This is a genomic window from Paenirhodobacter huangdaonensis (assembly GCF_004022465.1).
Lineage (GTDB): Bacteria > Pseudomonadota > Alphaproteobacteria > Rhodobacterales > Rhodobacteraceae > Rhodobacter > Rhodobacter huangdaonensis.
Genome location: NZ_SAVA01000010.1, coordinates 1 through 110,735 on the forward strand (window position 1 = coordinate 1; position 110,735 = coordinate 110,735).

The window sequence follows — 110,735 nt, forward strand, 5'->3', positions numbered from 1 at the left end:
TTCATCTTCTGGTTCAGCGAGGCGTTGTAACCCGATTCGTCGCCGAGGATGACGACCGAGAAGGAGGAGGCAAGGCCGAAGGCCGCCGCCACCGCGATCGAGCGGCGGGCAAGCTCCAGGTGCCGCCCCTTCAGCATATACCAGGCCGAGACGCCCAGCACGAAGATCGAGGCGGTGACATAGCCCGCCGAGACGGTATGGACGAATTTCGCCTGCGCCACCTCGTTGAACAGCACCTCGAAGAAGGAGGTCATTTCCATCCGCATGGTCATCGGGTTGAACGCGGCGCCCACCGGGTTCTGCATCCAGCCATTGGCGATCAGGATCCAGAGCGCGGAGAAGTTCGAGCCGATCGCGACGAGCCAGGTGACGGTCAGATGGCCGACGCGCGAGAGCTTGTCCCAGCCGAAGAACATCAGCCCGACGAAGGTCGCCTCCATGAAGAAGGCCATCAGCCCCTCGATCGCGAGCGGCGCGCCGAAGATGTCGCCGACATAATGGCTGTAATAGCTCCAGTTCATCCCGAACTGGAATTCCATGGTGATCCCCGTCGCCACGCCGAGCACGAAGTTGATGCCGAACAGCGTCGCCCAGAATTTCGTCATCTGCCGCCAGATCGGCCGCCCGGTCATCACATAGACCGTCTCCATGATCGCAACCAGGATCGACAATCCCAGCGTCAGCGGCACGAAGAGGAAGTGATACAGAGCCGTCATCGCAAACTGCAGTCGCGACAGCTCCACAATATCAAGGTCCATCGTCGTCTCCATTCCCTTGCCTGTCGCGGGAGGTGATCCCGCAAAAGATGCATACGGAAAAACATCTCCCGTGGATGCATCATATGCGGGCATTCCTTTCCCTCTCCTTGATACGGATCAAAGAGACGGATGGTCGCAGCCGGGCGGATTTCCGCGAATCCGTGGCTGCAGAGACATTATGCCTCAGGCGTGACCGGGAAATGGCAACGAGACGGAGCGAGTCGCCGCGGCGGCATCGGCGCTGCGGTGACTGACGACGAGCAGTCCCGATTCGGGCAGGGCGGCGCGCAGCCCGGCGAGCATGGCGCCGGCGGTGGCGGGGTCGAGCCCCTCGGTCGGCTCGTCGAGAAGCAGCACATCGGGGCGGCGCAGCACCGCACGGGCAAGCACCAGCCGTCGCGCCTGGCCGCCCGACAGGCCGCTGCCGCCGGGGCCAAGGCGGGTGGCCAGCCCCGCGCGCGCGCGCAGCACCCCGGCAAGTGCCACCGCCTCGAGCGCGGCCCAGGCCTCGGTCTCGGGCAGGGCGGTGCCGGGCGGGAAGGCGAGCGCCAGATTCTCGGCGACGCTGCCCGCGATCAGCGCCGAGCGTTGCGGCACCAGTGTCAGATGCGCGCGCAGATCGGCCTCGGGCCAGGCGGCGAGGGCCGCGCCCAGCAGCCGGATCTCGCCGGCCGTGGGGGCAATGAGCCCGGCGAGGGCGGCAAGCAGTGTCGACTTGCCGGCGCCCGAGGGGCCGGTGAGCAGGACCATCTCGCCACGGGCAAGGCTCAGGTCGAGCGGGCCGAAGGTGGTGCGCGCGGCGCCCGTGCGGTGATGGGCGAGGGCGGTGACCTGCAAAAGCGGCGCCGCCGGATCGGGGCGCGGCGCGGGCCCGGCGGGCAGGGCGCGGGCAGGCGTGTCGCTGAGAGCGGTGACGCGCGCGCCGGCGCCCTGCATCCGGCCGAGCTCGGCCAGACCCCGGCGCAGCAGGGCAAGCGTCTCGCCAAGCGCCAGCGCGGTGAAGAAGCCGATCGCGGCGCGGGCCGGGCTGATCGTGCCGGCGGCGGCGAGCGGAGCGCCAAGGGCGAGCGCCGCGGTGGCGGCGAGCCCGGTGGTCAGCGCGATCGTCGCGCCCCCCTGGCGCTCGCGCGCCTCGAGCCCGTCGCGGCTGCGGGCCTCGCGGCGGATGGTGGCGGCGAGTGCTGCCTCCTGCCGGGCGAGGGCGCCGGCGACGGTCAGATCGGCGCGGCTTTGGGCAAGGTCGAGCGCCTGCGCGCGCAGCGATTGCAGCGCCGCCTCGGTGGCCTCGGAGCGGGCGCGGGACTGATGCGCGGTGAAGGCCAGCGCCACGCCACCGCCGAGCACGAAGGAGAGCAGCACGCCCCAGGCGACCGCGGGGGCGACAAGGGCCCATAGCGCGACGAAGGCGCCCGCCTGCACCGCCACGGCCGAGACCGCGGGCAGCACGAGGCGCAACAGCAGCCCGTCGAGCGCGTCGACATCCGAGGTCAGCCGGTTCAGCGCCTCGGCGCCGCGCAGGCGCGACTGTGCCTCGAAGGGCAGGCGGCTGATGCCGGCGTAAAGCCCGAGCCGCAGCGCCGAAAGCGCGCGCAGCGTCGCCTCATGGGTCAGCATCCGCTCGCCATAGCGCGCCGCCGAGCGGCCAAGCGCGAGGAAGCGCACCCCGGCCGAGGGGCGGAAGAAGTCGAAACCGATGCCGACGCCGGCGATGCCGGCCGCGGCGGCGGCGGTGACGAACCAGCCCGACAGGCCCAGAAGTGCCGCGCCCATGGCAAGCACGGTGATGCCAAGGGCAAGGCCGCGCAGGAAGGCCACGGGTTCGGCCGCGAGCAACCGGCGGGCGAGGTGCAGAAGCAGTCTCATGTGCGGCCCTCCACGGTGATCGGCAAGACCCGGTCCATGGCGGCGAGAACCGCGGGGTCGTGGCTCGCCACGATCAGCGCCGCGCCGGTCGCGCGCAGGGCCAGAAGCCCCGCCAGCTCCGCCTGTGCGGTTTCGGGGTCAAGGTCGGCCGTGGGCTCGTCGGCGAGGATCAGGCTGGCCTTTGCCGCATGGGCGCGCGCGATCATCAGCCGCCGCGCCTCGCCGCCCGAGACGCCGCCGCCAAGATCGCCGAGCCGCGCCGACAGCCCGCCGGGCAGCGCCGCGACGATGCCCTGTGCCTGTGCCGCGCTGAGCGCCGCGTCGAGATCGCCCGTGCGGCCCAGCATCAGCGCCTCGCCCAGCGGCGCGTCGATGAAGCGCGGCGCCTGCGGCAGCCAGCCGATGCCGGCGCGGAGCGCGTCGGCGGTGCTGTCCGAAAGCAGCGTCTCGCCCCAGCGGATCTCGCCCGCCTCGGGCCGGATCAGCCCGGCAAGCGCGGCAAGGAGCGTCGTCTTGCCGACCCCCGAGGGGCCGGCAATGGCGAGCGCCTCGCCGGGCCGCACCGCGCCGTCGGGCGGGGCGAGCAGCGCCGCCCCCGGCCCGGGCGACAGCACCAGCCCGCACCAGGAGAAGGGGGCGGGCGGCAGCGCCGCGGCCGGCGCGCCGTTCCCGAGGATCGTGCCCGAGGCGGTGATCGCGGCCTCGGCCGCCTCGATCTCGTCGGCGACGGCAAGGGCCGAGGCACGGTCGTGCCAGGCGGCGGCCAGATCACGCAGCGGCTGGAAGAACTCGGGCGCGATCATCAGCAGGAAGATCCCGGCCTCGGGCGACAGCCCGCCCCAGCTGCCGAAATTCAGCTCGCCCAGCAGCGCGAAGCCGACATAGACCGCGACCATCGCCACGCCGAGCGCCGAGAAAAGCTCGAGCACTGTCGAGGACAGGAAGGCCACCGCCAGCACCCGCATCGTGCGCGTGCGCAGATCGTCCGAGGCGGCGGCAAGATCGGCGCCCGCGCGCGCCTCGGCGCCGAGAAGCCGCAGGTCGGCCATTGCGGCGATGCGGTCGACAAGCAGGGTGTTGAGCGTGCCGATCTCGGCCATCTGCCGCTCGGAGGCGTCGCGCGCCGCCATGCCGACGAGCGCCATGAAGACCGGGATCAGCGGTCCCGCCACCAGCAGCACCAGCGCCGCGGCCCAGCTGAAGGGCAGGGTGAGGGCCAGAAGGACAAGGGGCACGATCCGCACCCGCGCCATCGCCGGGCTGTAGCGCGCGGCCCAGGGGGCAAGCATCGCGACCTTCTCGGCGGCAAGGCTGGCCAGCTCCGCCGGGGCGGGGCTGCGGGCGCGGGCGTCCTGCCGTGCGGCGGCGCCGATCAGCCGGTGCCGGGTGCTTTCGACCAGCCGGTTCGCAGCGCGCTGTGCCAGCGCCCCGGCGCGGGCGTCAAGGAGTGCCCGGAGTGCCGCAAGCGCCAGAAACCCCGCCGCCGCAGCCAGCGGCGGCAGCCGTCCGGTGCCGCTGACCAGCCCGCCGAGCGCCAGCGCGACCAGCGCCGCCTGTGCCGCCCAGAGGAGTTCGGCAAGCGCCGAAAGCGCGCCCGCCCGGCGCAGCGCAGGCGCGGCCGGGGCGGCAAGGCGGGCAAGCGCGGCATCGGCGCGGCCGGGGGGGACGGCGGTCGGTTCGTCGGTCTGGGGCATGTCTTCGGTCGCGTTTCCTTCGGGCAGAGCTAGGGGCGCGGGGGCGGGGTCGGCAAGGCGCGGAATGAAGATTGCCGGTCGGGGAAAATCGGCGTCTTCATCGGTTTTCTTAAGATAACACGTTAACTCATTGAAATTAGGTGTGGAATTTGAGTTTGTGGACGTCGCGCGCGAAAACGTCGCACCCGGACATTCAGGCGCCTGTGGTGGCGAGATCGGCAAGCGCTTCGGCGCTCTGGCGGGCGGCGGCGCGGGCCGCGGCCTCGGCCGCCCCGACGCTCAGCGCGTGAAAGCGCAGCATGGCGCCGGTGGGCAGCTGTGCCAGCCGGCCGAGATCGGGGGTGATGACCGTCGCGATCTTCGGGAACCCGCCGGTCGTCTGCCGGTCGGCCATCAGCACGATCGGCCGGCCCGAGGGGGGCACCTGCACCGAGCCCATCAGCGTGCCGTCCGAGGTGATGTCATGGCCCCGTGCCGCGGGCAGCGCCGGGCCCTCGAGCAGCATCGCCATGCGGTCGCGCTGTGCGCTGACGGCATAGGGCGCGCCGAGGAAGCGGGCGAGGATCTCGGGCGCGAAGGCGTCGTCCTGCGGCCCGAGGACCACGCGGATCGGGCCGTGGCGCGGGCGCAGCGGGCGGGTCAGGTGGCGCGGCAGGGCGCCGGGTTCTGGCCCGAGGGGCAGCACATCGCCCGGGCGCAGCGCGCGGCCCTCGAGCCCGCCGATCGCGCTGCGCAGATGCGTCGCGCGCGCGCTCATCACCGGGGGCGTCTCGATCCCGCCCGAGACCGCGAGATAGCCCCAGACCGCGCCGCGCAGGGCGCCGACGGTCAGTTCTTCGCCCGCCCGCAGCCGGGCCGAGCTCCAGGGGGCGAGCGGGCGGCCGCCCGCCTCGGCCCGCATTTCGCCGCCGGTGACGGCAACGAGGGTGTCGCGGCTCGCCCGGAACCGCCCGCCGGTCAGGGCGAATTCGAGGAGCGCCGCCCCGGGCGCGTTGCCGACAAGGGCGTTCGCCGCGGCGAAGGCCTCGCCGTCCATCGGCCCCGAGGCCGAGACCCCGAAGCGCAGGAACCCCGGGCGGCCGCGGTCCTGCACGGTCAGCATCGGCCCGGCGGCGCGGATCTCGAGCGTGCCGGTCATGCGCGCTCCTCCGGGTCGAACAGGATCTCGCCGCGGCGGGCGCGCTCGGCCAGCGCGTCGAACTCGGCCGCGCCGATCCGGCGCAGGCGCAGCCGGTCGCCGGGGGCGAGCAGGCAGGGCCGGGCGCGGGTGGCATCGAAGAGCCGCAGCGGCGTCTGCCCGATGTAGGACCACGCGCTTGGCGCGGCGACGGAATTGACGCTTGCCTGCACGCCGCCGATGCCAAGCGCGCCCTCGGGCACCCGCTGGCGGACCTCGGCCCGGCGCGGGGTGGCGAGCGCCGCGGGCAGGCCCGAGAGATAGGCGAAGCCCGGGGCAAAGCCGATCATCGCGACGCGGTAGCCGGCGCCGAGGTGAAGCGCGATCAGCGCCTCCTCGGTCAGCCCCTTCTCGGCGGCGAGGCACGCCAGATCGAGGCAGGCGGGGCCGCCATAAAAGACCGGGATGCTGTGCCGTGGGCCCGCGATTGCGCCCGGGCGCAGCGCGGCGATGCGCCCCAGCAGATCCGCGCGCAGGGCCGCAAAGCCCGTCACGCAGGGATCGTAGGTCAGCGTCAGCGAGCGATAGGTGGGCAACGCCTCGCGCAGACCGGGAAGCGGCGTCGCCTCCAGATCGGCGGCCAGAGCGAGGGCGAGCGCGGTTGCCGCCGCCTCGATGCCCGGCGCGAATTCGACCGTCAGCGCCGCGTCGCCACAGGGCAGGAAGCGCGGCGCCCGGGGCGTCAGAACCACTGGCCGGGCTCCATCAGCCCGAGGTCCATCAGCTGCTGGCTGTGCCAGGCGAAGGGCTCCGAGTTGTACCAGCGGAAATCGGCGATGTCATAGGTCGAGCCGGGGTTGAACTTCAGCGCCTTCGCCACCCGGAACGAGGCGATTGCCGCGGTCATGTTGTGGTGCCAGGGGCAGGAATAGGTGTTGTATTCCTCGTCGTTGAAGGTGTTGTCGCGGCGCAGCTCGAGCCCCGGCCGGCTGCGGAACAGCGCGATCCGGTCGATCTTGCGCCGCGTCACCGGGACGTGCTCCTCGAACCGCCAGCGCAGCCCGCCGAAGAAGTCGAGCTGGCGCTCGCGCGGCTGGCCGGTGGCCGGATCCTTGCGCGCAAGCGCGTAATAGCCGGCCCGGTCGAGCATTGCCGTGCCGAGGTTCACCGCATTCGGGTTCTGCGCAAGGTCCGGGGCGTAGAGGTCGACGACATAGGTCAGCATCGAGCGGCGCCGTTCCTCGGTGTGGAAGGCCAGCAGCTCCTGCACGCTGCGGGTCTCGCAAAACGGGTGGAACAGGTATTCGGCGTTGTAGCAGTAATACATCCAGGTATCGGCCGGCGCGGCGGCGATCACCGGGTTCACGGTGTCGGTGAGCGCGCCGGGGCGGTGCATGTCGCGCGGGATGCGGTGGACCTTCGCGGCCAGCTCCTCGGGCAGCACCAGACGGTCGGGCGCGAAGACCAGAACCGAGCGGAACCCGGCCTTCAGGTGGTGCCGGATCGTGCTTTCGGCCTCGACCAGATCCTCGACGAGGATCAGCGCCACCGGCCCTTTGGCGAGTGCGGCCGTCCCCTCGGCCAGGAAAGCGTCAAGCGATGCGTAATTCATGCCAGTCCCCGGATTTTGCGCGAGGATCGGGCAAGGGGCAGGGGAATGCAAGACGGGGAATGGCGGCGAAACGCACGCGGGGCGGTTGCGGGGCGGGGGGATTCTGCGCTATCGGGCAGGGCTGAAACGCGGGGGATCGCCATGTCGGACGCGCCGAAGAAACTGCACATCAAGACCTACGGCTGCCAGATGAACGTCTATGACAGCGAGCGCATGGCCGAGGCCATGGGCGCGCAGGGCTATGTGCTGACCGACGATCCGGCCGAGGCGGACATGGTGCTGCTCAACACCTGCCATATCCGCGAGAAGGCGGCCGAGAAGGTCTATTCCGACCTCGGCCGGCTGCGCCCGTTCAAGGAGGCGAAGCCCGAGCTGAAGATCGGCGTCGCGGGCTGCGTCGCGCAGGCCGAGGGCGCCGAGATCATGCGCCGCATGCCCTTGGTCGATCTGGTCGTCGGCTCGCAGAACTATCACCGCCTGCCCGAGATGGTCGCTGCCACCGCCCGCGGCGAGCGCCCCGTCGACACCGAATTCCCGGTCGAGGACAAGTTCGAGAAGCTGCCCGAACGCCCCGCCACCGGCCGCCCCACCGCCTTCCTGACGGTGCAGGAGGGCTGCGACAAGTTCTGCGCCTTCTGCGTCGTGCCCTATACCCGCGGCGCCGAGGTCTCGCGCCCGGTTTCGCGCATCCTTGCCGAGGCCGGGAAGCTGGTGGCGAAGGGGGTGAAGGAGATCACGCTGCTTGGCCAGAACGTCAACGGCTATCACGGCGAGGGTGAGGGCGGGGTCTGGGGCCTTGGCCGGCTGGTGCGCGAACTGGCCCGGATCGAGGGGCTCGAGCGGATCCGCTACACCACCTCGCATCCGAACGACATGGCCGATGACCTGATCGAGGCGCATGGCGCCGAGCCGAAGCTGATGCCCTATCTGCATCTGCCGGTGCAGTCGGGGGCGGACCGGATCCTGAAGCTGATGAACCGCCATCACACCGCCGAGGCGTATCTGCGGCTGATCGAACGCATCCGCGCCGCGCGGCCAGACATCCTGCTCAGCTCCGATTTCATCGCAGGCTTCCCGGGCGAGACCGAGCAGGATCACCGCGACACGCTGGCCCTGATCGAGGAGGTGGGCTTTGGCGCGGCCTTCTCATTCAAGTACTCGCCGCGCCCGGGCACGCCGGCGGCCGAGCGCGCGGGCGTCGACCCCGAGGTCGCCGACCGGCGCCTGCATGAACTTCAGGCGCTCATCACCCGGCAGCAGCACGCGAGCCAGGCCGCGATGGTCGGGCGCGAGGTCGGCGTGCTGTTTGAGAAGCCGGGCCGGCTGCCCGGGCAATGGGTGGGCAAGTCCGATTACCTGCAGGCGGTCCACGTCAGGGGCGAGGGCAACCTGCAGGGCACTCTCGCGAAAGTGAGAATCACCGCGAGCGCCCCGAACTCCCTGGCGGGCGAACTGATCTGATCCGGCAGGGGCGGCGGCGGACATCGTTTCCGCGATTGCCTGCGGTTTGTTCCAAAGGCGGGTTTGTTGCGTGAAACTCTACAATATATGGGTTTAATTGCTTTCAAAACCGCATGGTTTTGCTATTGTGATCGGCATATTTGGTTAATGGCTCGCGGGGCGGGCCCAATTTGCGATGAGGAGGCGGAAGCGGCGATGATGACTCTCTCCAAGGCCGTGAAACCGGTTGTTGCGTCCTTCGGGGCGGCGGCGCTGGCACTGGCCATGATCTCCGGTTCCGCTTCGGCCCAGCAGACGAACGCCGGCCGCGCGGAACGCTATATCCCGACGATCTGGATCGACCCCGACGGCTGCGAGCACTGGGCGATGGATGACGGGCTCGAGGGCTACATGGATGCGCGCAAGACCCGCGACGGCCGCCCGGTATGCCACCGCGACGTCTGCGGCGTGCTGCAGACCGACACGCTCTTTGCCACCGGCAGCGCGAAGATCACCGCCTCCGGCCGCAACTATCTGGAAAACTTCTTCCGCACCGCGCAGGCGCGCAGCTTCATCATCACCGGCCACACCGACAGCCGCGCCTCGGACGAGTACAACATGCGGCTTTCGAAGAGCCGCGCCGAGGCGGTGGCGGGCGTTGCCCAGTCGACCGGCGCCTCGGTGCTTGCGGTGAACTGGTATGGCGAGCGCTGGCCGCGCGCCACCAATGCCACCGCCGCCGGCATGGCGCAGAACCGCCGCGTCGAAGTGATCTGCGTGAAGTGAGGGGACAGGACATGAAAGCGATCAAAATCCTCCTGCTCCTCGGTGCCGCGGCCGGCCTTGCCGCCTGTGACAGCGCGGAACCTTCGGACAAGGGCTGGGACCGCAACATCGGCGGCGCCAAGCACCTGAGCCAGCTCAAGGCCGGGGTCTGGATCGACCCGGAAGGCTGCGACCACTGGATCATCGACGACGGCGCCGAAGGCTACATGACCGCCCGCGTCGACGATTACGGCAAGCCGATCTGCTCGGGCGCCGGCCCCGCCTCGACCGCGGTCGGCCCGTTCAAGTCGGGTGGCGAGATCCGCGATCCGGTCCGGCCGTCGAACTTCGAGTAAGCATTCGCCTAAATTTTGGGCAAATGAGCCGCGGGATCCGCCCCGCGGCTCATTTCTTTGCAGTTCTGTGAAATTTTCACGCGCCCCTGCTGAAAAACAAACCAGCGCTTGCGTGACTCGGGGGGGAGAGGCACCATATCTTTACCAAGCCAGCCAAGGGAGACGTTATTGGGCTTCAGCGCGATCTCACCCCCGCCTCGTTCTCAGGACAGCTTCGAAGCACTCCTGGAGTTTCCGGACAACCGCCTGCTGATCGGGCTGTGCGGCGAGTTCGACCGCAATCTGGCGCAGATCGAGCACAAGCTCTCGGTGCATATCCTGCGGCGCGGCAACCAGCTTGCCGTCGTCGGCAGCCCCGAGGCGCAGATGCAGGCGACCGGCATCCTGCACCACCTCTATCAGCGCCTCGAACAGGGCAAGGCGGTCGACGCCGGCGAGGTTGATGCGGCGATCCGGATGGCCGATCTCGGCAATGCCGGGATCACCGTGGACGAACAGCTCGAGATGTTCGCCGCCGGGCAATACGAGATCCGCACCCGCAAGAAGCAGGTCGAACCGCGGACCGAGGCGCAGAAGGCCTATGTGAAGGCGCTGTTCGAGAACGAGCTTGCCTTCGGCATCGGCCCCGCGGGCACCGGCAAGACCTATCTCGCCGTCGCTGTCGGCGTCACCATGCTGATCGGCGGCCATGTCGACAAGATCATCCTCTCCCGTCCCGCCGTCGAGGCGGGCGAGCGTCTCGGCTTCCTGCCCGGCGACATGAAGGAGAAGGTCGATCCCTACATGCAGCCGCTTTACGACGCGCTGAACGACTTCCTGCCGGCAAAGCAGATGCAGAAGCTGATGGAGGAGAAGCGCATCGAGATCGCGCCCTTGGCCTTCATGCGCGGGCGCACGCTCGCCAATGCCTTCGTCGTGCTCGACGAGGCGCAGAACGCGACGACGATGCAGATGAAGATGTTCCTCACCCGTCTCGGGCAGGGCAGCCGCATGGTCATCACCGGCGACCGCAGCCAGATCGACCTGCCGCGCGGCGTGCCCTCGGGGCTGCAGGACGCCGAGCGCATTCTCGACGGTGTGCGCGGGATCTCGTTCAACTACTTCACCGCCTCGGACGTGGTGCGTCACCCCCTTGTGGCGCGGATCATTGACGCCTATGACCGCGACGATGGAGCCGCTGGTTGAGATCCTGATCGAAGAACCCCGCTGGGAGGAGGTAGACCTCCCGGCGCTGGCCGAACGCGCCGCGCGCGCCGTTCTGGCCGATCAGCAGATCTTGCCCGACGACTGGGAGATCAGCCTGCTCGGCTGTGACGACGCGCGCATCGCGGTGCTGAACGCCGAGTTCCGCGCGAAACCCACCCCCACGAATGTGCTCAGCTGGCCCGCCGAGGACCTTGCGGCCGAGGCCGAGGGCGCGTTGCCCGAGCCGCCCGAGCCCTTCCTGCCCGGCGAGCGCGACAGCCTTGGCGACATCGCCATCGCCTTCGAGACTTGCGCGCGCGAGGCGGCCGAGGGCGGCAAGACGCTGGCCGATCACGTCACCCACCTGATCGTGCACGGTGTGCTGCATCTTCTCGGTTACGATCACGTGCGTGAGGGCGATGCCACCTTGATGGAATCCACGGAAGTGCGCATTCTTGAAAAGATGGGCATTGATGACCCATATTTGGCATGATGCGGCAATTTTCGCCGCGTGATCTGGAAAGGTACGATGGAACACGCCGCTGACGGAGCTCTCTCCGCCAACGCCCCTGCGTCGGATGCCGACGCGGGCGACAGTTCCGAGCCGCACTCGCGCGGCTTACTGGGACGACTCTTCGGGGCGCTTGGCGCCTCCACCCCTGACAACGACAGCGAGGCTCCGGCCACGCCTGCGCCCGAAACCGCGGCCGCCGCCGGGCTGCCGGGCATCGGCAACCTGCGCCGGATGCGGGTCGGCGATGTCGCGATCCCCAAGGTCGAGATCGTCGCGGTGCCGGTCGGCATCACCCGCGACGAGCTGGTGGCGGTGTTCCGCGAGCAGGGCTATTCCCGCCTGCCGGTGTTCAAGGACACGCTCGACACCCCGCTTGGCCTTGTCCACCTGAAGGACCTCGCCCTCGAATACGGCTTTGGCGCCTCCTCGGGGCGGTTCTCGGTGAAGAAGCTGCTGCGGCCGCTCCTCTTCGTGCCGCCCTCGATGCCGATCGGGGTGCTGTTGCAGAAGATGCAGGTGCAGCGCATCCACATGGCGCTGGTGATCGACGAATACGGCGGTGTCGACGGGCTGGTCACGCTCGAGGATCTGATCGAGCAGGTGATCGGCGAGATCGAGGACGAGCATGACGAGGCCGAGGGCGGTTTCTGGAAGCTCGAGAAACCCGGCCAGTGGGTGGTGCTGGCGCGCGCCCCGGTGAAGGATTTCGAGGCCGAGATCGGCATGACCCTCGCCGACCCCGAGGAGGAGCAGGAGATCGACTCGATGGGCGGTCTCGTCTTCATGCAGATCGGCCGGGTGCCGGCGCGCGGCGAGGTGATCAAGGGCGAGAACGGCGTCGAATACGAGATCGTCGATGCCGATCCGCGCCGGATCAAGCGGTTGCGTGTGCGCCTGCCGGGCGTGGCGCCGGCGGAGTGACGCGGACGCGATGAGCCTGCGCTGGCCTGCCTTCCTGCGTGCCCCGTGCCGCCCGTCCTGGCGGGCGCTGGTGGTGGCCGTGCTTCTGGGCGCGGGCGTCGCGGCCGGGCAGGCGCCTTTGGGCGCGTGGTTCGTGGCGCTGCCGGCAGCCAGCGGGCTGCTGGCGCTGGCGGCACGCGCGCGCGCGGGCTGGATCGGCTTTGCCGGCGGCTTCGGCTATGCCGCCGCGGCGATGTTCTGGATCGTCGAGCCGTTTCTGGTCGAGCCCGAGGTTTATGGCTGGATGGCGCCCTTCGCGCTCGTCTTCATGGCGGCGGGGATGGGGGCGTTCTGGGCGCTTGGCGCGGGGCTGGGCGCGCGGCTCGGCCGCGGCCGGCGCGGCGCACGCGTGGCCGGCATCGCGGTCGGCCTCGTCGCCTCGGACGCGCTGCGCTCTTACGTCTTCACCGGCTTTCCCTGGGTGCTCTTCGGGCATCTGTGGATCGGCACGCCGGTCGCGCAGGCGGCGGCTTTCGTCGGCCCGATCGGGCTGAGCCTGCTGACGCTGGCGCTGGCAGCGCTGCCCTGGCTTGCCCCCGGCCCGCGCGGGCGGATCGTCGGCGCGGGGGTGGCGCTGGCGGCGCTTGCAGGGCTCTGGGCCGGTGGCACCGCGCGGCTCAATGCGCCCGAGGCGCCGCGCGATCCCCCCGTCAACCTGCGCCTCGTGCAGCCGAACGCGCCGCAGGCGCTGAAATGGCTGCCCGAATATCGGCTGAGCTTCTTCTATCGCCATCTCGACCTGACCGCCGAGGAGCCCGCACCCGGCAAGCCGCGCCCCGATCTGGTGATCTGGCCCGAGACCGCGGTGCCCTTCTTGCTCAATGACCCCGGCGCCGGGCTGAAGATGGTGGCCGAGGCCGCGGGCGGCATCCCCGTCGCGCTTGGCATCCAGCGCGAGGAGGGGCGGCGCTATTACAACAGCCTTGCGGTGATCGGGCCCGACGGCAGCGTCGGGCAGGTCTATGACAAGGTGCACCTCGTGCCCTTCGGCGAATACATGCCGCTCGGCGATCTGGCGGCCGAGTTCGGCATCGCCGCCTTCGCCGCGCAGGAAGGCAACGGCTATTCCTCGGGCCCGGGCGAGCGGCTTCTGGACCTTGGCCGGCTCGGCCGGGCCGAGCCGCTGATCTGCTATGAGGCGGTCTTCCCGCAGGACATCCGCCGGGTGCCCACGCGCCCCGACTGGCTGATGCAGGTGACGAATGATGCCTGGTTCGGCGAGCTCTCGGGCCCCTGGCAGCACCTTGCGCAGGCGCGGCTGCGGGCGATCGAGTTCGGCCTGCCGCTGGCGCGGGCCGCCAACACCGGCGTCAGCGCGATGATCGACGCGAAGGGCCGGGTGACGGACGAGCTCGGCATGGGTGTCGAGGGGGTGATCGACGCGCCCCTGCCGCCGGCGCTGCCCGAAACGCTTTACGCCCGGATCGGCGACGGGCCGGTGGTGGCGCTGCTTGCGCTGCTGGCCGTGCTGATTTTCCTTGCGGCACCGAAATGGCGCGTTGACCCCGGCGCCGGCCGGGTCTAGGCAAGCATATCGAACCGCTCCAACGGCTTCCTGACGGAGCGGGGATTCATCTAATGGAGCACTTCCCCATGGCACGACAGAATTACGTGTTCACCTCCGAATCCGTTTCGGAAGGACACCCCGACAAGGTTTGCGACCGCATCTCGGATGCGGTGCTCGATGCGCTGATCGCAGAAGAGCCCAATGCCCGCGTCGCCTGCGAGACGTTTGCCACTACCAATCAGGTCGTCGTCGGCGGCGAGGTCGGGCTGTCGGACAAGGCGAAGCTCGCCGAGTTCATGAGCCGCATCGACGGCATCGTGCGCGACTGCGTCAAGGACATCGGCTACGAGCAGGACAAGTTCCACTGGGCGACGCTGAACTTCGCCAATTACCTTCACCCGCAGTCGGCCCATATCAGCCAGGGCGTCGACAAGGACGGGGCGGGCGATCAGGGCATCATGTTCGGCTACGCGACCGACGAGACCGCCGAGCTGATGCCGGCGCCGATCCTCTATTCGCACGCGATCCTGCGCCGCCTCGCCGAGGTGCGCAAATCGGGCATCGAGCCGACGCTCGGCCCCGATGCGAAGTCGCAGCTGTCGGTGCGCTACGAGGGCGGCCGCCCGGTCGGCGTGACCTCGATCGTGCTCTCGACCCAGCATAAATACGAAAGCCAGAGCTCGGCCGACATCCGCGCGATCGTCGAGCCCTATATCCGCGAGGTGCTGCCCGAGGGCTGGATCACCGACAAGACCGAATGGTGGGTGAACCCGACGGGCACCTTCGTGATCGGCGGGCCGGACGGCGACGCGGGGCTGACGGGGCGCAAGATCATCGTCGACACCTATGGCGGCGCGGCGCCGCATGGCGGCGGTGCCTTCTCCGGCAAGGACCCGACCAAGGTCGACCGCTCGGCCGCCTATGCGGCGCGCTACCTCGCGAAGAACGTCGTTGCGGCGGGTCTGGCGAAGAAATGCCTGATCCAGGTGAGCTATGCGATCGGCGTGGCCAAGCCGCTGTCGATCTATGTCGACACCTATGGCACCGGCACCGTGCCGGATGAGGAGATCGAGCGCATCGTCGCGAAATGCATGGATCTGACGCCGCGCGGCATCCGCACCCATCTCGAGCTGAACAAGCCGATCTATGCCCGCACCGCGGCCTATGGCCATTTCGGCCGGGCGCCCGAGGCGGATGGCGGCTTCAGCTGGGAAAAGACCGACCTGACCGAGGCGCTGAAGAAGGCGCTCTGACCGGGGCCAGGGCAATCGAAAAGGCCGGGCAGGGCGCCCGGCCTTTTTCCGTTTCCGGGGTGCCCGCGATCGGGGCGCTCAGGCCTCGACGACGAATTGCGCCGCGATCACCTGCCAGCCGTCCGCCGCCAGGCCAAGCGTCGCGCACAGGATCGCGCCGATCCGGCCGGCGTCGGTGCCGTCGGCATTGACGATCCCGCTCAGCACGAAGCGCTGCATCACCACCACCGCCTCGCCGCCCGCGGGCCGGATCTTGGTCTTGCCGGTGACCAGCCGGGCCCGCGAGAAGGCGCCGGCAAGCTCGCCCGCGAACAGCTCGGCGATCTCGGCGCGGCCCTCGGCCAGGCCGCCGGTCAGGCTGAGAAAATCGGCGTCGGCGGCAAAGAGATCGGCCAGCGCGCGGGCGTCATGCGCGCCCCAGGCCTGGGCGAAGGCGCGCGGCAGGTCGTCGGGGCGGGCAAGGCTCATGCCGCATCCTCCGGCCCGGGGACGATCTTGCCGGGGTTGAGCAGACCCTGCGGGTCGAGCGCCGCCTTGATCTGTCCCATCACCTGCCAGGCCGCGGCATGCTCGGCCGCCATCAGCCCGCGCTTGCCGGCGCCGATGCCATGCTCGCCGGTGATCGTGCCGCCCATCTCGAGCGCCATATGGGCAAGGTCATGCGCCACCTCTTTCGCCTTCGCGAGCTCGCTCGCGTTGCCGCGCTCGAGCAGCAGGATGGCATGGAAGTTGCCGTCGCCGACATGGCCGAGGATCGGCCCGACAAGGCCGGCCCTGGCGATCATCTCGCGGCCGCGCTCGACCGCCTCGGGCAGGCGCGAGATCGGCACGCAGACATCGGTGATCAGCCCCATGCTGCCCGGTCGCGAGGCGAGGCAGGACAGATAGGCGCCGTGGCGCATCTTCCACAGCCGGTTGCGGTCCTCGGTGGTGGTCGCCCATTGGAAATCGGCGCCGCCCATTTCGGCCACCACCTCGCCGAAGCGGCGGCTGTCCTCGGCCACGGTGGCCTCCGAGCCGTGGAACTCGATCATCAGATTCGGCTTCTCGGGCAGGTGGGTGCCGTTGATCGCGTTGAAGATCCGCGCCACCTCCTCGTCGACGAATTCGATGCGCGCCATCGGAATGCCCATCTGGATCGTCGTCTGCACGGTCTCGACCGCCGCCTCGAGCGTGTCGAAGGCGCACACGGCGGACGAGATCGCCTCGGGCTGGCCATGCAGGCGCAGCGTGAGCTCGGTGATCAGCCCAAGCGTGCCCTCGGCGCCGAGGAAGAGCGCGGTGAGGTCATAGCCCGAGGCCGATTTCGCCGCGCCGGAGCCGGTGCGGATCACCCGCCCGTCGGCCAGCACCACCTCGAGCGCCGCCACATTGTCGCGCATCGTGCCATAGCGCACCGTGGTCGTGCCCGAGGCGCGGGTCGAGGCCATGCCGCCAAGCGTTGCATTCGCGCCCGGATCGACGGGGAAGAAGAGGCCGGTTGCGCGCAGTTCGGTGTTCAGCTCCTCGCGCGTCAGCCCGGGCTGGATCCGCACCAGCCGGTCCTCGGCGGAAAGATCGACGATGCGGTTCATCCGGGTGAAATCGACGGTGATGCCGCCTTTGAGCGGCAGTGCGTGGCCCTCGAGCGAGGTGCCCGCGCCCCAGCCGGTCACCGGCACGCCCTCGGCGGCGCAGATCTTCATCAGCGCCGCAACCTCTTCGGTGGTCTCGGGATAGACCACCGCATCGGGCGGGGTCAGCGGAAACCAGGCCTCGGAATGGCCGTGCGCCTCGCGCTCGGGCCGGGTCTGCGTGAACCGCGTGCCGAACAGCGCCTCAAGCGCCGTGATCGCCGCTGCAAGTGCCATTTTCACCTCCGCGAAATCCATGATCGGTTCCGTCTTATGACGTTGCGGCGGCCGGCGAAAGAGGCGGGAAAAAAACATGCGCGGCGAACCGCTCTTTGTCGTCGATCAAGGTTCGCCGCCGCGGCGCGCGCTAGAAGCGGGCCGAATGCCGCGGCGCAGCGTTGCGGTTGCAGAGACCCCGTCCGGTGGCCGATGATGCCGCGGACGACCAGACCGAAAGGAACGCGCGATGATTCTGGAAAACCGGATGTGGGACGAGTTGCAGCCGGGCACGAGTGCCGAGCTGCGCCGCCTGTGCACCGCCGACGACTTCTACGTCTTCGCCGCCGCCTCGGGCAATTACAACCCGCTGCACCTCGCATCCGAGGACGGCGACGGGGATGGCAAGCGCGAGGCGGTGGCGCCGGGCATGTTCGTGGCCTCGCTGATCTCGGCGGTGCTGGGCAATTTCCTGCCCGGCCCGGGCACGGTCTACAAGACCCAGACGCTGACCTTCCACGCCCGTGTGGTCGAGGGCGAGGAACTGATCTCGCGCGTCACCGTCACCGCGAAGGACGCGGACGGCACCATCCATCTGCACACCGAGGTGCGCCGGGTCGAGGATGACGCGCTCGTCGTCGAGGGCGAGGCGACGGTGGAGGCGCCGACGGTCAAGCTGCGCTTCGACGAGCTCGAGGTGCCCGGGCTGATCGTGCAGCGCCACCGCCATTTCGCAGCCCTGCTCAACGTCGCCGAGGGGCTTCCCGAACTCGACACCGCGGTCGTGTGCCCGGTCGAGGAGCACGCCCTTGACGGCGCGCTGATCTCGGCCGAGCACAAGCTGATCCGTCCGATCCTGATCGGCGACGGCGCCAAGATCGCGCGCGCGGCGGCAAGCCTTGGCAAGTCGCTCGACGGCTACGAGGTGATCGACGTGCCGACCGATGCGGCGGCGGCCAAGCTCGCCGTCGATCTGGTCAATCAGGGCCGGGCGAATGCGATCATGAAAGGGCATCTGCACACCGATGACCTGCTGCACCCGATGCTCGACAAGGCCTGCGGGCTGCGCATCGGGCGCCGCTTCACCCATGTCTTCGTGATGGACGTGCCGGGCGTTCCGCATCCGCTTCTGGTCACCGACGCGGCGATCAACATCGCGCCCGATCTCGCGACCAAGGTCGATATCGTGCAGAACGCGATCGAGCTGGCGATCTCGCTTGGCATCGAGGTGCCGAAGGTGGGCGTGCTGTCGGCGGTCGAGACGGTGAACCCGGCGATCCCCTCCTCGATCGATGCGGCGCTGCTGTCGAAGATGGCCGAGCGCGGCCAGATCAAGGGCGGTGTCGTGGACGGGCCGCTCGCCATGGACAATGCCGTCGACATCGGCGCGGCGCGGACCAAGGGGCTGCGCGGTGCGGTCGCGGGCCATGCTGAGGTGCTGGTGGTGCCGGGCATCGATGCGGGCAACATGCTGGCCAAGCAGCTTGCCTATATCAGCCATGCCGAGGGGGCGGGGCTGGTGCTCGGTGCGAAGGTGCCGGTGATCCTGAACTCGCGGTCCGACAGCGCGATGGCGCGCCTTGCCTCGGCTGCGGTCGCGGCGATCCACCACAACCGGGTGAAGGGGGCGGCGAAATGACCACGCGCGCGATCCTGACCGTCAACTCGGGTTCCTCCTCGCTCAAGCTCGGGCTTTTCACCGAGGAGCTCGAGACCCTCGCCATGTGCCACGTCGACCGCATCGGCCGGCGCGAGGCGGCGATGAAGATCCGCGACGCGGCGGGGCGCAACCTGCCGATGCCGGACCATGCGCCGACGGCCTTCCGCACCAACGGCGCCGCGCTGCGCACCGCGCTCGAGGTGTTCCAGACCGATTTCCCCGGGCTCGAGGTGATCGCCGTCGGCCACCGCGTCGTGCATGGCGGGGTGAACCATGCCGAACCGCTGCGCCTGACCGAGGCGACGATGAAGGAACTCGCCCGCCTTGCGCCCTTCGCGCCGCTGCATCAGCCGCACAACCTTGCCGGTGTGCGTGCCGCCGTCGACACCTTCCCGGGCGTGCCGAACATCGCCTGTTTCGACACCGCCTTCCACCGCGAGCACCCTTTCGTCAACGACACCTATGCACTGCCGCGGCGCTATTACGAGAAGGGCGTGCGGCGCTACGGCTTCCACGGGCTGAGCTATGACTACATCACCGGCGAGCTGGCCCGCACCGAACCCGATCTCCACGAGGGTCGGGTGGTGGTGGCGCATCTGGGCTCGGGCGCCTCGATGTGCGGCATGAAGGGCGGCCATCCGATCGACACCACGATGGGGTTCTCGGCGCTCGACGGGCTGCCGATGGGCACCCGCACCGGGCAGATCGACCCGGGCGTGCTGCTTTACCTGATGGATACCGACGGGCTCGACAGCCACGGGCTGTCCGAACTCCTTTACAAGGAGTCGGGGCTGCAGGGGCTGTCGGGCGTGTCGAATGACATGCGCACGCTCGAGTCCTCGGACGATCCGCATGCGCAGGAGGCGATCGACTATTTCTGCTTCCGCATCCGGCGTGAACTCGGCGGCATCACGGCGGCGCTTGGCGGCATCGACGGGCTCATCTTCTGCGGCGGCATCGGCGAGAATTCGGCCAATGTCCGGGCGCAGGTCTGCGAGGGGATGGAGTGGCTGGGCATCACCCTTGATGCCGAGAAGAACGTCACCCATGCGCGCGAGATCTCGACCGGCAAGACCCGGGTTCTGGTGATCCCGACGAACGAGGAAATCGTCATCGCCCGCGCCGCGGCACAGGTGCTCAAAACGCTCTGACGGCAGGGACGGACCGGAAAGGGCGGGTTTCCCCGCCCTTTTTCACAGCGGCGCGCAGGCCGCCTCGAGCCAGGCACGGGTGGGCGCGCTGACAAGCGGCGCGACGCGGGCCAGCACCTCGGCGTGATAGCCGTCGAGCCAGGCGCGCTCTTCATCGCTCAGCATCCCGGCGACGATCAGCCGGCGGTCGATCGGCACCCAGGTGAGGGTGCGGAAGCACAGCTGGTCGCGCCCGTCGCCGAGCTTCGGCGCCTCCTCGATCAAGAGCAGGTTCTCGATGCGGATGCCGAAGGCGCCCTCGCGGTAATAGCCGGGCTCGTCCGACAGGATCATGCCCGGGGCCAGCGCCACGTCCGAGATCCGCGAGATCCGCGCCGGGCCCTCATGCACGCACAGCGCCGCGCCGACGCCATGGCCGGTGCCGTGGTCGTAATCGAGCCCGGCCTGCCACAGCGGTGCGCGCGCCAGCGCGTCGAGGTCGCGCCCGGCGAGGCCGCGCGGCCAGCGCGCCCGCGCGAGCGCGATCATCCCGCGCAGCACGCGGGTGAAGGGGCCGCGCGCCTCTTCGGGCACCGGGCCGACGGCGAGGGTGCGGGTGATGTCGGTGGTGCCGTCGGGATATTGCGCCCCGGAATCGACGAGCAGCAGTTCGCCCGGGGTGACGGCGCGGTTCGTGCCCTCGGTCACCCGGTAATGCACGATCGCGCCATTGGGGCCGGCGCCGCAGATCGTGTCGAAGCTGATGTCGCGCAGCACGCCGGTTGCGCGCCGGCACTCCTCGAGCCGCGTCACCACGTCGATCTCGGTCAGCGCGCCCTGCGGCGCCTCGGCATCGACCCAGGCGAGGAATTCGGCGAGCGCCGCGGCGTCGCGCAGATGCGCGGCCTCCATCCCGGCGACCTCGGCCGGGTTCTTGCGCGCCTTCGCGGCAATGCAGGGGTCTTCGCCCGCCACCGCGGGGATGCCGGCCGCCTCGAGCAGCCGCCACACAGCGAGCGGCGCGGTGGCCGGGTCGACCTGCACCGGGCCCGACAGATCGGTCAGCGCCTCGGAAAAGGCATCGAAGGGGGCAAGCCGGACCTCGGCGCCGAGATGGGCGAGAAGCGCCGCGTCGAATTTCCCGGGGTCGGCGAACAGCGCAAGGCTCCCGGTTGCGTCGAGCAGGGCGAAGGCCTGCACCACCGGGTTGCGCGGGATGTCGGCGCCGCGGATGTTCAGCAGCCAGGCGATCGAGTCGGGCAGCGTCAGCACCGCGGTGCGCGCCCCGCCGGTGGCAAGCGCCGCACCAAGGCGGCGGCGCTTCGCGGCACTGTCCTCGCCCGCGAATTCGGCCGGGTGGATGCGGGCGGGGGCGCGCGGCGGGGCCGGGCGGTCGGTCCAGATCGCGTTGACGAGGTTGCGGCTCTCGGCCAGCGTGATGCCCGATCCGGCGAGCGCCTTCGCCAGTTCCTCGATCTCGCGGCGGGTGTGCAGCCAGGGGTCGAAGCCGACTTGCCCGCCCTGCGGCATCTGCTCGCGCAGCCAGGGGCCGGGTTTCACCTCGGGCCAGGGCACCGGGGTGAAGGCGGTCAGATCGACCTCGGCGCGGACCTGCACGCGGTAGCGGCCGTCGATGAAGACCCCGGCGCGGTCGGCCAGCGCGATGCAGAAGCCCGCCGAGCCGGTGAAGCCGGTCAGCCAGCCAAGCCGCGCGTCGCTTTCGGCAACATATTCGCCCTGAAACACGTCGGCGCGCGGCACGATGAAACCGTCAAGCCCCGCGCGCCCGATCTCGCGCCGCAGCGCGGCCAGACGCACGGGCCCGTTCGCCGGCGAGGATTTCGCGGAAAATTCCTGAAACATCAGCGTGCCGCCCGTGCGATGCCGAAGACGCGCGCGCGGGCCCGCGGATCGCTGTCGAACAGGCTTGCCAGCTGTTCGGTCATCGCGCCGGCCAGCTGCTCGACATCGGTGATCGTCACCGCGCGCTGGTAATAGCGCGTCACGTCATGGCCGATGCCGATCGCGATGAGCTCGACCGCGCGGCGCTTCTCGACCATCGCGATCACGTCGCGCAGATGCTTTTCGAGGAAGATCGCCGGGTTGACCGACAGCGTCGAGTCATCGACCGGCGCCCCGTCCGAGATCACCATCAGGATCTTGCGTGCCTCGGGGCGGGCCAGCATCCGCCGGTGTGCCCATTCGAGCGCCTCGCCGTCGATGTTCTCCTTCAGCAGGCCCTCCTTCATCATCAGGCCAAGGTTCGCGCGCACCCGCCGCCAGGGCGAATCAGCCGACTTGTAGATGATGTGGCGCAGATCATTCAGGCGGCCGGGCTGTTGCGGGCGGCCCTCGGCCAGCCATTTCTCGCGGCTCTGCCCGCCCTTCCAGGCGCGGGTGGTGAAGCCGAGGATCTCGACCTTGACCGAGCAGCGTTCGAGCGTGCGGGCGAGCACATCGGCGCAGATCGCCGCGATCGAGATCGGCCGGCCGCGCATCGAGCCCGAGTTGTCGAGCAGCAGCGTCACCACCGTGTCGCGGAACTCGGTGTCCTTCTCGATCTTGAAGCTGAGCGGCATCGTCGGGTTCGCCACCACGCGGGCGAGCCGGCCGGCGTCGAGGATGCCCTCCTCGCGGTCGAACTCCCAGCTGCGGTTCTGCTGCGCCTGCAGCCGGCGCTGCAGCTTGTTCGCAAGCCGCGAGACGGCACCCTTCAGCGGCTCGAGCTGCTGGTCGAGATAGGCGCGCAGCCGTTCGAGCTCGACCGGTTCGGCCAGATCCTCGGCACGGATCTCCTCGTCGAAGGCGGTGGTGAAGACGCGATAGTTCGGATCGGCCTGCGAGGCTGCGGGCGGCGCCGGCGGTTCGGGCGGCGCATCGGCGGGCATGTCGATTTCCTCGCCGAGTTCGTCTTCCGAGACCGAGTCGCTGCTCACCGCGCTTTGCTGCTGGTCCTGCGTCTGCTCCTGCGAGCTTTCGGCGCTGGCCTCGCTGTCGTCCTGCTCGCTCTGCTCCTGATCCTCGCTCTCGCCGTTCTCGTTCTCCTCGGCCTCTTCCTCGGGGTCGGCCTCGTCGTTCATCTCCTCGTCGGGGTCCTCGCCAAGCTGGTCGGCATAGCCGAGATCGGCGATCACCTGACGGGCAAGCTTCGCGAAGGCGGCCTGATCGGCGAGCCGGTCACTGGTCTGGGCAAGCGCGTCGCCCGCGGCCTCTTCCAAAAACGGTCGCCACAGGTCGAGCACATGCTCGGCCGCCGCGGGCAGCTTGCGCCCGGTCGCCAGCTCGCGCACCAGATAGCCCGCCGCCACCGCCAGCGGCGCCTCGGCCCGCGAGCGGATCTGCGCATAGCCCTTGCGCTCGGCCTCATGCGCGATCTTCGCGTCGATATTGGTCAGCGTGCCCGGCATCTCGCGCGCGCCAAGCGCCTCGCAGCGTGCCCCCTCCATCGCCTCGTAGAGCGCCCGCGCCATGTCGCCGGTGGGCAGGTAGCGCGCGCCAAGCGCGTCGTCGTGGTGGCGCCGGCGCAGCGCCAGCGCATCGCCGGTGCCACGCGCCAGCATGATCTCGTCGCGCGTCATCCGCCGGCTGACCTGCGGCAGGCGCATCTGATCGCCCGAGACCCCCGAAGGGTCGACGGAATAGCTCACCGTCAGCTCGGGCGCATCGGCGAGCGTCTTGGTCGCCTCGGCGAGGGCTTTCTTGAAGGGATCGGCGGGGTTGTCGATGGGCTTGCTCATGGCTCAGGTAAAGCACCCCGCCGCCCCCTCGGCAAGGGGTTTGGCATGCCGCTGCGCCCGGGCGCAGGGGCCCTTTCCCGGCTGCACCGGAAGGGTTCGATTTTGAACAGAACTCAGGCTTTGCGCCGGGCGCATCTGCGCTCATAGTAATGCCAGAAACGGGGCCGGGACGTGCCCCGTCGGACCACCGGAGACAGACATGACCCCCCCGAAGATTGCCATCATCATCGGCTCGACCCGCGCCACGCGCTTTGCCGACAAACCCGCCAACTGGTTTTTCGACTTCGCGACGAAGGAACGCCCCGACCTGAGCTTCGAGCTGGTCGACCTGCGTGATTTCAACCTGCCGCTGTTCAACGAGGCGGCCTCGAACGCCTGGATGCCCTCGGCCTCGCCCGAGGCGCAGGCCTGGCAGAAGAAGATCGCCGAATTCGACGGCTACATCTTCGTCACCGCCGAATACAACCACTCGCTGACCGGCTCGCTGAAGAACGCACTCGATCAGGCCTATGTCGAATGGGGCAAGAAGCCGATGGGCGCGGTGGGCTATGGCGGCGTCGGCGCCGCCCGCGCGATCGAGCATCTGCGCGCGATCGCGGTCGAGCTGCAGATGGTGCCGGTGCGCAATGCCGTGCATATCGGCGGCGGCGATTTCTTCGCGGTCTCGCCCTTGGGCCAGAACGGCGAGATGGCCTCGATCGAGGGCCATATCGCCGGCTCGGCGAAGGCGCTGCTCGAGGACATCGCCTGGTGGGCGAAGGCCACCAAGGCTGCCCGCGGCTGAGCCTGGTATTCCGAGACACCCCTCGCGAAACGAAACGGCGCGCCCTTGGGCGCGCCGTTTTTCATTGCTCTGGCGGCGGCTCAGCGCGCCGCGATCACCGCCGCCGATTCCGGCAGTTCCTCGTCGAACAGGCGCTGATAGAACTCGGCCACGGTCGAGCGCTCGAGCTCGTCGCACTTGTTGAGGAAGGTCAGCCGGAAGGCATAGCCGACGTTGCGGAAGATCTCGGCGTTCTGCGCCCAGGCGATCACCGTGCGCGGGCTCATCACCGTCGAGAGATCGCCGTTCATGAAGGCGGTGCGGGTCAGGTTCGCCACATGCACCATCTGCCCGATGATCTTGCGGCCCTTCTCGGTGTTGTAATGCGGCGCCTTCGACAGCACGATCGCGGTTTCCGCGTCATGGCTGAGATAGTTCAGCGTGGCGACCAGCGACCAGCGGTCCATCTGGCCCTGGTTGATCTGCTGGGTGCCGTGGTAAAGCCCGGTGGTGTCACCAAGGCCCACCGTGTTCGCCGTGGCGAAAAGACGGAAATATGGGTTCGGCGTGATCACCTCGTTCTGGTCGAGCAGCGTCAGCTTGCCGTCGGTTTCCAGCACGCGCTGGATCACGAACATCACGTCGGCCCGGCCCGCATCGTATTCGTCGAAGACGATCGCGGTCGGGTTGCGCAGCGCCCAGGGCAGGATGCCCTCGTGGAACACGGTGACCTGCTTGCCGTCGACGAGCTTGATCGCATCCTTGCCAATGAGGTCGATGCGGCTGACGTGGCTGTCGAGATTGACGCGCACGCAAGGCCAGTTCAGCCGCGCCGCGACCTGCTCGATATGGGTCGATTTGCCGGTGCCGTGATAGCCCTGGATCATCACCCGGCGGTTGTAGGCAAAGCCCGCGAGGATCGCCATCGTGGTGTCGGGGTCGAACTTGTAGGTCGGATCGAGGTCGGGCACGCGCTCGGTGCGCTCGGCAAAGCCCTTCACCTTGATGTCGCTGTCGAGGCCGAAGACCTCGCGCACGTCGATTTCTTCGGTGGGTTTGGCGTTCTGGTCGAGCATGGCGGGCGTCCTTATCCTGCAGTCGGATGGATTTGTGGACCATCGCACGGGGCCGCGCAAGGGGCGGATTGTCCCGGATACAGGCGGGCGTGCGCCCTTGCATCGCGGCGGCCCGCTTCATACCTTGCCGCAAACGATGGACGGGGTTTTCCATGAGCGGGCTTCTGGCGCTTCTCGACGACGTGGCGGGAATCGCCAAGATCGCGGCGGCAAGTGTGGATGACGTGGCCGGGCAGGCGGCGAAGGCCGGTGCCAAAGCGGCGGGTGCGGTGATCGACGATGCCGCGGTGACGCCGAAATATGTGCACGGCTTTGCCGCGGCGCGGGAACTGCCGATCGTCGGCAAGATCGCGCTCGGCTCGATCCGCAACAAGATCGTCTTCCTGCTGCCGCTGGCACTGCTTCTGTCGGCCTTCGCGCCCTGGGCGATCACGCCACTGCTGATGCTCGGCGGCGGCTATCTGTGCTTCGAGGGCGCGGAGAAGGTGCTGCACCTCTTCCGTCCCGCGGCAGCCGATGGCGCGACGGAGGAGACCGGCGACCCGGCCCATCTCGAGGCGGCGAAGGTCTCGGGGGCGGTGAAGACCGATTTCATCCTCTCGGCCGAGATCATGACCATTGCGCTGGCCGCACTGCCGGCGGGCCAGCCGGTCTGGATGGAGGCGCTGGCGCTCGCCGTCGTCGCGCTCGGCATCACCGCGGCGGTCTATGGCGGTGTGGCGCTGATCGTGAAGATGGACGACATCGGGCTCTGGCTCGCCCGCAACGCGCGGCTCGCGCCGACCCGCGCCTTCGGCCGCGGCCTTGTCCAGGTGATGCCGGGGTTCCTGTCGGGGTTGATGGCCGTGGGCACGGCAGCAATGCTCTGGGTCGGCGGCTCGATCGTGCTGCATGGCGCGGCCGAAACGCTCTGGGCCGCGCCCTACGAGGCGATCCATCACCTTGCGCTCGCGGTGGGGCATGGGGTGGGCGAAAGCCCTGCCGGCACCGTCGAATGGCTCGTCACCGCCGCCTGCGACGGGGTCTTCGGCCTTGCCTTCGGCATGGTTCTGGTGCCGCTGGTGACGAAGGTCATCGATCCGGTGATCGTGCGGCTGACCGGCAAGGGCGGCGCGCACTGAGGCCGGGCGGGGGGCGCTGCCCCCTCGGCCCTTCGGGCCTCACCCCCGGGATATTTCAGGCAATTGGAAGCGAGAGCCTGCGCCCATCTTCCAATTGCGTCAAATATCCCGGGGGTGAATTTTGCCGTCAGGCAAAAGAGGGGGCAGCGCCCCCTGCGGCCTCAGTCCCTGTCACGCGGCTTGAAGATCTTCGCGCGGCCGACACGTTCGACCGTCTCGCGCCCGGCCTCGGTGCCGAAATGCGGCTTGTGCTTCAGGTCGGGCAGGCGGGCGCGGATCTCGGCGGTCAGCTCCTCGGGCAGCAGGCCGAGCGTCGCCTCGCTCACCATCAGGCTCTCGACCGGGATGCCCTCGGCATAGATGATCTCGTGCCGGTCGAAGACCAGCGCGTAATAGTCGACATAGCCGCCCTCGCGCCGCCAGACATGCTCGCCATCGACGAGGTGCTTGGCCTGCACGAGGATTTCCGAGGTATCGCCGATCCGCCGCTCGCCGCGCCGGTAGAGGAAGATCCGGTGATGTGGCGAGACGATCAGGTCGCCCTCGTTGCCAAGCGTGCCGGCCGAGATCACCACGGGGGCGAGCGAACCGAGCGCGCGCAGCGTGGCGCGGGCGACAAGGCGCACCGGCTGCGGCCCGGAATCGCGGGTCAGCACCCGGTCGCCGGCCTGCAATGCCTCGATCGGCCGCTGCGCGCCGCCGGCCATGGTGATCATCGTGCCGGTGGTGAAGGCGACGCAGACGAGGTCGCTCAGCCGCGCCGAGCCGGGGTCGTCATGCGCCTCGAGCAGCGTGTAATCGGTGCGCGCCGCGATCGGCGACAGCGGCAGGGCATAAAGCGCGCCGCTCGCTTCGTTGCGCAGCAGCAAGATGTCGACGGTGTCGCCCTCGGGCGTCATCATCACATGGCGCGCGACGATGGTGATCGCATCGCCCGGGCGGTCGACCTCGGAGCCCGGGGCGATGCGCTGACAGCCCGCGCCGTTCTCCGCCTCGAGCAGCAGCCTGAGCGGCGTGGCGCCGCGCTCGAGCTGATAGACATCGCCCGCGATGCTGTGCGCCGGCACGTCGATCGCGTCGCCCTGGTTCGCCCCCGAGGTCACCCAGATCAGGTCCGCGTCGAAGACGTGGACGGTCTGGGGCGGCAGGGCCTGGGCTGCGGTCATGGTTTGCTCCCTGTTCCGGGGCAGGCGCCCCGGCAAGGCCTGAGAAGACCTGTGCGACGGTAAAGCAACTGCAATGGCTTGCGTCAAGGGCGCGTGGCGCATTGCCTTTCCCCCCGTCTCCGGTGTTTCCTGCGCCGACCACGAACGGAAGACGGAGGGGACAATGGATCTGGGGATCAGGGGCAAGCGCGCGATCGTCTGCGCAGGCTCGAAGGGGCTCGGGCGCGGCTGCGCCGAGGCGCTCGCGGCGGCCGGGGTGGAGATCGTGCTGAACGCCCGCGGCGCCGAGGCGCTGACGGCGACGGCGAATGCGCTCGAGGCGCGCTATGGCGTGACCGTGGTGCCGGTCGCGGCCGACATCACCACGGCCGAGGGCCGGAGCGCGGTGCTGGCGGCCGCGGGCGCGGTCGACATTCTGGTGAACAATGCCGGCGGTCCGCCGCCCGGGCTCTGGAGCGAGTGGTCGCGCGAGGATTTCCTGCGCGCGATCGACGCCAACATGCTCAGCCCGATCGCGATGATGCAGGCCTGCCTGCCCGGGATGATGGAGCGCGGCTGGGGCCGGGTCGTCAACATCACCTCGGCCGCGGTGCGCGCACCGATCGCGCAGCTCGGGCTGTCGAATTCGGCGCGGGCGGGGCTGACCGGATTCGTCGCCGGCACCTCGCGCCAGGTTGCCCATGCCGGCGTCACGATCAACAACCTGCTGCCCGGCATTCATGCCACTGACCGGATGATCGCGCTCGACAGCCGCGCCGCGGCCGAGCAGGGGATCACCCTCGAGGCGGCGGCGGCGCGGCGCGCGGCGGCGATCCCGGCAGGCCGCTTCGGCACCCCGGCCGAGTTCGGCGCCACCTGCGCCTTCCTGTGCTCGGTGCATGCGGGCTTCATCGTCGGGCAGAACATCCTGGCCGATGGCGGCGCGGCGAACCTGACGCTGTGAGCTTGCACGGGCGGGGCGGGGATGCTAGGGCAAATCCCGAGTTTTTCACTCGGGAGACGCAATGACCCAGACCCCCGTTCCGCCCCGGCTGCAGGTCGAGGGCCTGATGCGCAGCTTCGGCGGGCGTCAGGTGCTCGACGACGTCAGCTTCTCGATCCCGGCGGGGCAGGTGACCTGCCTGCTCGGCCCCTCGGGCTGCGGCAAGTCGACGACGCTGCGGATCATCGCCGGCGTCGACATGCAGGACCGCGGCCGGATCCTCGTCGACGGCGCGCTGGTGTGCGACACCGTCTTCCGGGTGCCGCCCGAGCGCCGCGCGATCGGGCTGATGTTCCAGGACTTCGCGCTTTTCCCGCATCTGAGCGTGGCCGAGAACGTGGCCTTCGGCCTTGCGGGCTCGAGGGCCGAGAAACGCGCGCGGGTCAGCGAACTGCTCGGGCGCGTGCATCTGGCGCGTCACATCGACAGCATGCCGCATGCGCTCTCGGGCGGCGAGCAGCAGCGCGTGGCGCTGGCCCGGGCGCTCGCGCCGCGGCCGCGGATCCTGCTGATGGACGAACCCTTCTCGGGCCTCGACGAGCGGCTGCGCGACGACATCCGCGACGAGACCCTTGCGCTTCTGAAGGAAGAGGGCACGGCGGTGCTGCTGGTCACGCATGAGCCGCACGAGGCGATGCGGATGGCCGACGAGATCTTGCTGATGCGCGAAGGCCGGATCGTGCAGCGCGGCGCGCCCTACAATCTTTACAACGCACCGGTCGACCGCAAGGCGGCCGCCTTCTTCTCGGATATCAACGTGCTCAGCGGGCGCGTGCAGGGGGCGCTGACGCCGACGCCGTTCGGCGATTTCCTGACCCCGGGGCTGGCCGATGGCACCGCCGTCGACATCGTGATCCGGCCGCAGCACCTGAAGATCGACTTCGACCGCGCCGGCCGCGGCCCCAATCCCACCGCGCAGGACGGCACCCCCGCCCGCGGCGTGGTCGAGCGCGCCCGCTTCATGGGCCGCGAGAGCCTTGTCGAGTTCCGCATGGAGTTCGACGGCTCGGTGCTGCGCGCCACGGTGCCGAATGTGTTCCTGCCGAAGCCCGGCACGCCGATGTGGCTGATGATCCGCCGCGACCGCTGCTTCGTCTTTCCGTCCGTCTGAGGCGGAGAGGGCACAAGGGGGGGCGCTGCCCCCCGTCCTGCGGACTCCCCCCGGGATATTTGCGGCAATTGGAAGCAGCCGGGCGCCGGTCTTCCAATCGCGCCAAATATCCCGGGGGTGAATTTTGCCGTCAGGCAAAAGCGGGGGCAGCGCCCCCGGCTTGCGTCATTGCAGATAGGGCATCGGGTCGACGGAATCGTAGCCCTTGCGGACCTCGAAATGCACGAAGGCCGGTTCGCCCGCGCGGAGCTTCGCGATCGCCTGGCCGCGCTTCACCGTGTCGCCCTTCTTCACCGCGATGCCGTCGATATTGGCATAGACCGTCAGCAGCCCGTTCGCATGGCGCAGCACCAGGATCGGCACCTGTTCGGTGTCCTTGGTGATGGCCGCGACGGTGCCGGCCTCGGCGGCCCTGATCGGCGTGCCGGCAGTGGCCTTGATGTCGACGCCGTCGTTCTTGCCCTTCACATAGGGGCGGATGATCGAGCCCGCCACCGGCATCTCAAGCTGCGAGGTCGCCGAGGCCGCGGTGCGGGTGGCGCCGAGGTTCGGCACGCCCGAGGTGTCGACCGGGGTCGAGGCCTTGACCGGGCTCTCGGCGGGCAGCGGCTTCGAGGCCGAGGGCGGCTCGGGCGTGGGCGAGGCGGCGCCGGGCGGCGTCACCGCCGCCGCGCCTGCGGTCTGCGTGCCGGTGGCGGCGACCGGGATCAGCAGGTACTGCCCCTCGCGCACGCTCAGATCCGCCGGCAGGCCGTTCCATTCGGCGAGCGCCTTGGCCGAGACATTGTAATAGCGCGCGATCGAATAGGCGGTCTCGCCGCGGGCGACCTTGTGGCGCACCGGCTCGGCCGAGGCGGGCTGCATTCCGGTCGCGGGTTTTGCCGGGGTCGGGGCGGCGCTTGCCGGTGCGGGTTTCGCGGTGGCCGCGGCGGTGCTGCCGTTTGCCGCGGCGCGGTCGATCGCCGAGGAGGCGAGCGAGGTGATGTCGATGCGCTCGGCACCGGCGCCGGTGGCCGTGGCGGCGGGGGCTGCGGCGGTGGTCGCCGCGGTGGCGACCGGTTCGGCCACGCGGCGCGGCAGCGCCAGCACTTCGCCCCGGTTCAGCGGCGTGTTCGACGAGATCGCGTTGTGGCGGGCGAGCTCCTCCGCATTCACGCCGACGCGGGTCGCGACGGTGGCGACGGTATCGCCGCGGCGCGCCACGGCGACCTGGAAGTTCGGATAGGAGATCACGCCGCGGCTGTCGGGCTCGGGGCGGGCGGCGGTGGCGCTGCGTGCGGCCGTGCTCGTGTCGAAGCCCAGTTTGCCGAAGCCGCGCAGGTCGGCGTCCATGTCGGAGCAGGCGGCAAGCGCCGCCAGCGCGCAGCCTGCCAGCAGCAGGCGCGGCGCCGCACGGCGCGGCAGGGAAAGGGTCTGGCGCAGGGGGGCGGTCATCGGCTCGGTCCTCGTCATCTTGGTGGCCCCTGTCGCCGGGGCCTTGGTCCTCAGTCGCTTGCCATGCCCTCGACAAGCGGCACGAAACGCACGGGGCGCAATTCCTCGTAATCGAAACCGGTCTCGAGGCGGCGCACGCGGATCAGGCTTTGAACCGTGTCCGACTGGCCGACCGGAAGCACCATGATACCGCCGATCTTCAGCTGGGACAACAGGGGGCCTGGCGGGTCCTCGGCCGCGGCGGTCACGAGGATGCGGTCGAAGGGCGCCTGGTCGGGCAGGCCGCGGGTGCCGTCGCCGGCGATCGCGACGATGTTCGGGATCGCCAGCGCCGCGAAGATCTCGGAGGCCTCGCGCACCAGCCGGCGGTAGCGGTCGACGGTGTAGACGCGGCGCGCAAGCGTGCTCAGCACCGCCGCCTGATAGCCCGAACCGGTGCCGATCTCGAGCACGGTATCACGCGGCCCGACGCCAAGCGCCTGGGTCATCAGCCCGACCACCGAGGGCTGCGAGATCGTCTGGCCGCAGGCAATGGGCAGCGGCATGTCCTCATAGGCGCGCTCGGCGAAGAGGCCGCGCACGAAAGGGCCGCGGTCGACCCGTTCCATCGCCGACAGCACCCGTGCATCCGTCACGCCCTTGGAGCGCAGCGCGAAGAGGAAGCGCATCTTGCGCTCGGCGATCGGTTCGATGCCGTCCTCCTCGGGCGTGTCGGTCATGCGAGGCGGTCCTCCAGCTCGGCCAGCACGTCATGCGCGGTCAGATCGCAGCGCATCGGCGTGACCGAGATCCAGCCCTCGAGGTTGACCGCCGCATCGGTGCCGGGCGCGGTCGCGGTGTGCTGCGGGCCGCCCTTGACCCAGAGGAACCGCCGCCCGGTCGGCGAATGATGCGGCTCGACCGAGAAGAAGCTGTCGGTGCGATAGCCCTGCGGCGCCACCTTCCAGCCCTTCACCGCGGCGGCTGGCATCGGCGGGAAGTTGATGCTGTAGAAGACGCGATAGGGGCCGTCGTCCCAGATCCCCTTCTGCCACAGCTGGCGCAGCAGCGCGGGCCCGTGCACGCGGGCGGCCTCGAACGGATCCATGCCGGGACCAAGGCACTGCGGCCCGAGGAACTGGCTCAGCGCGATTGCCGGCACGCCCTGCAGCGCCGCCTCCATCGCGCCGCCGAGCGTGCCGGAATAAAGCGCATTCTCGGCCGAGTTGTTGCCGCTGTTGACGCCCGAGAGCACCAGATCGGGCTTGCCGCCCTCGAAGACATCGTAAAGCCCCGCAAGCACGCAATCGGCCGGGCTGCCCTCGGCGGCATAGCGGCGCGGGCCGTGTTTCGCGATCATCATCGGCCGGGTGTAGCTGATGCAATGGCCGACGCCCGACTGCTCGAAGGCCGGGGCGACGGTCCAGACCTCGCCCTCGGGGCCTGCAAGTTCGGTCGCAAGGTCGAGCAGGACCTCGAGCCCCGGCGCGTGGATGCCGTCGTCATTGGTGATCAGAATGCGCATGAAGTCCCCGTCCGGCTCGTGTTGCCCCTGCTTAGCCCGCAAGGCCCGGCGCGACAAGCGACGGGGCGCATGCGTCGGGATTTCCGGGAGATGTGTGGTCACAGGGCAGCGCTGCGGCACGGGCGGCGAGGGGGGCTCTGCCCCCCGCTGCGCTCCCCCCGAGGTATTTGTGCCAAGATGAAAGCAAAAGGGGCCGCTTGCGCAGCCCCGGCAGCCGATCCCGGCCCCTGCTTTCTTCTTGGCCGAAATACCTCGGGGGTGAGCGGCGACGCCGCGAGGGGGCAGCGCCCCCTTCGCCCGCCGGTCTTAAAGCTCGGCGAGGAGGCGTTTCGCCTCGTCGCGGATATCGGCAAGGGGGGCACGGTCTTCCGACGGGAAGAACCGCGCGCGCGTCGCCGTCGGCATCGGCCGCGGTTCGGCGATCACCACGCGCGGGCCGATCTTGACGTTTTCCGCCTGCCAGCTGCGGGCAAGCGCGATCTGCGCGGCCTTGGTCGCGCCATAGGCGCCGAAGAACTTCTGTCCGCCGCGCGGATCGTCGAAGAAAAGTGCCGTGCCCGCGCCCGCGCGCAGGAGCGGCTCGATCAGCGGGATCAGCGTCGCCGTCGCGGTGACGTTCGTGGCGACGGATTTCGCGAAATCCTTGGCGTCGATATGGCCCGCGGGCGCAAGCGGCGCGGCGTGGATCGCGGTGTGCGCCCAAAGCCCGATCCGGCCCCAGCGGCCTGCGATCGCATTCGCCAGATGCTCCATCTGTGCCGGGTCGGTGACGTCGAGCGGCGCGAGCGAGGCGGAGCCGCCCGCCGCCTGAATCCGGTCATCGAGCTCTTCGAGCCCGCCCACGGTGCGGGCGACGGCCATCACGTGCCAGCCCCGGGCGGCAAGGGTTTCGGCAAGCGCCGCGCCAAGCCCGCGCGAGGCGCCGGTGACGAGGGCGATGTTCTTTTCGGTGGTCTCGGTGCTCATGGCGGCTCCTTGCCAGAGGGCGGGGCGGCGCGCAAGCGTTTCGCGCGGGCGCCCCTGCGGCATCCTGTTGCGGTCTCAGCTGCCCGATTGCAGCCGGGCGAGGGCGGCGCGGCACATGCCGTAGCGCAGCCACTGACATGGCGCGCAGATCTCGCTCAGCGTCTCGGCGGGCAGCGCCCGCATCCGCTCGAGCGCCTCGCCCCAGCTCAGCCGGTCGCCGGGCCTCAGGCCGAGCGCGCGGGCATGCGCGGCATCAAGCCGGTCGATCGTCGCCGCGCTGTCGCAGCCGTCGCCGCGCCGCGCCGGGCAGGGGGCGCAGATGTCGTCAGCCCCGGCCGTCACCTCGATCTCCACCCCGGACCCTGCCTCGGTGCGCAGCCGGCCGATGACGATCGCCGTCATGTTGGCGGTGAAGGCGTCGGAATAGCCTTTGCCCTCGAAACCGAGGGAGCACAGGAAATGATGCGGGCGGTAGCGCAGCGGGCGGTCGGTCATCGCGGAGCGGGCTTTCGGGCGGATATGCGAAGGGCCGGGGAAATCCCCGGCCCTCGAGTGGCTCTGGCTGGCCTCAGCGCGCGTCGACGTCGACGTAGTCGCGGAAGGTCGCGCCGGTGTAGAGCTGCCGCGGGCGGCCGATCTTGCCGGTGGGGTCGCCGATCATTTCCTTCCACTGCGAGATCCAGCCGACGGTGCGCGACAGCGCGAAGATCGGCGTGAACATCGAGGTCGGGAAGCCCATCGCCTCGAGGATGATGCCCGAGTAGAAGTCGACGTTCGGGTAGAGCTTCTTCGAAACGAAATACTCGTCATGCAGCGCGATGCGCTCGAGCTCCTTGGCGACCTGCAGCGTCGGGTTGTTGTGGATGCCGAGCAGTTCGAGCACCTCGTCGGCCGATTCCTTCATCACCTTCGCGCGCGGGTCGAAGTTCTTGTACACGCGGTGGCCGAAGCCCATCAGGCGGAACGGATCGTTCTTGTCCTTGGCGCGGGCGATGAATTCCGGGATCCGATCCACGGTGCCGATCTGGCGCAGCATCTCGAGGCAGGCCTGGTTGGCGCCGCCATGCGCCGGGCCCCAGAGGCAGGCGATGCCGGCGGCGATGCAGGCAAACGGGTTCGCGCCCGAGGAGCCGGCCAGACGCACGGTCGAGGTCGAAGCGTTCTGCTCGTGGTCCGCATGCAGGGTGAAGATGCGGTCCATCGCCTTCGCCAGCGCCGGCTCGACGTGATAGGGCTCGGCCGGGACCGAGAAGCACATGTGCAGGAAGTTCTCGGCGTAGCTCAGCTCGTTGCGCGGATAGACGAAGGGCTGGCCGATCGAGTACTTGTAGGCCCAGGCGGCGATCGTCGGCAGCTTCGCGATCAGCCGCATCGAGGCCACTTCGCGCTGCCACGGGTCATTGATGTCGAGGCTGTCGTGGTAGAAGGACGAGAGCGCGCCGACGACGCCGACCATGGTCGCCATCGGGTGGGCGTCACGACGGAAACCGCGGAAGAAATACTGGATCTGCTCGTGCAGCATGGTGTGCCGGGTGATCCGGTACTCGAAGTCCTCCATCTGCTGGCGGCTCGGCAGTTCGCCGTTCAGCAGCAGGTAGCAGACTTCGAGGTAGTGCGATTTCTCGGCCAGCTGGTCGATCGGGTAGCCGCGATAGAGAAGCTCGCCCTTGTCGCCGTCGATATAGGTGATCGCCGACTCGCAGGCGGCGGTCGAGGTGAAACCGGGGTCGTAGGTGAAGACATCGGCCTGGCCATAGAGCTTGCGGATGTCGATCACATCCGGACCCACGGTGGGCGAGAGAACCGGCAGCTCGTAGGTTTTGCCGTCGAGCGTCAGTGTGGCAGTTCGTTTCGTGTCAGCCATGAGCTTCCCTTTCCTGTCGTCCGGCTGGGCGCGCCGGTCTGTTGGGTCCGGTTTCACCGGAGAGGCGGCCCGCCCTCAGGCCGCCTGATCGTTCACCCTGGCCAAGGTCTCCTCCCGGCCGAGGACATACATCATATCGAACACACCGGGGGTCACAGACCGTCCCGCGAGTGCGGCACGCAGGGGAGAGGCCAGCTTGCCGAGTCCGAGGTCTTTCTCCTCCGCAACCTGCTTCACGATGGCCTCCAGATCTTCGCGCGTCCAGCTAGCATTTTGCAGGCGCGGCGTCAATTCTTTCAGTATACCACGGGATACCGGATCGAGCTGTTTTGCCGCCTTCTCGTCCACGTCGACCGGCCGCTGCACCAGGGCGAAATGTGCCTTTTCAATGAGTTGCGGGAAGGTCTTCGCGCTCGACTTGATGTAGGGCATTGCCGCGCGCAGCCCCTTTGCCTGGGTTTCCGTCAGCGCCGGCAGCTCTGCCGCCTCCAGATAGCCCGCGACCTGCGGCATCAGCGCGTCATCATCGGCCACAGCCATGTGCCGGCCGCAGATGTTCTCGAGCTTCTTGAAGTCGAGACGCGCCGGCGAGCGGCCGATTCCTTCCAGCTCGAACCAGCTTTTCGCCTGCTCGTCGGTGAAGAATTCATCATCGCCGTGGCTCCAGCCGAGTCGCGCCAGATAGTTGCGCATCCCCGCCGCCGGATAGCCCATGGCCTGATATTGCTCGAGCCCGACCGCGCCGTGCCGCTTCGACAGCTTCTTGCCGTCCGGGCCGTGGATCAGCGGGATATGGGCATAGACCGGCACCTCCCAGCCCATGGCATGATAGATCTGCATCTGCCGCGCCGCGTTCACCAGGTGGTCGTCGCCGCGGATCACATGGGTCACGCCCATGTCGTGGTCATCGACCACCACCGCCAGCATATAGGTCGGCGTGCCGTCCGAGCGCAGGCAGACCATGTCGTCGAGCTGGTCGTTGCGCACCGTGACATCGCCCTGCACCTTGTCATGCACCACCGTCGCGCCCTCGCGCGGCGCCTTCAGCCGGATCACATAGGGGGCATCCGGATAGGTCGCGGGGTCGGCGTCGCGCCAGGGCGAGCAGAACAGCTGCGAGCTGCCCTCGGCCTTCGCCTTTTCCCGGAACGCCTCGATCTCTTCCTGCGTCGAGAAGCACTTGTAGGCCGCGCCGCGGGCGAGCATCTCGCGCGCCACCTCGGCATGCCGCGGCACGCGCTCGAACTGGCTGACCACCTCGCCGTCATAATCGAGGCCGAGCCAGTCGAGCCCCTTCAGGATCGCCGCCGTCGCCTCGGGGGTCGAGCGGGCGCGGTCGGTGTCCTCGATGCGCAGCAGGAAGGTGCCGCCGTGGCCGCGCGCGAAGAGCCAGTTGAACAGCGCCGTGCGGGCCCCGCCGATATGCAGATAGCCGGTCGGCGAGGGGGCGAAGCGGGTGACGATCTTTTGCGACATCGGGGGCCTTTCTCGCCCGGTCCGGCGGGCGCCGGGAGGGGCGTTGTTAACGATCTGTAAACCATGCAGCCGATAGGCTGACCTTCGGCGTCTGTCTAAGCGCGGAGGGGCAGAGAAACAAGGTGTCCGAGCCGGGGAGCGCGATCACGACCGGGCGCGCACCGGCGCGCCTGTCCGCGGCGGTGCTGCGGGCGGGGCTGGTGCGGGCGCTCGGCGCGGGGCTCGACGATCCGGCGGCGGCGCTGGTGCGGGCGCGGCTCGACCTGCCGCTCTGGGCGCCGGTGGCACTTGGCACGGGCATCGGTGCCTGGTTCGCGGCACCCGTCGATCCGCCTGCGGCGCTGCTTGCGGCGCTTGCCGGACTGGCTTTCGCAGCGGTGCTGATCTGGGCGCGGGGGGCGGAACCGCTGCGCTTTCCCGCCGCCGTTCTTGCGTTGATGGCACTGGGGGGGCTGCTGGCCGAGGCGCGGGCCGGGGCGGTCGCGGCCCCCGTGCTGCCCTTTCGCTACGACGGCCCGGTCGAGGGGCGGGTGCTGGCCGTCGACCGCTCGTCGCGCGACCGGATCCGACTGACGCTCGATGCGGTGCAGCTGGCGGACATGGACGCCGCGCGCAGTCCGGCGAAGCTGCGGGTGACGCTGCGCCCCGAGACCTCCGCGCTGCCCGAACCGGGCGAACGGGTGATGCTGACCGCGAACCTGCAGCCGCCCGCGTCGCCGGCCGAGCCCGGCGCCTGGGATTTTCGCCGCACGGCGTGGTTCGAGGGGCTGGGGGCGGTCGGTTTCGCCCGCGGCCCGGTGCTGCGCGTGGCGCCCCCCGATCCGGGCGACCGGGCGCTGGCCGGTCACCGGCTGCGGCTGCGGCTGTCGGCGGCGATGCAGGCGCGGATGCCGGGGCAGGCGGGGGCCGTCGCCGCGGCATTGATGACCGGCGACCGGTCGGGCATTTCCGAGGCGACGAATGCAGTGATGCGGGCGGCGAACCTCTATCACATCATCTCGATCTCGGGGCTGCACATGGGGATGCTGGCGGGCTTCGTCTTCGCTGCGCTGCGCTATGGCCTCGCCGCCATCGGCCCCTTCGCGCTGATCTGGCCGGTGAAGAAGATCGCGGCGGCGGTGGCGCTCGCGGCCTCGACCTTCTATCTCTGGCTCGCAGGCGCCGAGGTGGCGACGACCCGCGCCTGGCTGATGACGGCGGTGATGCTGCTTGCGGTGCTGCTCGACCGGCGCGCGATCTCGCTGCGCACGGTGGCGCTTGCGGCGCTGGTGCTGCTGGTGCTGGAGCCCGAGAGCCTGACCGAGCCGGGCTTCCAGATGTCTTTTGCCGCGACGGTGGCGCTGGTGCTGGCCTTCGGCCCCTGGGCGCGGATCGCGCCGCGCCTGCCGTGGCTTGTGCGCCCGGTGGCGATGCTGGTGCTGACCTCGCTTGTTGCGGGCTCCGCCACCGCGCCGATCGCGGCCGCACATTTCGGCCGCGTCGCGGAATACGGGCTGTTGGCGAACCTGCTCGCGGTGCCGGTGATGGGCACGCTGGTGATGCCGGCGGGCGTGATCGCGGCGCTGCTCGCCCCCCTTGGCCTGGCCGCGCCGGCGCTGTGGGTGATGGAGCAGGGCACGCGCTGGATGATTGTCGTGGCCGGGCGGGTCGCGGCGCTCGATGGTGCGGTGATTGCCGTGCCGGCGCCGCCCGCCGCGGTGCTGCCGCTGCTGGCGCTTGGTGCGCTGGTGGCGGTTCTTGCGCGCGGGGTGCCGCGGGTTGCGGGGCTTGCGGCGATGGTCGTGGCGGCGGGGCTGTGGGCCACGGCGAGCCGTCCCGCGCTGCTGATCGCGCCCGAGGGGGCGCTCGTCGGGCTGAGCACGGCGACCGGCCGGGCGCTGTCGAAGCCCGGCGCGGCCTTCGTTGCCGAAAGCTGGCTCGAGGCCGATGGTGACGCTGCCGCGCCCGAGACCGCCGCCGCCCGCCCGGGATTTTCCGGCCCGCGCGGGGCGCGGGCGGCCCTGTGGAACGGCCGCGCCGTGGTGCATCTGAGCGGCACCGGCGCGCTTGCGGCGCTGAGCGCCGTCTGCCACGACGACGCCCTTGTCATTCTGGCGGCTCCCGCACCCGATCCGGCGCCCGTAGGCTGCGAGATCTGGGACCGGGACCGGCTGCGCGCGGGCGGCGTGGCCTTTGCCGCCGATGGCCGGCAGATCGGGCCGGGGCAGGGCGCGCGGCGCTGGACCGGGCGCCCGCGTCGTCAGTAGCTGCGGATCAGCCCGACAAGCCGGCCCTGCACCTTGACCTGATCCTCGCGCAGCATCCGGGTTTCATACTCGGGGTTCGCCGCCTCGAGCGCGATCATCCCGCCGCGGCGCAGATAGCGCTTCAGCGTCGCCTCGTGCCCGTCGACCAGCGCCACCACGATATCGCCGTTGTCGGCCGTGCCCTGCTCGCGGATCACCACGATGTCGCCGTCATTGATGCCAATGCCGATCATCGAATCGCCCCGCACCTCGAGCGCGTAATGCTCGCCCCGCCCCGAAAGCATCGAGCCCGGCACCGCGATGTGGTGCGAGACCTCGGCGATCGCCTCGATCGGCACGCCGGCGGCGATCCGCCCCATCACCGGAAGTTCCAGCGCATGCACCGCCTCGACCGGCAGCGCGGCGCGCGGCGGCGCCACCTTCTCGCCCTCGATCACCCGCGGCGTGAAGCCGGGCTTTGCCGTCTCCATCGCCTCGGGCAGTTTCACGATCTCGATCGCGCGGGCCCGGTGCGCAAGGCGGCGGATGAAGCCGCGCTCCTCGAGTGCGGTGATCAGCCGGTGGATCCCCGACTTCGAGCGCAGGGCGAGCGCGTCCTTCATTTCGTCGAAGGAGGGCGGCACGCCGTCGCGTGCCACCCGCTTCTGGATGAAATCCAGCAATTCCATTTGCTTGCGCGTCAGCATCGGCGGTGCATCCCGGTTTTGTTCGCGGTGAGTTCACATTAAGTTCTAACCCCGTTCCGCGCTCCGGTCAAGATTTGCCCTGCGCCGGGGCCCGCGGGGCTTGACCGGCCCGCGCCGCCGCCCTAGAGGCCGGCCATGAGCGACGAGAGCGAACATCCCGAGGCAGCGGACGGCGACACCAGCCGGCCCGAATGGCGCAACTTCTACGGCCGCATCCGCGGCAAGACGATGCGCGCCTCGCAAAAGACCTATCTCAGCGAGGATCTCGACAGCCTGCGCCCGCGCGGCATCACCCGGGCCGAGAACCCGGCGCGCGAGGTGATCGACCCGGCCACCATCTTCGGCAACGATGCGCCGATCTGGCTCGAGGTCGGTTTCGGCGGCGGCGAGCATCTGGTGCATATGGCGGCAACCTATCCGCAGGTGAACATCATCGGCGCCGAGCCCTTCATCAACGGCGTGGCGATGCTTCTGGGCAAGATCCGCGCCGCCGAGGTGACGAACCTCGCCGTGCATCCGGGCGACGCGCGCGACCTGATGGACGTGCTGCCCGAGGGCAGCATCGCCAGAGCCTTCCTGAACTACCCCGACCCCTGGCCGAAACGGCGCCACCACCGCCGGCGCTTCGTGACGGCCGATCATCTCATGCCGCTCGCCCGGGTGATGGCGCCGGGCGCCGAGTTCCGCGTCGCGACCGACATCCCGAGCTACATGGCCCAGGCCCTGCGCGAGGTGCCGAAGGCGGGCTTCGAGCTTGTCGCCCATTCCGGCACGCCCTGGAGCGACTGGATCTCGACCCGCTACGAGCAGAAGGCGCTGCGCGAGGGCCGCACCCCCGATTACGCCACCTTCCGCCGGCTCTGAGCACGCGGCAATTTGCACCGCGCGCAGGCCGGGGGCTTTCGCGGGCGCGCGCGCTGCGCTAACAGGGGCCGATCTTTCAGGGAGGTTTCCATGTCCGGCCACGGCGATCCGATCCGCATGACCGCGCGCAAGAGCGCCGCGCTTTCCGGCGTGGCCGAGGTGCCCGGCGACAAGTCGATCTCGCATCGCGCGCTGATCCTTGGCGCGCTCTCGGTCGGCACCACCAAGATCACCGGCCTGCTCGAGGGGCAGGACGTGCTCGACACGGCGAAGGCGATGGCGGCCTTCGGCGCCGGCGTGACGCGCGAGGGCGCGGGGGCGTGGACGGTCGAGGGCGTGGGGGTGGGCGGTTTCGCCGAGCCCGCCGAGGTGATCGACTGCGGCAATTCCGGCACCGGGGTGCGGCTCATCATGGGCGCGATGGCGACCTCGCCGATCACCGCGACCTTCACCGGCGACGCCTCGCTCCGCAAGCGGCCGATGGGGCGGGTGACCGATCCGCTGGCGCTCTTCGGCGCGCGTGCCTATGGCCGCGCCGGTGGCCGGCTGCCGATGACCGTGGTCGGCGCGGCCGAGCCGGTGCCGGTGACCTATGCGACGCCGATGGCCTCGGCGCAGGTGAAATCGGCGGTGCTGCTCGCCGGCCTCAACGCGCCCGGCCAGACCGTGGTGATCGAGAAGACCGCGACCCGCGACCATACCGAGCGGATGCTGCGCGGCTTCGGCGCCGAGGTCAGCGTCGAGGCAACCCCCGAGGGCAACCGCATCACCCTGACCGGCCAGCCCGAGCTGCGCGGCCAGACCGTTGCGGTGCCGCGCGACCCGTCGTCGGCCGCCTTCCCGGTCTGCGCGGCGCTGATCGTGCCGGGCTCGGACATCCTTGTCCCGGGCGTCAGCCAGAACCCGACCCGCAATGGCCTGTTCCTGACCCTGCGCGAGATGGGCGCCGACATCAGCTTCGAGAACGAACGCGAGGAGGGCGGCGAGCCCGTCGCCGACCTGCGCGTGCGCTTTTCCGAGCTCACTGGAATCGAGGTGCCGGCCGCGCGCGCCGCAAGCCAGATCGACGAATACCCGGTGCTGGCGGCGGTTGCGGCCTGCGCGCGCGGCACCACGGTGATGCGCGGCGTGCACGAGCTGCGGGTGAAGGAAAGCGACCGCATCGACGCGATGGCGCGCGGGCTCGAGGCCTGCGGCGTCACCGTCGAGGAAGACGACGACACGCTGATCGTGCATGGCCTCGGCCCCGATGGCGTGCCGGGCGGCGCGACGGTCGCCACCCATATCGACCACCGCATCGCGATGAGCTTCCTGGTGCTCGGCCTTGCCGCGCGCGCGCCGATTTCGGTCGACGACGGCTCGCCGATCGCCACCTCCTTCCCGGTGTTCGAGCCGCTGATGCGCGGGCTTGGCGCCGGGATCGTTCGGGAAGGCTGAGAGCAAGGACGCCTCCGGCGGGAGTATTTGGGCAAGGAAAAGCCCGGGATCTTTGCGCCCCGGCGTTTTCTTGGGTCAAATACTCGAAAAGCGACCGCGGGGCCGGGACAGAGGGGAAACGCATGAGATTTACCGTGGCGATCGACGGGCCGGCGGCGGCCGGCAAGGGCACGATCTCGCGTGCCGTGGCCGCGCGCTTCGGCTTTGCCCATCTCGACACCGGGGCGCTCTATCGTGCCGTCGGCGTGAAGGGCGGCGACCCGGTCGCGGCGGCGCGCGGGCTGACGGCCGGGGACCTTGCGCGTGACGATCTGCGCACGCTCGAGGCGGGGCAGGCGGCCTCGCGCATCGCGGTGATCCCCGAGGTGCGGCAGGCGCTTCTCGACTTCCAGCGCGCCTTTGCCCGGCGCGAGGGCGGCGCGGTGCTCGACGGGCGCGACATCGGCACGGTGATCTGCCCCGGGGCCGAGGTGAAGCTGTTCGTCACCGCCTCGCCCGAGGTGCGCGCGCACCGGCGCTGGCTCGAGGTGGGCGGCGACGAGGCGCGGGTGCTGGCCGAGGTGAAGGAGCGCGACGCGCGCGACATGAACCGCGCCGATGCGCCGCTGAAGCCCGCGGCGGATGCCATGGTGCTCGACACCTCCGAGATGTCGATCGACGAGGCGGTGGCGGCCGCGATCGCGCATATCGAGGCCCTGCGCGGCTGACTTCACAACCGGGCGGGGCAGGCGCATGATGCGGCGATGATGCGCCACCTGTCCCTTGCAATCCTTCTTGCCGTTCTGGCGCTGCCCGCGGTGGCGCTCGAGCGCCCCGAAGGGTTGCTGTGGAACCACTCCGGCCTGCCGCTGACCCTGCCGCTGCAGGTGAAAAGCGATCCGGGAACGGACCTTTATCTGCAGCTTTCCGACCCCGCGACCGGGCAGGCGGTGCTTGCGGCCTATGTCCGCGGCGGCGCGTTCTTCCGCGTGCTGGTGCCGCCCGGTCGCTGGGCGCTGACATTCGCGCGCGGGCAGGACTGGCAGGGCGAGGACGGGCTTTTCGGCGCCGCGACCGAGGTGATCGCGCTGCCCGGGCCGCTCGTTTTCCACACCGAGGGCGCGGCGCGCAAGAGCGGCCATCTGATCGACCTGCGCGGCGCAGGCCCGGTTTTGCGCGACATCGGCCTGTGCCAGCGCCGCGCGCTCGATCCGGAAACCCTGTCGGGCTCCTGGGCACGGAAGCACCCGCACGGGCTGCCGGACCCGCGCGAGCCCGGCCCCTTCACCACGCCGCGCTACGATCTGCGCAGTCATTTCTGCGACGATGCGGGCTGAGGCCGCGCCGAAACTCCTTGCTCCACAGGCGAATTGCGCCTATATCGCCCCCGACCGAGGGGGGCAGACGGCTGTCTGCACCCGCCTCGGCGTATCCACAAAAGACCGGCGGAGCCAACCGTCAGGCCAGTGAAACACACGCAAAGGAAACTGAAACGCATGTGCGCTAAAGCGACTATGGAAGAATTCGAGGCCCTTCTGAACGAAAGCCTCGAGATCGATACCCCCCAGGAGGGTTCGGTCGTCAAGGGCAAGGTCATCGCCATCGAGGCGGGCCAGGCCATCATCGACGTCGGCTACAAGATGGAAGGCCGCGTCGACCTGAAGGAATTCGCCAACCCGGGTGAGGCCCCCACGATCGCCGTCGGCGACGAAGTGGAAGTGTACCTCGACCGCGTTGAAAACGCCCGTGGCGAGGCCGTGATCTCGCGCGAGAAAGCCCGCCGCGAAGAGGCCTGGGACCGTCTCGAGAAGGCCTATGCCAGCGAAGAGCGCGTCGAAGGCGCCATCTTTGGCCGCGTCAAGGGTGGCTTCACCGTCGATCTCGGCGGCGCCGTGGCCTTCCTGCCCGGCTCGCAGGTCGATGTGCGCCCGGTGCGCGACGCCGGCCCGCTCATGGGTCTCAAGCAGCCGTTCCAGATCCTCAAGATGGACCGTCGTCGTGGCAACATCGTTGTCTCGCGTCGTGCGATCCTCGAAGAGAGCCGTGCCGAACAGCGCGCCGAAGTCATCTCGAACCTCACCGAAGGCCAGGTGGTCGACGGCGTGGTCAAGAACATCACCGAATACGGTGCCTTCGTTGACCTCGGCGGTGTCGACGGTCTGCTCCATGTCACCGACATGGCGTGGCGCCGCGTGAACCACCCGTCGGAGATCCTGTCGATCGGCGAGACCGTCAAGGTCCAGGTCGTCAAGATCAACAAGGAAACCCACCGCATCTCGCTCGGCATGAAGCAGCTGCAGAACGATCCGTGGGATTCGGTCGAAGCCAAGTTCCCGATCGGTTCGGTGCACAAGGGCCGCGTCACCAACATCACCGACTACGGCGCGTTCGTCGAGCTGGAAGCCGGTGTCGAGGGCCTCGTTCACGTCTCGGAAATGTCCTGGACCAAGAAGAACGTGCACCCCGGCAAGATCGTCTCGACCTCGCAGGAAGTGGACGTCATGGTGCTGGAGATCGACACCGCGAAGCGTCGCGTGTCGCTCGGCCTCAAGCAGTGCATGCGCAACCCGTGGGAAGTCTTCGCCGAGACCCATCCGGTCGGCTCGGTGATCGAGGGCGAAGTGAAGAACATCACCGAATTCGGTCTGTTCATCGGTCTCGACAACGACATCGACGGCATGGTGCACCTCTCCGACCTGTCGTGGGACAAGCGCGGCGAGGAAGCGATCCAGGACTACCGCAAGGGCGACGTGGTCAAGGCCGCGGTCACCGAGGTGGACATCGAGAAAGAGCGGATCTCGCTCTCGATCAAGGCGCTCGACGCCGACACCTTCTCGGATGCGGTTGACGGCGTGAAGCGCGGCTCGGTGATCACCGTTGCCGTGACCGCGATCGAAGACGGCGGCATCGAGGTCGAATACAACGGCATGAAGTCCTTCATCCGTCGTTCGGACCTCGCCCGCGACCGTGCCGATCAGCGCCCCGAGCGGTTCCAGGTTGGCGACAAGGTCGACGTGCGCGTCGTCAACGTCGACAGCAAGACCCGCAAGCTCGGCGTGTCGATCAAGGCGCGCGAGATCGCCGAAGAGAAGGAAGCCGTGGAACAGTACGGCTCGTCCGACTCGGGCGCCTCGCTCGGCGACATCCTGGGCGCTGCGCTCAAGAGCCGCGAGTAATCCGCGATCAGGGCAGGGGCTTCGGCTCCCCCCGGAACCCCGCCCGAAAGGGCGGGGTTTTTCGTTTTGCGGCGGCTCGCCCGGCGTGGCGGAGGAGGGACCAGCCGGAGCGAGGCCATCGGGATCTGCCGTCGGGCGACCCCGTGCCGGCACTCAAGGCGCAGCTCAGGCCGCGGCGGAGCCTGCCGGAGGGGGCGGGGCGTTCCGGGATTGATTTCAGACGGATCATCGTGGGTCGGTTGAGGCGGTTCGAGACGCCACGCCAAAGGCATCAGAACCTGATGTTGGCGAAGGCTTCGGGGGGAAACACTTGGCGCCTCCGTGCCGCAAGCAGGGGCTGTCGGAACGGCGGGCGCGTCAGAGTGCCGGGGCGGCAACCCGACCCACCAAAAAGCCCCATGGCCACCGCTCCACATGCGCAACCGGATCGCGATCATGTTTGGCAGGCTGAAGGGCTGGCGGCGCGCGGCCACCGGCTATGGCAGAGGCCCCAAGGACCCCCTCTCGGGCGTTGTGGTGGCTGTAACCGGCTTGTTTCGGCGATGAGCCACGAACCTAACCGGTTGTCGATGCCCCCTGCTGCCGTTCAAAGGGGGCTCGCCGCACCGGACTGGCCGGGGATCGGGGAGATTTTCCGCCTGATCTCGGGCGTGCTGACGGATGTCGCGGCCCCGGCGTCCCGAGATCCGGTGATGATGGCTTCGAACCGGATATGAAGTCCTTCCCCAACGACCGGCTGGGGCGGCGCGTGCCTGAACAGACCTGAGAGGGCCGACAGTCCTTTCCCTGCCCGGGGAGGATCGTCGCCCGGGGAAAGATGCGTTTCGCCTCCGGGCGGCGGGATCAGCCGCGAAAGCCACTCGCAAAGCTTTCGGCGATTGCCATCACCGCCGCGTGGATCGGCCCGGCGGTGATCGAGGGGATCACCGAGGCATCGACGATCCACAGGTTGTCGAGCCCGCGCATGGCAAGATCGGCATCGGTGATCGCGGCCTCGTCGCGGCCCATGGCGCAGGTCGCCACCGGGTGGTGATGGGTGATCGCGGCGCGGGCGATGAAGGCGTCGAGCTCGGCATCCGTCTGAAGCGCCGGGCCGGGCAGCACCTCCTCGGCAACCCAGTTCGCGAGGGCAGGGCTCGCGGCGATGGCGCGGGCACGTTTCAGTGCGACGCGGAACAGGTGGCGGTCATGCTCGGTCGTCAGATAGGCGGGGTCGATCATCGGCGCATCGGAAGGCGCGGGGCCGGTGATCGCCAGCCGGCCGCGGCTGGTCGGGTTGGTGACGCCGAAGAGCAGGGTGAAGCCGGTGCCCGGCGCCGGCGCCGCGAACCCCTCGGCGACGCTGGGCGCGACGACGCAGCCGACCACGATCTCGGGCCGGCCGGTGGTGCGCGCCGGGTCCTCGGCCTGATAGCTCAGGCTTTCCGAGACCTGCAGCTTCGAGGGCGCCACCGGGCGTTTCGAGCGGCACACGACGCCCGCTCCCAGCATGTGGTCGTGCAGGTTGCGGCCCAGTTCGGGCCGGGCGAGGTGGCAGGGCACGCCCGCCGCCGCCAGCATGGCCGGATCGCCGATGCCCGAGCGCATCAGCAGCAGGGGCGTGCCGATCGCGCCGAGCGACAGGATCACCCGATCGGCTGTCAGCACCTGCTCGGTGCCCTCCACGCGCAGCTCGACCCCGGTGACGCGGGTGCCGTCAAGGCGCAGCCGGTGCACCTCGGCCCCGGTCAGCACGGTCAGATTCGGCCGCGCCAGAACTGCGGGCGTCAGCCAGGCCTCGGCGGTGGTGACGCGGCGCCCGTCGCGGATCATCAGCGCATTCGGCGCGGTGCCGATCAGCGCGCGCCCGCAATGGTCACGCAGCCGCGGCTGCCCCATCGCGACCCAGCCGGCGATGAAATCGCGCACCAGCGGGTGGGTCTCGGCCTCGGGCAGCAGAATCGGCATCGGCCCGGCATCGCCATGCAGATCGTCGCCGCCGCAAGACCAGCTTTCCGTCGCGCGGAAATGCGGCAGCAGCGCGTCATAGCTCCAGCGTTGCGAGCCCGAGGCCGCGACCCAGTCGTCGTAATCCTCGGCATGGCCGCGAACGTGGAACATCGCGTGCAGGTTGCTCGAGCCGCCAAGCGCCTTGCCGCGGGCCCAGTGATGCACCCGCCCGGCGGTGCCCGGCTGCGGCACGGTGGTGTAATCCCAGTCATAGGGGCGGCCCTGCAGGAAGGGCCACATCGCCGGCCGGGCGATGTCGGGGTCGGTCGGGCGCGTGCCCGCCTCGACCAGCGTCACCCGGCAGGCGGGATCGGCGCTGAGCCGGGCCGCGAGGATGCAGCCGGCGGACCCGGCTCCCAGAATGAGAATATCCGTCATCTTGTCCCGATCATGCCGCGTCGGTCGAGCGCGACCCGAGCCGCCCGGTCAGCTTGCGTTGCGTCCGTTCGAGGTGCTCATACATCGCCTCCTCGGCCCGGTCCGGGTCGCGCGCCGCGATCGCCTCGGCGATGGTGCGGTGTTCGTCGTCGCGCATCCGCACCCGTTCCTCGGTGGTGCGGCTGTCGGCGTCGCTGTCGGTGAAGCGCAGCCGGGCATCGTTCTGCACCCGGTGCAGCAGGATGTGCAGTTCCGAGGCGAGGCTGTTGCGCGAGCCGGCGGCGACGGCGCGGTGGAACTCCTGGTCGGCCTGGCTCGGGCTGAGACCCGAGGGCGAGTGTGCGGTCTGCAGGATCCGCGCGATCTCGTCGGGCGAGGCGCGCAGCGCCGCAAGCCGGGCCAGCGCCGGCTCGATCATCAGGCGCATCTCCATCACCTCGAGCGGGTTGGTCGACTGCACCAGCCGGGTGCTCGAGGGCGCGCGGTCGGCCAGCGCCCGCCGTCCGCTGCGCGCCGGGTCGATCTCGCCCGCGTCGCGCAGCACCTTCAGCGCCTTGCGCAGCGCATGGCGCGAGACGTTCAATTGCTCGGACAGGGTCCGTTCGGGCGGCAGCTGCGGCATCTCGGCGATCATCTCGCGCAGCCGCGTCAGCACCGGGCCCAGGGTGTCGTCGGGCGTCTGCGTCGCCGTGGTGTCGTCTCGATCCGTCATGCCTTGTTCGCCTCCCACCGCGGATTGCAGGTCGCGCGGCCCCGGTTTTCCGTGACGCTCCCCGCCGATGGTCGCCCGGAATAGTGCGGCCACGGGGTAGACGTCTTGCCAATGATCCTGAGAGATACACCAAACGGATGCAACCAAAAAATGGAAAATGGTGACATATTGGTTGCGAGCTTGGTTGGAGTGTGGTTGAGTTTCCCCAGGGGCCGACAGGCCTTCCGGGTGCGTCCCGGCACGAACCACAGAACAGGACAGGGACCATGAACGACGTTTCCGCAGCCGCCCTCGCCCCGGCGCTTTTCACGCTGACCACGGGGCCGGTGAACTGCTATCCCGAAGTGCTTTCCGCCATCGCGAAGCCGGTGCTCTACGATTACGACCCGGCCTTCCTTGCCTTTTACGAGGCGACCGTGCTGAAACTGCAGAAAGCCCTGCGAATCGAGACGGTTCCGGTGATCTTGCAGGGCGAGCCGGTGCTTGGGCTCGAGGCGGCGGCGGCTTCTCTGGTGGCACCGGGGGACGTCGTGCTGAACCTCGTCTCGGGGGTCTATGGCGCGGGCTATGGCGAATGGCTGAAGCCGCGGGCGGGCATCTTCCACGAGATCCGCGTGCCCTATGACGAGGTCATCGACCCGGCCGCGGTGGCGGCTTTCCTGAGCACCCATCCCGAGGTGAACGTGGTTGCGGTCTGCCATCACGATACCCCCTCGGGCACGCTCAACCCGGTCGCTGAAATCGGTCGGGTGGTGCGCGCGCATGGCGCGCTTTACGTCGTCGACTCGGTCTCGGCCTGGGCCGGGGTCGAGATGGATCTCGATGCGGTCGGTGCCGACCTGCTGGTGACCGGGCCGAACAAGTGCCTCGGCTGCCCGCCGGCGCTGTCGATCCTGGCGGTGTCGGACCGGGCCTGGGCGAAGATGGAGGCGAACCCGGCGGCGCCGCGCGCCTCGATGCTGTCGATCCTCGACTGGAAAGAGGCGTGGCGGAAGGAAAACCCGTTCCCCTTCACCCCCTCGGTGGCCGAGATCAATGCGCTGGATGCCGGGCTTGACCGTTATCTGGCCGAGGGGCCGGAAGCCGTCTGGGCCCGGCATGCGACCACCGCGGCGGCGATGCGCGCGGGGGTGATGGCGATGGGGCTCGAACTTTGGGCGGCGCGGCCCGCGATCGCCTCGCCGACCTGCACCGCGGTGAAGCTGCCCGCGGGCGTCGACGAGACCGCGCTGCGCACTTTGATGAAGCGCCGCTATGGCGTGGTGATCTCGTCGGGCCGGGCCGAGACCTTCAACCGGCTGGTGCGCATCGGGCACATGGGGCCGACGGCGTATCCGCTCTATGCCGTGGTGGCGCTGACCGCGCTTGGCGGCGCGATGGCCGAGCTGACCGGGCGCGCGATCGACATCGGCGCGGGCGTCGCGGCGGCCGAGGCGGTGATCCGGGGCTGAGCCCCGGGTTTCCCCCGCCACCGGCACGAATGGCAAAGGCGGCCCTGACGGGCCGCCTTTCCGATCTCCGGGGAATGTGGCTGCGGGGTCAGCCATGCACCACCCGGCCATCGACCGTCATCGCCACGCCATCGAGCGAGACCGAGCAGCCGCGCAACGGGATGTCGAGGTGGCAGGGCGTGTCGCGGTGGCCGCCGGCCTCGGTGTTCGGGCCGGTCGAGAACAGGAAATTGCCCTCGTAACAGCGGCTGTCCATGCTGAGCGCCGCCTCGCGGTCGTAAAGGCCGAGCGTCGTCCAGCTGGCCCGGTGCTCGAGCCCCCAGCCGACATGGGCCATGTAATAGGCGTCGGGATCGCGGAAGGTCTCCATGAAGCAGCGGATGTATTCCGCCGTCACCCCACCCTCGATCCGGGTGACGATGCCGTTCTCGACGGTGAACACCGTGCGGTCGGTGGCATAGCGCTTGAACGGCAACAGGATGTCGCCCGCGTCGATCACGATCTGGCCCTCGGCCGAGCCCTCGTCGGGCCAGCGTGCGATCATGCAGCTCGGCCAGTGGTCCCAGCGGCCGGGCGCGTCGGCGAGACCGAACTGTTCGAGCACCGGATACTGGCCGAGGCGGCAGCGGAAATCGGTGCCGGCCGTCGAGGTCACGGTCATCTCGCGCGCCTGGCCCATGAACACGCTGGCGCGCTTGACCTTGGCCTTCGCCTCGGGCGTCGGGATCATCCGCAGCATGGTCTCGGGCGGCTCGACGGCGAGCAGCATCCGGGTGCCGGTCTTCAGGATCTGCTCCTGCTCGGGCGAGAACAGCATCTGCATCGTGTCGATCACCAGATCGGCCGCCTTCAGCGCGGCGAGCGCCGCGGTGTTGAAGGCGAGGGGGGTCTTGCCGACATAGCCCGACTTGTCGCGCGACAGCGCCTTTTCGCCGTTGATCGGCGGCAGGTTGATCATCGTCAGCACGCCGCCGAGCAGGCCGATGGCGATGCGCGCGCAATTCACGATCTGCATGTTGCTGTCGTCCGAGGTCAGGATCGCCACCTGTTCCCCGGGCTGCAGCCGGCATTGTTCCAGCACGTCCTTCCAGGCAATGACGAAATCGGCGTCGCTGATCATGGTGTTCTCCTGTCGGTTAGCGGCGGGCGCCGAGGCGGTGGAAGCCGCGGTTGAAATGCAGAAGCGGGGCGCGGTCGGGATCGATCGCCACCTCCTCGACCTGCCCGATGAAGATGGAATGGCTGCCGGCGACATGGCAGGCCGCCACGGTGCACGAGATCGCCGCCTGCGCATAAGCATAGGCGGGCGCGCCCGAGGCGGTCTCGACCCATTCGAAGCCCTCGAACTGGTCGGCGCCGGTCTTGCCGGTCATGCCGGCGAAGCTGGCCGCGACATCGGTCGCGTCCTCGCACAGCACGTTGACGCAGAAATGCCCCGCGCGGGTGATCGCCTCATGCGCGGCGCCGCCGCGGTTGATGCAGACGAGCACCGTGGGCGGCTCCATCGTGACCGAGGTGAAGGCGGTGGCGGTGATGCCGCGCCGCGCGGTGCCGCGCCCGGCGGTGATCACCGTCACGCTGCTCGCCACATGGCGCATCGCGGCTTTCAGCCCCTCGGTGACATCGGGGCGCGGATAGAGCATCGGCATGGTCATGGTCTTCTCCGGTTGGGGCGGGGGGCATGCCGGCGCCAGATCGGAAGCTGCACGAGGCGCTCGACGAGGACGGGGCCGAACAGCACCACCGCGAACATGCGCACGGTCTGGAAGGCCAGAACGGCGGCGACATTCGCCTTGGTGGCGATGGCGACAAGGGCGACGGTCTCGATCGAGCCGGGCGCGGTGGCGAGCAGCGCGGTCTTCAGGTCAAGCCCGGTGATGGTCATCAACAGCAGTCCGAAGCCCGCGCTGACGAGGATCAGCAGCGCCGTGGCGCCAAGCACCGCGGGCAGCAGGCGCAGCACATGGCCGAGCACGCCGCGGGTGAACTTGAGCCCGACCTCGAGCCCGATCACCCCGAAGGTGGCAAGGATCACCGGCTGCGGCAGGGCGAGGTGCATCCAGCCGCCGGCCTCGATCACCGCGGCGACGATCATCGGGATCAGCATGCCGGCGGCGGGCAGGGCGCGCAGCCGCACCGCGACGAGGGCGCTCGCCGCGATCGCCATCGCGACGTAGGGCGAGAGCGGGCTGACCGGGCGGGCGGCGCGGGCGGCGATCTCGACCGAGGGCAGCACGCTTGCCAGCAGCGCGACCGAGACGATCACCGCGGCGAGCCGCACATATTGCATCAGCGCGACGATCCGGGCATCGGCGCCGCGCTCGGTGGCAATCACCACCATCGCGCCCGACATCCCCGGCAGGCTGCCATAGACGGCGACGTCCTCGTCAATGCCGGTCAGCCGGTTCATGCCCCAGCCGATGGCAAAGGCGGCCATCAGGGTCAGCGCCGTCATCAACAGCAACAGCGGCCAGTCGTGCGCCATGTCGACGAGGATCGCCGGGGTCATCGAGGAGGCGATGAACACCCCCGCGGCGCCCTGCGCCAGCAGATAGGCCGGGCGCGGCACCCGCAGCGGACTGCCCGAGGCGCCGAACAGGATGCCCGCGACCAGCGCCCCCAGAAGCGGCGCGGCGGGAAAGCGGATCAGCGCGAGCAGCGCGGCAAGCACTCCGGCCGTCGCCAGCAGCGCCAGCCATTGCAGTGCCCCGCGCCGGCGCACGGTGCGGCGCGCCCCGGGGTGGAAGGGGGCGGTCATCGGATCCCCTTCGGCGCGTCGAGGCAGGCCTCGATCCAGGCGGCGGCGGCAAGGGTGCGGGCGTCCTCGCCCTTGCGGCCGATCACCTGCACGCCGACCGGCAGGCCGTCCGACAGGAGCGCGGGCAGGCTGAGCGCGGGCATCTGCAGCAGCGTCCAGGGGGTGTTGAAGAGCGGCGCGCCGGTCGAGCCGAGGCCCGCGGGCGCGGGGCCGGGCGCGGCCGGGGCAAGCAGCACGTCCACCCCCTCGATCGCCGCGGCCAGCGCCGCGCGCTGCGCCGGCAGCGCGGCGCGGGCGGCGTCATAGGCGGGGGCGTCGATCTGCGCCTTCTCGGTCAGGAAGGCGCGGGTGACCGGAGTCAGTTCGTCCCACAGCGGCCCGCGTTCATGGGCGAGCGCACGCGTCACCTCCCAGCCCATCACCGCGGCATGAAGCGCATGGGTGGCGGCGAAATCGGCGGGCACCGCGATCTCGGTCACCTGCCCGCCCGCCGCCTCGATCCGGGCGCGGGCGTGCTCGAGCGCGGCGAGCGTGCCGGGCTCGGCGGCGTCGAAGGGCGGGGTGCGGAACAGCCCGACGCGCGGCGCACTCTGCGGCCGCTCGCGCAGCGCAAGCCCGGGCCGGCCGGCCAGCACCGAGGCGATCAGCGCGGCATCGCGCACCGAACGGGTGACGAGGCCGAGCGTGTCGAGCGAGTGCGCCAGCACCTTGATCTCGGCCGCTTCCAGCAGGCCGAGGGTCGGCTTGTAGCCGACCACGCCGCAATAGGAGGCGGGGCGGATCACCGAGCCCGCGGTCTGCGTGCCAAAGCCCATCAGCGCCATCCCCGCCGCCACCGCGGCGCAGGAGCCCGAGGACGAGCCGCCGGGCGTATGCGCCGGGTTCCAGGGGTTGCGGGTCTTGCCCGGGCTCGCCATGGCGAATTCGGTCGAGACCGTCTTGCCGAGGATCAGCGCGCCCGCGGCCTTGGCCTGCACCACGCAGGGCGCATCCCAGGCGGGGCGGAAGCCGGCATAGGCGGCGCTGCCATAGCCCGTCGGCATGTCACAGGTGTCGATCACGTCCTTGACCCCGACCGGCAGCGCGGCCAAGGGCCCCGCCGTGCCCGCGGCATCGCGCCGGTCGGCGGCGTCGCGCACCAGCTGCGGGTCGTGGAAGGCCCAGGCCTCGACCTCGGGCTCGCGCGTGGCGATGCGCTCGAGATAGGCCTCGGCCACGGCGCGGTGGCTGAGCCGGCCGGCGCAGACCTCGGCGATCAGGTCGGTGGCGTCGAGCGCGAGGATATCGGTCATTTCAGGAACTCCGAAAGGTCGGGGCGCAGGCCGGCCCAGGGGGCGGCGCGCTCGATCTGGCCGGCAAGCGCGAACAGCAGGTTCTCGCCGCCAAGCGCCGCGCCGAACTGCACGCCGATCGGCAGCCCCTCGCGCGACAGGCCGAAGGGCACCGACATCGCCGGGAAGCCCGAGGCGTTGAAGGCGCAGGTGAAGGGGCTGTGCGCCCAGAACCGGTCATAGAAGGCGTCGAGGCCGGGGGTGGTGCTCGCCATCTCGCCGATCTTCGGCGCAAGCTCGGCGGTTGCGGGCGACAGCAGCAGGTCGAAGCGGGCGAAGAAGCGGCCCAGATCGCGGGCGGTCTGGTGCAGCCGGTTGACCGCGGCGAGATAGTCCATGCCGCTCAGCGCGAGACCGCGGCGCACCCATTCGGCGTTGACGGGTTCGAGCTCGGCCACCGGGTCGGCAAGGCCAAGGGCGCGGCCGCGGGCCAGCACGGCGGCGGCGGCATTCACCCCGGGGATCACCTGCCAGGCGGTCTTGAGCGCGTGGGCGTCATAGCCCGCGCTGTCGACCAGCTCGACGTGGTGGCCGAGATCCTCCATCAGCCGCGCGGCTGCCTCGGTCCGGGCACGGATCTGCGGATCGACCGCGGTGCCCAGCGGCGAGTCGAGCGTCAGCCCGATCCGCAGCGGCCGCGGGTCGGTGCCCGCCGAGGCAAGGAAGCTGCCCTCGCGCGGCGGCTGACCATAGGGGTCGCCGAGGTCGGCGCCCGCCGTCACGTCGAGCAGCGCCGCGCTGTCGCGCACCGAGCGGGTGATCGCATGCGGCGTCGACATGCCGGCGATGCCCTCGACCGCGACCGGACCCAGAGGGTTGCGCATCCGGCTGGGTTTGAAGCCGAAGAGGCCGCAATGCGCCGCCGGCAGCCGGGTCGAGCCCGCCCCGTCCGAGCTGTTGGCGCAGGGCACGATCCCCGCCGCCACCGCCGCGGCCGAGCCGCCCGACGAGCCGCCCGGCCCGTGCGCCGGGTTCCAGGGGTTGCGGGTGGGGCCGAAGGCGCGCGGCTCGGTGGCGAAGCTCAGCGCGAATTCGGGGGTGTTCGACTTGCCCAGCAGCAAAAGCCCCGCGGCGCGGTAGCGCGCGACAAGGGTGCAATCAGCGGTGTCGGTATTGCCGCGAAAGAGCTGCGAGCCGGTCGACATCTCCATCCCGCGCACGGCGATGCCGGTGTTCTTGACGAGGAAGGGCACGCCGGTGAAGGGGCCCTCGGGCAGGCCCGCCGCGAGATCGGCGGCGGCCAGGTCGAAATGCGCATGCACGATGGTGTTCAGCGCGGGTTCCAGCGCGGCGATGCGGGCAAGCGCGGTGTCGAGCACCTCGCGCGCGCTGACCTCGCGCGCCCGGATCAGCGCGGCGAGCGCCATGCCGTCGAGGTCGGGGTATTCACTCAGCATCGCGTCACCCGATCTGGGCAAGGAAGACGTCCTTGTCCCAGTAATCCTGTGAAATCCGGATCGCGCCGTCGCGGATCAGCAGCAGGTGCATCCCCTCGATCACCACCGTGCGCGGGGCGGGGCAGGGGGTCTCGGGGCGCGGGCGGGGAGTGAAGGTGCCGGTCATCCGATAGCGCACGGCGCGCCAGTCGGCCGAACGGATCGGCGCCTCGGGCCGCCAGGCGACATCGGGCAGCATCCGGAAGAAGCCGGCGAGCCCCTCGGCCAGCGCCGCGTGCCCGCTGCGGCTTTGGCCCATGGCGATCTCGTCATGGCGGCCGTCGGGGGCGTAAAGCGCGGCGGCGGCGGCCGCGTCATGGGCGTTGTAGGCGGCATAGAGCGCCGCCACGAGGGGATCTTCGGTCATCTCGGGGTCTTTTCGTCTGGAAGGGGGGCCGCCGCGGCGCGGCGACCCGGAGAGCGTTACCAGTCCATGCCGGCGATGGTCTTCACCTGGTCGACAAAGGCCTCGCGCTTGACCTCTTCGAAGAGGCGCGCGCGCAGCCGCGGCGCGGGCGAGGAGTTGACGTTCTCGAACAGCGCCACGCGGCCGGCAAGCGCGCCCGAGGTCATGTCCCAGATGAAGTTCATCAGCAGTTCCTTCTGCATCGCGGTCACGCCGTGGCCGGGCAGCAGGTCGTTCAGGTAATGGCCGACCTCGGGGTTCTCGAAGGCGTCCTTGCCGAAGCGCATCACCAGGCCCTGGCCGCACAGCTCCTGCAGGATGTGGATGATCTTCGGATAGTTCTCGATCGAGTAGAGCCGGCCCGCGGTCAGCATCGAGACATCGGGCGTCATCACCCCGGCCGCGGTCGGCTTCGCCAGCGCCTCGGCGGCGACGACGAAAGCGCGCAGGGTCTGGGCATATTCGATCAGCTCGCCCAGCATCAGCTGCACCGCCGGGATCTTGCCGGTGCCGAGCACGTCGAGCACCATCTGCCCGGCGCCGACGAAGAGCTCGGCCTTGACCGCAAGACGGGTCAGCACATGCCAATGCGCGAAGACGCAGACCGGCCCGTACCACGACATCCCGGCCGGATCGCCGAGGTTGAAGATCTTCTGCTTCGGCACGAAGACGTTGTCGAAGATGATGAACTGGTCGGCCTCTTCGCCGAGCGAGGCGACAGGGTGGTCGAAGCGGTTCGCCCCGGGCTGCGACACCATCTCGCGCGAGATCATCTTGATGCCGTCGGTGTTGATCGGCACCGCGCCCCAGACGCAGGCCTCGGGCGGGGTGGTGGTCAGGCCGCCGAGGTTGGTGAAGAAGATGTCATTCGCCTGCGCCGCGATCGAGCCCACGGTCTTCGCGCCCGAAACGAAGATGCCCTCGGGCGTCGCCTTCGTCACCCGCAGGAAGGCCATCTCGGCCGCCTTCGGATTCGAGCGGTCGGTCTGCGGTCCGGCCAGGCTTTCCGAGGCGGTCAGGTTCTGCGACCGGCCAAATTCCATGTAGGCTTCGATGTTCTCGACGAAATCGGGGTCACAGCCCTCGATCATCGATTTCTTGTCCTTGAAGGCCTCGCGATGCGCCATCAGCCCGGCGACGATAGCGGGCGACAGATCCGGCGGCCGGCCGAAGGTGCCCGCGGTCTTCAGGCTGGTGTATTCGATCATCTTGCGCCGCGCGGCCAGTTCCTCGGGCGAATGCGGCACCTGCCAGGCGCGGCTGACGAGCTCGCCGCTCGCCGGTTCGACATAGGTCGTGGCCTCGGCGAATTCGGGTTTGAACTGGTCATCGAACATCGAGGCGATCAGCTCGACGCCGGCGGCCAGCGCCGGTTCGTCGGTGACCTTGTCGAGCTTGCGCCCGCCGATCCAGATCTGCCGGCCGTCATCGAGCGTCGCCTTGAACTCGGCGCCGGTCTTGAGGCGATGCACGGGCGTGGCGGCCGCTGCCGTCTTGTGTTGCACAGTCATGGGGTCTCCTGAACCTTCCTGTCGGTGGACCGAAGTCCGCTGCGAGCCTTCTGTCCGTGCCGGAAGCCGGTCGAGTCTCGTCATACCGGAAGGCTATGGTCGATGAACCATTCGATGCAACCAAAAAGAATGGTTGAGCAGAAAAAAGGCGGAGAGATGCGACGACCTGGGTGTCGACTCGGTAGAAAACAGGCATCTGCGATTCACTGTTTGCGCAAAAATACAAAGAAACACAAAGAATATCGAGTGTTTGCGCCCAAAAACGCGGCACTCTCCGTTCGGCGCCCCCGGAAGCGGCAACGCAACCATTAAAACGGTTGTGATCTGTTGACGGGCAAAGGTTCGGCGATATGGTCGAACCTGTCGCGGTTGGTTGTGTGCCGGCCGCAAAGCCTTTCATCCCCCCGCGAGGCCGCGGTGCCGCAGCGATGCGGCGCCGGCCGGGCGGGGGCCGCGCGGAGCCGGACGATGCCGACGCTCAGGACGATCTCAGGGGAGGGCGGCGCCTATCGCGGGGTGCAGGCGGTGGTCTGCGCGCCGGCGCTGCAGTCGAGCCGCTGCGCCGTCTCGGCCTGCCCGGCCCGGCGCAGCAGCGGCAGCTCGTACCGGGCCGCCCAGTCGTTGCCCGCCGGCCCGCACCAGACCCGCTCCACCGCCATCTGCTCGCCCTTCGGGTTGAGCAGGGTCACCGCGCCGGTTGTCGGGTCGGACCACAGGGTCAGCGACAGCGTCGCGCCGAAGCCCACCGTGCCGAGCGCCTGCGAATACCAGTGCGCGAGCCCCGCGGTGCAGGCGAGCGCGGTCTCGCCGGTGTTGGTGATCTCGACCGGCACCGCGACCAGCCCCTCGGTGCCGTGCCCGGGCTTTGCCGTGTGCTCGGCCGCCAGCGCGCCAAGCGCGGCGCCCGGGATCTCGTTCGGGGGCACCTCTTCGGCGGGCAGGGGCGTGGCGAGGGCAAGCAGGAAAAGCGCCGGCAGGACACGGCAGGAACGCATGGGGACAGGCATCTGACGGAACCTCATCGGAGCTGGGAGACGGGGCGGTTGCGGGGTTCGCACCGGCCCGGAAACGGAAAACCAAATGTGACGAATGTCAACACAGGGAGTTCAAGATGACGAAAACACCGCTCACGCGCCTTGGCCGTCTGGTCTCGGTCGCGGCTCTTTGCGCCGGGCTCGGGCTGCCCGCGCTGGCCGGAGAGATCTCCTCGATCGCGATCCTGACGCCCGAGGCCGGCACCGATTACGGCTGGAACCAGCAGGGGATCGACGGCGCCAAGGCCGCCGCCGCCGCCGCCGGGATCGAGGCGATCGTGGCCGAGAACCTCGGCTATGGCGACGTCCGCCCGACGCTGCGCGAGCTGGCCGAGGACAAGCCCGGGCTGATCATCGCCCATGCCAGCGGCTACAACACTGCCGCCCCCGAGATCGGCGCCGAGACCGGGGTGAAGGTGGCGATCGTCGACAGCCCCGACGCGCTGAAGGCGAATGCGGTGGCGGATTATACCGCCTCGGGCCACGAGGGCGCCTATCTGGCCGGCGTGCTGGCGGCGAAGATGTCGCGCTCGGGCACCGTGGGCATCGTCACCTCGGGCGAGCCGCCGTCGTGGAACTCGCAGTCGGCGGCCTTCGCCGAGGGGGTGAAGGCGACGAAACCCGATGCGGTGATCCGCTATGCGGTGATCGGGCCGGCGGCCTATTCCGATGCGGCGGGCGGCAAGCGCGTCACCGAATCGCTGATCGCGGCCGGCGCCGACATCATCTTCGGCCAGGGCAACGGCTCGTCCTTCGGCATGCTGCAGGCGGTCGAGACCACGCCCGCGGCGGATGGCGGCAAGGTGCTGTTCATCGACGTGATCGGCGACAAGTCCCCGATCGACAAGGGCTTCCTGCTCAGCTCGGTGCTGTGGAACCTGGAGCCGGTCTATGCGGCGATGATCGCGGATGTGAAGAACGACAGCTTCGGCAGCCACAACTACGGCATCGCGCTGAAGGACGGTTCGGTCGCGCTGCTGAAGACGCCGCAGATCCCCGAGGAGGTCTGGACCCAGGTGATGGCGGTGAAGGACGAGATCGTCTCGGGCAAGATCACCGTGACGCCGCATTTCGACGCGGCGGCGGTGCATGCGCTGGTGACCGGGAACTGATGCCCCAGGGGCGGGCCCGCGCGGCCCGCCCGTCTTTCGGAGATGAGAATGCCAGACGGACAGACCTTCCCGGCCGCGGCGATGCCGGTCGCCGGCCCGCCGCCGATCGTCACGCTGCAGGGCGTGACCAAGCGTTACCCCGGCATCGTGGCGAACGACAGCATCGACATGGAGATCCGCGCCGGCGAGGTGCACGTCCTTCTGGGCGAGAACGGCGCCGGCAAGTCGACGCTGGTCTCGATGCTCTCGGGGCTGCAGCAGCCCGACGCGGGCCGGATCCTGATCGACGGAATCGAGCGGCCGATCGCCTCGCCCGCCGTCGCGCTCGAGATCGGGATCAGCACGGTGTTCCAGCACTCGATGCTGGTGCCGAGCCTGACGCTGGTGGAGAACGCGACGCTCGGCCGGCCGTGGTGGCGCCGGCCCGACCGTGCCGGCACCGCGGCGGCGATGGCGGCGATGGCCGGGCGGATCGGCGTCAGCCTCGATCCCGCGGCGCTGACCAGCACGCTGTCTCTGGGTGAGCGGCAACAGGCCGAGATCGTGCGGGCGCTGATGCGCGGCGCGCGTTTCCTGATCCTTGACGAGGCGACGGCGATGCTGACCCCGCATGACGCGGCGCGGCTTGGCGCGCTGATGCGGCGGCTGGCCTCGGAGGGGGTGGCGGTGGTCTTCATCACCCACAAGCTGAACGAGGCGGTGGAATACGGCGACCGGGTGTCGGTGTTGCGGCTTGGGCGTAAGGTGGGCGGCATCGCCCCGGAACAGCTGCGCTCGATGGGGGCCGAGGCCGCGACCGCCGAGGTGGTGCGGCTGATGTTCGGCACGAGCGACATGGGGGCGGGCGCCGCCGCGCGGCCCGCGCCGCTGCCGGCCGAGGCGCTGCACACGCCGGTGCTCGAGCTGCTCGCGCTCTATGCCGAGGCGGCCGCGGTGCCGCTGTCGAACATCGAGTTCAAGGTGCATCCGGGCGAGATCCTGGGCATCGCCGGCATCGACGGCAACGGGCAGAAGCAGCTCGCCGAGGCGATCGCCGGGCAGGCGCCGGTCTCGGACGGGCGGATCCGGCTGGACGGGGCCTATATCGACCGGCTGTCGATCGGGGCGCGGCGCGATCTCGGGTTGCGCTATGTCACCGACGACCGGCTGGGCGAGGGCACGGTGGGCGGCTTTTCGGTGGCGCTGAACCTGCTGCTGAAGGAGATCGGCGCGCCGCCCTATTGGGAGCATGGCCTCGAGCGACCGGCGGCGATCCGCGCCAATGCCGAGGAGAAGCGGCGCGCCTTCGACATCCGCACCCCCTCGGTCGAGACGCCGGTGGGCAAGCTGTCTGGTGGCAACATCCAGAAGGTGCTGCTGGCGCGCGAGCTGACCGGCACGACCCGCGCGGTGATCTTCAACAAGCCGACCTACGGGCTCGATCTGGCGAATATCGCCGCCACCCGCGCCCGGATCCGCGAGACAGCCGCACGCGGCGCCGCGGTGCTGCTGATCTCGACGGAGCTCGACGAGATCCTTGAACTGAGCCACTGCATCGCGGTGATGGACCAGGGCCGGATTGCCGGCATCGTGCCGAATGACGATGCGGCACGGCGCCGGATCGGCGAATTGATGAGCGGGGTGAGCCGGGAATGAGCGAGACCACAAGTGACATCGGCGACAGCCGTGCGGCGCCTTCGGTCCTGCGCCGCGAGATCTGGGGGGTGCTGGCGATGAGCCTCGGCCCGGTGCTGGCGGCTTTCGTGCTGTCGGGGCTGATCCTGCTGCTGATGCAGGTGAACCCGTTTTCCTATTACGGCTATGTCTTCGGGCGCGGCCTGTTCTCGCCCACCGGCGTGCAGGCGACGCTGACCCGGATGGGGCCGCTCCTGCTGCTGGCGGCAAGCCTGATCGTCGCCTTCCGCGCCGGGATCTGGAACCTTGGCGGCGACGCGCAATTCCTGATGGGGGCGGTCTTTGCCGCGGCCTGGACGCCCCTGATGGTGCCGCATGTGCCGGTCTGGGTGGCGCTGCTGGCGGGGATGGCGGTCTCGGCGGGGTTCGGGGCGCTCTGGGGCCTCGTGCCGGCCTTCCTGCGCGCCTATCAGGGGCTGAACGAGATCATCACCACGCTGATGATGAACTTCCTCGGCCTGTCGCTCGCCTCGGTTCTGGTCAAGCTGGTCTTCCTCGACCCGGCGACGACGGTGCCGCAGACCCGCACCCTGGCCGTCGAGGACCGGCTGCCGACGCTCGGCGCCACCACGATCTCGAGCGGGCTGCTGATCGGGCTCGTCGCGGTGCTGGCGGTGCATTTCGTGATGACCCGCACCGCCTTCGGGCTGCGGCTGCGCGTCGTCGGCGCGAATGCCGGGGCGGCGGTGCATGCGGGGCTGGCGGTGCCGGCGCTGACCGTCGCGGTCTTCGCGATCTCGGCGGGTTTCGCGGGGCTTTCGGGCGGGGTCGCGATCCTTGGGCAATATGGCAACGTGCGGGCGGACTGGAACCCGGCCTATGCGATGTCGGTGGTGCCGCTGGTCTTTCTCGCCCGCTTCAACGGCTTTGCCGCGATCGGCTTCGTGGCGCTGTTCTCGATCCTGTCGATCGGCTCGGAAAGTGCCGCGCGGCGGATGGGGGTGCCGAATTACTTCACCCTGGTCACCGTGGCGATCCTGCTGATCGTGCTGGGCCTTGCGGAATACTGGGGCGCGCGGCAGCGCCAGAAGGCAGGAGCCTGAGATGACGCTTTTCACCGATACCTTCCTGATCGCGCTGCTTGCGGGGGTGGTCGCGGCCGGGGTGCCGCTGCTGCTGGCAGGCTTGGGCGAACAGCTCTCGGAAAAGGCCGGCGTGCTCAACGTCGGCATCGAGGGGATGATGCTCGGCGGCGCCTACCTCGGCTTCTATGTCGCCTGGGCGAGCGGGAGCACCGGGCTCGGCTTCCTCGCCGGCGCCCTTGGCGGCATGATGGTGGCGGCGCTGATGGTGCTGTTCTGCGTGCGGCTCGGCCTGAACCAGATCGTGATCGGCATCGCGCTGACGCTTGGTGCTGAGGGGGCGACGGCGCTGCTGCACCATGTGCAGTTCTCGCGCCTCTATCCGCGCCTGCCCGAGGTCGCGACTTGGCGCATCCCGGGGCTGGCCGAGATCCCGATCGTCGGCCCGGCGCTCTTCGACCGCGAGCCGGTGGTCTATCTCGCGCTCGCGTTGGTGCCGGCTTTCGTCTGGCTCTACCGCCGCACCCATCTGGGCCTGGCGATCCAGGCCGCCGGCGACAAGCCCGCCGCGCTCGATTCCGCGGGGGAAAGCGTGCTGGCGATCCGTGCGCTTTCGGTGCTCGGTTGCGGCGCGCTGGTCGGGCTCGGCGGTGCCTTCATGTCGATCGCGGCGGCGGGGGTCTTCGTGCCCTTCATGACGCATGGCAACGGCTTCATCGGCATCGTGCTGGCGATGCTGGCACGCGGCCGGCCGCTGTGGGTGCTGCTTGGCGCGGCCCTGTTCGGGGCCTGCCTCTCGGCCGCCACGGCGCTGCAGGTCGCGGGCGTCGACATCCCGACCGACGTGGTGCAGATGCTGCCCTTCGCCGCGGTGATGGCGGTGCTGCTGATCGCCGGGCGCAACGCGAAACTCCCTGCGGCGCTTGGCGCCGCCTATGTGCGCGGCGAGCGCTGAGCGCGGCCTTGAGAGAGCGGGAGGCGGCAGCGGCCGCTTCCCGCGCCTGCAGCGCGCCTGTTGCTCCGCGCCGCCGGGAGATCGAGCTGCGGACACTAGGCCCCCTGACCCTGCTGGGGGCAGCACCGGCATCAGGTTTCCGGTTGGGGCTGGTGCGCATCGCGGACGCCAATCGGCTGTGTCCGGAGGGCGCTCTGGGAGCGATGCTCTGCCGATCGCATCCGAGGCCCGATCGAGGCGAGGATGCGCGGCCTCGGCGGCCAGCTCTTCCTCATCCGGGCAAAGCTCCCCTTGCCGCTCCACCACGTCCAGCGGTTGTAACGGGCCAGACGCCCGCGGCGCATCGCGCCACGGCAAGCCATTGCGATTGATGAAGACTATCCCGCTCAGCATACGTCTGTCACCGCCCGGTGGCCTGTCATGGCGTCTGGGGAAGGAGGCGGATCAGAAAACAGTCCGGGGGACTGTTTTCCCGACGAACGGCGCGCGCCGCGCCATCTGCGTGCTGGTCAGCCGGAAAAGATTGCGCATCGGTCAGTCTCCCAGCAGGGGCTGACACATGTCGAAAAACAAGATCAATGGGGGCTGACCGCCAAGAATCATCTGTTACGCCTCTTCTGCCATCCGGCACATCGGGTGGCGGGTGGCGGATGGCGGGTGGCGGGTGGTCGTGGCGCTCGCTTCGCAACGGCCTTGGCGATGCTGGTGCCGGTGCCGGCGCTCCTGTCGTCCCTGCTGGCTTAACCCAATGATCATTGTGGTAACGCATCCCGTGCAGATCCGGGGGCAGGGTCTCGCGCTGCCTGCCGTTTCGATGCCCCTATCCGGTCGCGGAGGAAATCCCGGTGCCGCGGTTGAAAATCGTTGACAGTCGCCGGCATCGACGTCTCACATGAGATAACGATTGTTATCTACGGTTGAGACCGGCCGGGCGGATGGCGGTGCTGGGGACAGCAGGGAAGGCGGGACGGGATGGACGGGACGGCATCGGCGGCGGGCGGTGAGATCGCCTTCAGCTTCAACGGGCGGCGGCTGACGGGGCGGGCGGGGGACACGCTGGCGGCCGCGCTGTGGCGCAACGGCATCCGCCGGGTGGCGACGACGCGCAAGCGGCACCTGCCGCTCGGGCTGCTCGGGGCCTCGGTCTCGGGCAGCCTCGCGCGCGTCGACGGCATCCCGAACGTGCGGCTCGATCAGGTGCCGCTGCGCGCCGGCGCACAGGTCCGCGCACAGAACTGCTGGCCCGGGCCGGGGCTTGATGTGACGCGGGCGCTGTCGCTCGTGCCGGCGCCGTGGCTCTATGGCGGCTTCGAGCATGGCGCGCTGATGCCGCGCTCGCCGCGCGCCTTTCGGCTGGCGGAAAAGGTGATGAGCCATCTGGCCGGCATGGCCGATCCGCCGGCGCCGCGCCCGGGGCAGGCGGTGCCGGGCAGGCGGGTCGAGGTTGACCTGCTTGTCGTCGGCGGCGGCGTCGAGGGGCGGCGCGCGGCGAATGCCGCCGCGGCCGGGGGCGCGCGCGTCGCGCTGGTGACCCGGTCGGCCGCGGCCGGCACGGCGCGCGATCCGGCCCGGGCCGCGGTGCCGCTTGCGCCCCAGGTGCAGGTCTTCGCCGAGACCGAGGTCTTCGGCCTCTACCGCGGCGGCGAGATCGTGGCGGCGGCGCCCCATGATGCCACGCGCGGCGGGCTCGTCTTCGTGCCGGGCCGGGTGGTGCTGGCGACCGGGCGCCGGGCGATGCCGCCGCTGGTGCCCGGCAACCACCTGCCCGGGGTGATCGACGCGCGCGCCGCGCTGCGCCTGGCGCTCGATCATGGCGTTGCGCCGGGGCGCAGGATCGCGGTCTTTGCCGAGGATGCCTGCGCGGCAGCAGAGCTTGCGCGCCGCCTTGCGCCTTCGGGGGCGTGCTGCGTCCACGCCGGCCCGCGCGCCGGGCTGCGCCGCATCCTTGGCCGGAACCGGGTGACGGGCGTCGAGGTGGACGGGCGCCTCCGCTGCGATTGCGTGATCTTTGCGGGCGACGCGCGGCCCGATCCCGGACTGCCGTTTCAGGCCTCGGCCGCCGGCTGCGTGCAGCTGCGCCCGGGCGAGATCCCGGCGCGGGTGGCGCTTGCGGGCAGTTGCGCAGGGCCGGTCGCGCCGCTGGCGCTGCCGGCGGTGCTCGACGATGCGGCCTATGTCTGCGCCTGCATGGATGTGACGGTGGGCGAGCTGCGCCACCACATCGACCGTGGCATCACCGATCTCGAGGTGCTCAAGCGCCTCACCTCCTGCGGCATGGGGCCGTGTCAGGGCTTTCCCTGCTGGGAGACGATGGCCGCGGTTGTCGCGCAGCTCGCGCCGCAGGCCGTGCAGCGCGTGCCAAGGCCCAGCCACCGCGCCCCGCGCCGGGCGCTGACCGTGGCGCAGGCGGCGGGGATGGAGGGGCTGGTCGCCCCCGATGTCCGCCCGGCAAGTGGCCCCGAGGGAGGGTATGAATGATGAAGATGCAAGATGCGGCGCTGCCGTCGCAGGCCTCGGTGGTGATCGTGGGCGGCGGCATCCAAGGGCTGGCCTGCGCCTTCAACCTTGCCCGCAACGGGCGCAAGGGGGTGCTGGTGCTCGATGCGGGCTATTGGCAGGGCGGGGCCTCGGGGCGCAACGGCACGCTGATCCGCGGCGGCTTCGGCTCGCAGGCCTGGATCGAGCTGTTCGAATTCTCGACCCGCTGCTGGCAGGATCTGTCGCGCACGCTCGGCCACAACACCATGTTCTCGCGCCGCGGCTATACCATGGTGGCCGAGACCGAACGCACGGCGGGGGTTCTGAACGACACCATCCGCCTGCACCACCAGTATGGGGTGAAGGCCGAGCTGCTCTCGGGGCAGGGCGTGCGCCGCGTGCTGCCGGCGATCCGGCACGACAAGGTGCTGAACGCGATCCATCTGGCCGATGGCGGTGTCGCGCCGCATCACGCCGGGATGAAGGCCTTCCATGCCGCCTGTCTCGAGGCCGGGGTCGATGTCCGCTATCGCACCCGGGTGACCGGGATCGAGACGCAGAACGGCCGTGCCGCGGCGGTTCTGCTGGGTGACCACCGGATCGCGGCAGAGACGATCGTCGTTGCGGCGGGGGGCTTCAACCTGACGGTGGCCGAGATGGCCGGCGTCACCGTGCCCGGCCATTCGATGCGGATCGAGGCGATGGCGCTCGAGCCGATCCGGCCGCTGATCGGCCCCGGCATCGCGCTGATCGACAGCCTGTGCTACATGCACCAGACCGCGCGCGGCGAGGTGGTGGGCGGCACCGAGGTGCCCGAGCGGCCGCGGATGAGCCTGACGGCCGATTTCCCGGTGCTCGCCCGCACGGCGGGCGTCTATGCCCGGCTTTTCCCGCAACTCGCCGAGCTGCGCATCCTGCGGCACTGGGCGGGGCTCATTCATGCGACGCCCGACTGGGCGCCGCTGATCGGCCCGCATCCGGAGCTGCGCGATCTGTGGTTTTCGGCCGGCTGGTCCTATGGCTGGACCGGCGGGCCCGGCACCGGGGTGCTGCTTGCCCGCTCGATCGCCGAGGGCAAGGTGGAGCGCCGGTTGCAGCCCTTCGCGCTTGACCGTTTCCTGCGCGGTGCACCGCTCACCGACAAGACGATTGTTATGTAATCTTGCGCCTGCGCGGCGGCGGCGGCACGATGTGGCCGGACCCGCGCCCGCCAGAACGAAACGACGAGACCGATGTCAGAACCCAGACAGAACCCGATCGAGCGGATCACCGATGCGGTCTGCGACGTGCTTGCCGAGCAGGGCGTCACCGCGCTCAGCATGCGCAATGTCGCGGCGCGCGCCGATGCCACGATCGGGCTCATCACCCATCACTTCCCGAACCGCGCGGCGATGGTGAAGGCCGCGGTGCGGGCAAGCTGGCTCCGGGATCAGGCGGTCGTGGTCTGGCCCGAGACCGCCGACCGGGCCGCGGTGCTGCGCGCGGTCAAGGTCTTCCTGCCGCTCGACGCGGCGCGGCGCCGGCAGCTCTCGGTCTGGATCGGCTATTGGGCGCTGACCCAGCACGATGCCGGGCTGCACGAGATCCATGACGAGGTCTATGCGGCGCTGCGCGGCCATCACCTGCGCTGGATCCGCACGCTTGGCTTTCCGCCCGAGGAGGCCGAGCGCCTTGCCGACCGGCTTTGCGTCTCGCTCGACGGGTTGCTGCTTTATGCGCTGCTCTACCCGGCGCACTGGACGCCCGAGCGCCAGCTCGAGGCGGCGCGCGGGATGATCGACGATGTCTTCGCCCGCGCCCCGCGGCCGGGGCCGGGGGGCTGAACGGTGCCCGGGGCTGAAATTCACCATAGTGAAATTCCGGCGCGGCGGAGGCTTCTGCCTCGGAGATTTCATTATTGTGCAGATTTTCTAGCCTGAACTCCGGAATATACCGCTCGTTTTTACCGATTCTGGTGACAAAATTTCATTTAACTAAAGAATCAGTTTGACTGATTTCGTTTTTGTGACGACGCTCCGAGTCACCAACAAGGGAGCCAAGAATGCAGAACAATCTGTGGCGCGCGCTGCTGGCCGGGGCCTTCGTGCTGACCGCCGATGCGGCGCTGGCCGAAACCACCCTCACCGTGTCGAGCTATGGCGGCGGCTATCAGGAGGCCCAGGCCAAGGCCTATTTCGCGCCTTTCGCCGCCGCCCACCCCGAGATCACCATTCGCCAGGACAGCCCCTCGAGCAACGCCAAGCTGAAGGCGATGGTCGAAAGCGGCGCGGTCGACTGGGACATCATGGTCACCGATGACAGCTTCGGGCTCGACAGCGATGCCGAGTGGCTCGAGCCGATCGACTACACGATCGTGAACCGCGACAAGTTCATCCCCGGCACCGCCGGCACCTATCGCATCGCCTCGGACATCGAGGCGACGGTTCTGGCCTATAACGCGACCGAGTTCGCCACCGCGCCGCAGGGCTACAAGGACTTCTTCGACCTCGAGAAATTCCCCGGCATGCGCGCGGTGTGGAAATACGCGCCGAGCGGCATCTTCGAGACCGCGCTGCTGGCCGACGGGGTGCCCGCCGACAAGCTCTATCCGCTGGATGTCGAGCGCGCGCTGAAGAAGCTCGACACGATCAAGGACCACATCGTGTGGTGGGATACTGGTGCGCAATCCGAGCAGCTTCTCGACAGCGGCGAGGCGAGCATGGGCCTCGTCTGGGTCGGCCGCGCGGTCAGCGGCGCCGAGCGGGGCATCAAGATCGACTGGACGCAGTGGACCTCGCAGACCGGCTTCTGGGTGGTGCCGAAGGGCACGAAGAACCGCGAGGCGGCGATGAAGGCGCTCGAGTTCTTCACCGAACCCGCGCAGCAGATCGCCTTCACCCAGTACATGCCCTATGGCCCGTCGAACAAGACCGCGGTCGCAGGGGTGAGTGAGACCTTCAAGGGCAACCTGCCGACCGATCACCTCGACAACCGGGTGCTGATGGATGCCGACTGGTGGGCGAAGAACGGCGCCGATGTCGACATGCGTTTCCAGGAATGGCTGCTCGAGTGAGCGCCGCGCCGCGCGCCTGACACCAAGATCTTCCGGCCCGCGCGATGGCGGGCCGGACGCCAAGACCCCGAAGGCCTGACATGACCCTTTCTTCCCCTGCCATCCGCCGCAGTCCGACACTGCTCGAGCGGCTGCCCCGCGGCAGCGCGCTTCTGCTGCCGGCGCTGCTGTTCCTGCTGCTGTTCTACGTCTACCCGCTTGCCCAGCTGATCGGCGCCTCGCTGCCCGGCGGCAGCGGCAAGAACTATGCGCTGATCTTCTCCCGTCCGGTCTTCCTGCGGGTGATCGCCGAGACCTTCCGGGTCTCGCTGGTGGTGATGGCGGTGACGGTGCTGGTGGCCTTTCCCTATGCCTATGCGATGGCGAATGCCGGCCGGCGCGCGCTGCTGTTCCTGACCATCGCGCTCTTGATCCCGTTCTGGGTCAGCCTGCTCCTGCGCTCGTTCTCGTGGATCGTGCTGTTGCAGAACACCGGGCTGGTGAATCAGATGCTGCTGGGGCTGGGCCTGATCGAGAAACCGCTCAAGCTCATTCGCACCGAGACCGGGGTGATCCTCGGCATGGTGCATGTGCTCTTGCCCTATGCGGTGCTGCCGCTCTATTCGGTGATGAAGAAGATCGACATGCGGCTGATGGAGGCCTCGTCGATCTGCGGCGCGAGCTGGTTTCACGGCTTCCGCCGGGTCTATCTGCCGATGGCGCTTCCGGGCGTGCTGGCGGCGGCGATCCTGACTTTCACGCTCGCACTCGGCTTCTACATCACGCCCGCACTGCTTGGCAGCCCGCGCGACATGATGATTGCGCAGATGATCGCCGGGCAATTCTCGGAACAGCTGAACTTCGGCCTCGGCGCGGCGCTCGCCGTGGTGCTGATGGCGCTGACGGCGCTTGCCTTCGCGGTCTTCGGCCTCGGCCGGATGCTGCTTTCGCGGAGGGCCGCGGCATGATGACGGACCGTCTGCGCAAGACCCTGTTCTGGGCCTTCGTCTGCGCCACTGCGCTCTTCCTGCTGGTGCCGACGCTGATCATCGTGCCGATGTCCTTTTCCGCGGGCAACCGGCTGGTCTTCCCGCCCGAGGGCTTCTCGCTGCGCTGGTATGGCAAGGTGCTGAGCGATCCCGACTGGCGCGCGGCGCTGGGCAACAGCCTGCTGGTGGGCTCGGCCACCGCGGTGCTCGCCTCGGCGCTCGGCACGGCGGCGGCGATGATGCTGAACGCGGCGAGCTTCCGCGGCAGGGCGCTGGTGCTTGGCTTCCTGCTCAGCCCGATGGTGACGCCGGTGATCGTCTTCGGCGTCGGCAGCTACCTTGTCTTCGCGCGCTGGGGGCTGGCGGGCACTCATGCCGGGCTGATCGCCGCCCATACCGTGCTCGCGATCCCCTTCGTGCTGGTCTCGGTGCTCGCGAGCCTGCGCATGGTGAACCCGAACCTTGCGCTCGCCAGCGCCGGGCTTGGCGCCTCGCGCCTCTTCACCTTCCGCCGGGTGACGCTGCCGCTCATTCTGCCCGGCGTGATCTCGGGCGCGGTCTTCGCCTTCATCACCTCGTGGGACGAGGTGGTGGTGGCGATGTTCGTCGCCGACACCGGCACCCGCACCGTTCCGATCATGATCTGGAACCAGGTGCGCACCAGTCTCGACCCCGCCACCGCCGCCGTCGGCGCGATCCTGATCGCGGTCTCGGCGCTTGGCGTGGTGCTGTCCTACACCCTGAAGGAGTCCGACCGATGAGTTTTCCGCACAAGGCGCTGCAGCTCGAGCAAGTGAGCAAGCACTACGGCGAGGTGAGGGCGCTCGACGACGTTTCCTTCGAGCTGAAGAAGGGCGAGTTCCTGACCATGCTCGGGCCCTCGGGCTCGGGCAAGACGACGACGCTGCGGGTGATCGCTGGCTTCGTCGAGCCGAGCAGCGGCGCGCTTCTGATCGACGGGCGCGACATGACCGGCGTCACCCCGCAGCGGCGCAACATCGGCATGATGTTTCAGGACTATGCGCTTTTCCCGCACATGACGGTGCTCGAAAACGTCGCCTATCCGCTCGAGACCCGCGGCGTGAAGCGCTCCGAGCGCGAATCGCGGGCGCGCGAGATGCTGGGCATCGTCGGGCTTGCCGATTTCGCCAAACGTTTCCCGAAGCAGATGTCGGGCGGCCAGCAGCAGCGCGTGGCGCTGGCCCGCGCGCTCGTCTTCCACCCCGATATCGTGCTTCTCGACGAGCCGATGGCGGCGCTCGACAAGAAGCTGCGCGGGCAGATGCAGATCGAGATCATGCATATCGCGCGCAAGGTCGGCGCGACGGTGGTCTCGGTCACCCATGACCAGGAAGAGGCGCTGGTGATGTCCGATCGCATCGCCATCTTCCGCGCCGGCCGCCTTGCCCAGATCGGCACGCCGCAGGAGCTTTACACCCGGCCGAACTCGGAATTCGTCGCCGATTTCATCGGCGAGGCGAACCTGTTGCGCGGCACGGCACGGCGCGAGGCGGGCCTGTGCCGGCTCGAGGGGCCGGGCTGGCAGGCGATCCTGCCCGCGGGCGATCCGCGCGCGCCGGCAAAGACCGCGGCGGTGACGGTGGTGCTGCGCCCCGAGGTGATCGCGCTGGCGGCCGAGGGCGAGCGGCCGGCGAACGCGCTCTCGGGCACGATCGAGGACCGGATCTATCTCGGCGTCGAATACCGGCTGATCGTGCGCCTTGCCGACGGCTCGGCGGTGCAGGTGCGCAGCCGCGAGCTTGGGCGGATTGCGGCGCTGGCGCAGGGCGATGCCGTCACCCTGAGCTGGCGCGACGCGGATTTCGTCGTGATCCCGGGCTGAGGCCCGGTCCGGCCGTATCGGGTTTGACCGCGCGGCCGCGCGCCCGCACTCTGGACGCATTCTTCCCATTCGTTTCCGAAGGACCCCCATGACTTCCGACATTGACCCCGCCGAGCCGCAAGGCGACACCGCCGCGCCCCCGTCCCGCCGCGCCGCCGCCGAACCGAGCGAGGCCGACAGCATCGGCATGCGCCTGCGCGCGGAGCGGCTGAAGCAGGGCATGACGCTTGGCCGCCTGTCCGAGGAGGCGGGGCTGTCGATCGGCGCGCTGTCGCAGGTCGAGCGCGGCCTCGTCTCGCCGACGGTGCGCACGATCTATGCGATTGCCGGCGTGCTCGGCATCTCGCCCGCTGCGGTGATCGACCCGGTCGGCGCGCAGGCGGCGGCGCCCGAGGACAGCCCCTTCATCGTGCGTCGCACGGCCCAGCCCAAGGTGCTTGATACCAATGGCGTGACCAAGCTGCTGGCGACCCCGATCGGCCATTCGCGCTACAAGGGCTATGTCGTCACCATCGCCCCGGGCGGCAGTTCGGGCGAGAACAGCTATGCCCATGAGGGCGAGGAGGTGGGCGTGGTCACCGCCGGCAGCTTCTCGCTGCAGATCGAGGGGCGCATCCATCTGCTCGGCCCGGGCGACAGCTTCACCTTCCCGAGCACGCTGCGCCACCGCTTCTTCAACGACGGCGACGTGCCCGCCGAGGTGATCTGGGTGAACAGCACGAGCTGAGCGCGCCCGGAGTGCACGACAATGGCCAACAGGCGAACAGGAGAGAGACGGTGAAAAGCAGTCAGGAGAGTTTTGCGGACTCTCTGTGGTGGAACGAGAGCGAGGAACCGCCGTGCGGTTTCGCACCGCACACGGGGCAGAGCGAGGTCGACGTGGCGATCGTGGGCGGCGGCATCACCGGCGTCTCGGCGGCGCTGCATCTGGCCGAGGCGGGGCTACGCGTCGCGCTGTTCGAGGCGCGGCACATCGGCTTTGGCGCCTCGGGGCGCAATGGCGGGCAGGTGATCCCGGGGCTGAAATACGACCCCGAGGATCTGGTGGCGAAATACGGGCCCGACCGCGGCGGCCGGCTGGCCGAGATGGCGGGCGGTGCGGCCGATCTGACCTTCGATCTGATCGCCCGCCACGGCATCCGTTGCAACCCGGTGCGCGGCGGCTGGATCCAGGCCGCGCATTCGCCCCATGCGCTCGAGGCGGTGACGACGCGCGCCCGGCAATGGCAGGCCCGCGGCGTGCCGGTCGAGATCCTGTCGCGCGACGAGGTGGCGGCGCGCACCGGCACGGCCAGCCAGTTCGGCGGCTGGCGTGACCCGCGTGCGGGCGCGATCCAGCCGCTCGATTACACCCGGGGGCTGGCGCGGGCGGCCGCGCGGGCAGGGGCGATGCTTTACGAGCAAAGCCCGGTGCGCGGGCTGAGCCGCGCGCCCTCGGGCTGGAGTCTGCAGATCGGTCAGGGGCGCTGCACGGCGCGCCGGGTGATCCTCGGCACCAATGCCTATACCGACGGGCTGAAGCCCGGCCTCGCGCAGTCGGTGCTGCCGGTGCAGAGCATGCAGCTTGCGACCGATCCGCTGCCGGCGGAACTGGCGGCGCGGGTCATGCCGGGCGGGGTGATGATGTCGGAGACCCGCAAGCTCGCCTTCTACATGCGCCAGACCCCGCGCGGCGGGCTGATGATCGGCGGCCGCGGTGCGGTGGGCGACGGCGAGGATGCGCGGCTGATGGCGGCGCTCGAGCGTGGCATGCTGAAGCTTTTCCCCGATCTCGCCGGCGTGCCGGTGCGCTATCGCTGGTCGGGGCATGTGTGCCTGTCGCTCGACGGGCTGCCGCATTTCCACGAGCCCGAGCCCGGGCTGATCTGTCTGCTGGCCTATAACGGGCGCGGCGTGGCGCTGGCCTCGGCCTTCGGGCGGATGCTCGCCGGGGAGATCGCCGGGCGGGGCGAGGCGGTCTATCCGCGCACGCCGCTGCGCCGCATTGCCTGGCACGCGTTGCGCCGCCCGGTGATGGGGCTTGGCGTGCGCTGGTACTGGCTGAAGGACGGCCTCGGCTTCGCCTCGAAATGACCTCACCGGCCGGGCGGGGCGCAGATGCCGCGCCCGCCCGGCCACGCATCCCGAACCGGCGGCCCTTGCCGCCCGAACCCGGCCGGGAGCCCCGGCCAAGAACGGAGCTGACATGACCGATACCCGCAAATTCTTCATCGACGGGGCCTGGGTGGACCCGGTGTCCCCGGCTGAGATCGAGGTGATCGACCCCGCGACCGAGACCGCCTATGCGGTGATCTCGGCCGGCACTGCGGCCGATGTCGAGCGCGCCGTCGCGGCCGCGCGCGCGGCCTTCCCGGCCTGGTCCGCCACGCCGCCGGCCGAGCGCATCGCGCTGCTGAAACGTGTGCTCGAGGCCTACAAGGCCCGCTACGAGGACATGGCGCAGGCGATCAGCCACGAGATGGGCGCGCCGATCACCTGGGCGCGCGAGGCGCAGGCCTATGCCGGGCAGGGCCATCTCGAGGCGACGATCGCCGCCGCCGAGCGCTTTGCCTGGGAGGAAAGCCGCGGCACCACGCAGATCCTGCGCGAGGGCGTGGGCGTGTGCGCGCTGATTACCCCCTGGAACTGGCCGATGAACCAGATCGTGTGCAAGGTCGCGCCGGCGATCGTCGCGGGCTGCACCGTGGTGCTGAAACCTTCCGAGATCGCGCCGATGAGCGGGCTTCTCTTCGCCGAGATCATGGCGGCCGCGGGCACGCCGAAGGGGGTCTTCAACCTGGTGAACGGCACCGGCCCCGATGTCGGTCAGGTGATGGCCGCCCATCCCGAGGTCGACATGGTCAGCTTCACCGGCTCGACCCGCGCCGGCATCATCGTTGCCCGCACCGCGGCCGAGACGGTGAAGCGTGTGGCGCAGGAGCTGGGCGGCAAGTCGCCCAACCTCGTGCTGCCCGATGCCGACCTTGAAAAGGCGGTGCGCGAGGGCACGATCGGGGTGATGAACAACACCGGGCAGAGCTGCGACGCGCCGACCCGGATGCTGGTGCCGCGCGCCCGCCATGCCGAGGCGCTGGCAATCGCGAAGGCCGCGGCCGAGAGCGTGGTGATCGGCGATCCGCGCGACGAGGCGACGACGATGGGGCCGCTCGTCTCGGCGCTGCAGTTCGACAAGGTGCAGCGGCTGATCGAGGCGGGCATCGCCGAAGGCGCGACGCTTGTCACCGGCGGTCCGGGCAAGCCCGCGGGGCGCAACACCGGTTATTTCGTGCGCCCGACCGTCTTCGGCGGTGTGACCAACGACATGACCATCGCGCGCGAGGAAATCTTCGGGCCGGTGCTGTCGATCCTGCCCTATGACACGGTCGAGGAGGCGATCGCGATCGCCAATGACACGGTCTATGGCCTTGCCGCCTATATCCAGTCGGGCAGCCTCGAGACGGCGCGGACGGTGGCGCGGCAGCTGCGCGCGGGCTCGGTCTATGTGAACGGGCCGGCATGGGATCTGTTCGCGCCCTTCGGCGGTTACAAGCAGTCGGGCAACGGTCGCGAATATGCCGATTGGGGCATCCACGACTTCACCGAGGTGAAGGGCGTGTGCGGCTGGAGCTGATCCGGCCGCCGCTTCCCCGGCCCGGCGGGCCGGGGACTTACCGCGAAATGCGGATCGTCAGCGAGAAGGCATAGGCCGGATCGTTCCACCCCTTCCGGCGCCGCTTCGGCGTGTGGAGTGCAGCAGAAAGGCCGGCGTCGGGGACGCCGGCCTTGTGTTCGAGAGGGCGCGGGAGATCAGTTCTTGCGCGTGGCGGTCAGCGCGATCTGCACGCCGACGTTGAAGCCCACCATCGCCTCGTCGGGATAGGTTGCGCCCATGCCGAAGGCGCGCCGGTCGAGCGTGGTCTCGCCGGTCATCGTGGCGGTGTCGCCCGCGATCGTCAGGGTGAAGGGCAGCACCACCGGCACCTCGGTGCCGCGCAGGGTGAGCGTGCCGGTCGCGGTATGGGCCGTGCCCGCGCCGCGGCTGATCGCGGCGGTGAAGGTGGCGCTCGGATGGGCGGCGGTGTCGAAGAACTCGGGCCCCTTCGCCTGATCGCTGACCGAGCCGAGCGCGAGCGTCGTGGTGTCGATCGTCACGGTGACGGTGCCGGTGCCGGTCGCCTCGTCATAGGCGATGTCGGCGGTCCAGGTCGGCAGGCTGCCACTGACCTCGGCGCCCATCTGCTTCACGGTGAAGCCAAGCGTGCCCTGCGTCACCTGCCAGTTGCCGGCAGCGGCAGCAGGCGTCGCGGCGGGGGCAGGCGCGGTCGCTGCGGCCTCGGCGGGCGCGGCGCCCTCCTCGGCGGGCGGCGGCACCAGCAGCGCGACCGAGACCACCGCGGCCCAGACCACCAGCGCAAGGAGCGGGGCAAGCGCCGAGTGCTCGGCGCGGCCGGGGCCCGCCGCGGTGCCGCGGGTCATCCGCGCCAGCGTCGCATCGCGGTCGATCACCACATGCTTCAGCGCGCCGAGGATATGCAGCGCAACCGCGGCATAGAGCACCAGCGCCGAGAGCTTGTGCACGCCTTCGGCGGCATGGGCGACGGCATCCGACTGCGGCACGAAGGGCAGGGTCTGGCCGAAGGGCCACAGGATGGGCGCAAAGCCCGCCTGCGCGGCATGGCTGATCCAGCCCGAGGCCGGCATCACCAGCATTGCGCCGTAAAGCGCCCAGTGCACCAGCTCGGCGCCGAAGGTCTCGAGCCGGCGCTCGGGGTGCAGCGGCGCGGGGCGGGGCTGGACGAGCGCCCACAGGATCCGGGCGAGCGCGGTGAAGAAGGCCGCGACGCCGATCGTCTTGTGCGCGGAATAAAGCGTCTTCAGCGTGTCGATCGTCTCGGCGTTGCGCGGCAGGCTTTCGCCATAAAGGCCAAGCGCGACGGCGCTGAGGATCAGCAATGCGACGAGCCAGTGGAAGGCGCGGGCAAGCGTGCCGTAGGAGGTGGGGGTATTGGAGAGCATCAAAGCCTCGGGCCGTTGTTCGGGACCGGCGCAGGATAGTCGCTTGCGGCCCGGCCGGCCACGCCGGCCTTTGCACAGACGCTGTGCGCAGGAGTTGCCCCGGCGGCAGGGCCGGGCTAGAGGTGGGCAAATTCGGACACGGAGGATGGCATGAGCCGAGCATTTGTTTTCCCGGGGCAGGGCGCGCAGGCGATCGGCATGGGGCGGGCACTGGCCGAGGCATGGCCGGCGGCGGCCGCAGTCTTCGAGGAGGTCGATGCGGCACTGGGCGAGAAGCTGAGCGCGCTGATCTGGGAGGGCGACATCGAGACGCTGACGCTGACCGCGAATGCGCAGCCGGCGCTGATGGCGACCTCGATGGCGGCGATGCGGGCGCTCGAGGCCGAGGGCTTCGCGGTGACCGATGCGGCCTTTGTCGCGGGCCACAGCCTCGGCGAATATTCGGCGCTGTGCGCGGCGGGCAGCCTGAGCATCACCGACACGGCGAAGCTGCTGCGCGTGCGCGGCGCGGCGATGCAATCGGCGGTGCCGGTGGGCGTCGGCGCGATGGCGGCGCTGCTTGGTCTCGATTTCGAGACCGTGACGGCGGTCGCCGCCGAGGCGGCACAGGGCGAGGTCTGTCAGGCCGCGAATGACAACGACCCGGCGCAGGTCGTGGTGTCGGGCGCGAAGGCGGCGGTCGAGCGCGCGGTCGAGATCGCCAAGGCGAAGGGCGCGAAGCGGGCGGTGATGCTGCCGGTCTCCGCCCCCTTCCATTGCGCGCTGATGCAGCCCGCGGCCGAGCGCATGGCCGAGGCGCTGGCAGGCGTCGCGATCCAGCCGCCGGCGGTGCCGGTGGTGGCGAACGTCGTTGCCCATGGCGTCACCGACCCCGAGGAGATCCGCAGGCTTCTGGTGGCGCAGGTCACCGGCTCGGTGCGCTGGCGCGAGAGCGTGCTGTGGATGGTCGGTCAGGGCGTGACCGAGTTCTGGGAGATCGGCGCGGGCAAGGCGCTGTCGGGGATGATCAAGCGCATCGCCAAGGAGACGACGCAGGCGGCCGTGGGCACGCCCGAGGACATCGCCAAGCTGAAGGGCTGAGCCCGGCGGCATCGGGACGGGAAGGGGCGGGGCACCGCCCCTTTTTCATGCCGGCGGCTTCATACCCGGCTGCGCCATCTGACGCGGCGGACCGTCAGAGCAGCGGCCTGCGCGGCCGGTCGCGCCGGTCGCTGACAGGATGATGCCATTCGCGCAGGACGGCGGCGGCGAGGATCAGCAACACCGAGAGGGTGAGCAGCGCAAGGCCGCCCCCGAAACTGAAGATGCCGTCGAAAACAGAGGTGCCCGGAGAGTCCGGCCGGGCGATCGGGGTGATGAATGCCATGGATCTGCCAATTTGGTGAATCTGGGGTCGTCAATTGGGAAGTCATTTTTCAATGCGGCGGACGGTGATGGCGAAAAGCGGCAAATTTATGGCAGAGGCGCCGCGGCTGCGAGGCTGGCGGGACGGGCGGAACGCTGCTAAGGAGACGCGACGGCAATCCGAGGGGAAAGCAATGTTTGATCTGACGGGGAAATCGGCGCTGGTGACGGGCGCTTCGGGTGGCATTGGCGGGGCGATCGCGAAGGCGCTGCATGGCGCGGGGGCGAAGGTCGCGCTGTCGGGCACGCGGGTCGAACCGCTCGAGGCGCTGGCCGCGGAGCTGGGCGAAGGCGCCTATGTCTGCCCGGCGAACCTGTCGGATGCAGACTCGGTCGAGGCGCTGCCGAAGGCCGCGGTCGCGGCGATGGGGTCGCTCGACATTCTGGTGAACAACGCCGGCATCACCCGCGACAACCTGTTCATGCGGATGTCGGACGAGGAATGGCAGTCGGTGCTCGACGTCAACCTGACCTCGGCCTTCCGGCTGATGCGCGGCAGCCTGCGCGGCATGATGAAGGCGCGCTGGGGCCGGATCATCTCGATCTCGTCGATCGTCGGCACGACCGGCAACCCGGGGCAGGGCAACTATGCCGCCGCCAAGGCCGGCCTTGTCGGCATGTCGAAGAGCCTTGCCTATGAGGTTGCAAGCCGCGGCATCACGGTCAACTGCGTCGCCCCGGGCTTCATCGCGACGGCGATGACCGAGAAGCTGAATGACGAGCAGAAGGGCAAGATTCTGGGCCAGATCCCGGCCGGGCGCATGGGGTCTGCCGAGGAAATCGCCGCAGCGGTGCTTTATCTGGCAAGTCCGGAAGCGGGCTATGTCACCGGCGCCACGCTGCACGTCAACGGCGGCATGGCGATGATCTGACGCGCCGCCCGCGCTTGCGAAACGGCTTGCCTTGGGGCATGACTGTGCTATAGGCGCGGGGGAACAGGTCAGGGCCTTTGCCCTGGGCTTTCAGCCCCGGCCGGGGGCGCCAAGCCGCTCTTGCGAGCACGGAATACGGGACGGGCCAAGGCCCTCAAATTGAGGAAGAGACATGAGCGACATCGCTGATCGCGTGAAGAAGATCGTCGTGGAACACCTGGGCGTCGAAGAGGACAAGGTCACCGAGACCGCCTCGTTCATCGACGATCTGGGCGCTGACAGCCTCGACACCGTCGAGCTGGTGATGGCCTTCGAGGAAGAGTTCGGCATCGAGATCCCGGACGACGCCGCGGAAACGATCCAGACCTTTGGCGACGCGGTGAAATTCATCTCGGAAGCCGTCTGATCCTTCCGGACAGAATTTCCTGAACGGCGCCCTTTGCGGGCGCCGTTTTTCATTGCCGGAGGGGGCGATGCGGGTCTTCGTCGCGATCATGCTGCCCGAAGAGGTGGCGGCGCGCCTTGGTGCGCTGCAAGACGAGCTTGGCTGCGGCCGGCCCGTCGCCGCGGAGAACCTGCACCTGACGCTGGCTTTCGCGGGCGAGATCGACCGGATGCAGGCGGGCGAGCTTGATGCGGCGCTCGATGCGATCCGGCTGCCGGGGTTCTGGCTCGCCCCGGCCAGGATCGGCGTTTTCGGTCCGGCCGAGCGGCCGGAGGCGGTGGTCGTGGGGCTGCGCCCCGAGCCCGGGCTCAAGGCGCTGGTGCGCGCCGTCGCGGCGGCCGCGCGGGCGGCGGGGCTGGTGCTGCCGCGGCGCCGCTTTCGCGCGCATGTGACGCTGGCGCGCTTCGGGCGCGATTTCGGCGCGCCGGAGGCCGGCCGGCTGGGGCGCTTTCTGCAGGCGCGGGGAGATCTAGTGCTGCATCCCTTCGAGGTCACGGGCTTCTCGATGATGCGCTCGCACCTGCGCGCCGAGGGGCCGATCTACGAGGAACTTGCGGCCTATCCGCTCGATTTCCCGGGCGCTTTGCCGCGCCGCGGCGGTGCTTGACGTTGCGCGGTTCCGCCTGCGCGTGTATCAGGACGCGAACGAGCACTACTCTGAGAGGTCGAGCATGCGTCGCGTTGTCGTCACGGGTCTGGGTCTGGTCACGCCGCTGGCCTGCGGGGTCGAGGAAACCTGGTCGCGGCTGATCGCCGGGCAGTCGGGCGCGGGCCCGATCACCCGCTTCGACGCGAGCAATGTGACGACCAAATATGCCTGCGAGATCCCGCGCGGCGACGGCACCAACGGCACCTTCAACCCGGACCAGTGGATGGAGCCGAAGGACCAGCGCAAGGTCGACGAGTTCATCCTTTACGCGATGGCGGCCGCCGAGCAGGCGGTGAAGGATTCGGGCTGGATGCCCGAGGACGAGGAGAGCCGCGAGCGCACCGGCGTGATGATCGGTTCGGGCATCGGCGGGTTGCAGACGATCGCCGAGACCGCGGTGCTGATCAAGGAACGCGGGCCGAAGCGGGTCAGCCCGTTCTTCATCCCCGCCTCGCTGATCAACCTTGCCTCGGGACAGGTGTCGATCCGCTTCGGCTTCAAGGGCCCGAACCATTCGGTGGTGACCGCCTGTGCGACCGGCGCCCATGCGATCGGCGATGCGGCGCGGCTGATCATGCTCGGCGATGCCGATGTCATGCTGGCGGGCGGCGCGGAGAATCCGATCTCGGAGATCGGCATTGCCGGTTTCAACGCCTGCAAGGCGCTGTCGACCGCGGCCGAGGACCCGGTGAAGGCATCGCGTCCCTGGGATACGGAGCGCGACGGTTTCGTCATGGGCGAGGGCGCGGGGGTCGTCGTGCTCGAGGAATATGAGCATGCGAAGGCGCGCGGTGCGAAGATCTATGCCGAGGTGCTGGGCTATGGTCTGTCGGGCGACGCCTATCACATCACCGCCCCGGCCGCGGATGGCGACGGCGGTTTCCGCGCGATGAAGGCGGCGGTGGCGCGCGCCGGCATCAGCCCGGGTGACATCGACTACATCAACGCGCATGGCACCTCGACGATGGCCGACACGATCGAGCTTGCGGCGGTCGAGCGCTTCCTCGGCAATGCCGCGGCGCAGGCGACGATGAGCTCGACCAAATCGGCGATCGGGCACCTTCTGGGGGCGGCGGGCGCGGTCGAGGCGATCTTCTGCATCCTCGCGATCCGCGACCAGGTGGCGCCGCCGACGCTGAACCTCGACAACCCGGCCGCCGAGGCGACGATCGACCTCGCGCCGAAGGTGGCGGTGAAGCGCAAGATCGACGTGGCGCTGTCGAACAGCTTCGGCTTTGGCGGCACCAACGCCAGCCTGATCATTGGCAAGGTCCGCGCCTGATGTGGCGGCATATCGTCTCGAACTTCCTGACGGTGCTGATCGTGCTGCTGGTGGCGCTTGGCGGGCTCGTCGCCTGGGCGCAGAAGCAGTACGAGGCGCCCGGGCCGCTGACCCAGGCGGTCTGCCTGAAGGTCGAACCCGGGGCGAGCTTTGCGCGGGTGTCGGAGGAGCTGCGGGCGCAGGGAGCGATCTCGTCGGCCTACATCTTCCGCGCCGGGGCGGATTACGCGAAAAAGAGCGGCGATCTGAAATTCGGCTCCTATCTGATCGGGCCGGGCGCGACGATGCAGGGCATCGTCGAACAGATCACCTCGGGCGGTCCCTCGACCTGCGGCACCGAGCTGAACTATCGCATCGGCGTGACCGGGCAGCAGCTGATCCTGCGCGAGCTTGACCCGGCGACGGGCGACTATGTCGAGCAGGCGAAGTTCGACCCGAAGACCGAGACCCCGCCCGAAGGCTTTGCCGAGGCCGCGGGCAAGGCCGATGTGCGGCTGCGGGTGACCGTGGCCGAGGGCGCGACCAGCTGGCAGATCGTCGAGGCGCTGAAATCGGCCGATTTCCTGCAAGGTGAGATCAAGGCAGTGCCGGCCGAGGGCAGCCTTGCGCCCGAGAGCTATGAGATGAAGCGCGGTTCCGAGCGCAACGGGCTGATTGCCGAGATGGAGAAACGCCAGGCGGCGATCCTGGCCGCGGCCTGGGAGGGGCGCGCCTCGGGCCTGCCCTATTCGACGCCCGAGGAGGCGCTGGTGATGGCCTCGCTCGTCGAGAAGGAGACGGGCATCGCCGAGGAGCGCACGCGGGTGGCGAGCGTCTTCGTCAACCGCATCGAGCAGGGGATGAAGCTGCAGACCGACCCGGCGGTGATCTATGGCGTGACCAAGGGCCAGGGTGTGCTGGGCCGGGGGCTGCGGCAAAGCGAGCTGCGCCGCCAGACGCCCTACAACACCTATGTCGTGGCCGGTCTGCCGCCGACGCCGATCTGCAACCCCGGTCGCGCGGCGATCGAGGCGGCACTGCATCCCGATTCGACGCCCTACCTGTTCTTCGTGGCCGATGGCAGCGGCGGGCACGTCTTCGCGGAGACGCTCGAGGAGCATAACCGCAATGTCGCGAAGTGGCGCGCGCTGGAAAAGGCGGCGCCGACGACCGGCACAAATAACTGATCTTTTAGAGAAACCCCCGGTGATCCCGGGGGTTTCTTTGTGCCAGCGCAACACAACCCTGGATTTAGCGATTGACTTTGCGAACGCTCTGCGGTAGAGATTTGTCATGCTAGGAGAAGTGGGCAAGCGCCGCGGGAAACCGTCGGCGCTTTTTCATTTCGCTCGTGCGGAACAGGCATGAGAGGCGGGTTCACGACACATGGAAATGACCTTCTCGGGAGGGGCTCCGCCGGCAGTCGACCTGCTGACGGAGACCGAGGTTCTGTATCGGGAAATTGCCGGGGAACTGGCGCTGGCGATGCGAGGGGTTCGCCAGGGGAATCTGACGGAGGCGAAGGCCGCCGCGCAGGCGGTGAAGGACCTTCGGGCCGCCTTCCAGATGGTGATGGATGAAAGGACACGCGTTGAAAAACTCCGCAAGCAGGTTGCCGGGGTCGTCGGATCTGGCGAGCTCGACTTCGACGCCGCCCGCGCTGAGATCGGGCGCCGCCTGGCTCGCCTCCGCGACGCCGGAGCAGGTGGATGAGTTTCTCTCCGGGCTGGGCGATGGCGCGCTGCTGGCGCTGCCCTGGATCTTCGAGTTCTGGGCGCTGCCGCATCAGCTGCCGCCCGCGGGCGCCTGGAAGAGCTGGGTGATCCTCGGCGGGCGCGGCGCCGGCAAGACGCGCGCAGGCGCCGAATGGGTGCGCGCGCAGGTCGAGGGGGCGCGGCCGGCGGACCCGGGCCGGGCCAACCGGGTGGCGCTGGTGGGCGAGACCTTCGATCAGGTGCGCGATGTGATGATCTTCGGCGAGAGCGGCATCCTGGCCTGTTCGCCGCCCGACCGGCGCCCGGACTGGGAGGCGGGACGGCGCCGGCTGGTCTGGCCGAATGGGGCGACCGCGCAGGCGCTCTCGGCGCATGAGCCCGAGGCGCTGCGCGGGCCGCAGTTCGATGCCGCCTGGGCCGACGAGCTGGCGAAATGGAAGAAGGCCGAGGACACCTGGGACATGCTGCAATTCGCGCTGCGGCTTGGCGAACATCCGCAGCAGGTGATCACCACCACGCCGCGCAATGTGAGCGTGCTGAAGGCGATCCTGCACAACCCCTCGACTGTCGTCACCCATGCGCCGACCGAGGCGAACCGGGCCTATCTGGCGGCCTCCTTCCTCGAGGAGGTGCGGGGTCGTTATGCCGGCACGCGCCTTGGCCGGCAGGAGCTCGATGGCGTGCTGCTTGACGATGTCGAGGGCGCGCTGTGGAGCACTGCGGGCCTTGAGGCGGCGCGGGTGGACAGCGTTCCGGCGCTTGACCGCATCGTCGTTGCCGTCGATCCGGCGGTGACGGCGGGGGCGGGCTCGGACGAATGCGGGATCATCGTCGCGGGCGTGGTCAGCACCGGGCCGGCCCAGGACTGGCGGGCCTTTGTGCTTGAGGATTGCACGGCGCGGGGGCGGCCGACCGACTGGGCGCGGGCGGCGATCGCGGCGCGCGAGAAATGGGGCGCCGAGCGGCTGGTGGCCGAGGTGAACCAGGGTGGCGATCTGGTCGAAAGCGTGCTCCGGCAGATCGACCCGCTGGTGCCATTCAAGGCGCTGCGTGCCGCGCGCGGCAAGGCGGCGCGGGCCGAGCCGGTCGCGGCGCTCTACGAACAGGGCCGGGTCAAGCACCTGCGCGCGGGCCGGCTGGGCGCGCTCGAGGATCAGCTGTGCCGGATGACGGTGCAGGGCTATCAGGGCCGCGGCTCGCCCGACCGGGCGGATGCGCTGGTCTGGGCGCTGACCGAACTCATCATCGCGCCCTCGGCGCAGTGGCGGCGGCCGCAGGTGCGGGGGCTCTGACCCCCTCTTTCTCCTTGCGTTAAATACCTCACGGGGGTGCGGGGGGGAAACCCCCGCCGCCGACATCGGCAGCAGCCGCACAGCAACCGTTCGGGGCCGGGGTCATTCCCGGCCCCTTTTCCGACCGTGCCCGGGGCCCGGGCCCACATGAAGACGAGGAGAACCGGATGGGGATCAACTTCTTTCGCCGGCAGGCGCCGGAGGCGGCGCCCGAGCGCAAGGCTTCGGTCAGCGGGCGGATCGTGGCGATGGCCACGGGGGCCGGGCGGCCGGTCTGGGGGCCGCGCGACACGAGCTCGCTGACCCGGCTCGGGTTTCTGGGCAACCCGGTGGGGTTTCGCTCGGTGCGGCTGATCGCCGAGGCGGCGGCGGCGGTGCCGCTGATCTGCCAGGACGCCGAGCGGCGCTATGAGGTGCATCCGGTGCTCGACCTGCTGCGGCGCCCGAATCCGGGTCAGGGACGGGCGGAGCTGTTCGAGGCGCTGTTCGGCCAGCTGCTGCTGAGCGGGAACGGCTATCTCGAGGCGGTGGTGCCCGAGCCCGGGCTGCCGCGCGAGCTGCATGTGCTGCGCGCCGACCGGATGTCGGTGGTGCCCGGGGCGGATGGCTGGCCCGTCGCCTATGACTATGCCGTGGGCGGGCGGCGGCACCGTTTCGACATGACCGGCCACCCCGATCCGATCTGCCATATCCGCAGCTTTCACCCGCAGGACGACCATTACGGGCTGAGCCCGTTGCAGGCGGCGGCGGTGGCGATCGAGGTGCATAATGCCGCCTCCGGCTGGTCGAAGGCGCTTCTGGACAACGCCGCGCGGCCCTCGGGCGCGATTGTCTACCGGGGCGCGGATGGTCAGGGGACGCTGGCGCCCGAGCAATACGAGCGGCTGGTCTTCGAGATGGAAACGCATCATCAGGGTGCGCGCAACGCGGGGCGGCCGATGTTGCTCGAGGGGGGGCTCGACTGGAAACCGATGGGGTTTTCGCCCTCGGACATGGAGTTTCACGAGACAAAGGCCGCCGCGGCGCGCGAGATCGCGGTGGCCTTCGGGGTGCCGCCGATGCTTCTGGGCATCCCCGGCGACGCGACCTATGCGAATTATGCCGAGGCGAACCGGGCCTTTTACCGGCTGACCGTGCTGCCCTTGGCGACGCGGGTCGCGGCGGCGGTGGCGTGGTGGCTGTCGGGCTTTCTGGGCGCCGCGATCGAGCTGCGCCCGGATCTCGACCAGGTGCCGGCACTCGCCGCCGAGCGCGATGCGCAGTGGAAGCGGATCGGCGAGGCGAGCTTTCTCACCGATGCCGAGAAACGCGCGGCCCTTGGCCTGCCGCCGCTGGCGGAGGGCTGAGATGGCGACGGGCGGGTCGCGTTTCCTGAAGGAGCCCTTCGAGGTTCACGAGCAGCGCTTCGAGGCAACTGAGCGGATCATGGAGCTGCAGTTCCACCAGGTCGAACGGCGGCTCGAGAAGATCGAGGCGATGATCCTCGGGCTCGAGAAACGGCTGTGGATGACCGTCTATGGCGTCGCGGCAGTGATCCTGACGCAAGCGGTCCAGGGCCTTTTGCAATACGCTCCCAGATGAGGATGTCGACATGAATTCAGAGGATTGCGGGCTGGAGCTGAAGTTCTGCGCAAGCGGGCAGGCGGTGACGGTGCAGGACGGCGCGGCGATCGCGGGCTATGCGAGCCTTTTCGGCCTGCCCGATCAGGGCGGCGACGTGGTGGCGCCGGGTGCCTATGCCCGCTCGCTCGCCGCGCTGAAGGCGCGGGGCGGCACGGTGAAAATGCTCTGGCAGCACGACCCGACGCAGCCGATCGGCGTGTGGGAGGAGATCTTCGAGGATGCGCGCGGGCTTTACGTCAAGGGGCGGTTGCTGCTCGATGTCGCGAAGGCGCGCGAGGCGGCGGCGCTGATCGGTGCGGGGGCGATCGACGGGCTGTCGATCGGCTATCGCACGGTGCGCGCGGCGAAGGACGCGAAAGGCCAGCGGTTGCTGGCCGATCTGGAGCTGTGGGAGGTGTCGCTTGTCACCTTCCCGATGCTCCGCGAGGCGCGGGTGGCGGCGAAGGGCGAGAGCCCCGAGGCCGCGATCTGGCGCGATCTGGCCGAGGCGCTGGCAGGCGCCGCGGCCGAGCTGGCCGGGCGCTGAGCCGGCCCCATCGCGAAAGAGGTGCAAGGATGACGACCGAGTTCAAGGCCCGGTCCGGGGCGGAGCCGTCCGCGGAGCCGGCGCCGGCCGCCGCGGTGAAGACTGCGCTGTCCGGTTTCCTGAAAGAGATCAAGGGCTTTCAGGAGGAAGTGGAGACGAGGATGCAACAACAGGAAGAGCGTTTGACCATGCTGCAGAGCAAGACCTTCACCGGGCGTCCCGCCCTTGCCACCGCGGCCTTCGAGGAGGCGCCGCACCAGAAGGCCTTTGCGGCCTATCTGCGCTCGGGCGATGACGACGGGCTGCGCGCGCTGAGCCTCGAGGGCAAGGCGCTGAACACTGCGGTGGCCGCCGAGGGCGGCTATCTCGTCGACCCGCAGACCTCGGAGACGATCCGCGGCGTGCTGCGCGCGACCGCCTCGATCCGCCAGGTGGCGGCGGTGGTGAATGTCGAGGCGAGCTCCTATGACGTGCTCGTCGACCGCAGCGAGCTCGGCTCGGGCTGGGCCAGCGAGACCGCGACGCTGAGCGAGACGACGACGCCGCAGATCGAGCGGATCTCGATCCCGCTGCATGAGCTTGCCGCGATGCCGAAGGCGAGCCAGCGGCTGCTGGACGATTCCGCCTTCGACATCGAGACCTGGCTTGCCAATCGCATCGCCGACCGCTTCGCCCGGGCCGAGGCGGCGGCCTTCGTCTCGGGCAATGGCGTCGACAAGCCGACCGGCTTCCTGACCCATTCCAAGGTCGCGAACGACGCCTGGGCCTGGGGCGCGCTTGGCTATGTCGCGACCGGGGCGGATGGCGATTTCGCCGCGGTGAACGCCGCCGATGCGATTGTCGATCTGGTCTATGCACTCGAGGCCGAATACCGGGCGAATGCGAGCTTCGTGATGAATTCGAAGACCGCCGGCGCGGTGCGCAAGATGAAGGATGCGGACGGGCGCTTCCTGTGGACCGACGGGTTGGCGGCGGGCGAGCCCGCGCGGCTGATGGGCTATCCGGTGCTGGTGGCCGAGGACATGCCCGACATTGCCGCGGGCGCCTATGCGCTGGCGTTCGGCGATTTCGCGAGCGGCTACACCATCGCCGAGCGGCCCGACCTGCGGGTCTTGCGCGATCCGTTCTCGGCCAAGCCGCATGTCCTCTTCTACGCCTCGAAGCGGGTGGGCGGTGATGTCAGCGACTTCGCGGCGATCAAGCTGCTGAAATTCGCCACCTCGTGAGGGGGGCGAAGCAGGCGGAGGCGGGGCCCTCCGCCTGAGCCGGGGCGACCCGGCCGGGCGGGCGCGGGCCGAGCGCCGTCGTCTAGCTGCTCCCTCCGTCCGAGCGGCGGCGGGAGGCCCGCGCCCGAACGCCCCCCGTGCCGCGTGCGCGGGGGGAGCGCAGCGACTTTCGGAGAGATGCGATGATGCTGAAGGAACTGACGGCGGTGGCGCAGGCGGCGCTGCCGGTGGCGCAATTTCGCGACCACCTGCGGCTTGGCAGCGGCTTTGCCGACACGGGCGCCGAGGATGCGGCGCTGGTGGCCTATCTGCGGGCGGCGATCGCGGCGATCGAGGGGCGCACGGCCAAGGTGCTTTTGGCGCGCGGGTTCCGCCTGGTGCTGCCGGGCTGGCGCGACGCGCGGAGCGTGCCCTTGCCGGTGGCGCCGGTGAGCGCGGTGGCCGAGGTGCGGCTGATCGACCGGGCGGGCACCGAGACGGTGCTTGCCGCCACGCGCTGGCGGCTTGTCGAGGATCTCGCGCGGCCGCGGCTCGAGGCCGTCGGCGGGCCGCTGCCCGAGGTGCCGGTGGCGGGCACGGCCGAGATCGACTTCACCGCGGGTTTCGGCACCTGGGCCGAGCTTCCGGTCGATCTGGCGCAGGCGGTGTTCCTGCTGGCGGCACAGTATTTCGAGTTGCGCCACGACGGGGCGGGCGAGGCGAGCGCGATGCCCTTCGGGGTGATGGCGCTGATCGAGCGCTGGCGCACGGTGCGGGTGTTGGGGGGCCGGGGATGAGCGCGCCGCGGCTGACCCGGCGGCTGGTGCTCGAGGCGCCTGCCCGCGTCGCGGATGGCGCGGGGGGCTTCGGCGCGGGCTGGACGGTGCGGGGCACGCTCTGGGCCGGGATGAGCGCGGGTTCCGGCCGCGCGCGGGCGGGCGAGGACGTGGCACTTGGCACGCTTTCCTGGAAGATCGTCGTGCGTGCGGCGCCCGCGGGCTCGCCCCGCCGGCCCGAGGCCGGGCAGCGCTTTCGCGATGGCGCGCGGATCTTCGCGATCCTCGCGGTCGCCGAGGCGGACCCGGGGGCGCGCTATCTGACCTGTTTTGCCCGCGAGGAGGTGGCGAGATGAGCTATGGCGTGGCGGCGGCGCTGCAGGGCGCGGTCTATCAGGCGCTGTGCGACGACGCGGCGCTGGCGGCGCTTGTCGGCAGCGCGATCCATGACGCGGCGCCCGGCGGCACGCCGGCCGGCACCTGGGTGAGCCTTGGCCCCGAGGAGGTGCGCGACGCTTCGGACAGGAGCGGCGGCGGCGCGCTGCATGACTTCACCGTCTCGGTGATCAGCGATGCGGCGGGCTTTGCCGAGGCGAAGGCGGCGGCGGCGGCGGTCTCGGATGCGCTGGTCGACGCGCCACTTGCGCTCGCGCGCGGGCGGCTGGTCGGGCTGTGGTTCGTGCGGGCGCGGGCGGCGCGGGCGGCGCAGGGCAGCCTGCGACGCATCGACCTGACCTTTCGGGCGCGGGTGGAGACCTGAGCGGGCCCGGCGGCCCGCGGCAATTTCAGCAATCGGAGAGCGAAAATGGCGGCACAGAACGGCAAGGACCTTCTGATCAAGCTCGACCTGACCGGGGCGGGCGCATTCGAGACCATCGCTGGGCTGCGCGCGACGCGGATCAGCTTCAACGCCGAGACGGTCGACGTGACCTCGCTGGAAAGCCAGGGCGGCTGGCGCGAGCTTCTGGGCGGCGCGGGCGTGCGTTCGGCCGCGATCAGCGGCTCGGGGGTGTTTCGCGACGCGGCGACGGACGAGCGCGCGCGGCAGATCTTCTTCGACGGCGAGGCCCCGGATTTCCAGGTCATCATCCCGGATTTCGGCATCGTCGAGGGGCCGTTCATGATTGCCTCGATCGACTATGCGGGCAGTCACAACGGCGAGGCGACCTATGAGCTGAGCCTCGCCTCGGCCGGAGCGCTGAGCTTTACGGCGCTGTGATGGCGAACCCCTGGGCGGGAGAGGTCGAGGTCGTTCTCGACGGCGAGCGGCGGGTGGCGAAGCTGACGCTGGGCGCGCTGGCCGAGCTCGAGGCGGAGCTTGGCGGCGGCACGATGCTTGACCTTGTGCGGCGCTTCGAGAGCGGCGCGTTTTCCACCCGCGACGTGCTGGCGCTTGTGGTTGCGGGGCTGCGCGGCGGGGGCTGGGCGGGGCGGGCCGAGGATCTGCGCACGGTCGAGATCGGTGGCGGGCCGGTGGCGGCGGCGCGGATCGCGGCCGAGCTTCTGGCCCGCGCCTTCACCGTGCCCGGCGCGTCGTGAGTGCGGACGGGCTTGACTGGCCCGGGCTGATGCGGGCGGGGCTGCGCGGGCTTGGCCTGCGCCCGCGCGAATTCTGGGCGCTGACGCCGGCGGAACTCGCGCTGATGCTGGGCGAGGGGGCGGCGCGGGCGCCGCTGACGCGGGCGGGACTGGCGGCGCTGGCGGCGCGCTGGCCGGACGTGCCCGGAAAACCGAAGCGAGAGGGGGATGCAGATGGACAGCCTTGATGCGCTGAGCGCGCAGGCGGCCGATCTCGAGCGCAACCTTGGCGGTGCCGAGGCGGTGGCAGCGAGCTTTGGCGGCGAGCTTTTGCGGATGCGGGAGAGCATGGTCTACACCGGGCGCGAGGTCTCGACCTTGTCGAGCAGCATCGGACGCGGGCTGCGGCGCGCCTTCGACGGGCTGATCTTCGACGGGATGAAGCTGTCGGACGCGCTGAGCGAGGTGGCGCAGACGATCTCGGCCAGCGCCTATTCGGTCGCGCTGCGGCCGGTGCAGAACGCGCTTGGCTCGGCGATTGCCGAGGGGGTGAACGGGCTGCTGAGCGGGATTTTGCCCTTCGCGAATGGCGCGGCCTTCAGCCAGGGGCGGGTGATGCCCTTCGCCAGGGGCGGCGTGGTGAGCAGCCCGGTTTCCTTCCCGATGCGCGGCGGGGCGGGGCTGATGGGCGAGGCCGGGCCCGAGGCGATCTTGCCGCTCGCGCGCGGTGCGGACGGGCGGCTTGGCGTGCAGGCGGGCGGCGGCGGGCGCACGGTCAGCGTGGTGATGAACGTGACCACGCCCGATGTCGCGGGCTTTGCCCGCAGCCAGAGCCAGATCGCGGCGCAGATCAACCGCGCGCTCGCGCGCGGCAGCCGCAACAGCTGAGGAGGGGCAGATGGCCTTTCACGAGATCCGCTTTCCCGCGAACCTGAGCTTCGGCTCGGTCGGCGGGCCCGAGCGGCGCACCGAGATCGTCACGCTGGCGAACGGGTTCGAGGAGCGCAACACCCCCTGGGCGCATTCGCGCCGGCGCTATGACGCGGGGGTGGGGCTGCGCAGCCTCGATGACGTCGAGCGGCTGATCGCCTTCTTCGAGGCGCGGGCCGGGCAGCTGCATGGCTTTCGCTGGAAGGACTGGGCCGATTACAAGAGTTGTCCGGCCTCGCGCGCGCCGCGCTTCGAGGATCAGCTGATTGGCACCGGCGACGGGGTGACCGCGGCCTTCGGGCTGAAGAAGACCTACAGCTCGGGCGGTGTCGATTACGTGCGGCCGATCACCAAGCCGGTGGCGGGGACGGTCGTCGTCGGGGTGCAGGGCGACAGCCAGGCCGAGGCGGTGCATTTCGAGATCGACACCGCCACCGGCATCGTCACCTTCTTCGACCCGCCGGCCGAGGGGGTGCGGGTGACCGCGGGCTTCGAGTTCGACGTGCCGGTGCGGTTCGACACCGACACGATCCAGGTCTCGGTGCAGTCGTTCCGGGCGGGCGACCTGCCGCAGGTGCCGGTGCTGGAGGTGCGGATCTGATGACCTATTCCGAGGAGCTGAAGGCGCATCTTGCGGGCGGCGCGACGACGCTGGCGCGGGCCTGGGCGATCTTGCGCAAGGACGGGCGGGTGCTGGGCTTTACCGACCACGACCGGCCGCTCGCCTTCGAGGGGATCCGCTTCGAACCCGGCAGCGGCATGACGGCGAAGGCGCTGGTGCAGGGCACGGGGCTCGCGGTCGACAACAGCGAGGGCTATGGCGCGCTGAGCTCGGAGGCGATCTCGGAGGCGGAGCTGCTGGCCGGGCGCTATGACGGCGCCGAGGTGCGGGCCTGGATCGTCGACTGGGCGGATGTGACGATCCGGGCCGAGACCTTTCGCGGCACGATCGGCGAGGTGACGCGCGGGGCGGGCGCCTTCCGTGCCGAGCTGCGCGGGCTGACCGAGGCGCTGTCGGCCGAGCGCGGGCGGATCTATCACCCGCGCTGCTCGGCGGTGCTGGGCGATGCGAAATGCCGCTTCGATCTGGAGAGGAACGGCTACGGGCTCGAGATTGCCGCCGAGACGGTCGAGGAGGGGCGGGTGTTCCGCTTTGCCGCGGTTGCGGGCTTCGAGGACCGCTGGTTCGAGAAGGGCCGGTTTCGGGTGCTGAGCGGGGCGGCGGCGGGGTTGGTCGGCGTGATCAAGAACGACCGGGTGCAGGGCACGGGGGCGCGGGTGGTCGAACTGTGGCAGGGGCTGGGCGCCGAGGTCGCGCCCGGCGACCGGCTGCGGCTCGATCCGGGCTGTGATCGGCGCGCCGACACCTGCCGGCTGAAATTCGACAATTTCAGGAATTTCAGGGGGTTCCCGCATATCCCGGGGGAGGACTGGCTGGTCTCCTATCCGGTCGAGGGCGGCAGCAATGACGGCGGGAGCCTGTTCCGGTGACGGTAGGCGAACAGGCGGTGGCGATCGCGCGGCGTTGGATCGGGACGCCCTATCTGCATCAGGCCTCGGTCGAGGGGGCGGGCAGCGATTGCCTTGGCCTTTTGCGCGGGATCTGGCGCGAGCTTTACGGGGGCGAGCCGGAACCCGTGCCGCCCTATACGCCAGACTGGTCGGAGCCCGTGCGCGAGGAGCGGCTTTGGGCGGCGGCGCGACGGCATCTGATCGCGCTGTCGGAGGAGGCGGGGAGCCTGCCCGAGCGGCCGGGCGAGGTGATCCTGTTCCGGCTGCGCGCGGGCGGCGTGGCCAAGCATCTGGGCATCGCGGCCAGGGTCGGGGCGGGAGCGAGCTTCGTGCATGCCTACAGCGGCCACGGGGTGATCGAGAGCCCGCTGTCGCGCCCCTGGGGCCGGCGGATCGTGGCGCGGTTTCAGTTTTCTGAGGGAGGCCTCTGATGGCGACGCTGTTGCTTTCCGCCGTGGGCGGGATGGTCGGGGCGGGGTTTGGTGGCACGATTGTCGGCCTGTCGGGCGCGGTGATCGGGCGGGCGATCGGGGCGACGCTTGGACAGGTGATCGACCAGCGGCTGCTGGGGATCGGATCGCAGCGGGTGGAGACCGGGCGAGTCGACCGGCTGCGGCTGTCGAGCGCGAGCGAGGGCGCGCCGGTTGGCCGTATCTGGGGGCGGATGCGGGTTGGCGGGCAGGTGATCTGGGCCACCCGTTTCTTCGAGACGAAGAAGACGAAGAAACGCGGCAAGGGCGCGCCGAAGGTCACCACCACCAGCTACAGCTATTCGGTGAGCCTTGCGATCGCGCTGTGCGAGGGCGAGATCCTGCGCGTGGGACGGGTCTGGGCGGACGGGATCGAGATCGAGCCGGGCAGCGTGGTCATGCGCGTCTACACCGGCTCCGAGGACCAGCTGCCCGATCCGAAGATCGAGGCGGTGGAGGGCGCAGGTGCCGCGCCGGCCTATCGCGGCATCGCCTATGTCGTCTTCGAGGATCTGGAGCTGTCGCCCTATGGCAACCGGGTGCCGCAGTTCTCGTTCGAGGTGGTGCGGCCGGCGCAAGGCGCGCTGATCGAGACGGTGCCCGATCTCGTGCGGGGCTTGCGGGCGGTGGCGATGATCCCGGGCACCGGAGAATACGCGCTGGCGACGACGCCGGTCTATCAGAAGGCGGGCACGGGGGCGGGGGCGGTGACCGAGGTGGTGAACCAGAACGCGGCCGGCGGGGGGACCGATTTCGTGCAGTCTCTGACCGCGCTCGACGAGGAGCTGCCGGCCTGCGAGGCGGTGTCTCTGGTCGTGTCCTGGTTCGGCAGCGATCTGCGCTGCGGCGACTGCGCGGTGCGCCCGAAGGTGGCCGATGCCTCGGTCGAAGGGACGGGGATGCGCTGGCAGGTCTCGGGGGCGTCGCGTGCCGAGGTCGGGGAAGTGCCGCGTGTCGCCGGCGCGTCGATCTATGGCGGCACGCCCGCCGATGCGGCGGTGATCGAGGCAATCATGGCCCTGCGCGCGGCGGGCAAGGCGGTGACCTTCTATCCCTTCATCCTGATGGAGCAGACCGGGGGCAACACGTTGCCCGACCCCTGGAGCGGGGCCGGGAGCCAGCCGGTCTTGCCCTGGCGCGGGCGGATCACGCTGTCGGTCGCGCCGGGGCGGGCGGGCAGCCCCGACCGCAGCCTGACCGCCGAGGCCGAAGTGGCGGCCTTCTTCGGTGCGGCGCAGCCCGGCGATTTCACCCCGGGCGACGGCACGGTTGCCTACTCGGGGCCGGTGGAATGGTCGATGCGCCGCTTCATCCTGCATTACGCGCATCTGTGCGCGATGGCGGGCGGGGTCGAGGCCTTTTGCATCGGCACCGAGATGGTGGCGCTGAACCAGATCCGCGGGGCGGGTGACAGCTTTCCGGCGGTTGCGGCCTTTCGCACCCTCGCCGCGGAGGTGCGCGCGATCCTCGGGCCCGGCTGCAAGATCAGCTATGCCGCCGACTGGTCGGAATATGCGGGCTATGCCCCGGGCAATGGCGACCGCTATTTCCACCTCGATCCGCTCTGGGCCGACGAGAACGTCGATTTCATCGGCATCGACAATTACATGCCGTTGTCGGACTGGCGCGACGGCGAGGAGCATCTCGATGCTGATTGGGGTGCGATCTATGCGCTTGACTACCTCAAGGCGAATGTCGCCGGTGGCGAGGGGTTCGACTGGTTCTATGCAGCCGAGGAACACCGCGCGGCGCAGATCCGCACGCCGATCACCGATGGCGACGGGGGCGAGCCCTGGATCTGGCGGGTGAAGGACATTCGCGGCTGGTGGGAGAATGCCCATCACGAGCGCGTGGCGGGCGTGCGCAGGGCCGCGGCGACCGCCTGGGTGCCGCGCTCGAAACCCGTCTGGTTCACCGAGATGGGCTGTGCCGCGATCGACAAGGGCACGAACCAGCCCAACAAGTTTCTCGATCCGAAAAGTTCGGAATCGCGCCTGCCCCATTTCTCGGACGGGCGGCGCGACGAGCTGATCCAGATGCAATACCTGCGCGCCATGGTCAGCTATTGGGGCGAGGCGGCGCACAACCCGGTCTCCGAACTTTACCGCGGGCCGATGGTCAATATGCGCCGCGCCCATGTCTGGGCCTGGGACAGCCGGCCTTACCCGGCCTTTCCGGGGCGTGCCGATCTTTGGGCCGATGCCGGGAATTACGCGCGCGGGCACTGGATTTCCGGCCGCGCGGTGTCGCAGCCGCTGGCGAGTGTCGTGGCCGAGATCTGCGAGGGCGCCGGGGTGAGGGCGATCGACGTCGGCGGGCTTTACGGGCTGGTGCGCGGCTTTGCGCCCGAGGGCGGCGAGAGCGGGCGGGCGCAACTACAGTCGCTGATGCTGGCCTATGGCTTCGAAGCGCTCGAGCGCGAGGGCCGGCTTGTCTTCCGGATGCGGGACGGCCGCGTTGCGGCGCAGCTTGACGGCGACAGGCTGGCGCTTGGCACGGAGAGCGACGCAGTGATCGAAACGAGCCGCGCCCCCGCGGCCGAGATGGCGGGGCGGGTGCGGCTGACCTATGTCGAGGCCGATGGCGATTTCGAGGCCGCAGTGGCCGAGGCGCTGTTCCCCGACGAGGAAGATGGCGCGGTCTCTGGATCGGAGCTGTCGCTCGCGCTCACCCGGGCACAGGCGCAGGGGCTTGCCGAGCGTTGGCTGGCCGAAGCGCGGGTGGCACGCGACGCGGCGCGGTTTTCGCTGCCGCCGTCGCTTGGCCATCTGGGCGCGGGGGACGTCGTGGCGCTCGAGACGCCCGAGGGCGCGCGGCGCTACCGGCTCGACCGGCTGGAACAGGCGGGCGTGATCTCGGTCGAGGCGGTGCGGGTGGAGCCCGCGATCTATCAGCCCTCGGACGAGGTCGAGGAGCGGGTGGTTCCGCGTCCCTTCGCTGCGCCGGTGCCGGTGACGCCGGTCTTTCTCGACCTGCCGCTGATGACGGGGATGGAAGATCCCCAGGCTCCGCATCTGGCGGTGACCGCGACGCCCTGGCCGGGCACCGTTGCCGTCTATTCCTCGATCGAGGACGAGGGCTATACGCTCAACGCCACGCTCTCGGCGCGGGCGGTGATCGGCGAGACGCTGAGCACGCTGCCGGCAGCGCGGCCGGGGCTGTGGGACCGGGGGCCGGCCTTGCGGGTGCGGATGGTCGGCGGCGATCTCGAGTCGGTCAGCAGGACGCGGCTGCTTTCGGGGGCGAACCTGCTGGCGATCGGGGATGGCAGCGCCGAGGGCTGGGAGCTTTTGCAATTCGCCACGGCGACGCCGGTGCTGACCAATGTCTGGGATCTGTCGCTGCGGCTGCGCGGGCAGCTCGGCACCGACGCGCTGATGCCCGAGGTCTGGCCTGCCGGCAGCACGGTGGTGTTGCTCGATGAGGCGCCCGAGCAGATCCTGCTTGCGGCCTCGGCCCGGGGGCTGGCGCGGCACTACCGGATCGGATCGGCGCGGCGCGGCTATGACGATCCGTCCTATGTGCATGAGGTGCTGGCGTTTCGCGGCGCGGGGTTGCGCCCGCTCAGCCCGTGCCATCTGCGCGCGGCGCGGGGGGCCGCGGGCTGGGATCTGAGCTGGGTCCGGCGGACGCGGATCGACGGCGACAGCTGGGACGGCTATGAGGTGCCGCTGGGCGAAGCCTCCGAGCTTTACCTGGTGCGGGTGAGCGAGGGCACGGCGATGCGCCGGCAGGCCACGGTGGGCATGCCCGCCTGGAGCTACAGCCTGGCGCAGGCGGCGGCGGACGGGATCACCGGTGCCTTCACCGTCGAGGTGATGCAGGTCTCGGATGTGTTCGGCCCCGGTCTTGCCGCGCGGATCGCGCTTGCGCCCTGACGCTGCGGGCTTTTCTCCGGCGCCGCCTTCCCCTATGTGTGGGCAGGCCTATGTGATAGGTTTGCCCGAAGGCGAAGGAGCGTGGTGATGGCGGAAATGCGCGCGAAGGTGACGGCGGTCGATCCGGTCTGGACCCGGATCTGCGACGAGGCGCGCGATGCCGTGCGCGACGAGCCGCTTCTGGGCGCGCTGATCCATGCCGGGCTTCTGCACCATCCGACAATGGAGCGTGCGCTTGCCTATCGCTTTTCGCTGAAGCTTGCTTCGGGCGAGATGAGCGAGCAGATCCTGCGCGAGATCGCCGACGAGGCCTATGGCGCTGACCCGGGGCTGGGCGGTGCGGCGCGTGCCGATCTGGTGGCGGTCTATGACCGTGACCCGGCCTGCCACCGCTTCCTGCAGCCGATCCTGTTCTTCAAGGGCTATCAGGCGCTGCAGGCCTACCGGATCTCGCACTGGTTGTGGCGGCAAGGCCGGCGCGACATGGCCTATTTCGTGCAGATGCGCACCTCCGAGATGTTCGGCGTCGACATCCACCCGGCGGCCCGGATCGGCAAAGGCGTGATGATCGACCACGCCCATTCGATCGTGATCGGCGAGACCGCGGTGGTGGGCGACAATGTCTCGATGCTCCATTCGGTGACGCTTGGCGGCACTGGCAAGGAAGAGGAAGACCGCCACCCGAAGATCGGCAATGGCGTGCTGATCGGCGCGGGGGCGAAGGTGCTGGGCAATATCCGCATCGGCGACAACAGCCGCATCGCCGCGGGCTCGGTGGTGCTGAGCGACGTGCCCTGCTGCAAGACCGTCGCCGGCGTGCCGGCGAAGATCGTCGGCGAAGCCGGTTGCGACCAGCCCGCGGTGCGGATGGATCAGCAGCTGAAGAACTGCAACTGCGAGGGCTGAGGCCCGGGAGCGAGGCCGGGCGGGGCCCGGCCCCTCTGGCCTCAGGCAGACAGCTGGTCAAAGGCCTCGAGCGCCTTGACCCCGTACATCATCGACGGCCCGCCGCCCATCAGCACGCTGACATTCACCGTTTCCTCGATCTCGGCCCGGTTCGCGCCCGCCGCAATGCAGGCCTGCACATGCAGCCCGATGCAATAGCTGCATTGCCGGGCGATGCCGATGGCGAGCGCGATCAGTTCCTTTTCCTTGGTCGAAAGCGCACCCGGCGCGAGCGAGGCGCCGTGCAGCGCGCCGAAGCCCTGATACGAGGCTTCCTGGCATTTCGCGTAATCCCCCATCTCGGCCTTGATGGTCGCAATTTCCGCCTTCCAGTCCATGACGTTTCCTTTCCGAAGGAGTGCATCCGAGTGCAACCCTAGCGGTCGGGATTGTGGCGCGCCTTGAGGCAAAACAAAAAGCCCCCCGGAAACGGGGGGCTTTTCGTCATTTCTGGGCGCGGGGGTCAGGCCAGCATCGCGATCGGGTTCTCGAGGTTCTCGACAATCGCCGCCAAGAGCTGCGCGCCGAGCGCGCCGTCGATCACCCGGTGGTCGACCGAGAGCGTCATCGACATCATCGTCGCCACCTCGATCTCGCCGGCGTCATTCACCACCGGCTTGCGCACGCCCGCACCGACGGCGAGGATCGCGCCATGCGGCGGGTTGATCACCGCGTCGAAATTCTCGATCCCGAACATGCCGAGGTTCGAGATCGCGAAGCTGCCGCCCTGATATTCGTGCGGCGCGAGCTTGCGGTCACGGGCGCGTTTCGCCAGATCCTTCATCTGCTCCGACAGTTTCGAGAGCGATGTCGCCTCGGCGTCGAACAGAACCGGGGTGAAGAGCCCGCCCTCGATCGCCACGGCCACCGCCACGTCCGAGGCCTTCATCTTCAGGATCCGGTCGCCCGCCCAGACGGCATTCGCATCCGGCACCGCCTGCAGCGCCAGCGCACAGGCCTTGATGATGAAGTCGTTGACCGAGAGCTTCACGCCCCGGCCCTCGAGCTTGCGGTTCAGCTCGGCGCGGAAGGCGAGCAGGTCGTCGATCCGCGCGGCGCGGCGCAGGTAGAAATGCGGGATCGTCTGCTTCGCCTCGGTCAGCCGCGCCGCGATGGTGCGGCGCATGCCGTCGAGCGTGACTTCTTCATAGGCGCGGCCCTCGTAGAGCTTCGCCACCGCGCTCGCCGAGACGGCCGGGGCCGCGGCGGCGGGGGCAGCGGCAGCCGCCGGGGCAGGGGCCGCGGCCCTGGGCGCGGCGCCCGCGGCCTCGACATCCGCCTTCACGATCCGCCCGTGCGGGCCAGAACCCGAGAGCGCGGCCAGATCGAGCCCCTTCTCGGCAGCAATCCGGCGGGCGAGCGGCGAGGCGAAGATGCGCTTGCCTGCCGCCACCGGGGCCGCCGGAGCGGGCGCCGCCGCCGGCGTGGGCGCTGCGGCAGGGGTCTCGGCCACCGGCGCGGCAGCCGGTGCGGCCTTCGCCGCCGGCAGCGCATCGGCGCTTTCGCCCTCTTCCAGCAGCACCGCGATCGGGGTGTTCACCTTCACCCCGGCCGTGCCCTCGGCCACGAGGATCTTGCCGAGGATACCTTCATCCACGGCCTCGAACTCCATCGTCGCCTTGTCGGTCTCGATCTCGGCGAGGATGTCGCCCGATTTGACCGTATCGCCTTCCTTCTTCAGCCACTTGGACAGCGTGCCTTCCTCCATCGTCGGAGAAAGCGCGGGCATCAGGATTTCGGTTGCCATCTTTTTCCCCTCAGCGGTAGCAGACAGACTTCGCCGCCGCGACGACATCGTCCGAGGTCGCGAGCGCCAGTTTCTCGAGGTTCGCCGCATAGGGCATCGGCACGTCCTTGCCGGTGATGTTGATCACCGGCGCGTCGAGGTAATCGAAGGCACGCTCCATGATCACCGCCGACAGGTGGTTGCCGATCGCGCCGACGGGCCAGCCCTCTTCCACGGTGATGCAGCGGTTGGTCTTCATCACCGAGGCAAGCACCGTGTCATAGTCGATCGGGCGCAGCGTGCGCAGGTCGATCACCTCGGCCGAGATCCCCTCGGCGGCAAGCTTCTCGGCCGCCTCGAGCGCGTGGCCCATGCCGATGCCGAAGCTGACGAGGGTGACGTCGGTGCCCTCGCGCCAGATCCGCGCCTTGCCGAAGGGGATGGTGAAGTCCTCGAGCGCCGGCACCTCGAAGCTGCGGCCATAGAGGATCTCGTTCTCGAGGAAGACGACCGGGTTCGGATCGCGGATCGCGGTCTTCAGCAGGCCCTTCGCATCGGCCGCCGAATAGGGCATCACCACCTTCAGCCCCGGGATCATCGCATACCAGGCGGCATAGTCCTGGCTGTGCTGGGCGCCGACGCGCGCCGCCGCGCCGTTCGGGCCGCGGAACACGATCGGACAGCCCATCTGGCCGCCGGACATGTACAGCGTCTTCGCCGCCGAGTTGATGATGTGGTCGATCGCCTGCATCGCGAAGTTGAAGGTCATGAACTCGACGATCGGGCGCAGGCCGCCCATGGCCGCGCCGACGGCGATGCCGGTGAAGCCGTATTCGGTGATCGGCGTGTCGATCACCCGCTTCGCGCCGAACTCGTCCAGCAGACCCTGGCTGATCTTGTAGGCGCCCTGATATTCGGCGACTTCCTCGCCCATCAGATAGACGTTTTCGTCGGCGCGCATCTCTTCGGCCATCGCCTCGCGCAGCGCCTCGCGCACCGTCATCGTCTTCATCGGCGTGCCTTCGGGCCAGTCGGCCGAGGCCTTCGAGACCGGCGCCGCGGGCGCCTCGGCGGGCGCGGCGGCCACGGCCGCGACCGGGGCAGGGGCCGCGGCCACAGGGGCGGCGGCGCTCTGCACCGCATCGGCGGCGCTTTCGCCCTCGTCGGCCAGCACCGCGATCGGAGTGTTCACCTTCACCCCGGCGGTGCCCTCGGGCACCAGGATCTTCGCGATCGTGCCCTCGTCCACCGCCTCGAATTCCATCGTCGCCTTGTCGGTCTCGATTTCGGCGAGGATCTGGCCGGAGGTGACGCTGTCGCCCTCCTTCACCAGCCATTTCGCAAGCGTGCCCTCTTCCATCGTCGGAGAGAGCGCGGGCATCAGGATTTCAGTTGCCATTGTCAGTCTCCCTCAGGCGTAGATGTCGGTCCAGAGCTCGCTCAGTGCGGGTTCCGGGCTTTCCTTGGCGAATTCGGCAGCGTCGCTGACGGTCGCCTTGATCTCCTTGTCGATCGCCTTCAGGTCGTCCTCGGTCGCGTGCCCGCCCGAGATCAGCAACTCGCGCACATGTTCGATCGCGTCATGCTCGTCGCGGATCTTCTGCACCTCTTCGCGGGTGCGGTATTTCGCCGGGTCCGACATCGAGTGGCCGCGATAGCGATAGGTCATCATCTCGAGGATGTAGGGGCCGTTGCCGGCGCGGCAGTGCGCCACCGCCTTCTCGCCCGCCGCCTTCACCGCCAGCACATCCATGCCGTCGACCTGCTCGCCCGGGATGCCGAAGGCCACGCCGCGGCCGTAGAGCGTCGTCGACTTGGTCGAGCGCTTGACCGAGGTGCCCATGGCATATTGGTTGTTCTCGATCACGAAGACCACCGGCAGGCTCCACAGCTCGGCCATGTTGTAGGTCTCGTAGACCTGCCCCTGGTTCGCCGCGCCATCGCCGAAATAGGCGAAGGTGACGTTGTCATTGCCCTTGTACTTGTCCGAGAAGGCAAGCCCCGCGCCGATCGGCACCTGCGCGCCGACGATGCCGTGGCCGCCGTAGAAATGGCGCTCCTTCGAGAACATGTGCATCGAGCCGCCCTTGCCGCGGCTGTAGCCGCCCTCGCGCCCGGTCAGCTCGGCCATCACGCCCTTCGGGTCCATGCCGCAGGCCAGCATGTGGCCGTGGTCGCGGTACGAGGTGACGCGCTTGTCGCCCTCTTTCGCCGCCGCCTCGAGCCCGACGACGACCGCCTCCTGGCCGATGTAGAGATGGCAGAACCCGCCGATCAGCCCCATGCCGTAGAGCTGGCCCGCCTTCTCCTCGAACCGGCGGATCAGCAGCATTTCACGATAGTATTTCAGAAGATCGTCCTTCGAGACATTGGCACCGTCCACGGCGGCCGTCTCGGGGGTCTTGCGAGTCGCCATCCGGCTTCCTCCCCTGCGCAGAAAATAGTTCAACGTTAAACCATTTCATACAACAAGGCGGATGGGGATGCAATCGCACATGCGTCAGCCCGGCCCGCAGGCGGGGGCATGGCCGTGACGCGAAAAGGAGAGGCTCAGCGGATGACGATCTCGTCGCGGCGCACGGTGCCCAGCACCTCGCGCGCACGCTCGTCGAGAAGGTCGAGGTCGAGGTAATCGTCCGACAGCCGGTGCGTCAGGTTGGCCATCCGCTCGGCCTCGGCGCGCAAGGCGTCGCGCTCGGTGGTCATCTGGTCGATCTCGGCCTCGATCTGCACCCGGCGGAAGATGCCGTAGGAGCCCTGCACCGCGGCAAAGGTGAAATAGAGGCCGAGCACGACGGCGATCGAGAAGAAGATGAAAGGCCCGACGGCGGGGCGTTTGTGAAACATGCTGCTGCCTCTGTCCCCCGGGGTGCCCCGGCGCATCCGCCTCTTGTCGGGCGATCTTCGGATCATGCCACAGCCGCAGCCGATTGTGAATCCCAGAAAAGTGGGGAAAGGCTTGCTTTTTCTGACCTGTCCGGCCGGGTGGGGCGAAAACGAAACGGGCCCCCAAAAGGGAGCCCGGCCGGTGCCGCGGGGCGACACGACATGTTGCCGCAGACGGCGATCAGGCGATCGAGGCCTTGTAGATGCTGTCGATCGCCGCGCCGAGCGCCGCATCGAATTCCGCATCCGACTGCTGCGCGCTCAGCCCCTCGGTCAGCGCGCGGCTGAACGAGGCGATCATGCCCTGGTTCTGCGCGAGGATCCGGTTCGCCTCGTCGCGCGGATAGCCGCCCGACAGCGCCACCACCTTCAGCACCTTCGGGTGATCGACGAGCGGCTTGTAGAAGTTCGGGATCGTCGGCAGGCTCAGCTTCAGCATCACCGTCTTGCCGTCCTCGAGCCCTTCGAGCTGTTCGAGGATCGCCTCGAGCAGGATCGCCTCGGCATCGGCCTTGTCGGCGATCGAGATCGTCACTTCCGGTTCGATGATCGGCATCAGACCATGCGCGATCACGGTCTTGCCCAGCTCGAACTGCTGCGCCACGACCTCACGGATGCCCTCGACATTCGCCGCCGAGATCACCGAGCGTTCCTTGGTGCCGAAGATGCCGGCAGCGGCAGCGCGGTCGAGCAGCGCCTCGAGGCCCGGGATCGGCTTCAGCATCTGGCAGCCCTTGGCCTCGGCCTCGAGCCCCTTGTCGATCTTCAGGAAGGGCACGACGCCGCGCTTTTCCCACAGGAAGGTGGCGGTCGGCAGACCGTCGATGGTGCGGTCCATGGTCTGTTCGAACAGGATCGCGCCGATCACCTTCTCGCCGGTGAAGGCGGGCGACTTGATGATCCGCGAGCGCATCGCGTGGATCATGTCGTACATCTCGGTCTCGTTCGAATAGGCGTCCTCGTTCACGCCATAGAGCTTCAGCGCCTTCGGCGTCGAGCCACCCGACTGGTCGAGCGCGGCGATGAAACCCTGCCCCTTCTTCATCTGTTCGAGCATTTTCGCGTTCGCCATCATGGTCTCCATGCAAGCTGGTTGCGCCGGTTCCCCGGCCTTGGTCCCCGGATAACCCCATGTCCCCCGTCGCGCAATTCTGAGAACGCTAACAGGGGCCAGACAGGGGAAGGGCGGCCCGAAGGCCGCCCTTTGTCATTTCATCAGTGCCGCAACGCCGGGCAGTTCCTTGCCTTCCATCCATTCGAGGAAGGCCCCGCCGGCGGTCGAGATATAGCTGAAATCGGCGGCGACGCCGGCCTTGTTCAGCGCCGCGACGGTGTCGCCGCCGCCCGCGACCGAAACCAGCGCGCCGGCCTTCGTCAGCTCGGCCGCCTTCCGCGCCGCCGCATTCGTCGCCGCGTCGAAGGGCGCGATCTCGAAGGCGCCGAGCGGGCCGTTCCAGATCAGCGTCTTCGAGGCCTCGAAGACCTTGCAGATCTCGGCGACCGCCTTCGGGCCGGCATCGAGGATCATCGCATCGGCGGGGCAGGCATCGGCCGCCACCACCTCGTTCGCGGCGCCCGCCTTGAACTCGCGCGCCACCACCACGTCGGCGGGCAGCACCACGCGGCAGCCGGCATCGGCGGCCTTGGCGAGAATCGTCTTCGCGGTCTCGGCCATGTCATGCTCGGCGAGCGACTTGCCCACGTCGATGCCCTGCGCGACGAGGAATGTGTTCGCCATGCCGCCGCCGATCACCAGATATTCGACCTTGCTCACCAGATTGCCGAGCAGGTCGAGCTTGGTCGAGACCTTGGCCCCGCCGACGACCGCGGTCACCGGCCGCACCGGGTTGCCAAGCGCCGCCTCGAGCGCCTTCAGCTCGGCTTCCATCAGTCGCCCGGCGGCCGAGGGCAGGATATGCGCCACGCCCTCGGTCGAGCTGTGGGCGCGGTGCGCGGCCGAGAAGGCATCGTTCACATAGACCTGGCCAAGCGCCGCCATCGCCGCGCTGAGTTCGGGGTCGTTCTTCTCCTCGCCGGCGTGGAAGCGGGTGTTCTCGAGCAGCACGACTTCGCCCGGCTGCATCGCGGCCACGGCCTTCTTCGCCGGCGTGCCGATGCAGTCCTCGGCGAAGATCACATGCACGCCAAGCGCCTTTTCCAGCGTCGGCACGAGCGGGCGCAGGCTCATCTCTGGCACGACCTGTCCCTTCGGGCGGCCGAAATGGGCCAGAAGCACCGGCTTGCCGCCCTTGGCGAGGATGTCCTTCACCGTGGGCACGATCTTCTCGATCCGTGTCGCATCGGTCACCACACCGTTCTCGACCGGCACGTTGATATCGACGCGCACCAGCACGACCTTGCCCGCAAGGTCGATCTCGTCGAGGGTTTTCCAGGCCATTTCACTCTCCTCATTCCGCGACCGGCGGAGGGCCATCCGCCGATGCTGCTCACGCAAACTTGCCCCGCCGTGACGGGGCCGTCAACGGCAAGTGCCGCTTTGCTCTTTTCTTGGGCGGGGCTCCTGCGTAAGGTCGCGCCAATCATTCGAGGAGGACCAGCGATGGCCGAGATCAAAGACCCCGAAAACACCATCATCCTGACGCTCAAGGACGGCGACGTGGTGATCGAGCTGCTGCCCGAGATCGCACCGAAGCACGCCGAGCGGATGAAGCAGCTTGCCCGTGACGGCGCCTATGACAACGTCGCCTTCCACCGCGTGATCGAGGGCTTCATGGCGCAGACCGGCGATGTCGAGAACGCCAACATGGAAAAGGACTACAACCCCCGCCGCGCCGGCACGGGTGGCTCGCAGTACCCGGACCTGCCCGCCGAATTCTCGCGCATCCCGCATGACCGCGGCACGCTCGGCGCGGCGCGCTCGATGAACCCGAACTCGGCCAACTCGCAGTTCTTCATCAACTTCTCCGACAACCACTTCCTAAACGGCCAGTACACCGTCTATGGCCGGGTGATCTCGGGGATGGAATTCGTCGACAAGATCATGCGTGGCGAGCCGCCGGCGAACCCCGACCGGATGATCAAGGTGAAGGTCGCCGCCGATGCTGACGCGTAAGCTCTTCCTGGCCGGGGCGTTCTGCCTCGGCGCCACCGTGGCGCTCGCTCAGGACGGCACCACCGTGCCCGACGGACCGGGCCCGAATCTGGTGCTCGAGATCGGCGGCTCGGTCAGCGGCAAGGTGGTGATCGACCTGCTGCCCGACGTTGCGCCCAAGCATGTCGAGCGGATCGTCAAGCTCGCGAACGAGCACGCCTATGACGACGTCGTCTTCCACCGGGTGATCGACGGCTTCATGGCGCAGACCGGCGACGTGCAGTTCGGCAAGCGTGGCGCGGACACCTCGATGGCGGGGATGGGCGGCTCGAAATACCCCGATCTTCCGGCGGAATTCTCGAACCGCTCCTTCAGCCGCGGCATGGTCGGCATGGCGCGCTCGGCGAACCCGGATTCGGCCAACTCGCAGTTCTTCGTGATGTTCGCCCCGGCGCCGCATCTGGATGGCCAGTACACCATCGTCGGTCATGTTGTCTCCGGCATGGAGGTGATCGACCGGCTGAAGAAGGGCAATCCGGCGCAGAACGGCCTCGTCGAGGACCCGGACTACATCGTCTCGGCGACGATCGAGTGAGGCCGGGCGGGGGCGCTGCCCCCGCACCCCCGAGGTATTTGTGCCAAGATGAAAGAAAAAGGGCGCTCCGACCGGGGCGCCCTTGTTTTTTCTTGGCCGAAATACTCCGGGGGTCCGGGGGCAGCGCCCCCGGTCTGTCCTCAGCCGAGGGTGACGCGCGCGTGCCGTTTCTTGCCGGCGCTCAGCTTCACCGGTTCGGCGAGATCGGCGGCGTGGAACATCCGCCCCGCATCGACGCAGGTCTCGTCATTGACCTTCAGCCCGCCTTCGGAAATCAGCCGCTTGCCGTCCTTACCGGTCTTCGCGAGCCCGGTGCGCAGCACGAGCTGAGCCAGGCTGATGCCGTCGGCGACCTCGGCGGCGCTCAGCGCCAGCGTCGGCAGATCCTCGCCCAGGCCGCCGTTCTCGAAGACCTCGCGCGCCGTGGCCTCGGCCGCAGCCGCCGCCTCCGCCCCGTGCAGGAGCGTCGTCACCTCATTTGCGAGGATGATCTTCGCGCCGTTGATCTCGGCCCCGCCAAGCGCGCCGAGCCGCTCGCATTCCTCGACCGGCAGCTCGGTATAGAGCTTGAGGAAGCGGCCGACATCGGCGTCGGTGGTGTTGCGCCAGAACTGCCAGAATTCGTAAGGCGAGAGCATCTGGTCGTTGAGCCAGATCGCACCGCCCTGCGACTTGCCCATCTTGCGCCCGTCCGAGGTGGTCAGCAGCGGCGTCGTCAGGCCGAAAATCTCGCGGTCGAGCACGCGGCGCGTCAGGTCGATGCCGTTGACGATGTTGCCCCACTGGTCCGAGCCGCCCATCTGCAGCACGCAGCCATAGCGGCGGTTCAACTCGAGGAAGTCATAGGCCTGCAGGATCATGTAGTTGAATTCGAGGAAGCTCAGCGACTGCTCGCGGTCGAGCCGCGACTTCACCGATTCGAACGACAGCATCCGGTTCACCGAGAAGTGCCGGCCGATGTCGCGCAGGAAGTCGAGGTAGTTCAGGTCGTCAAGCCACTCGGCGTTGTTGCGCATCATCGCGCCATTCGCCTCGTCGCGGTAATCGAGGTAGCGCGCGAAGACGCGCTGCATGCCAGCGATGTTCTCGTCGATCTTCTCGGGCGTCAGCAGCGGCCGCTCTTCCGAGCGGAAGGAGGGGTCGCCGACCTTCGTCGTGCCGCCGCCCATCAGCGTGATCGGCTGGTTGCCGGTCTTCTGGAACCAGCGCAGCAGCATGATGTTGAGCAGATGGCCCACATGCAGCGACGCCGCGGTGGCGTCATAGCCGATATAGGCGGTGACCATCCCCTTCGTCAGTGCCGCGTCGAGTTCCTGGAGGTCGGTGCAATCCGCCAGAAAGCCACGCTCGATGATGATGCGGAGGAAGTCCGATCGGGGATGGTAGGTCATCGTGCTTGTCCCTATTCTACACGTCCTGCCGTATATCCGGCAGGCAGCCAAAGGGGAAGCCATGTTGAAGCCGGGGCCGGTCTGGGCGGCGGGAGCGATGTCGGGAACCTCGCTCGACGGGGTCGATGCGGCGATGGTGCTGACCGACGGGCAGCGCATCCTCGATTTCGGCCGCACCGATTACCGCCCCTATTCCGAGACCGAGCAGGAGGTGCTGCGCGCGGCCCTTGGCCGGTGGCCGGGCGAGCCCGGGGTGGAGGCGGCGGCCGAGGTCGTCGAGACCGCCCATGCCGAGCTTTTGGCAGGCATGGTCGACGCCCGGCTGATCGGCTTTCACGGCCAGACCCTTGCGCATGATCCGCAGGGGATGAGCGGGGCGCGGCGCACGCATCAGGCCGGCTCGGGGCGGGTGCTGGCCGAGGTGCTGGGCCGGCCGGTGGTGTGGGATTTCCGCTCGACCGACGTCGAGCTGGGCGGGCAGGGCGCGCCGCTCGTTCCGTTTTTCCATTTCGCCGCGGCGCAATGGGCGGGGCTGTCGGCGCCGGTTGCGTTTCTGAACCTTGGCGGCGTGGCCAATGTCACCTGGCTCGACCCGCGCGCGGCAGGGCCCGAGGTGGCGGGGGCGCTTCTCGCCTTCGACACCGGCCCGGCGAATGCGCCGATCAACGATCTGGTCCATGCCCGGCTTGGCGGGGCGCGCGACGAGGGCGGTGCGCTCGCGCTTGCGGGCCGCGCCGATATGGATCTGGTCGAGCGCTTCCTGGCCCATCCGTTCTTCCTGCGCATCCCGCCGAAGTCTCTGGATCGCAACGAATTTCCGGATCTTCTGAAATCTGTGGAGAGGCTTTCCGACGCTGATGCCGCGGCAACGCTCACCGCGGCGGCGGCCGCCGCCGTCGCCCGCGGCTTCGAGCATTTCCCCGAACCGCCCGCGGCGCTTTATGTCGCCGGCGGCGGGCGGATGAACGCGGCGCTGATGGTCGAGCTGGCCCGGCGGCTGAATTGCCCCGTCGCCCCGGTCGAGGATCTCGGCCTCGATGGCGACATGCTCGAGGCGCAGGCCTTCGCCTATCTCGCGGTGCGGGTGGCGCGCGGCTTGCCGACCTCGGGGCCGAGCACCACCGGGGTCGCGGCGCTGGTCGGCGGCGGCCAGCTCAGCGCGCCGAGCTGAGTGCCTGCGCCGGGAGTGTCGCCCCGGCGCGGCAATTCTCCGATCCGCTTTGATCTGGCGCATCGCGCGCCGCACCGATCCGTGGCAGACTTGCCTCTACCCAATTCGGGAGGATGTGCGATGCAGGATGGCTCCGATCCTTGCCCCACGCCGGCCGCCCGCGCCGCGGCACGTTTCTCCATGCGGGCCGCGGCGGTCTTTCTGCTGGGGCTGGCGTTTCTGGCGATGGTGCTGTCGGGCGTGGTGCTGGTCATCGCGCCCTCGGGGCGGATTGCCGGCACGCTCGACTGGTCCGTTCTCGGCCTGTCGCGGCCCGGATGGGAGCGGCTGCACCTGACGACGGGGCTGCTCTTCCTCGGCGCGGGGCTGTGGCACATCGTGCTGCATTGGTCGGTGATCGCGCATCTGCTGTGGTCGGCCGCGGCACGCAGCCTGTGCCACCGGCGCGAGCTGGCCCTGGCCGTGGTGGGGCTCGCCCTCGTGATCGCGGTTTCGGCGCTCGACTGGCCGCCGGCAAGCTGGCTCGAGACCCTGTCGCGCTGGTTCCGCCGCGAGGTCTGGTGATCAGCGCCCGATCTCGAAACCGGGCGGGGCAAGCTCGAACCCCTCGAAGCGAAAGCCCGGGCTGACGGTGCAGCCGACGAGCGTCCAGTCTCCGGTCGGGCGCGCCGCCTGCCAGTGGCCGGCGGGCACGATGCCCTGCGGGGCCTCGCCCGCGAGCACGTCGGGGCCAAGGCGGGTGTCGCGCGCCGGGCCGGTCGCTTCCGCCGCGATCGACAGGATCAGCGGCGCGCCGGCATGGAAATGCCAGATCTCGGCCGCGTCGACCCGGTGCCAGTGGCTGCGCTCGCCGGCGCGCAGCAGGAAGAGGATCGCGGTGCCCGTGGCGCGCGCCTCCGGCCCCGCCTCGGCGATCCAGGTCTGCCGGTACCAGCCGCCCTCGGGATGGGGCGCAAGCGCGAGCGCCGCGATGATCCGCTCTGCCTCGTCCATGCCGTCCTCCTGCCTTTCCTTGGTCGAAATACTCCCGCCGGAGGCGAGAAAGTCAAAGAAAACCCCGCCGGAAGCGCATGCCGCCGGCGGGGATGAGTATTTTTCCAAGGAAAAGCGGGGGGCCGCTTACTTCAGGATCGAGCGGCCGGCGTATTCGGCGGTCTCGCCCAGCATTTCCTCGATGCGGATCAGCTGGTTGTATTTCGCGAGCCGGTCGGAGCGGGCGAGCGAGCCGGTCTTGATCTGGCCGCAGTTGGTGGCGACGGCGAGGTCGGCGATGGTCGCGTCCTCGGTCTCGCCCGAGCGGTGCGACATCACGTTGGTGTAGCCTGCGCGATGTGCCATGTCGACGGCGGCGAGGGTCTCGGTGAGCGAGCCGATCTGGTTCACCTTGACCAGCATCGAGTTCGCGACGCCGGCCTTGATGCCGCGGGCAAGGCGCTCGGGGTTGGTCACGAAGAGGTCGTCGCCGACCAGCTGCACCTTCTTGCCGAGCGCGTCGGTGAGCAGCTTCCAGCCCTCCCAGTCGTCCTCGGCGCAGCCGTCCTCGATCGAGATGATCGGGTAGTCGTTCACCAGCTTTTCAAGCCAGGCGACGTTCTCGGCCGAGCTCAGGCTCAGGCCCTCGCCCTTCATCTCGTATTTGCCGCCCTTGTAATATTCGGTCGAGGCGCAATCCATCGCCAGATAGATGTCCTCGCCCGGGCGGTAGCCGGCCTTCTCGATCGACTTCAGCACGAAATCGAGCGCGTCGCGGGTCGAGGCGAGCATCGGCGCAAAGCCGCCCTCGTCGCCGAGCCCGGTCGACAGCCCCGCCGCCGAAAGCTCTTTCTTCAGCGTGTGGAACACTTCCGAGCCCATCCGCACCGCGTCGCGGATGTTGCCGGCCGAGACCGGCATGATCATGAATTCCTGCACGTCGATCGGGTTGTCGGCATGTTCGCCGCCGTTGATGATGTTCATCATCGGCACCGGCAGGATGCGCGCCGAGGTGCCGCCGACATAGCGGTAAAGCGGCTGCATGGTGAAATCGGCCGCGGCCTTGGCGCAGGCGAGCGAGACGCCGAGGATGGCATTCGCGCCGAGCCGGCCCTTGTTGGGGGTGCCGTCAAGCTCGATCATCATGGCGTCGATGGCGACCTGCTCGGTCACGTCCTCGCCGACGAGGTTCTCGGCGATCTCGCCGTTCACCGCCATCACGGCTTCCAGAACGCCCTTGCCCATGTAGCGCGACTTGTCGCCGTCGCGGCGCTCGACCGCTTCGTGCGCGCCGGTCGAGGCGCCCGAGGGAACCGCGGCGCGGCCCATCGTGCCGTCTTCGAGGATCACGTCGACCTCGACGGTCGGGTTGCCGCGGCTGTCGAGAATCTCGCGCGCGTGGATGTCGATGATCGTGCTCATGTCGGTGCCCTCACTGGGTGGCTGAAGTCGGCTTCTCTATAGCCCGCGCCGGCGCATCCGAAAAGCGCCGAGTGGGTGAATTCGGCGGCACCGCGGCATGTTAGCGACGAAAGCGGCACGGCTCAGCGCCGCCGCACCGCCTCGCGCCAGATCGAATAGAGCC

General features: G+C 69.4%; 106 protein-coding genes, 1 pseudogene and 1 riboswitch (1 of these 108 running past the window's edge). Of the genes and pseudogenes, 63 read left to right on the plus strand and 44 right to left on the minus strand.

The features are described from left to right. From EOW66_RS15745 to EOW66_RS15770, 6 genes are all read right to left on the minus strand, one after another. Positions 1-758 (minus strand): cytochrome ubiquinol oxidase subunit I (locus EOW66_RS15745; RefSeq protein WP_206363719.1); only part of this gene is annotated, 758 nt, incomplete at its 3' end. Between the two features lie 183 nt (positions 759-941). Continuing rightward, positions 942-2,621, minus strand: a complete 1,680-nt coding sequence (locus EOW66_RS15750; RefSeq protein WP_128157253.1) for an amino acid ABC transporter ATP-binding/permease protein — start codon at positions 2,619-2,621, stop codon at positions 942-944. Then, the gene (locus tag EOW66_RS15755; RefSeq protein WP_128157254.1) at positions 2,618-4,315 is read right to left on the minus strand and encodes an ABC transporter ATP-binding protein/permease; all 1,698 of its coding nucleotides are present in this window, start codon (positions 4,313-4,315) and stop codon (positions 2,618-2,620) included. The genes EOW66_RS15750 and EOW66_RS15755 overlap by 4 nt, the downstream gene beginning before the upstream one ends. A 193-nt stretch (positions 4,316-4,508) precedes the next feature. After that, positions 4,509-5,453, minus strand: coding sequence for a 5-oxoprolinase subunit C family protein (locus EOW66_RS15760; protein WP_128157255.1), 945 nt, complete (start codon positions 5,451-5,453; stop codon positions 4,509-4,511). Continuing rightward, entirely contained in the window at positions 5,450-6,184 is a 735-nt protein-coding gene (locus tag EOW66_RS15765; RefSeq protein ID WP_239017613.1) for a 5-oxoprolinase subunit B family protein, read from the minus strand. The genes EOW66_RS15760 and EOW66_RS15765 overlap by 4 nt, the downstream gene beginning before the upstream one ends. After that, the gene (locus tag EOW66_RS15770) at positions 6,175-7,044 is read right to left on the minus strand and encodes a glycosyltransferase family 2 protein (protein ID WP_128157256.1); all 870 of its coding nucleotides are present in this window, start codon (positions 7,042-7,044) and stop codon (positions 6,175-6,177) included. Before EOW66_RS15770 ends, EOW66_RS15765 begins: the two co-directional genes overlap by 10 nt. Before the next feature lie 141 nt (positions 7,045-7,185). On the opposite strand from EOW66_RS15770, the gene miaB reads away from it, so the two are divergent. The 8 genes from miaB to metK all read left to right on the plus strand — a co-directional run bounded on the left by miaB (position 7,186) and on the right by metK (position 15,024). After that, complete coding sequence (gene miaB, locus EOW66_RS15775; protein WP_128157257.1) at positions 7,186-8,505, plus strand: tRNA (N6-isopentenyl adenosine(37)-C2)-methylthiotransferase MiaB; 1,320 nt, start codon at positions 7,186-7,188, stop codon at positions 8,503-8,505. 198 nt (positions 8,506-8,703) lie between these two features. After that, complete coding sequence (locus tag EOW66_RS15780; RefSeq protein WP_164881157.1) at positions 8,704-9,270, plus strand: OmpA family protein; 567 nt, start codon at positions 8,704-8,706, stop codon at positions 9,268-9,270. A gap of 11 nt (positions 9,271-9,281) precedes the next feature. Beyond that, the gene (locus tag EOW66_RS15785; protein WP_128157258.1) at positions 9,282-9,605 is read left to right on the plus strand and encodes a hypothetical protein; all 324 of its coding nucleotides are present in this window, start codon (positions 9,282-9,284) and stop codon (positions 9,603-9,605) included. Between the two features lie 168 nt (positions 9,606-9,773). Then, positions 9,774-10,790 carry a PhoH family protein gene (locus EOW66_RS15790; RefSeq protein WP_164881154.1) on the plus strand — a complete coding sequence of 339 codons (1,017 nt, stop codon included), beginning with the start codon at positions 9,774-9,776 and terminating at the stop codon, positions 10,788-10,790. After that, the gene (ybeY, locus tag EOW66_RS15795) at positions 10,774-11,283 is read left to right on the plus strand and encodes an rRNA maturation RNase YbeY (protein WP_128157259.1); all 510 of its coding nucleotides are present in this window, start codon (positions 10,774-10,776) and stop codon (positions 11,281-11,283) included. The genes EOW66_RS15790 and ybeY overlap by 17 nt, the downstream gene beginning before the upstream one ends. A 36-nt stretch (positions 11,284-11,319) precedes the next feature. After that, positions 11,320-12,225 carry a hemolysin family protein gene (locus EOW66_RS15800; RefSeq protein ID WP_113898870.1) on the plus strand — a complete coding sequence of 302 codons (906 nt, stop codon included), beginning with the start codon at positions 11,320-11,322 and terminating at the stop codon, positions 12,223-12,225. Between the two features lie 10 nt (positions 12,226-12,235). Continuing rightward, complete coding sequence (gene lnt, locus EOW66_RS15805; protein ID WP_128157260.1) at positions 12,236-13,789, plus strand: apolipoprotein N-acyltransferase; 1,554 nt, start codon at positions 12,236-12,238, stop codon at positions 13,787-13,789. An 11-nt stretch (positions 13,790-13,800) separates the two neighbouring features. Continuing rightward, a riboswitch (SAM-SAH riboswitch) is annotated at positions 13,801-13,850 on the plus strand. A gap of 7 nt (positions 13,851-13,857) precedes the next feature. Then, entirely contained in the window at positions 13,858-15,024 is a 1,167-nt protein-coding gene (metK, locus tag EOW66_RS15810) for a methionine adenosyltransferase (RefSeq protein WP_128157261.1), read from the plus strand. 78 nt (positions 15,025-15,102) lie between these two features. Here metK and EOW66_RS15815 read toward each other — a convergent pair whose 3' ends face one another. Further along, positions 15,103-15,492, minus strand: a complete 390-nt coding sequence (locus EOW66_RS15815; RefSeq protein WP_113898868.1) for an SgcJ/EcaC family oxidoreductase — start codon at positions 15,490-15,492, stop codon at positions 15,103-15,105. Further along, entirely contained in the window at positions 15,489-16,874 is a 1,386-nt protein-coding gene (locus EOW66_RS15820; protein ID WP_128157262.1) for an FAD-binding oxidoreductase, read from the minus strand. Before EOW66_RS15820 ends, EOW66_RS15815 begins: the two co-directional genes overlap by 4 nt. 229 nt (positions 16,875-17,103) lie before the next feature. Here EOW66_RS15820 and EOW66_RS15825 point away from each other — a divergent pair, with 229 nt between their 5' ends. Next, positions 17,104-18,492: a bifunctional enoyl-CoA hydratase/phosphate acetyltransferase gene (locus tag EOW66_RS15825; protein ID WP_128157263.1), complete on the plus strand. Its 1,389-nt coding sequence runs from the start codon at positions 17,104-17,106 to the stop codon at positions 18,490-18,492. Next, positions 18,489-19,664, plus strand: coding sequence for an acetate/propionate family kinase (locus tag EOW66_RS15830; RefSeq protein ID WP_128157264.1), 1,176 nt, complete (start codon positions 18,489-18,491; stop codon positions 19,662-19,664). The genes EOW66_RS15825 and EOW66_RS15830 overlap by 4 nt, the downstream gene beginning before the upstream one ends. A 42-nt stretch (positions 19,665-19,706) precedes the next feature. On the opposite strand, the gene EOW66_RS15835 is transcribed toward EOW66_RS15830, so the two are convergent. Further along, a complete protein-coding gene (locus EOW66_RS15835; RefSeq protein ID WP_128157265.1) occupies positions 19,707-21,506 on the minus strand; it encodes an aminopeptidase P family protein in 1,800 nt (599 codons plus the stop codon). Further along, the gene (cobT, locus tag EOW66_RS15840; protein ID WP_128157266.1) at positions 21,506-23,380 is read right to left on the minus strand and encodes a cobaltochelatase subunit CobT; all 1,875 of its coding nucleotides are present in this window, start codon (positions 23,378-23,380) and stop codon (positions 21,506-21,508) included. Before cobT ends, EOW66_RS15835 begins: the two co-directional genes overlap by 1 nt. A gap of 199 nt (positions 23,381-23,579) precedes the next feature. Here cobT and EOW66_RS15845 point away from each other — a divergent pair, with 199 nt between their 5' ends. Further along, positions 23,580-24,164: an NADPH-dependent FMN reductase gene (locus EOW66_RS15845; RefSeq protein WP_128157267.1), complete on the plus strand. Its 585-nt coding sequence runs from the start codon at positions 23,580-23,582 to the stop codon at positions 24,162-24,164. 80 nt (positions 24,165-24,244) lie between these two features. On the opposite strand, the gene cobS is transcribed toward EOW66_RS15845, so the two are convergent. Next, positions 24,245-25,219 carry a cobaltochelatase subunit CobS gene (cobS, locus tag EOW66_RS15850; protein WP_113898862.1) on the minus strand — a complete coding sequence of 325 codons (975 nt, stop codon included), beginning with the start codon at positions 25,217-25,219 and terminating at the stop codon, positions 24,245-24,247. A gap of 152 nt (positions 25,220-25,371) precedes the next feature. Between cobS and EOW66_RS15855 the strand changes: the two genes are divergently transcribed. Next, positions 25,372-26,340, plus strand: coding sequence for a DUF808 domain-containing protein (locus tag EOW66_RS15855; RefSeq protein ID WP_128157268.1), 969 nt, complete (start codon positions 25,372-25,374; stop codon positions 26,338-26,340). Between the two features lie 161 nt (positions 26,341-26,501). Here EOW66_RS15855 and EOW66_RS15860 read toward each other — a convergent pair whose 3' ends face one another. Beyond that, positions 26,502-27,506, minus strand: a complete 1,005-nt coding sequence (locus EOW66_RS15860; protein WP_128157269.1) for a Hint domain-containing protein — start codon at positions 27,504-27,506, stop codon at positions 26,502-26,504. Between the two features lie 163 nt (positions 27,507-27,669). On the opposite strand from EOW66_RS15860, the gene EOW66_RS15865 reads away from it, so the two are divergent. Together EOW66_RS15865 and EOW66_RS15870 are read left to right on the plus strand one after the other, a co-directional pair. Next, positions 27,670-28,449 carry an SDR family oxidoreductase gene (locus EOW66_RS15865; protein WP_128157270.1) on the plus strand — a complete coding sequence of 260 codons (780 nt, stop codon included), beginning with the start codon at positions 27,670-27,672 and terminating at the stop codon, positions 28,447-28,449. 61 nt (positions 28,450-28,510) lie between these two features. Beyond that, positions 28,511-29,599 carry an ABC transporter ATP-binding protein gene (locus EOW66_RS15870; RefSeq protein ID WP_128157271.1) on the plus strand — a complete coding sequence of 363 codons (1,089 nt, stop codon included), beginning with the start codon at positions 28,511-28,513 and terminating at the stop codon, positions 29,597-29,599. A gap of 165 nt (positions 29,600-29,764) precedes the next feature. On the opposite strand, the gene EOW66_RS15875 is transcribed toward EOW66_RS15870, so the two are convergent. The 7 genes from EOW66_RS15875 to gltX all read right to left on the minus strand — a co-directional run bounded on the left by EOW66_RS15875 (position 29,765) and on the right by gltX (position 36,843). Next, on the minus strand, positions 29,765-31,051 hold the full coding sequence (locus EOW66_RS15875) for a peptidoglycan DD-metalloendopeptidase family protein (RefSeq protein ID WP_380710366.1): 1,287 nt from the start codon (positions 31,049-31,051) through the stop codon (positions 29,765-29,767). 32 nt (positions 31,052-31,083) lie between these two features. Next, the gene (locus EOW66_RS15880) at positions 31,084-31,752 is read right to left on the minus strand and encodes a protein-L-isoaspartate(D-aspartate) O-methyltransferase (protein WP_113898856.1); all 669 of its coding nucleotides are present in this window, start codon (positions 31,750-31,752) and stop codon (positions 31,084-31,086) included. Further along, positions 31,749-32,537 carry a 5'/3'-nucleotidase SurE gene (gene surE / locus EOW66_RS15885; protein ID WP_128157272.1) on the minus strand — a complete coding sequence of 263 codons (789 nt, stop codon included), beginning with the start codon at positions 32,535-32,537 and terminating at the stop codon, positions 31,749-31,751. The genes EOW66_RS15880 and surE overlap by 4 nt, the downstream gene beginning before the upstream one ends. Before the next feature lie 306 nt (positions 32,538-32,843). After that, entirely contained in the window at positions 32,844-33,503 is a 660-nt protein-coding gene (locus EOW66_RS15890; RefSeq protein WP_128157273.1) for an SDR family NAD(P)-dependent oxidoreductase, read from the minus strand. Between the two features lie 75 nt (positions 33,504-33,578). Further along, a complete protein-coding gene (locus EOW66_RS15895; protein WP_128157274.1) occupies positions 33,579-33,998 on the minus strand; it encodes a DUF1284 domain-containing protein in 420 nt (139 codons plus the stop codon). 73 nt (positions 33,999-34,071) lie between these two features. After that, a complete protein-coding gene (gene gltA / locus EOW66_RS15900; RefSeq protein ID WP_128157275.1) occupies positions 34,072-35,367 on the minus strand; it encodes a citrate synthase in 1,296 nt (431 codons plus the stop codon). Between the two features lie 75 nt (positions 35,368-35,442). Beyond that, the gene (gene gltX / locus EOW66_RS15905; RefSeq protein WP_128157276.1) at positions 35,443-36,843 is read right to left on the minus strand and encodes a glutamate--tRNA ligase; all 1,401 of its coding nucleotides are present in this window, start codon (positions 36,841-36,843) and stop codon (positions 35,443-35,445) included. A 122-nt stretch (positions 36,844-36,965) separates the two neighbouring features. On the opposite strand from gltX, the gene EOW66_RS15910 reads away from it, so the two are divergent. After that, positions 36,966-39,089: a ComEC/Rec2 family competence protein gene (locus EOW66_RS15910; protein WP_239017614.1), complete on the plus strand. Its 2,124-nt coding sequence runs from the start codon at positions 36,966-36,968 to the stop codon at positions 39,087-39,089. On the opposite strand, the gene lexA is transcribed toward EOW66_RS15910, so the two are convergent. After that, positions 39,083-39,775 (minus strand): transcriptional repressor LexA, encoded by a 693-nt coding sequence (gene lexA, locus EOW66_RS15915; RefSeq protein WP_128157277.1) that lies wholly within the window; start codon positions 39,773-39,775, stop codon positions 39,083-39,085. The two genes, EOW66_RS15910 and lexA, sit on opposite strands and share 7 nt — an antisense overlap. A gap of 135 nt (positions 39,776-39,910) precedes the next feature. Here lexA and trmB point away from each other — a divergent pair, with 135 nt between their 5' ends. From trmB to rpsA, 5 genes are all read left to right on the plus strand, one after another. Further along, entirely contained in the window at positions 39,911-40,639 is a 729-nt protein-coding gene (gene trmB / locus EOW66_RS15920; RefSeq protein ID WP_128157278.1) for a tRNA (guanine(46)-N(7))-methyltransferase TrmB, read from the plus strand. A gap of 90 nt (positions 40,640-40,729) precedes the next feature. Beyond that, entirely contained in the window at positions 40,730-42,076 is a 1,347-nt protein-coding gene (aroA, locus tag EOW66_RS15925; protein ID WP_128157279.1) for a 3-phosphoshikimate 1-carboxyvinyltransferase, read from the plus strand. 122 nt (positions 42,077-42,198) lie between these two features. Beyond that, the gene (locus EOW66_RS15930) at positions 42,199-42,783 is read left to right on the plus strand and encodes a (d)CMP kinase (RefSeq protein WP_128157280.1); all 585 of its coding nucleotides are present in this window, start codon (positions 42,199-42,201) and stop codon (positions 42,781-42,783) included. A 39-nt stretch (positions 42,784-42,822) separates the two neighbouring features. After that, complete coding sequence (locus EOW66_RS15935; protein WP_128157281.1) at positions 42,823-43,392, plus strand: hypothetical protein; 570 nt, start codon at positions 42,823-42,825, stop codon at positions 43,390-43,392. Between the two features lie 159 nt (positions 43,393-43,551). Next, the gene (rpsA, locus tag EOW66_RS15940) at positions 43,552-45,231 is read left to right on the plus strand and encodes a 30S ribosomal protein S1 (RefSeq protein WP_128157282.1); all 1,680 of its coding nucleotides are present in this window, start codon (positions 43,552-43,554) and stop codon (positions 45,229-45,231) included. A gap of 843 nt (positions 45,232-46,074) precedes the next feature. Here rpsA and EOW66_RS15945 read toward each other — a convergent pair. Further along, complete coding sequence (locus EOW66_RS15945; protein WP_128157283.1) at positions 46,075-47,598, minus strand: GMC family oxidoreductase; 1,524 nt, start codon at positions 47,596-47,598, stop codon at positions 46,075-46,077. Between the two features lie 10 nt (positions 47,599-47,608). Beyond that, the gene (locus EOW66_RS15950; RefSeq protein WP_128157284.1) at positions 47,609-48,310 is read right to left on the minus strand and encodes a FadR/GntR family transcriptional regulator; all 702 of its coding nucleotides are present in this window, start codon (positions 48,308-48,310) and stop codon (positions 47,609-47,611) included. Positions 48,311-48,576: 266 nt separating this feature from the next. On the opposite strand from EOW66_RS15950, the gene ppaT reads away from it, so the two are divergent. After that, positions 48,577-49,761 carry a pyridoxamine--pyruvate transaminase gene (gene ppaT / locus EOW66_RS15955; RefSeq protein ID WP_128157285.1) on the plus strand — a complete coding sequence of 395 codons (1,185 nt, stop codon included), beginning with the start codon at positions 48,577-48,579 and terminating at the stop codon, positions 49,759-49,761. 88 nt (positions 49,762-49,849) lie between these two features. Here ppaT and EOW66_RS15960 read toward each other — a convergent pair whose 3' ends face one another. From EOW66_RS15960 to EOW66_RS15995, 8 genes are all read right to left on the minus strand, one after another. Continuing rightward, positions 49,850-50,881, minus strand: a complete 1,032-nt coding sequence (locus EOW66_RS15960) for a 2,5-dihydroxypyridine 5,6-dioxygenase (RefSeq protein ID WP_128157286.1) — start codon at positions 50,879-50,881, stop codon at positions 49,850-49,852. A gap of 16 nt (positions 50,882-50,897) precedes the next feature. Further along, entirely contained in the window at positions 50,898-51,416 is a 519-nt protein-coding gene (locus tag EOW66_RS15965) for a flavin reductase family protein (protein ID WP_128157287.1), read from the minus strand. After that, entirely contained in the window at positions 51,413-52,519 is a 1,107-nt protein-coding gene (locus EOW66_RS15970) for an AbrB family transcriptional regulator (RefSeq protein ID WP_128157288.1), read from the minus strand. The genes EOW66_RS15965 and EOW66_RS15970 overlap by 4 nt, the downstream gene beginning before the upstream one ends. After that, positions 52,516-53,811, minus strand: coding sequence for an amidase (locus tag EOW66_RS15975; protein ID WP_128157289.1), 1,296 nt, complete (start codon positions 53,809-53,811; stop codon positions 52,516-52,518). The genes EOW66_RS15970 and EOW66_RS15975 overlap by 4 nt, the downstream gene beginning before the upstream one ends. Further along, positions 53,808-55,268, minus strand: coding sequence for an amidase (locus EOW66_RS15980; RefSeq protein WP_206363720.1), 1,461 nt, complete (start codon positions 55,266-55,268; stop codon positions 53,808-53,810). The genes EOW66_RS15975 and EOW66_RS15980 overlap by 4 nt, the downstream gene beginning before the upstream one ends. Continuing rightward, complete coding sequence (locus EOW66_RS15985) at positions 55,252-55,653, minus strand: nuclear transport factor 2 family protein (RefSeq protein ID WP_128157290.1); 402 nt, start codon at positions 55,651-55,653, stop codon at positions 55,252-55,254. The genes EOW66_RS15980 and EOW66_RS15985 overlap by 17 nt, the downstream gene beginning before the upstream one ends. A 56-nt stretch (positions 55,654-55,709) precedes the next feature. Next, on the minus strand, positions 55,710-57,203 hold the full coding sequence (locus tag EOW66_RS15990; RefSeq protein ID WP_128157291.1) for a 4-hydroxyphenylacetate 3-hydroxylase N-terminal domain-containing protein: 1,494 nt from the start codon (positions 57,201-57,203) through the stop codon (positions 55,710-55,712). A gap of 506 nt (positions 57,204-57,709) precedes the next feature. Continuing rightward, complete coding sequence (locus EOW66_RS15995; RefSeq protein ID WP_128157292.1) at positions 57,710-58,198, minus strand: hypothetical protein; 489 nt, start codon at positions 58,196-58,198, stop codon at positions 57,710-57,712. Between the two features lie 116 nt (positions 58,199-58,314). Here EOW66_RS15995 and EOW66_RS16000 point away from each other — a divergent pair, with 116 nt between their 5' ends. Genes EOW66_RS16000 through EOW66_RS16015 form a run of 4 tightly spaced genes read left to right on the plus strand, consistent with a single transcriptional unit; the run spans position 58,315 to position 63,000 of the window. Further along, the gene (locus EOW66_RS16000) at positions 58,315-59,349 is read left to right on the plus strand and encodes a putative B6 ABC transporter substrate-binding protein (RefSeq protein ID WP_128157293.1); all 1,035 of its coding nucleotides are present in this window, start codon (positions 58,315-58,317) and stop codon (positions 59,347-59,349) included. A gap of 48 nt (positions 59,350-59,397) precedes the next feature. Beyond that, complete coding sequence (locus EOW66_RS16005; protein ID WP_206363721.1) at positions 59,398-60,984, plus strand: putative B6 ABC transporter ATP-binding protein; 1,587 nt, start codon at positions 59,398-59,400, stop codon at positions 60,982-60,984. Next, positions 60,981-62,066: a putative B6 ABC transporter permease subunit 2 gene (locus tag EOW66_RS16010; protein WP_128157294.1), complete on the plus strand. Its 1,086-nt coding sequence runs from the start codon at positions 60,981-60,983 to the stop codon at positions 62,064-62,066. The genes EOW66_RS16005 and EOW66_RS16010 overlap by 4 nt, the downstream gene beginning before the upstream one ends. A 1-nt stretch (position 62,067) precedes the next feature. Then, positions 62,068-63,000: a putative B6 ABC transporter permease subunit 1 gene (locus EOW66_RS16015; RefSeq protein WP_128157295.1), complete on the plus strand. Its 933-nt coding sequence runs from the start codon at positions 62,068-62,070 to the stop codon at positions 62,998-63,000. Positions 63,001-63,272: 272 nt separating this feature from the next. Here the strand turns inward: EOW66_RS16015 and EOW66_RS20710 are convergent. Continuing rightward, a pseudogene (locus EOW66_RS20710) lies at positions 63,273-63,531 on the minus strand (transposase); the annotation flags it as partial. A gap of 441 nt (positions 63,532-63,972) precedes the next feature. On the opposite strand from EOW66_RS20710, the gene EOW66_RS16025 reads away from it, so the two are divergent. The 10 genes from EOW66_RS16025 to EOW66_RS16070 all read left to right on the plus strand — a co-directional run bounded on the left by EOW66_RS16025 (position 63,973) and on the right by EOW66_RS16070 (position 74,951). Continuing rightward, positions 63,973-65,478 (plus strand): 2Fe-2S iron-sulfur cluster-binding protein, encoded by a 1,506-nt coding sequence (locus EOW66_RS16025; RefSeq protein WP_128157296.1) that lies wholly within the window; start codon positions 63,973-63,975, stop codon positions 65,476-65,478. Beyond that, positions 65,475-66,638 carry an NAD(P)/FAD-dependent oxidoreductase gene (locus tag EOW66_RS16030; protein ID WP_128157297.1) on the plus strand — a complete coding sequence of 388 codons (1,164 nt, stop codon included), beginning with the start codon at positions 65,475-65,477 and terminating at the stop codon, positions 66,636-66,638. The genes EOW66_RS16025 and EOW66_RS16030 overlap by 4 nt, the downstream gene beginning before the upstream one ends. Positions 66,639-66,710: 72 nt before the next feature. Next, positions 66,711-67,301 (plus strand): TetR/AcrR family transcriptional regulator, encoded by a 591-nt coding sequence (locus tag EOW66_RS16035; RefSeq protein ID WP_128157298.1) that lies wholly within the window; start codon positions 66,711-66,713, stop codon positions 67,299-67,301. A gap of 218 nt (positions 67,302-67,519) precedes the next feature. After that, positions 67,520-68,530, plus strand: a complete 1,011-nt coding sequence (locus tag EOW66_RS16040; RefSeq protein WP_128157299.1) for an ABC transporter substrate-binding protein — start codon at positions 67,520-67,522, stop codon at positions 68,528-68,530. An 80-nt stretch (positions 68,531-68,610) separates the two neighbouring features. Then, positions 68,611-69,477, plus strand: coding sequence for an ABC transporter permease (locus EOW66_RS16045; RefSeq protein WP_164881155.1), 867 nt, complete (start codon positions 68,611-68,613; stop codon positions 69,475-69,477). Continuing rightward, on the plus strand, positions 69,474-70,259 hold the full coding sequence (locus tag EOW66_RS16050) for an ABC transporter permease (protein ID WP_206363722.1): 786 nt from the start codon (positions 69,474-69,476) through the stop codon (positions 70,257-70,259). The genes EOW66_RS16045 and EOW66_RS16050 overlap by 4 nt, the downstream gene beginning before the upstream one ends. Further along, positions 70,256-71,341 (plus strand): ABC transporter ATP-binding protein, encoded by a 1,086-nt coding sequence (locus tag EOW66_RS16055; protein WP_128157301.1) that lies wholly within the window; start codon positions 70,256-70,258, stop codon positions 71,339-71,341. Before EOW66_RS16050 ends, EOW66_RS16055 begins: the two co-directional genes overlap by 4 nt. An 88-nt stretch (positions 71,342-71,429) precedes the next feature. Beyond that, the gene (locus EOW66_RS16060; RefSeq protein WP_128157302.1) at positions 71,430-72,068 is read left to right on the plus strand and encodes a cupin domain-containing protein; all 639 of its coding nucleotides are present in this window, start codon (positions 71,430-71,432) and stop codon (positions 72,066-72,068) included. Positions 72,069-72,118: 50 nt separating this feature from the next. Further along, complete coding sequence (locus EOW66_RS16065; RefSeq protein ID WP_128157303.1) at positions 72,119-73,414, plus strand: NAD(P)/FAD-dependent oxidoreductase; 1,296 nt, start codon at positions 72,119-72,121, stop codon at positions 73,412-73,414. Between the two features lie 112 nt (positions 73,415-73,526). Further along, on the plus strand, positions 73,527-74,951 hold the full coding sequence (locus EOW66_RS16070; RefSeq protein WP_128157304.1) for an aldehyde dehydrogenase family protein: 1,425 nt from the start codon (positions 73,527-73,529) through the stop codon (positions 74,949-74,951). A gap of 176 nt (positions 74,952-75,127) precedes the next feature. Here EOW66_RS16070 and EOW66_RS16075 read toward each other — a convergent pair whose 3' ends face one another. Next, positions 75,128-76,336 (minus strand): cytochrome b/b6 domain-containing protein, encoded by a 1,209-nt coding sequence (locus EOW66_RS16075; RefSeq protein WP_128157305.1) that lies wholly within the window; start codon positions 76,334-76,336, stop codon positions 75,128-75,130. Between the two features lie 150 nt (positions 76,337-76,486). On the opposite strand from EOW66_RS16075, the gene fabD reads away from it, so the two are divergent. Further along, a complete protein-coding gene (fabD, locus tag EOW66_RS16080; protein WP_128157306.1) occupies positions 76,487-77,416 on the plus strand; it encodes an ACP S-malonyltransferase in 930 nt (309 codons plus the stop codon). Between the two features lie 94 nt (positions 77,417-77,510). On the opposite strand, the gene EOW66_RS16085 is transcribed toward fabD, so the two are convergent. Continuing rightward, a complete protein-coding gene (locus EOW66_RS16085) occupies positions 77,511-77,702 on the minus strand; it encodes a hypothetical protein (protein WP_128157307.1) in 192 nt (63 codons plus the stop codon). A 172-nt stretch (positions 77,703-77,874) separates the two neighbouring features. Here EOW66_RS16085 and fabG point away from each other — a divergent pair, with 172 nt between their 5' ends. The 23 genes from fabG (at position 77,875) to cysE (ending at position 97,318) form a co-directional block, all read left to right on the plus strand. Continuing rightward, the gene (gene fabG / locus EOW66_RS16090) at positions 77,875-78,612 is read left to right on the plus strand and encodes a 3-oxoacyl-[acyl-carrier-protein] reductase (protein ID WP_128157308.1); all 738 of its coding nucleotides are present in this window, start codon (positions 77,875-77,877) and stop codon (positions 78,610-78,612) included. A 172-nt stretch (positions 78,613-78,784) separates the two neighbouring features. Next, positions 78,785-79,018, plus strand: coding sequence for an acyl carrier protein (locus EOW66_RS16095; RefSeq protein WP_068765186.1), 234 nt, complete (start codon positions 78,785-78,787; stop codon positions 79,016-79,018). A gap of 67 nt (positions 79,019-79,085) precedes the next feature. Beyond that, positions 79,086-79,664, plus strand: coding sequence for an RNA 2',3'-cyclic phosphodiesterase (gene thpR / locus EOW66_RS16100; RefSeq protein ID WP_128157309.1), 579 nt, complete (start codon positions 79,086-79,088; stop codon positions 79,662-79,664). A gap of 64 nt (positions 79,665-79,728) precedes the next feature. Beyond that, positions 79,729-80,988, plus strand: coding sequence for a beta-ketoacyl-ACP synthase II (fabF, locus tag EOW66_RS16105; protein ID WP_128157310.1), 1,260 nt, complete (start codon positions 79,729-79,731; stop codon positions 80,986-80,988). Next, positions 80,988-82,154, plus strand: a complete 1,167-nt coding sequence (gene mltG / locus EOW66_RS16110) for an endolytic transglycosylase MltG (protein ID WP_128157311.1) — start codon at positions 80,988-80,990, stop codon at positions 82,152-82,154. The genes fabF and mltG overlap by 1 nt, the downstream gene beginning before the upstream one ends. A gap of 199 nt (positions 82,155-82,353) precedes the next feature. Continuing rightward, positions 82,354-82,680, plus strand: coding sequence for a hypothetical protein (locus EOW66_RS20715; protein WP_239017615.1), 327 nt, complete (start codon positions 82,354-82,356; stop codon positions 82,678-82,680). Then, positions 82,673-83,974 carry a DNA-packaging protein gene (locus EOW66_RS16120; protein ID WP_128157312.1) on the plus strand — a complete coding sequence of 434 codons (1,302 nt, stop codon included), beginning with the start codon at positions 82,673-82,675 and terminating at the stop codon, positions 83,972-83,974. The genes EOW66_RS20715 and EOW66_RS16120 overlap by 8 nt, the downstream gene beginning before the upstream one ends. A 167-nt stretch (positions 83,975-84,141) precedes the next feature. Continuing rightward, entirely contained in the window at positions 84,142-85,320 is a 1,179-nt protein-coding gene (locus tag EOW66_RS16125; RefSeq protein ID WP_128157313.1) for a phage portal protein, read from the plus strand. 1 nt (position 85,321) lies between these two features. Beyond that, positions 85,322-85,555 (plus strand): GTA head formation protein, RCAP_rcc01685 family, encoded by a 234-nt coding sequence (locus tag EOW66_RS16130; protein ID WP_128157314.1) that lies wholly within the window; start codon positions 85,322-85,324, stop codon positions 85,553-85,555. A 10-nt stretch (positions 85,556-85,565) separates the two neighbouring features. Next, positions 85,566-86,123 carry an HK97 family phage prohead protease gene (locus EOW66_RS16135; protein WP_128157315.1) on the plus strand — a complete coding sequence of 186 codons (558 nt, stop codon included), beginning with the start codon at positions 85,566-85,568 and terminating at the stop codon, positions 86,121-86,123. A gap of 29 nt (positions 86,124-86,152) precedes the next feature. Next, positions 86,153-87,349 (plus strand): phage major capsid protein, encoded by a 1,197-nt coding sequence (locus tag EOW66_RS16140; protein WP_128157316.1) that lies wholly within the window; start codon positions 86,153-86,155, stop codon positions 87,347-87,349. A 182-nt stretch (positions 87,350-87,531) separates the two neighbouring features. After that, the gene (locus EOW66_RS16145) at positions 87,532-88,125 is read left to right on the plus strand and encodes a head-tail connector protein (protein ID WP_128157317.1); all 594 of its coding nucleotides are present in this window, start codon (positions 87,532-87,534) and stop codon (positions 88,123-88,125) included. After that, the gene (locus tag EOW66_RS16150) at positions 88,122-88,460 is read left to right on the plus strand and encodes a head-tail adaptor protein (RefSeq protein ID WP_128157318.1); all 339 of its coding nucleotides are present in this window, start codon (positions 88,122-88,124) and stop codon (positions 88,458-88,460) included. The genes EOW66_RS16145 and EOW66_RS16150 overlap by 4 nt, the downstream gene beginning before the upstream one ends. Further along, a complete protein-coding gene (locus tag EOW66_RS16155) occupies positions 88,457-88,864 on the plus strand; it encodes a DUF3168 domain-containing protein (protein WP_128157319.1) in 408 nt (135 codons plus the stop codon). Before EOW66_RS16150 ends, EOW66_RS16155 begins: the two co-directional genes overlap by 4 nt. Before the next feature lie 45 nt (positions 88,865-88,909). Further along, complete coding sequence (locus EOW66_RS16160) at positions 88,910-89,323, plus strand: phage major tail protein, TP901-1 family (protein WP_128150311.1); 414 nt, start codon at positions 88,910-88,912, stop codon at positions 89,321-89,323. After that, positions 89,323-89,643 (plus strand): gene transfer agent family protein, encoded by a 321-nt coding sequence (locus EOW66_RS16165; RefSeq protein WP_128157320.1) that lies wholly within the window; start codon positions 89,323-89,325, stop codon positions 89,641-89,643. The genes EOW66_RS16160 and EOW66_RS16165 overlap by 1 nt, the downstream gene beginning before the upstream one ends. Then, the gene (locus EOW66_RS16170; RefSeq protein ID WP_275402050.1) at positions 89,640-89,870 is read left to right on the plus strand and encodes a rcc01693 family protein; all 231 of its coding nucleotides are present in this window, start codon (positions 89,640-89,642) and stop codon (positions 89,868-89,870) included. Before EOW66_RS16165 ends, EOW66_RS16170 begins: the two co-directional genes overlap by 4 nt. Continuing rightward, positions 89,857-90,510: a phage tail tape measure protein gene (locus EOW66_RS16175; RefSeq protein WP_128157321.1), complete on the plus strand. Its 654-nt coding sequence runs from the start codon at positions 89,857-89,859 to the stop codon at positions 90,508-90,510. Before EOW66_RS16170 ends, EOW66_RS16175 begins: the two co-directional genes overlap by 14 nt. A gap of 10 nt (positions 90,511-90,520) precedes the next feature. Beyond that, complete coding sequence (locus EOW66_RS16180) at positions 90,521-91,153, plus strand: DUF2460 domain-containing protein (protein WP_128157322.1); 633 nt, start codon at positions 90,521-90,523, stop codon at positions 91,151-91,153. After that, positions 91,153-92,043 carry a DUF2163 domain-containing protein gene (locus EOW66_RS16185; RefSeq protein WP_128157323.1) on the plus strand — a complete coding sequence of 297 codons (891 nt, stop codon included), beginning with the start codon at positions 91,153-91,155 and terminating at the stop codon, positions 92,041-92,043. The genes EOW66_RS16180 and EOW66_RS16185 overlap by 1 nt, the downstream gene beginning before the upstream one ends. After that, positions 92,040-92,495: a peptidase gene (locus tag EOW66_RS16190; RefSeq protein ID WP_128157324.1), complete on the plus strand. Its 456-nt coding sequence runs from the start codon at positions 92,040-92,042 to the stop codon at positions 92,493-92,495. The genes EOW66_RS16185 and EOW66_RS16190 overlap by 4 nt, the downstream gene beginning before the upstream one ends. Beyond that, the gene (locus EOW66_RS16195) at positions 92,495-96,412 is read left to right on the plus strand and encodes a baseplate multidomain protein megatron (RefSeq protein WP_128157325.1); all 3,918 of its coding nucleotides are present in this window, start codon (positions 92,495-92,497) and stop codon (positions 96,410-96,412) included. The genes EOW66_RS16190 and EOW66_RS16195 overlap by 1 nt, the downstream gene beginning before the upstream one ends. A gap of 87 nt (positions 96,413-96,499) precedes the next feature. Then, the gene (gene cysE / locus EOW66_RS16200; protein WP_128157326.1) at positions 96,500-97,318 is read left to right on the plus strand and encodes a serine O-acetyltransferase; all 819 of its coding nucleotides are present in this window, start codon (positions 96,500-96,502) and stop codon (positions 97,316-97,318) included. 41 nt (positions 97,319-97,359) lie between these two features. Here the strand turns inward: cysE and EOW66_RS16205 are convergent, their stop codons facing one another. From EOW66_RS16205 to EOW66_RS16235, 7 genes are all read right to left on the minus strand, one after another. Continuing rightward, entirely contained in the window at positions 97,360-97,695 is a 336-nt protein-coding gene (locus EOW66_RS16205) for a carboxymuconolactone decarboxylase family protein (RefSeq protein ID WP_128157327.1), read from the minus strand. Between the two features lie 125 nt (positions 97,696-97,820). Continuing rightward, positions 97,821-99,104, minus strand: a complete 1,284-nt coding sequence (locus tag EOW66_RS16210; protein ID WP_128157328.1) for a pyruvate dehydrogenase complex dihydrolipoamide acetyltransferase — start codon at positions 99,102-99,104, stop codon at positions 97,821-97,823. Between the two features lie 10 nt (positions 99,105-99,114). Further along, positions 99,115-100,482: a pyruvate dehydrogenase complex E1 component subunit beta gene (locus tag EOW66_RS16215; protein WP_128157329.1), complete on the minus strand. Its 1,368-nt coding sequence runs from the start codon at positions 100,480-100,482 to the stop codon at positions 99,115-99,117. A gap of 12 nt (positions 100,483-100,494) precedes the next feature. Beyond that, positions 100,495-101,499, minus strand: a complete 1,005-nt coding sequence (pdhA, locus tag EOW66_RS16220) for a pyruvate dehydrogenase (acetyl-transferring) E1 component subunit alpha (protein WP_113898792.1) — start codon at positions 101,497-101,499, stop codon at positions 100,495-100,497. A 134-nt stretch (positions 101,500-101,633) separates the two neighbouring features. Next, entirely contained in the window at positions 101,634-101,930 is a 297-nt protein-coding gene (locus EOW66_RS16225; protein WP_128157330.1) for an FtsB family cell division protein, read from the minus strand. A gap of 220 nt (positions 101,931-102,150) precedes the next feature. Then, positions 102,151-103,041 carry a fructose bisphosphate aldolase gene (locus EOW66_RS16230; RefSeq protein WP_113898885.1) on the minus strand — a complete coding sequence of 297 codons (891 nt, stop codon included), beginning with the start codon at positions 103,039-103,041 and terminating at the stop codon, positions 102,151-102,153. Between the two features lie 135 nt (positions 103,042-103,176). After that, positions 103,177-104,367 (minus strand): phosphoglycerate kinase, encoded by a 1,191-nt coding sequence (locus tag EOW66_RS16235; protein ID WP_128157331.1) that lies wholly within the window; start codon positions 104,365-104,367, stop codon positions 103,177-103,179. 162 nt (positions 104,368-104,529) lie between these two features. Between EOW66_RS16235 and EOW66_RS16240 the strand changes: the two genes are divergently transcribed. After that, entirely contained in the window at positions 104,530-105,042 is a 513-nt protein-coding gene (locus EOW66_RS16240; protein WP_128157332.1) for a peptidylprolyl isomerase, read from the plus strand. Then, positions 105,029-105,616 carry a peptidylprolyl isomerase gene (locus EOW66_RS16245; protein ID WP_121534174.1) on the plus strand — a complete coding sequence of 196 codons (588 nt, stop codon included), beginning with the start codon at positions 105,029-105,031 and terminating at the stop codon, positions 105,614-105,616. Before EOW66_RS16240 ends, EOW66_RS16245 begins: the two co-directional genes overlap by 14 nt. A gap of 140 nt (positions 105,617-105,756) precedes the next feature. Here the strand turns inward: EOW66_RS16245 and tyrS are convergent, their stop codons facing one another. Further along, positions 105,757-107,007, minus strand: a complete 1,251-nt coding sequence (tyrS, locus tag EOW66_RS16250) for a tyrosine--tRNA ligase (protein WP_128157333.1) — start codon at positions 107,005-107,007, stop codon at positions 105,757-105,759. 61 nt (positions 107,008-107,068) lie between these two features. Between tyrS and EOW66_RS16255 the strand changes: the two genes are divergently transcribed. Continuing rightward, positions 107,069-108,178 carry an anhydro-N-acetylmuramic acid kinase gene (locus tag EOW66_RS16255; RefSeq protein ID WP_128157334.1) on the plus strand — a complete coding sequence of 370 codons (1,110 nt, stop codon included), beginning with the start codon at positions 107,069-107,071 and terminating at the stop codon, positions 108,176-108,178. Positions 108,179-108,298: 120 nt separating this feature from the next. Next, entirely contained in the window at positions 108,299-108,742 is a 444-nt protein-coding gene (locus EOW66_RS16260) for a DUF4405 domain-containing protein (protein WP_128157335.1), read from the plus strand. On the opposite strand, the gene EOW66_RS16265 is transcribed toward EOW66_RS16260, so the two are convergent. The 3 genes from EOW66_RS16265 to EOW66_RS16275 all read right to left on the minus strand — a co-directional run. After that, entirely contained in the window at positions 108,743-109,171 is a 429-nt protein-coding gene (locus EOW66_RS16265; protein WP_128157336.1) for a cupin domain-containing protein, read from the minus strand. Positions 109,172-109,297: 126 nt separating this feature from the next. Next, positions 109,298-110,572, minus strand: a complete 1,275-nt coding sequence (gene eno / locus EOW66_RS16270; RefSeq protein ID WP_128157337.1) for a phosphopyruvate hydratase — start codon at positions 110,570-110,572, stop codon at positions 109,298-109,300. Between the two features lie 122 nt (positions 110,573-110,694). Next, positions 110,695-110,735, minus strand: the 3' portion of a protein-coding gene (locus EOW66_RS16275; RefSeq protein ID WP_128157338.1) for a DMT family transporter. Its footprint extends 823 nt past the window's final position; the window shows 41 of its 864 coding nt (coding positions 824-864); the start codon falls outside the window, past its right edge — the gene reads right to left on this strand; its stop codon occupies positions 110,695-110,697.

Excerpts from the sequence above, each read along its gene's own strand:
- EOW66_RS15890 (WP_128157273.1), bottom strand. The coding sequence starts at position 33,503 with ATGAGCACCGAGACCACCGAAAAGAACATCGCCCTCGTCACCGGCGCC.
- EOW66_RS15970 (WP_128157288.1), bottom strand. The coding sequence starts at position 52,519 with ATGACCGCCCCCTTCCACCCCGGGGCGCGCCGCACCGTGCGCCGGCGC.
- EOW66_RS16140 (WP_128157316.1), top strand. The coding sequence starts at position 86,153 with ATGACGACCGAGTTCAAGGCCCGGTCCGGGGCGGAGCCGTCCGCGGAG.
- EOW66_RS15935 (WP_128157281.1), top strand. The coding sequence starts at position 42,823 with ATGCGCCACCTGTCCCTTGCAATCCTTCTTGCCGTTCTGGCGCTGCCC.
- EOW66_RS15895 (WP_128157274.1), bottom strand. The coding sequence starts at position 33,998 with ATGACCGACCGCCCGCTGCGCTACCGCCCGCATCATTTCCTGTGCTCC.
- EOW66_RS16060 (WP_128157302.1), top strand. The coding sequence starts at position 71,430 with ATGACTTCCGACATTGACCCCGCCGAGCCGCAAGGCGACACCGCCGCG.
- EOW66_RS15990 (WP_128157291.1), bottom strand. The coding sequence starts at position 57,203 with ATGACTGTGCAACACAAGACGGCAGCGGCCGCCACGCCCGTGCATCGC.
- EOW66_RS16045 (WP_164881155.1), top strand. The coding sequence starts at position 68,611 with ATGACCCTTTCTTCCCCTGCCATCCGCCGCAGTCCGACACTGCTCGAG.
- EOW66_RS16085 (WP_128157307.1), bottom strand. The coding sequence starts at position 77,702 with ATGGCATTCATCACCCCGATCGCCCGGCCGGACTCTCCGGGCACCTCT.
- EOW66_RS15770 (WP_128157256.1), bottom strand. The coding sequence starts at position 7,044 with ATGAATTACGCATCGCTTGACGCTTTCCTGGCCGAGGGGACGGCCGCA.
- EOW66_RS16230 (WP_113898885.1), bottom strand. The coding sequence starts at position 103,041 with ATGGCGAACGCGAAAATGCTCGAACAGATGAAGAAGGGGCAGGGTTTC.
- thpR (WP_128157309.1), top strand. The coding sequence starts at position 79,086 with ATGCGGGTCTTCGTCGCGATCATGCTGCCCGAAGAGGTGGCGGCGCGC.
- EOW66_RS15780 (WP_164881157.1), top strand. The coding sequence starts at position 8,704 with ATGACTCTCTCCAAGGCCGTGAAACCGGTTGTTGCGTCCTTCGGGGCG.
- EOW66_RS16145 (WP_128157317.1), top strand. The coding sequence starts at position 87,532 with ATGATGCTGAAGGAACTGACGGCGGTGGCGCAGGCGGCGCTGCCGGTG.
- EOW66_RS16235 (WP_128157331.1), bottom strand. The coding sequence starts at position 104,367 with ATGGCCTGGAAAACCCTCGACGAGATCGACCTTGCGGGCAAGGTCGTG.
- EOW66_RS16165 (WP_128157320.1), top strand. The coding sequence starts at position 89,323 with ATGGCGAACCCCTGGGCGGGAGAGGTCGAGGTCGTTCTCGACGGCGAG.
- EOW66_RS16010 (WP_128157294.1), top strand. The coding sequence starts at position 60,981 with ATGAGCGAGACCACAAGTGACATCGGCGACAGCCGTGCGGCGCCTTCG.
- EOW66_RS15755 (WP_128157254.1), bottom strand. The coding sequence starts at position 4,315 with ATGCCCCAGACCGACGAACCGACCGCCGTCCCCCCCGGCCGCGCCGAT.
- gltA (WP_128157275.1), bottom strand. The coding sequence starts at position 35,367 with ATGGCTGACACGAAACGAACTGCCACACTGACGCTCGACGGCAAAACC.
- EOW66_RS16030 (WP_128157297.1), top strand. The coding sequence starts at position 65,475 with ATGATGAAGATGCAAGATGCGGCGCTGCCGTCGCAGGCCTCGGTGGTG.
- EOW66_RS15800 (WP_113898870.1), top strand. The coding sequence starts at position 11,320 with ATGGAACACGCCGCTGACGGAGCTCTCTCCGCCAACGCCCCTGCGTCG.
- pdhA (WP_113898792.1), bottom strand. The coding sequence starts at position 101,499 with ATGGCGACTCGCAAGACCCCCGAGACGGCCGCCGTGGACGGTGCCAAT.
- EOW66_RS15965 (WP_128157287.1), bottom strand. The coding sequence starts at position 51,416 with ATGACCATGCCGATGCTCTATCCGCGCCCCGATGTCACCGAGGGGCTG.
- miaB (WP_128157257.1), top strand. The coding sequence starts at position 7,186 with ATGTCGGACGCGCCGAAGAAACTGCACATCAAGACCTACGGCTGCCAG.
- EOW66_RS15865 (WP_128157270.1), top strand. The coding sequence starts at position 27,670 with ATGGATCTGGGGATCAGGGGCAAGCGCGCGATCGTCTGCGCAGGCTCG.
- EOW66_RS15870 (WP_128157271.1), top strand. The coding sequence starts at position 28,511 with ATGACCCAGACCCCCGTTCCGCCCCGGCTGCAGGTCGAGGGCCTGATG.
- aroA (WP_128157279.1), top strand. The coding sequence starts at position 40,730 with ATGTCCGGCCACGGCGATCCGATCCGCATGACCGCGCGCAAGAGCGCC.
- EOW66_RS15820 (WP_128157262.1), bottom strand. The coding sequence starts at position 16,874 with ATGGCACTTGCAGCGGCGATCACGGCGCTTGAGGCGCTGTTCGGCACG.
- tyrS (WP_128157333.1), bottom strand. The coding sequence starts at position 107,007 with ATGACCTACCATCCCCGATCGGACTTCCTCCGCATCATCATCGAGCGT.
- EOW66_RS15825 (WP_128157263.1), top strand. The coding sequence starts at position 17,104 with ATGATTCTGGAAAACCGGATGTGGGACGAGTTGCAGCCGGGCACGAGT.
- cobT (WP_128157266.1), bottom strand. The coding sequence starts at position 23,380 with ATGAGCAAGCCCATCGACAACCCCGCCGATCCCTTCAAGAAAGCCCTC.
- ppaT (WP_128157285.1), top strand. The coding sequence starts at position 48,577 with ATGAACGACGTTTCCGCAGCCGCCCTCGCCCCGGCGCTTTTCACGCTG.
- EOW66_RS15975 (WP_128157289.1), bottom strand. The coding sequence starts at position 53,811 with ATGACCGATATCCTCGCGCTCGACGCCACCGACCTGATCGCCGAGGTC.
- EOW66_RS15995 (WP_128157292.1), bottom strand. The coding sequence starts at position 58,198 with ATGCGTTCCTGCCGTGTCCTGCCGGCGCTTTTCCTGCTTGCCCTCGCC.
- EOW66_RS15945 (WP_128157283.1), bottom strand. The coding sequence starts at position 47,598 with ATGACGGATATTCTCATTCTGGGAGCCGGGTCCGCCGGCTGCATCCTC.
- lexA (WP_128157277.1), bottom strand. The coding sequence starts at position 39,775 with ATGCTGACGCGCAAGCAAATGGAATTGCTGGATTTCATCCAGAAGCGG.
- cysE (WP_128157326.1), top strand. The coding sequence starts at position 96,500 with ATGGCGGAAATGCGCGCGAAGGTGACGGCGGTCGATCCGGTCTGGACC.
- trmB (WP_128157278.1), top strand. The coding sequence starts at position 39,911 with ATGAGCGACGAGAGCGAACATCCCGAGGCAGCGGACGGCGACACCAGC.
- EOW66_RS16125 (WP_128157313.1), top strand. The coding sequence starts at position 84,142 with ATGGGGATCAACTTCTTTCGCCGGCAGGCGCCGGAGGCGGCGCCCGAG.
- EOW66_RS20715 (WP_239017615.1), top strand. The coding sequence starts at position 82,354 with ATGGAAATGACCTTCTCGGGAGGGGCTCCGCCGGCAGTCGACCTGCTG.
- EOW66_RS15760 (WP_128157255.1), bottom strand. The coding sequence starts at position 5,453 with ATGACCGGCACGCTCGAGATCCGCGCCGCCGGGCCGATGCTGACCGTG.
- EOW66_RS16265 (WP_128157336.1), bottom strand. The coding sequence starts at position 109,171 with ATGGACGAGGCAGAGCGGATCATCGCGGCGCTCGCGCTTGCGCCCCAT.
- EOW66_RS15855 (WP_128157268.1), top strand. The coding sequence starts at position 25,372 with ATGAGCGGGCTTCTGGCGCTTCTCGACGACGTGGCGGGAATCGCCAAG.
- fabF (WP_128157310.1), top strand. The coding sequence starts at position 79,729 with ATGCGTCGCGTTGTCGTCACGGGTCTGGGTCTGGTCACGCCGCTGGCC.
- EOW66_RS16215 (WP_128157329.1), bottom strand. The coding sequence starts at position 100,482 with ATGGCAACTGAAATCCTGATGCCCGCGCTCTCTCCGACGATGGAAGAG.
- EOW66_RS16155 (WP_128157319.1), top strand. The coding sequence starts at position 88,457 with ATGAGCTATGGCGTGGCGGCGGCGCTGCAGGGCGCGGTCTATCAGGCG.
- EOW66_RS15985 (WP_128157290.1), bottom strand. The coding sequence starts at position 55,653 with ATGACCGAAGATCCCCTCGTGGCGGCGCTCTATGCCGCCTACAACGCC.
- EOW66_RS16070 (WP_128157304.1), top strand. The coding sequence starts at position 73,527 with ATGACCGATACCCGCAAATTCTTCATCGACGGGGCCTGGGTGGACCCG.
- EOW66_RS16055 (WP_128157301.1), top strand. The coding sequence starts at position 70,256 with ATGAGTTTTCCGCACAAGGCGCTGCAGCTCGAGCAAGTGAGCAAGCAC.
- EOW66_RS16160 (WP_128150311.1), top strand. The coding sequence starts at position 88,910 with ATGGCGGCACAGAACGGCAAGGACCTTCTGATCAAGCTCGACCTGACC.
- EOW66_RS16255 (WP_128157334.1), top strand. The coding sequence starts at position 107,069 with ATGTTGAAGCCGGGGCCGGTCTGGGCGGCGGGAGCGATGTCGGGAACC.
- mltG (WP_128157311.1), top strand. The coding sequence starts at position 80,988 with ATGTGGCGGCATATCGTCTCGAACTTCCTGACGGTGCTGATCGTGCTG.
- ybeY (WP_128157259.1), top strand. The coding sequence starts at position 10,774 with ATGGAGCCGCTGGTTGAGATCCTGATCGAAGAACCCCGCTGGGAGGAG.
- eno (WP_128157337.1), bottom strand. The coding sequence starts at position 110,572 with ATGAGCACGATCATCGACATCCACGCGCGCGAGATTCTCGACAGCCGC.
- EOW66_RS16040 (WP_128157299.1), top strand. The coding sequence starts at position 67,520 with ATGCAGAACAATCTGTGGCGCGCGCTGCTGGCCGGGGCCTTCGTGCTG.
- EOW66_RS16180 (WP_128157322.1), top strand. The coding sequence starts at position 90,521 with ATGGCCTTTCACGAGATCCGCTTTCCCGCGAACCTGAGCTTCGGCTCG.
- EOW66_RS16075 (WP_128157305.1), bottom strand. The coding sequence starts at position 76,336 with ATGCTCTCCAATACCCCCACCTCCTACGGCACGCTTGCCCGCGCCTTC.
- metK (WP_128157261.1), top strand. The coding sequence starts at position 13,858 with ATGGCACGACAGAATTACGTGTTCACCTCCGAATCCGTTTCGGAAGGA.
- rpsA (WP_128157282.1), top strand. The coding sequence starts at position 43,552 with ATGTGCGCTAAAGCGACTATGGAAGAATTCGAGGCCCTTCTGAACGAA.
- EOW66_RS16025 (WP_128157296.1), top strand. The coding sequence starts at position 63,973 with ATGGACGGGACGGCATCGGCGGCGGGCGGTGAGATCGCCTTCAGCTTC.
- EOW66_RS15950 (WP_128157284.1), bottom strand. The coding sequence starts at position 48,310 with ATGACGGATCGAGACGACACCACGGCGACGCAGACGCCCGACGACACC.
- fabD (WP_128157306.1), top strand. The coding sequence starts at position 76,487 with ATGAGCCGAGCATTTGTTTTCCCGGGGCAGGGCGCGCAGGCGATCGGC.
- EOW66_RS16260 (WP_128157335.1), top strand. The coding sequence starts at position 108,299 with ATGCAGGATGGCTCCGATCCTTGCCCCACGCCGGCCGCCCGCGCCGCG.
- EOW66_RS16135 (WP_128157315.1), top strand. The coding sequence starts at position 85,566 with ATGAATTCAGAGGATTGCGGGCTGGAGCTGAAGTTCTGCGCAAGCGGG.
- EOW66_RS15830 (WP_128157264.1), top strand. The coding sequence starts at position 18,489 with ATGACCACGCGCGCGATCCTGACCGTCAACTCGGGTTCCTCCTCGCTC.
- EOW66_RS15750 (WP_128157253.1), bottom strand. The coding sequence starts at position 2,621 with ATGAGACTGCTTCTGCACCTCGCCCGCCGGTTGCTCGCGGCCGAACCC.
- lnt (WP_128157260.1), top strand. The coding sequence starts at position 12,236 with ATGAGCCTGCGCTGGCCTGCCTTCCTGCGTGCCCCGTGCCGCCCGTCC.
- EOW66_RS16240 (WP_128157332.1), top strand. The coding sequence starts at position 104,530 with ATGGCCGAGATCAAAGACCCCGAAAACACCATCATCCTGACGCTCAAG.
- EOW66_RS16035 (WP_128157298.1), top strand. The coding sequence starts at position 66,711 with ATGTCAGAACCCAGACAGAACCCGATCGAGCGGATCACCGATGCGGTC.
- EOW66_RS16130 (WP_128157314.1), top strand. The coding sequence starts at position 85,322 with ATGGCGACGGGCGGGTCGCGTTTCCTGAAGGAGCCCTTCGAGGTTCAC.
- EOW66_RS16185 (WP_128157323.1), top strand. The coding sequence starts at position 91,153 with ATGACCTATTCCGAGGAGCTGAAGGCGCATCTTGCGGGCGGCGCGACG.
- EOW66_RS16210 (WP_128157328.1), bottom strand. The coding sequence starts at position 99,104 with ATGGCAACCGAAATCCTGATGCCCGCGCTTTCTCCGACGATGGAGGAA.
- EOW66_RS16175 (WP_128157321.1), top strand. The coding sequence starts at position 89,857 with ATGGACAGCCTTGATGCGCTGAGCGCGCAGGCGGCCGATCTCGAGCGC.
- EOW66_RS16000 (WP_128157293.1), top strand. The coding sequence starts at position 58,315 with ATGACGAAAACACCGCTCACGCGCCTTGGCCGTCTGGTCTCGGTCGCG.
- EOW66_RS15785 (WP_128157258.1), top strand. The coding sequence starts at position 9,282 with ATGAAAGCGATCAAAATCCTCCTGCTCCTCGGTGCCGCGGCCGGCCTT.
- surE (WP_128157272.1), bottom strand. The coding sequence starts at position 32,537 with ATGCGCATTCTGATCACCAATGACGACGGCATCCACGCGCCGGGGCTC.
- EOW66_RS15815 (WP_113898868.1), bottom strand. The coding sequence starts at position 15,492 with ATGAGCCTTGCCCGCCCCGACGACCTGCCGCGCGCCTTCGCCCAGGCC.
- EOW66_RS15960 (WP_128157286.1), bottom strand. The coding sequence starts at position 50,881 with ATGATCAGCGACGCCGATTTCGTCATTGCCTGGAAGGACGTGCTGGAA.
- EOW66_RS15930 (WP_128157280.1), top strand. The coding sequence starts at position 42,199 with ATGAGATTTACCGTGGCGATCGACGGGCCGGCGGCGGCCGGCAAGGGC.
- EOW66_RS15880 (WP_113898856.1), bottom strand. The coding sequence starts at position 31,752 with ATGACCGACACGCCCGAGGAGGACGGCATCGAACCGATCGCCGAGCGC.
- EOW66_RS15860 (WP_128157269.1), bottom strand. The coding sequence starts at position 27,506 with ATGACCGCAGCCCAGGCCCTGCCGCCCCAGACCGTCCACGTCTTCGAC.
- EOW66_RS15835 (WP_128157265.1), bottom strand. The coding sequence starts at position 21,506 with ATGTTTCAGGAATTTTCCGCGAAATCCTCGCCGGCGAACGGGCCCGTG.
- EOW66_RS15845 (WP_128157267.1), top strand. The coding sequence starts at position 23,580 with ATGACCCCCCCGAAGATTGCCATCATCATCGGCTCGACCCGCGCCACG.
- EOW66_RS16095 (WP_068765186.1), top strand. The coding sequence starts at position 78,785 with ATGAGCGACATCGCTGATCGCGTGAAGAAGATCGTCGTGGAACACCTG.
- fabG (WP_128157308.1), top strand. The coding sequence starts at position 77,875 with ATGTTTGATCTGACGGGGAAATCGGCGCTGGTGACGGGCGCTTCGGGT.
- EOW66_RS16050 (WP_206363722.1), top strand. The coding sequence starts at position 69,474 with ATGATGACGGACCGTCTGCGCAAGACCCTGTTCTGGGCCTTCGTCTGC.
- cobS (WP_113898862.1), bottom strand. The coding sequence starts at position 25,219 with ATGCTCGACCAGAACGCCAAACCCACCGAAGAAATCGACGTGCGCGAG.
- EOW66_RS16150 (WP_128157318.1), top strand. The coding sequence starts at position 88,122 with ATGAGCGCGCCGCGGCTGACCCGGCGGCTGGTGCTCGAGGCGCCTGCC.
- EOW66_RS16005 (WP_206363721.1), top strand. The coding sequence starts at position 59,398 with ATGCCAGACGGACAGACCTTCCCGGCCGCGGCGATGCCGGTCGCCGGC.
- gltX (WP_128157276.1), bottom strand. The coding sequence starts at position 36,843 with ATGTCGCAAAAGATCGTCACCCGCTTCGCCCCCTCGCCGACCGGCTAT.
- EOW66_RS15875 (WP_380710366.1), bottom strand. The coding sequence starts at position 31,051 with ATGACGAGGACCGAGCCGATGACCGCCCCCCTGCGCCAGACCCTTTCC.
- EOW66_RS16015 (WP_128157295.1), top strand. The coding sequence starts at position 62,068 with ATGACGCTTTTCACCGATACCTTCCTGATCGCGCTGCTTGCGGGGGTG.
- EOW66_RS16225 (WP_128157330.1), bottom strand. The coding sequence starts at position 101,930 with ATGTTTCACAAACGCCCCGCCGTCGGGCCTTTCATCTTCTTCTCGATC.
- EOW66_RS16245 (WP_121534174.1), top strand. The coding sequence starts at position 105,029 with ATGCTGACGCGTAAGCTCTTCCTGGCCGGGGCGTTCTGCCTCGGCGCC.
- EOW66_RS16195 (WP_128157325.1), top strand. The coding sequence starts at position 92,495 with ATGGCGACGCTGTTGCTTTCCGCCGTGGGCGGGATGGTCGGGGCGGGG.
- EOW66_RS16205 (WP_128157327.1), bottom strand. The coding sequence starts at position 97,695 with ATGGACTGGAAGGCGGAAATTGCGACCATCAAGGCCGAGATGGGGGAT.